The sequence below is a fragment of the Stakelama pacifica genome (assembly GCF_004361835.1).
GTDB classification, from domain to species: domain Bacteria; phylum Pseudomonadota; class Alphaproteobacteria; order Sphingomonadales; family Sphingomonadaceae; genus Sphingomonas; species Sphingomonas pacifica.
In genome coordinates this window covers 516,257-631,599 of sequence record NZ_SNWD01000001.1, presented here as the reverse complement: position 1 = coordinate 631,599, position 115,343 = coordinate 516,257, and the positions used below count along the sequence as shown (strand labels likewise).

Genomic DNA, 115,343 nt, shown 5'->3' with positions numbered 1-115,343 from the left:
TCAAATTTGCGCCCGACAGCGTAGAGATATCCGGGCTGTGCGGCACCTGTAGAGAAAAAAGCACTGCAGCCGCGTCATGCGCATGACACCGTTGCGCGGCTGCACGTGGCTGCCAACCGGCAAAAGCCTTCGCCTCCCGAACGTCATCGCGCGCGCATGAAGAGCCCTTGCGTGAATGTGTGCCGCTTCGACGGTCGCACCGGCTGGTGCGTGGCATGCGGGCGAACGCTGGCCGAATGTCGCGAATGGAAAAAGGCGCCACGTCCGCGCTTGCTGGCGATTGTAAAGGCCATTCCTGCGCGCCTGAAAAAGCTCGAAAGCCGCGGCATTCTCGTTCGGGAGGACGAACAATGATCGAAATGCCTGTATTATGGCTCGCTTTCCTGCTGGGTCTGCGTCACGCGCTCGACCCCGACCATATCGCGGTTATCGACAATATCGTCTTCCGCACGGCCGATGCCCGACCGCGGCTTGCGCCATGGACAGGGAGCTTCTTCGCGGCCGGGCATAGTCTTTCGGTCGGCGCGGTTGCGATCGGCGTGTCGCTATTTGCTTCCGCCTTTACGATTCCGCAATGGATAGCATCGGTGGTGGACAGCGCGGTAATCTTCCTGCTGATCGTCGTCGGTTCGCTGAACCTCGCCGCATTGCTCAACCGGAGGGAATATACGCCGGTTGGGTGGCGGGCGAATCTGGTCCCGGTCCGGCTGCGCGCCAGCACCCATCCGTTTGCGATTGTTTTGATCGGGATCGTGTTCGGGCTCGTCTTCGATACTGCAACACAGGCAGCCGCATGGGGTGCGGCAGCGACCGCCAAAGGCGGTACAATCGGTGCCATCGTAATTGCTGCCGTGTTTGCCGCAGGAATGCTGCTTGCCGATACCGCGGACAGCCAGATTGTGGCGCGACTGCTGCGCAACGCGGGACGATCGGCCAGCGTTATGCGCCGCTATCGCCGGGCGGTCGGCTGGGTCGTCGTGCTACTGAGTTACGGCATGGCGGCATATGCGTTGGCCGAACACCGGGTGGAGATCGCACTTTCCGACATCGTGTTTTCGACCATGGGTATCGCTGCCGCTGCGGGGATCGTAGTCGTCCTCGCGATCGGCAGGCTGATGGGACGGTCGCGCCATGCGGTGCCAGGCCGCCGAATCTGATCTGCACGCTTTTTCAACATCATCCCGCGCGCGGATGCGTCTTGCCGCGTGCGTTCTTCCCCATACAAGGACCAAAATGACTGGTTTCCCGATCCTGAGACTATATCGCCCCTCTCTCGCTGCCATCGCCCTTTGCACAAGTGGCCTTGGCTATGCGCAGGATACCCTTCCTGCGCGGCCCGATGGCACGGCACCCGATGCGCGAACCATAAAAGCCGGTATGGGGTTGACCGAAGAAATCACCGTAACAGGCTGGCGTCTTCGCCAACTCGATACGCCTGTGCCGACCGCCAGCAGGCTGAATCTGTCGATCCGCGACACGCCTGCCACGCTGGATCGGATCGGTGCTGACGAAATCCTGACGCGGGGTTTTCGCACCGTCGAAGAGGCAACCGACAGCCTGCCCGGCATTATCTCGGGCGGTGCTCCCGGCGACCCGTCGCTCTTCTCGATGCGTGGTTTCACCGGCGAACAGGTGATGATCCTGCATAACGGCCTGTATCTGGGGCCGGCGAATATGATCAATCGCCCCGGCAACACGTTCAATATTGCAAGCATCGACGTGCTGAAGGGCCCCGCGTCGGTATTATACGGTCAGGGCGCGATCGGTGGCGTGGTCAACATCGTTAACAAGCATCCGGATTTCGATGGAAATACCCGGCAGGCGCTTGCCTCCTATGGCAGCTTCGACACCGTAAGCCTTGGTCTGGGTGGCAATATGGTGCTCAGTGACACGCTCGCCGGTCGCGCGGATGTCAGCTATCATCGCACCGATGGCTATGTCGATGATGCAGGGTCGAACTCGTTCAACGCAACCGGCGCGCTGCTCTTTCAACCCGCAAGCGACCTTTCCGTGGAGTTGAGCGTCGACTATCTGCGCGACAATCTGTCGACCTATTACGGCACACCGCTGGTCTCTGCCGATTTCGCGGCAGATTCGATCGAGGGCATTCTTTCAGGCGCGGATGGCCGGGTGATCGACCGGCGGATGCGGTTCACCAATTATAACGTCAATGATGACAAGGCGCATAGCTGGCAGATCTGGCCGCGCCTTGTCGTTAACTGGTCGCCGTCGGACGCGGTAACGCTTTCCAATACTGCCTATTATTTCCATGCCGAGCGGCAATGGATCAATGCGGAAAACTATGTTTTCAACTCCGACACGAACCTGATCGATCGCGATCGGTTCTTCGTCTTTCATAATCAGGATCTTGTCGGCGATCAGGGCAGCGCTACCTTCCGCCACACGCTGTTCGGCCTTTCAAACCAGCTTGTTGTCGGTTTCGATTATAATCATCTGGATTTCGTTCGAAGTCGCGGTTTCCCCGATGGCGACAGCGTCGATCCGCTGAACCCGGTGCGCGGCAGTTTCGGACCGATCCAGAAGCGCGTCAGTCCGACTCGCTGGGATCAGATAGCGTTGTTTGCCGAAGACTCGCTCGACCTCACATCGCGTCTTAAGCTGGTGACCGGCCTGCGCGCTGAGCGACTATATCTGACGCGCGAAAATTACGGGCCTGATGGTGCGTTTCAACCCGCCATCAGCTTCAGGCGCACCTATAAGCCGTTCAACTGGCGCGCGGGCCTGGTATATGATGTCGCACCGCATGTTACGGCCTATGCTTCTTACAGCACGGGCAAAGACCCGGTGGGATCGAACATTTTCCTCGTCAATGCTGGTCAGAATTTCGGGCTGTCGAGCTCCCGTCAGTTCGAAGCCGGAATCAAGGCGGATCTGCTGGACGGACGCGGCTCGCTGACTGCCGCGGTGTACGATATCCGGCGCAGCGACATACTCACACAGGTCGCGATCGATACGCTCAATAATGTCGGCAAACAGACATCGCGCGGTTTCGAGCTTTCGGGTGAGCTAAAGGTCTCCCGAAACTGGGCGGTGACAGGCAGCGGTACCTATGTCGATGCGGAATATCAGGATTTCATCGATCCGAATTACGGTATTGCTGCATCCGGAAACCGCCCGCCCAACGTACCCGCCTGGACCGGCAATGTCTGGACCAGCGTGCAACATATTGGCGGGCTGCCTCTGGAGGCGGGCGGCGGTGTGAAATATGTCGGTAAACGCTATGGCAACACCGCGAACGATCTGGTGCTCAAGCCCTACGCCACGGGCATCCTGTACGCCACCTATTCGCTGACGCCGCGCCTGTCGCTGACCGCCCGGGTCAACAATGTCTGGGGTAAGACGTTCGTTCAGTGGGCCGATATCTATTATCCGGCGCAAGTGATGCTGGGCGAACCGCGGCGCGCGGAGGCGAGCATTCTTGCGCGCTTTTAAACGCGTCTGGCAGCGAAAAGGGCTTCCGGCGCTTGTCTGGCTGCATCGCTGGCTGGGCATTGCAACCTGTCTGATCTTTGCGCTGTGGTTCGCGAGCGGTGCGGTGATGGTGTTCGAGCCGTTTCCCGCACTGCCGCGTTCCGACCAGCTTGGGTTACAGGCACCAGTGGCGGTCGACCAGATTGCCGTTGCTCCCGTTTCGGCGCTGGAGCGCATCGGCGCGCAAGCGGACGGGCTTCGCATCGTCGAACGAGCAGGGCGCCCGGCCTATATCGTTCAGACACCGTCCGGCGGCAGGGCGATCGACGCCATATCCGGTGCTTCGCTGCCGCTCCTGTCCGATGAGCAGGCGCGCAAGGAAGCGCTGCGGCTTTTCGGCGCCGGAGCCTCTGTGCATGGTCCGTTCGATTACGATCAGTGGGTCGTGCACAACCGGTTCGATACCTATCGCCCTTTATATCGCCTCGACGCGAACGATCCGGCGGGTACGCAGCTTTATCTGTCGGCACGCACCGGCGAACTGGTGCAACGCACCACGCGCAGCGAGCGGATGTGGAACTGGGCAGGGGCAGTGTTGCACTGGGTCTATTTCACCCCGCTGCGATCCGACTGGACGATGTGGGACCAGTCGGTGTGGTGGCTGTCGCTGATCTGCATGATCGTCGCGATGGCAGGCATCGTGCTTGGCCTTGTCCGCATGGCCGCTGCCCGGCGGTTGCGCACGCCCAAATTCAGCTTCTATCGCGAACGCTGGCTTCGCTGGCATCATCTGCTCGGGCTTGTGACCAGCATGTTCGTGCTCGGCTGGATTTTCAGCGGCTGGCTTTCCATGGATCATGGCAGGCTGTTCTCGCGAGGTACTGCGACCGAAGCGCAGGTGGCGCGCTACGCCGGCTGTCCGCTCAATGAAGCGCTTCAGGGTATTGGTGCGAATATGATCCGGTCAGACAGCGCCTCCGAAATCGAATTCACCTCACTTTCGTGCCGTCCCCTCGTCATAAACTACGGCCCGGCAGGCGCGGTATTCCAGACCGACGGCCATGGGCAGCCGCTAAGCGGCACCAACATGAAGCACTTTATCACCATGGCGGTGCGCCGCGCCTGGCCGCAAGCGCAAAAGGTCGGTATCACACCCGTCGATCCAGCCAGCATCTATGCACGGGCTGAAGGATGGCCGACAACTGCTCTACGTGTGAGGTTGGGCAGCAGCACGCTTCCCGATCTGTATGTCGATGGTCAGACCGGTAGATTGCTCACCGTATTGAACAACAGCCGCGCCGCCTATGCATGGGTCTATTATGGGCTGCACACGTTCAATTTCCCGGGTTTGATAACACGCCCTGCGCTTCGCAGATTTCTTCTGATACTGCCGTTGACTGCCGGATTTATGTTCAGCCTCACCGGCGTGATCATCGGTTGGCGTCGGCTGCTGCGGACGGCACAGCGAAGATAGCGCAATCCTGAAGCGCGATTGTCATGCGTTTGAATCAATCGGCCGCAACTGCAAGAGGTCGGCCGCCGGTCCGGCCTTGCCGATGCGCCGGACCTCGCCTTGGCATCAGCCGCCCGGATGAACAGGCGGGCGGGTGCGGGCTACGGCAAAGGGTGCCGCATAGTCGCTGTTCCACAGCCGATCTTCAAGCGCGCGCAGACGGTTCGCCATCGCTGCATCGTTCAGCACGACTTCGACATTGCGCGAGGTGTCGAGATAGCCACCCTCCCAGTTGCTGGTTCCGATCCAGGCGGTGGCATTGTCGATGGTCATCACTTTCGTGTGCACTACGCGGGCATAGGGGATCGGACCGCTATCGGGCTGGGGAATGCTGGCGACGCGGATGTCGACATTGGGAACCGCGGCAAGGCTCGTGAGTCCCGGCAGACGCTGATCGGTCAGCGCCCAGTCGGCGATGATCAGCCGCACGTGCACGCCGCGCTTCGCTGCGGCGCGTATCGCGTCGTCGATGACGTGATACGCGCCGCCGCCGAACGCGGTGGTCGAATAGTCCATGACCTCGATCACGATATCGCGCTTTGCCGCGCCGATCAGCCGGACGAGCATTTCCTGCGAATCGCCGATCCCGACCGGATCATAGGTATTCGGGCTGGCGACCAGCAGCGCATAGCCCGCCGTCGGCGCATAATCGTATCGGCGGAGCGGCGGAATGGATTTGCCCGCCGCGACCCGCTCCTGCGCCTGCCAGTCATGGTCGAAAATCGCCTGAAGCTGCCCGACCATATGCGGCGGGGTGATCCGTAAGCCGGTCTCATCGATCTGCGAAAGCGAACGCCAGTCGAAATTCTGGCTGCCGACATAAGCTTCGCGGCCATCGACGATGAAGAATTTGGCGTGGATGATCCCGCTTCCCGCCACATCGGCCCAGGCGAGCGTTCGGAAGGTGAGGTTGGGGATCGCTTTCAGACGCGCGATGGTGTCGGGGTTCGACATGCCTTCGCCCTTCTTTTCCATCAGGAAGCGAATATGGACGCCGCGCTGCCCGGCGGCCTCCAGTGCGGCGATTACCGGGTCGAGCGCTTCGCCCTTCTTTCCCGCGACATAAAATTGTTCGAGCGCGATGTCGTGCTGTGCGCCGTCGATCATGTCGGCCCACACCGTCGCTGCATCGCGAAGATCAGGCGAGATCAGCGTGGTTCCCGCCGGCGCATTGTGCACCAGTTCGAACCCCGGAATCAAAAATTGCGCAAAAGCGGGCAGGGGATGCGCCCCCAGCATGGCGATGAGCAAACCGAATATCAGCGCGATGCGATTCCCTGCCGGCGTCGGACGTCCGCCAGCGTTGCGATCGGTCATTTGCGTTCCTCGATGCGAGACAGTTGGTTTGCCGGCAAAGGCGATGGATCGGTAGGCGGGACGAACAACACCGACAAGCCTTTGCAAGCGGCATGAAACAATATATTATAACATGACATGTTAATGGTTCGGTGGGTAATAATCAGCTTCATGGCAATGCTGGCAGGGGCGGCGGGTGCCGCGCCTGTGCGCAACATGCCCTCGATCGGTCTGGCGAAGCCGGTAGCGGGCGGGGTCGCGACGGTTCCGCGTCCGGCGGTCGTGATGCTGTGGGCCAGCTGGTGTGCGTCGTGCAAAGTCGAACTCAGGCGTTTTTCCGAACTTCAGGAAGCCGCCGCACCGCTGCCACTGGTGACCCTTGCCATTGATCCCGCGCCCACGGCGAAAGAAGCGCTGGTGTCGGCAGGCATGACGCTTCGCGGCGCGTTTGCCGATGGCCGCCCTGCTGAGCAGGTGCTTGCCGATTGGGGTGGCGGCCTCCTTTCGCTGCCGCTTGCCGTTGCGATCGACCGGGAGGGCCGGGTGTGCGGGCGCAAGCACGGCCTGCTGGGAACCAACCAATTGCGCGAATGGGCCGTGTCATGCTCGAAGTGAACGGCCTTGTAGCGGGCTATGGCAAACAGGCGATCGCGCGTCTTCCGCATCTTTCGCTGCGGGCGGGTGAGGCGGTCAACTCGATCCGGCCATCCCAGACTTCGTTCTTATAGCGGCTGCAGAGGATGGGCCCGTCAACTTCGTCGTGCTGATAATTGGTGTACGAGCCCCTGATCCTGACGCTGGAAAAGCCGGGCAGCAGGTCGACGAAATCGCCGCGCAGGTCGACGCGCTCGCTGCGCAGGTCGATCCGTGCCGTGTCGCTATCGGGATTGTCGAGCGGGTTCTGATAACTGCCGTGTCCGATGCAATGCAGGTCGATCCGGCCGGGTGCAGGGAAAGGATAACCGTGCAGGTGACACACGCCATTGGCGTGACTGTGTCCCGGCAGGCCATATTCGGCATCCTGCCGCGTATAGGCCGCACCGATATAGCCTTTGTCGGTCACCCAGGATGCGCCCAACGCATAGCTTGAGCTTTCAGCGAAGGAATCCCTGAGCTTGTCGGTGCCATAGCTGTCGGGCACATCGTAATCTTCGCGATCCGAATAGGATCCTTCGGCATGCAGCGCGATCGGCCCCATCGCTGCGGTGACGCGACCGGCGGTGGTCATTTCCTGATCCGCCGTCCCATAACGAACTTCGGTGGCGCCGCTGATTCCTCGCTCGGGAAGCATCTTGTCAGATGGCGCAAATGTTTTCGATGCAGCCTCGGTTTCGCCCGACCATGCGGTCGTCACCGATCCGCTGCTGCTCGATGCGATCGAAGTTCAGCGCGGTCCGGCTGCGATCCGCTATGGCGGCAACGCGGTCAATGGCGCGGTGGAACCAGCCACGCGTAACCTCATTTGTACCACCCCTTTGTACCACTGGGCAGTTAACAAATCGAGAAAATGCGCGAAAACCTCGCAAAACCACGCTTCCTGAAGAAGGGTGGTGACCCCTACGAGTGTAGAACTTTTGTGTCAAGCAAGCTCAGGGCGTCCCTAACGACACTGTAAAATCAATGATTTCCCTTGTAAGGTGTTCGCGGTCGGTCGCTCTGGTCTGCCTGAATTTGGCTCAAAATGTGGGAACGATTGTGGGACCGTTTCTCGCGCGAAAGTGTGGGAACGCCCGCAATGCCCAAAACGGGAACCGAACCGATGGCACTGACTGCATTGAAAGTGAAGAACGCGAAGCCGGGTCGGCATGTCGATGGCCGGGGGCTTTGCCTGCTGGTGAAGCCGAGCGGCGCGCGAACATGGGTGCTGCGGATGCAGAAGGGCGGCAGGCGGCGCGACTATGGCTTGGGATCGGCGCTCGACGTGTCGCTTGCCGAAGCCCGCGACGCGGCGGCGGCGCTGCGCCGTCAGGTCCGCGAGGGCGTTGATCCGGTCGCGGAGCGGCGCAAGGCGCGCAAGGTGGTGCCGAGCTTCGAGACGGCAGCGCGCGACTGCTACGAGGCGTTGAAAGAGGGCTGGAAAAACAAGCGGCACGCTAACTGGATTTCCAGTTTCGAGAACCATGTCTTTTCGATGGTCGGCACAAGGCCGGTGGATCAGGTGGACAGCGCCGCCGTGGTCGAGGTGCTTTCGCCTATCTGGCTTGAGATTCCCGACACGGCGCGGCGCGTCCTGCAACGCATCGGCGCGGTGCTGGACTTCGCCCATATCAAGGGATGGCTTCCGGGCGAGGTATCGTTGCGTTCCGTCCGCAAGGGGCTTCCGCGCCAGGTGGACAAGGGCGGGCATCTGGAAGCCATGCCCTATGCGGACGTGCCCGCCCTCATGCAGAAGCTGGCGGCGGCTTCGCCTACGACCGGGCGCGATGCCTTGCGCTTCACCATCTACAACGCTGTCCGCTCCAACGAGACACGCTTTGCGGTCTGGACGGAGTTCGACTTGGACAAGGCCATTTGGACCATTCCGGGCGAGCGGATGAAGGCGGGGGAAACCCATGTCGTGCCGCTGTCCGCGCCCGCCGTGGCGCTGCTCCGCAAGCGGTGGAAGGAACGCACCAGCGACACCGGGCTTGTGTTCTCCAATGACGGGGAAAAGCCGATCAGCGACATGACCATGACCAAGCTGCTGCGCGATGACGGCATCAGGGGCGTGACCGTCCACGGCTTCCGTTCAGCCTTCACCGACTGGTCATCGGAGCGGACGCGCTTTCCCAAGGAGGTTGCCGACAAGGCATTGGCGCACAAGCTGCCCAACAAGGTGGAAGCCGCTTATCGGCGCACCGACTTTTTCGAGAAGCGGCGCAACCTGATGGCGCGTTGGGCCGAGTATCTGGACCGCACACCGGCACAGACGAACAAGGGAAGGGACGCCGCCGCCACGGCGTCCGAGCCTATCCCGCTCCGCGCTGCCGCCTGATCAGGTCATGCAGGCTGGCGGTTGTGATGCGGGTGGACTTACCGAGCTTCACCGTCTCGATTTCACCGGCCGCGATCAGCTCGTAGAGCTTGGTCCGGCCGATGCCGATCATGTGGGCGGCATCATTGACGCGGACGCAGATCGGATCGGGGGAAGGGCGCGCGGTCATGGCGCTTCGCCCCCGGTGCGATCCTCACGGTAAGCGGACGGATTGGCGATCCAGCGCTGGACGGCTGACTCATGCCAGCCGGTGCCGTTGACGCTGATCGGCAGTTGCCGGGGAAACGTCCCGTCCGCGATCTTGCGGTAGAGCGTGGAACGGGAAAGGCCGGTGCGTTGCAGCACCGTCTTTAGACGAATGATCCTTTCAGGGTTGGACATAGCTTCATTCCGTAATCTGGCGGTTTCATAAAAGCCCCTCGGTGGCAGCATTGGCGGCCCGAATCCGCCTTGCAAGGGCGGCCGGGACGGCGGAGGACCAGCAGGGATCAAGGAGGAACATAAAAGTATGTAGGAGGACCTTGAGGGATGTCGGGTGCATTGCAGTGATGCGCGAGGACGTAGCGTGCGCTCGCGTGACCTGTTCTCAGACTGGTGCGGGACAGCGCCGTTCGGATGATCTTTTCAGTATTCGACACGGGACTTACTTCCATCTTTTGGTGATGAATGACGCCCCCTGACAAATAAGGATGGCCGACCCGAATCGCGTTGCAAGAACAAACCGCCGGAGAGGCGGCTTGATCGTAGTATGGGCGGTAAAAACTTGCGCACGGCGGTTCTGGCGTGCTCCGGGCGGTAATGGCGTGCTATGGGCAATAGCACGCGGTGAACGGCGGTTATTTCGGCCGTGATTGCCTTTGCTCCATGCAATTCAGGATGATGCCAGAGGCTTTCACGCCGTCCGCTTTTCGTCTTCCACAATTCCGATTCGCACGACATGGCGGGGCCTTTCTTCCGGTGGCCCGCCATTGCCACAAACTCATGCTGTATCGCTTTGTCCCGTCGCGCAAGAGGGGGAGGCACGACAGTGCCGACAGGTGCAAAATTAGTCCTAAGGATGGCGATTCTGTTTGAGTCGGCATTTCGCCGCGCCTTGGTTGCGGGCGCTTGAAAACATTCCCTTCACGGAATATATGGTCTTATGAATTGGACGGTCGAATCTGACGAGGAATTTGCAGCGTGGCTTTTGGAACAGGCAGCGCCAGTGCGAAAGGCGATAGCCGCCCGCATTATGGTATTGGGTCAATTTGGCCCGTCGCTGAACCGGCCGCATGTGGATACGCTGAAAGGCTCGGTCTATCCGAACATGAAGGAACTGCGCGTGCAGATCGGCGGCGATCCGTGGCGCATATTTTTCGCCTTCGACCCGCGCCGCGCGGCTATTCTGTTGGTTGGCGGCAACAAGGCCGGAGACAAGCGATTTTATGACGTGAACATTCCGATTGCCGACCAGCGTTATGCGCGCCACCTCGCGCAATTGGATGAGGAAGGAAAGTGACGATGGCGATTCCGTTCGAGGACGTTCTGGCAAAGCTGCCTGACGATGAGCGCCGCGAGATCGAGAAGGAAGGGCGCAGGCTTGCGGCCGAGTATCTGACGCTGCGCGAGCTTCGCAAGGCGCGGCGGCTGTCGCAAAAGGCGGTGGCGGAAAAGCTGCACACCAATCAGGCGGGCGTGTCGAAGATCGAGAAGCGCGCCGACCTCATGCTGTCCACGCTGCGCGGCTATATCGAGGCGGCGGGCGGAAGCCTTGAGCTTGTCGCACGCTTCCCCGACGCGCCGCCCGTCAGGATCGACCACATGCGCGACCTTGGCAAAGCCGGGAAGGATACGCCCGACGACGCAGGACGTGCGGCGGCCTGAATCCGGGTTAGCCGGGGGACCGATCCGACGCCTTGCCACTTCGCGTTTCCGCTTCCGCCTCGAACGCGCGCTTGCCTTTGCGCTGCCATAGGGCAAGCGCGTTGCCGACTTCCTCGCCGCGCAACTTGTCCGCGACCATGAGGAGCGCGCCGTAGATCGTGGCGCGGTCATCGTCGGTCAATTCTACCAGCCCCGCCTTCACGACCAGCCCGCCTAGCTCAATGAGCATCCGCGTTCTTTCTCGACGCTTCATCACCCATTCCCGCCTGTCCGTTCGTGCCTTTGCGGCCTCAATGCGATGCCGCGCCGCCGTCGAGCGGTAGAGCGCCTTCCGGCTGTTGTTCAGATCGCGGCGCAGGCTTGCGTTGTTTGCTGCGAAAGAAAGCCGCGCCCGCCTTGCGCCAGCCCTCCCTTGTCGCGGCATCTTTGCTGGCGACGGCATCGAGCAGAGCGCCCGCGAGCAGATCGGCGTCGAGCGCATCGGCACCTGTCGCGGCCACCAATTCGCCAAGTTGACGCACGCGGCGTTCCTTGATGGCCTTGGCCTTGTCGGCCAGCGCCTTTAGCTCCGAATCATAGTCGCGTGGTTTCCGCATGGCAAAGTCTCCATTGTGTGACGATGCAGCCATGATAGAAGAAGGCAGGCGGTGACGCAGTAGAGTCGCCGGGACGTGATGACACCGCCTAGTCCCTGCTCGGATTTTATTCGAGGAGGGCGCGCTTATACGTCGTGCCGACGTGCGCTTGAGGCAGTAGATGGATTGCCGTCATGGCAATTTATCACTTCTCCGTTCAGGTCATCGGCCGCGCCAGCGGGCGCAGCGCCGTGGCGGCCGCCGCCTATCGCGCGGCCGACAGGCTGCACGACGAGCGACTGGACCGCGACCATGACTTCTCCAACAAGTCGGGGGTCGTCCACTCTGAAATCCTCCTGCCGGAGAATGCACCCGAGGCGTTCGCCGACCGCGAAAAACTGTGGAACGAGGTAGAGGCGACCGAGAAGCGCAAGGACGCGCAGCTTGCCCGCGAGGTCGAGTTTTCCATTCCGCGCGAGATGACGCAGGCACAGGGCATCGAGCTTGCCCGCGACTTCGCCCAGGCCGAATTTGTCGAACGCGGCATGATCGCCGACCTCAATGTGCATTGGGATATCGGCGCGGACGGGCAGCCCAAGCCGCACGCCCATGTCATGCTCACCATGCGCGAGGTGAGCGAGGATGGGTTCGGCGCAAAGGTCCGCGACTGGAATCGCACAGAGCTTGTCGAGCAGTGGCGCGAGCGCTGGGCGGATCACGTCAACACCCGCCTTGCCGAACTCGATATCGACGCGCGCATCGATCACCGCAGTTTGCAGGCGCAAGGCATCGACCTTGAGCCGCAGGACAAGATCGGTCCCGCCGCTCAGCGCATGGGCGAGCGCGGCCTTGAGTCCGAACGGATCGAGGATCACCGCGCCACCGCGCAGCGCAACGGCGAACGCATCATCGCGGAGCCGCGTATCGCGCTGGACGCGATCACCCACCATCAGGCGACGTTCACCCGGCGCGACATGGCGATGTTCGTGCATCGGCACACGGACGGGAAAGAGCAGTTCGACCGGGCGATGAGCGCCGTTCGCGCATCGCCCGACTTGATCGCGCTCGGCAAGGATGGGCGCGGCGAAGATCGCTTCACCAGCCGCGACATGATCGAGACCGAGCAGCGGTTGCAGCGCGCATCGGAGTTGATGGCCGAGCGCGAGCGGCACCGCGTGGACGAGAAGGACCGCGCAGCCGCCTTGGCGCAGGCCGAGCAGCGCGGGCTTGCGTTGACCGGCGAGCAGCGCGCGGCGTTCGATCATGTGACGGGCGAGCGCGGCTTGAGCGTCGTCGTCGGTTACGCAGGCACCGGCAAGAGCGCGATGCTTGGCGTTGCGCGGGAGGCGTGGGAGCGCAGCGGATTCGAGGTGCGCGGCGCGGCGTTGTCGGGGATCGCGGCGGAGGGGTTGGAGAACGGCTCCGGCATCGCTTCGCGCACCATCGCCAGCATGGAGCATGGCTGGGCGCAGGGCCGCGATATGCTCACCTCTCGCGACGTCCTAGTGATCGACGAGGCGGGCATGGTCGGCACGCGTCAGATGGAGCGCGTATTGTCGCACGCCGCCGATGCGGGCGCGAAGGTCGTTCTTGTCGGCGACCCGCAGCAGTTGCAGGCGATCGAGGCGGGCGCGGCCTTCCGGGCGATCCACGAACGGCATGGGGGCGTCGAGATTACGGAGGTCCGCCGCCAGGTTCACGACTGGCAGCGCGACGCCACCCGGCATCTGGCGACCGGCAGAACTGGTGAGGCGATCCGGGCCTATGCCGATCATGGCATGGTCCACGCAGCCGAGACGCGCGAGCAGGCGCGCGCCGAGCTTGTCGAGCGTTGGGACCGTGAGCGCATCGCCGCGCCCGATCAATCGCGCATCATCCTCACCCATACCAATGACGAGGTGCGCGAACTGAACGAAGCCGCGCGCGACCGGATGCGCGCGGCGGGCGAGCTTGGCGATGACGTGTTGGTGAAGGCCGAGCGCGGCAACCGCAGCTTTGCGACCGGCGACCGCATCATGTTCCTTCGCAACGAACGCAGCCTTGAGGTGAAGAACGGCACGCTCGGCACCGTCGAACATGTGAACCGGCAGGGCATGGCCGTCCGCACCGATGACGGGCGCTCCGTCGCGTTCGACATGAAGGATTACGCCCATGTCGATCATGGCTATGCGGCCACGATCCACAAGGCGCAGGGCATGAGCGTGGACCGCTCCCACATGCTCGCCACGCCGGGGATGGACCGGCACGGGGCCTATGTCGGGATGACGCGCCACAGGGAGGGCATGGCGCTTCACTATGGGCGCGACGATTTCCGGGACGACGCCCGCCTTGTCCGCACGCTGTCGCGCGAGCGCACCAAGGACATGGCGAGCGACTACCGCCAAGTCGAGCCTGCCCGCGGCCCGGCGCAGCAGTTCGCGGAGCGGCGCGGCCTCACGTTTGGCGAGCGCATCGCGGGAATCGTCCGGCCCGTGGCGGAGAAGGCGCGCGGGATCTTCGACGGATTGCGGCTCTCGCTGCCCGGTCAGCAGCGCGAGCCATCGCCAACGCCCGAACCCCGGCGCGGCATGTTCGACGGCCTTGACCTTGGGCGTTTCGTTTCGCCATCCGGCCACGATCCTGCCCGCCAGCAGCAGCGGGACCACGACCCGCAGCCGATGCGCGCCGGGGGCTTGCGCGGCGCGGTCGAGCGTTACGCCAAGGCGCTCGATGCGATCCGGCAGACCCGCGCGCAGGGAATCGACCCGATGCCCCACCAGCGCGAGGCGCTGGACCGCGCGCGCGATGCTTTGGATGCGATCCGGCCGCAAGGCTCGACGGACCTCAACAGCGCATTCCGGGGCGAACCGGAACTGATCCGCGAGGCGGCTCAAGGGCGCGGCCAAGACGCCGTGCGCGCCATGCAGGCGGAAGCGGAAATCCGCATCGACCCGTTCCAGCGCGCAGACCGCTTTGTCGAAGGCTGGCAGCAGTTGCGCGAGCAGCACGCCGAGCTGGTGCGCGATGGCAATTTCCGGGGCGCGAAGACCACCGCGCAGCACATGGCCGACATGGCGAAAAGCCTTGAGCGCGACGCCCAGCTTGAATCCGTGCTGGGACTACGCAGCCGCGAGCTTGGCCTTGAGATCGGTCACGACATGGGCCGCAGCATCGGCCGGGACCTCGCGGCTTCCATCCCCTTCGATCATGGCCGCGACATCAGCCGCGGCATGGAACGATAGACAAGGAGAAGAGATCATGGACGAACAATCCCTGCCCAACGAGCCGGAACCCCAGCCGCAGGCCGGAACGGCGGCGGAGGCGTTCACGCGCCTGGCGGCGCGCGTGGAGGCGATGGAGGGGCGGTTTGACGGGCGCTTGGCGGTGATCGCCCGCGCGCTCGAACATATCGCCATCGAGAAGCAGAGCATCGAGGTTCCCGACTACAATCCCACGCTTGGCAAGATCAACGCCAACATGGCCGACCTTGCCAAGCACATGAAGGCGGTCGAGCAATCGGAGGCGTTGCGGATCACGCCGGAGAGCATGGCCGAGCGCATCGCGGCGGCGGCGGACGCGGCGCGCGAGGCTGACAGGATCGCGCTCAAGGAAATGCGGGAGCTTAACCGGCAGAGCAACGCCGCGATGAGCAGGGCGGTCGGCACGCTCCGCGCAAAGGAGGATGAGCGGAACCATTTGCTCAATGCCATCGGCATCGCGATCCTCGCTGTATCCCTCCTATGGCTATTCTATCCGGGCTGGGCGGCGAGCATGGCCCCGCAAGGCTGGCACTGGCCCGAACGGGTCGCGCGTCGCACTATGGGCGAGCCGACGCTATGGGATGCGGGCATCCGCCTGATGCAGGCTGGGAACCCGGAAGGCTGGCAGGCCATCATTGATGCCGCCGATATGCGGCAGGCCAACCGTGAAACCATCGCCGCGTGCGAGCGAGCGGCGATCAAGGCCAAGGAGTCGGTGCGATGCACGATCAGGATAGGGCGTCAGTCCCCTTGAGCGGATCGCGTGACGATAGGCCGCGAAGCCGCCCACCCGCTACGGCGCCATTTGGGGAGCGCGCGCCCGGTCGGCTTCGCTCTTTATGAACATCAACAACGGCGAAGCTTTTTGGGAGCAGGATCGCGCGGCGGCGCATGAATACCGGGCGGACCTATACTTGAAACCCAAGTTCAATTGCACCTGCCTGTCCTGCAATATGGGTCTGCTCAACCGACACCGCGCTTGATGGCTTCACCCCGCAACGGATGATTGTCGAGCATCGAAATCGATCTGGGACGAAGATGGTGAGTCGCTTCCGGCCGCGCAAGGGGTAGGGCACTGACGTGCCGCTTTCGGCAGTCTGATGCCGATTTGCGTGGCATGGTGCGTTGCCGCCCCCCCGCATTGATCGGCGCGTCCAACTTCTTCGAGCTGGCGGTCGCTGCCGCGATCAGTCTGTTCGGTCTCAACTCCGGCGCAGCGCTTGCTACCGTCGTCCTCGTGCTGGTCGAAGTTCCGGTCATGCTGTCCCTGGTCAGAATCGTGAAGGCGACACGCCCTTGGTATGAGCGTCGGGTAGCCTACGCCAACCCCGTGCTCATGGCTCAATGCCGTCGAGGTTTTCTTCGCCAGGCTGACCAACCACCGGCTCAAACGCGGCGTCTTCCATTCCTCGTCGACCTTCAGGTCGCCATCAACCGCTTCCTGGATGAGCAGCACAACGAAAGCCCCAAACCCTTCGTCTGGACCGCCGATCCTGATAAAATCATCGCCGCCGTCAGACGCGGGCACCAAGTGTTAGATTCCAATCACTGCGGCCTGCGTCACGAGCTTCGAAATCAGGTATGAGTTGATGGCTTCCGAGCCGCCCTCAGACCCGTAACCGGAGTCCTTGACCCCGCCAAGCGGGAGTTCCGGCAATCCCAGAAGGGTATGGTTGATTGCCAGCATGCCAACTTCAAGCTCGGTCTGAAACCTTTGCGAATTGCGGATCGACGAGGTGAACGCATAGGCTGCAAGGCCATAGGGAAGGCGGTTCGCTTCAGCGATCGCCTCGTCGATCGTATCGAAGGGCGACAGCGTCGCGACCGGCCCGAAGGGTTCCTCGTTCTGGATGCGCGATGAAAGACTGACATCGGTGAGAACGGTCGGGGCTTGAAAGAACCCGGCCCGCGGTGCCGCATCGCCCTCGACCAGCACCTGCGCCCCCTCGCTCACTGCCTCCTGGATAAGGCCGGCGACGGCCTTGACCCGGCGCTCGCTGACCAGCGGGCCCATTGCCGTGGCCGGTTCGAGCCCCGATCCGGTCCGCACCTTCTTCACATGCTCCGCCAGCGCCGCGGCGAAGCGGTCGTAGATGCCCCGCTGGACCAGCACGCGTGTGGGCGAGATGCAGACCTGGCCCGCGTTGCGGACCTTGAAACCCGCAATGGCCGCGACCGCCGCCTCAACATTCGCGTCCTCGCAGACGATGACCGGATTGTGGCCGCCCAGTTCCATCGTGATGCGCTTCATGTGTTTGCCGGCCAGGGCCGCAAGCTGCTTGCCCACAGGCACCGACCCGGTGAAGGACACCTTGCGGATCACCGGATGTGGAATGAGATAGTTCGCGATGTCAGCCGGTTCGCCGTAAACGATGTTGAGAACGCCCGGCGGGAGCCCGGCGTCCAGCAGCGCCTGTGCAAGTGCCGCCGGCGAGGCCGGCGTGTCTTCGGGCGGCTTGGCGACGACGGTGCATCCGACCGACAGCGCCGGACCGAGCTTGCGCACCAGTTGCGACATCGGGAAATTCCATGGCGTGAAGGCCACGACCGGACCCACCGGCTGCTTGAGCACCATCTGGGTCACGTTCGGCGAACGCGCCGGAATCACCTGCCCATAGGCGCGCTGGCCTTCGCCGGCGAACCAGTCGAGCAGATCGGCGGACGACATCACCTCGGCGCGCGCCTCGGCAAGGGGCTTGCCCATTTCCATCGTCATGCACGGCGCGAGGGTATCGGCGCGCTCGCGCAGCAGCACGGCCGCCTGGCGCAGGATGCTGCCGCGCGCATAGGCGCCGGCATCCCGCCAAGCCGCGAAGGCGCTGCCCGCGGCCTGCACCGCCTCCTCCAGATCGGCAGGTTCGGCCATGGCATAATGGCCAATCACCTCTGCGGTTGCCGGATCATAAACGGCTGTTCGCCGCCCCAGCGCGCCATCGCGCCACCGTCCGTCGATCAGGAGTTGAGTATCAGGATAGGTCGTTTCCATGTTGATCCCCCGGGCGCCCGCCTTCGTGGTGCCTTCAGTCAAGTCACTTACACACCGGCCAGAATTGCCCTGCCGACGATCTTGCCACCGGCGAGGCTGTTCAGCACGTCCTCAGCCTCGTCCAGCTTGTAGCAGGTGGTGGGAATCGGCTTGATCGCGCCATTGCGGGCAAGCTGCATCAGTTCCGCGAACTCTCCTGGGGAGCCCGTATAGCTGCCGCGGATCGTGAGCGCGCGCACGGCGATCAGGGGAAGCGCCCAGGGGGCAGCCCCGCCGAACAGCCCGACGATGACATAGGTTCCGCCCTTGCCCAGAGCGTCGAAGCCAAGCTCGGCCGTCGCCTCGGCGCCGACGAAGTCGATCGCCGCAAGGGGCGCCTCGCCGGCGGCGGCATGAATCTGCGCCACGGCATCCGCGGCGCGCGGATCGACCGCCGCACAGACCCCCGCAGCAAGGGCCGACGCCCGCTTGACAGGGTCGATATCGACGAAGACGGGCGCCTTGGCCCCCAGCGCCTGCAACAGTTGCGCGCACATCAGCCCAAGGCCGCCAGCGCCGATCACCAGAAGCGCATGGTCTTTCAGCGTGCTTTCCACCTTCTTGAGCGCGCCATAGGCCGTAAGCCCCGAACAGGCCAGCGGTGCGGCGTTTTCGGGTGGGATATCTCCGATCTCATGAAGATATTTCGGATGCGGCACCCGGATCTGCGTGGCATAACCGCCATCGACATGCATGCCGAGAAACTGCGGTTTCATGCACAGCTGCTCTTGGCCCGAGGCACAGACAGCGCAGGTGCCACAGCCGATCCAGGGATAGACCACATATTTCTTTCCCCTGTCGAGCGTGCCGACATCCGGGCCAGCGGCGACCACTTCCCCGACCGTTTCATGCCCCATCACCAGCGGCAACGCGATCCCGCGCTGGGCGAATTCCAGCTTGCGGCCGTGACCAAGATCATACCCCCCCTCGCGAATATGCAGGTCGGTGTGACAGACGCCGGCGGCGGTCACGGACAAGATGACCTCCGTTCCGCGAGGGGTCATGTCCGGCCTGTCGTCTGGACGCAGGGGTTGACCGAATTCATGAACACATTGGCAATGCATGATGTTTTCCTCCGTTACAGCTCACCAATGATGTAGCTTTTGAATTTGCAGTTGCTGGAATGGGGTGGAAAGCATCACTCGTTTCCGGACGATCGACGCTTTCCGCCTTACCCAAGAATATTTCGATCCACCGCTCCCGCGCCGTTCAGAAGAATTTCGCGAGCCGGAGGGTCAGGGTTGTGTCGCGCTTGAACGTATTCTGTGCGTCCACATCGTGCCCAACTTCCATCAGGAACTGCGTTGTCGGGTTGAGCATCTGGGACCAGGCCACTCGAACTGTGGTGGATTCAACGTCCGCCCCCCTGATGCTTCCTACCGTTTCGGCACCTCCCCAGCTTGCCGTGGCCCCAGCCGAGAGCATCGTCGTATCGCTTGCATTGTAGTTGACCCAGCCGAGCGCAGTATAGCTTGCATCCTTCTCGACTTGCACGCCACCGGGGCCATCGTTGTTGTCCCCATAGATTGTGACGCCCCCCACAACATCGACCGACCATTTGGGGGCGACATTGAACAGGAAGCCTGGCTGAACGGCGACAGACCATCGATTAGACCCCAAGCTAGGCTTGGTGGCAGAATAGTTGCCGGTCGGCAGGGTGAGATAGGTGGCAATGCCAAAGTAGCGTCCGTTTTTGGCATCGTTCAGCGGCCAGATCGTACCGACAAGCGTAAGATCCCCGGAGGAGAAGTGCTTGGTGTCGATGTCGGTTCCGGCAATCCTCATATTGTTCAGACCTCCGAAAGGTTGCAGCACGTTCACGTCAACACGCATTCCCGCGAGGTCGAAATATTTGACATAGCGAAGAAGGCTCACGTTCGTGTCGAGATTGGAGTCCGCCACGTCGTCCCCATTCCCGTCAACCAAAGTGTCTGAAGTGCTGCCAAGATAATATACCAACGCAAGGTTCGTTCCCGCCGGTAAGGGCACGAAGTCGCGCGGCTGATAATCCTGCCCATACGCGGCGGTCCCCGACATCAGGCACTGAACAGCAAACCCGGCCGCGACAAACAATGAATACCGAACCCTTTTTCTTGGCGCCAACATCATCACTTCTCCTATTGTTGACTGCGCTCTGCGACTGTCCCGATTGTTGGCTGCCGACAGGCAAGCTGTCGGCAGATCTCGGGTTCAGGGCCGCGCATTCGCAGCGGATCCGGAACGGTCAGTTCGCGGTGTACCCGCCGTCGACCACCAACTCGGCACCATGGACGAACGAGGCTTCATCCGAGGCCAGGAACAGCACCGCGTTCGAAACTTCCTCGGGCTGGCAGGGCCGCTTCAGCAGCGTCGGGCCAAGGAGCGCCTCCCGCGCTTCCGGAGCGGCATGCAGAAGATCCTTGGTCATCGGCGTGTCGATGACGCCCGGGTGGATCGAATTGACCCGGATGCCCGTATCCGCCAGATCGACGGCGCAGGATTTGGTCATCAGCCGCACCGCGCCCTTGGAGCTGATGTAGGCCCCCGCCATCGCGGCGCCAGCGATGCCGTAGATGGACGATATGTTGATGATCGAGGCCTTGCCCGATTCCTTCATCAGCGGCACGGCGGCGCGGATGCCCAGATAGACGCCCTTCACGTTGACGTTCATCACCCGGTCAAATTCCTCGGGCGAGGTCTCGTGCAGCGCCTTCAGGATCAGGATGCCGGCGTTGTTCACCAAGATGTCCAGCCGTCCGGCCTTGGCGCGCACGGCGTCGATGAGCTTTGACCAATCATCCTCGCTGGTCACGTCATGCTTGATGAAATCGGCCTTGCCCCCGGCAGCCACGATGCCCTTGGCCACCGCTTCGCCCGCCGCTGCTTCGCGGTCGGTGACAAAGACATGCGCACCCTCGCGCGCCAGAAGTTCGGAGTGGGACTTGCCCATCCCCATCGCAGCGCCCGTCACGAGGGCGACTTTTCCCGATACACGTCCCACAGATTCTCTCCTTTGTTGCTCTCTTCTTGCTCTCTTCCGCAGAACCGGGCCTGGAACCATCGCCCCGGGCCTGCCGCCGATCCGCAGCCTCAGCCTGCGACCGTCTCGCGGTTGAAGATCATGGTCTGGTAGCCACCATCCTTCACCGCGTCGATCGCAGCGCGGTAGTTGCCAAGGCCCGCCAGGTAGAACATGACCGCGTTCTTCTTACCAGGGATGTTGGCACCGAAAATCCAGCTGTCAGCTTTCGGGAACAGGGTCATGTCGGCAATCGTGCGGCACAGGGCGACCCATTCGTCGCGGGCAGCCTCGGTCGGCTCGATGCTCTTCAGACCCTTGGCCTCCATCATTTTGATGGTGTCCGAAAACCATTCGACCTGCGTCTCGATGCTTGGCGGCAAGTTTGTGAAGGGGCCGTTCGGGCCAAGGATCATGAAGAGATTCGGGAAATCCGCCTCCATCATGCCCAGATAGCCCAAGGGGCCGTCCTTCCACTTGTCGCGCATCGTCACGCCGCCGCGGCCGCGCAGGTCCATCCTCGTGTAGTTGCCGTCCACCGCGTCAAAGCCGGTAGCGAAGATCACCACGTCCAGTTCATGCTCGGCGCCGCTTTCCTGACGGATGCCGGTCGGGGTAAATTCCGCGATCGGATCAGCTTTCACATCGGCCAGCGTGACGTTGGGGCGGTTGTAGACCCCGTAGTAGTCGCTCCCGCACAAGGGCCGCTTGGCGTAGAGGTCGGTCGGCGTCAGCTTCCTCGCGGTCTCGGGATCCTTCACGATCTGCCGGATCTTCTTCTTGATGAAGTCGGCCGCCGCGTCATTGGCGATCTGGCTGGTGGCGATGTCGCAGAAGGTGCCAAACATGAAGTAGAAACCGCCGCCGCGCTGCCATGCCGCCTCGAACACGCGCTCACGTTCCTCGGGCGTGGCTGTTTCCGCGGGGATGGTGCTTTCCTCGAAGCCGAACGCCACGGCCGACGATTTCACCTGTTTCCAGATGTCGTCATAGCTGGCCTTCTGCGCAGCGATCGTCGCCTCGTCCTGCGGCGTGTTCCCGATCGGCACAACATATTGCGGCGAACGCTGGAACACCGTCAGGTGTTTCGCGATGGGGGCGGTGGCGGTGATTACCTGAGTCCCGGTCGAGCCGGTACCGATGATGCCCACGCGCTTGCCCTTCAGGTCGACCCCCTCCGGCCAGGCACCGGTGTGCAGGATCTGTCCCTTGAAGCTGTCGATGCCCTTGAACGTCGGCAGGTTCGTCGCCGAGAGAAGGCCAAGACCGGTGATGAGGTATTTCGCCGTGACGGTCTGTCCCTTGTCGGTGGTCACATGCCAGAGCCCGGTTTTCTCGTTGAAACGGGCTGCGGTGACGCGGGTGTTGAACTCGTAGCTGCGGCGCAGATCGTAGGTATCCGCCACCTCGTTCATGTAGGAGAGGACCTCGGGCTGGGTCAGGTAGCGGTTCTTCCAGTGGCCTTTCTGCAGCAATTCGCCGCTGAAGGAATAGCGGTAGACGAAGCTTTCCGTGTCCGACAAGGCTCCTGGATAGCGGTTCCAGAACCAGGTGCCGCCGACATCGCCGGCGCCGTCATAGGCCTTGACGTTCAGGCTTTGCTCATTGCGAAGTTTGTAAACGGAGTAGAGGCCACCGAAGCCCGCGCCGACGACGACAGCATCGAAATCGGCGCCTTTGGTCTTGGTGGTTTCAAGAGTCTTGGTCATTGATCTTTCCATATCATAGCTCCGAAGCCCCGTGCGATACGGGCCTGGTACCGGATTGACTGTCTTGACGCGTCAGGCCGCCCAGCGACGCTGGGCGGCGGGTTCACAGCGCGCGATACCAGGCGGCGATGCGGGCCAGTTCCTGATCGGCCTCGGGCGCACGGCCCGCCAGCGACGGAAAGACGTGCTGCATGCCGGGAACCACCGAAAGCGTCGTCTTCACGCCCGCGGCCTTGGCCTTGGCATAGAGCGCCTCCGAGTCGCTTTGCAGCGTCTCGGCGCTTCCGCAGGTGATGTAGAGCGGCGGGAAGCCGGTGAAGTCGTTCTCCAGCGGGTTGGCCAGCGGGTTGAGCGGGTCCGTTGCACCGCCCAGGAACATGCCCGCCATCCCTTCCAGGATGGCACGGCTGACAAGAGCGTCCGTCCCGGCATTGGTTTCCAACGTCTTGCCGCGCAGCGCCATATCGAGCCAGGGCGAATAGGCGATGACGGCACCCGGCAGCGACAGGCCAAGCTCGCGGAACTTCAAAACCGAGGCGACGGCAAGGTTGCCCCCTGCGCTGTCGCCCGCCGTTAGGATATTCTTCGCATCAAATCCCTTGGCCAGCAGCGCCTTGTAGGCGGCCACAGCATCCTCGATCTGGGCGGGGAAGGGGTGTTCTGGCGCGCGGCGATAGTGCAGGTTGCAGGCTGTCGCGCCAAGAGCCTTGGCCAGATGCCCGACCATCTTGCGGTGGCTGTCGGCCGACCCCACGCAAAAGCCACCGCCATGGGTGTAGAGGATCACGCGCTTGGTGTCGGCACCGGCGGGCAGTGCCCAGATCGCCTCGACACCGCCCACATGGTCGCTCTTGTAGGTAACGTTCTCAGGCTCCAGCGCCGGCTGACCCCATTCGTCGAACATGCTGCGCAGATTCAGGATAGTGAGGTTCGGATTTTCGACCATCTGGTCGGTCCAACTCTGATAGAGCGACCGTAGTTTATCGGCCTCCTTGCTGATTATCATGCTTCCTCTCCAAGAGATCGGTTTGTCTTGCAGATATCTTAGTCCGCTCGATCGGCATCCACGCGGCACACGCTGGCCACGGTGACGTCTTCCCAACATTTTCAACCTTGGAGGGGTTGAAGTGGCCTGTATTGAATAGTCTTGCTCGATACATTGTATATTCTTGCTGCCCGATCGAAGCGCGCTTCCGCGCGGCATGGGCTGGAACGGTCGCGCACCCGGTACCATGTTCGCGTCGCATGAGTGGAGGGGGTGTCTATTCCGACAGTCAGAATACTGTTCAGCAATCGGCGGTAGGATGAGGTATTCTGCAGTGCGGAAAAGTTTTCCGCACTATTGACAGGGGCGATAGCGCCACTAACCTTGTCATCTAAGGGCGGACCGCCGGGGAGGAGCGAACGTGCGACCACGCAAGGAGCGCGCAGAAGGCGATGGGAAGGACCGCGATTTCGTGGTCGCTCTTGCACGGGGTCTCGAAATTCTACGCGCCTTTCGGCGCGAGGGAGAGGCACTTGGCAACGGCGACTTCGCCATGCGCACCGGGTTGAGCAAGTCGACGGTCTCGCGCCTGACCTATACCCTCCACAAGCTCGACTATCTGAGCTGGAATCCCGACACCGCGCGCTATCAACTTGCGCCGCCGGTGCTTTCGCTGGGGTTCTCCTGTCTGGCTGGCATGCCGCTGCGCCAGATCGCAAGGCCCTACATGCAGGAGCTTGCCGACCACACCGGGATGCCTGTCGCCCTGGCAAGCCCGGATCGCCTGACCATGGTTTATCTAGAGCGTTGCCGCGGGGAAAATACGGTAACGCTCGCCATCGAGGTCGGCGCCCATATCAAGATGGCAACCACCGCCGTCGGGCGCGCCTATCTTTCCGTCATCCCTCCCGAACAGCGCGCCGCTTTGTTCGAGCAGCTTGGGCAGCACGAAGGGGCCGCCTGGGCGGAAGTCAGGCGCGGGATCGAGGCTGCGATCGAATGCTATCAGGAGCGTGGCTATTGTATGTCGCTCACTGAATGGAAGCCGGACGTCAATGCCGTTGCCGTGGCGCTTGCGCCGCGGGATGGCTCGCCGGCCATGGCCTTCAACTGTGGCGGGCCGTCTCAGAACCTGACGCGCGACCGGATCGAAAGCGATGTCGCGCCCCGCCTTGTCGAACTCGTCCGCCGCGTGTCGGCGATCGCCCACTGAATTCAGGACTTCGAACGACATGCCACTAGACCCCGAAACGCTTGCACAATTTCTGGACACACTAGGCCGCTTTGTGAAGGAGCGCCTGATCCCCAACGAGGAACTGGTAGCGGAAGAAGATGCCATTCCGCCCGCGCTGATCGCCGAAATCCGTGACATGGGCCTTTTCGGCATGTCGATCCCCGAGGAGTTCGGCGGTCTGGGCCTGACGATGGCTGAAGAGGTAGCCGCGGCCCTCGTTCTGGGGCAGACGTCGCCTGTGTTCCGCTCGCTCGTCGGCACCAACAACGGCATCGGCTCGCAGGGGATCATCATCGACGGCACGCCGGAGCAGAAGGCGGCCTACCTGCCGAAGCTTGCAAGCGGTGAGATGATCGCTTCCTTTGCGCTGACCGAGCCCGACGCAGGCTCCGACGCCGGGTCGGTGCGCACCTCAGCGCGCCGTGATGGGGACCATTTCGTCCTAAATGGCACCAAGCGTTTCATCACCAACGCCCCGCACGCTCATGTCTTCACGGTCTTCGCACGCACGGACCACACCACCACCAATGCCTCGGGCGTGTCCGCCTTTCTGGTCGAGGCCGGAACGCCGGGGCTGTCGGTCGGGCCGCATGACAGGAAGATGGGGCAGAAGGGCTCGCACAGCAGCGATGTCATCCTGCAGGACGTTCGCGTCCCTGCCGACAACATCATCGGCGGCCCCGGTCGCGAGAACCAGGGCTTCAAGACCGCGATGAAGGTGTTGGACCGTGGCCGGCTCCACATCTCGGCGGTCTGCGTCGGTGCGGCGGAGCGGCTGATCCGCGACAGCCTCGCCTATGCAATGGAGCGCAGGCAATTCGGTGAACCTATCGCCGAAAAGCAATTGGTGCAGGCGATGCTGGCCGACAGTCGCGCCGAGGCTTTTGCGGCACGCTGCATGATCGAGGAAACCGCGCGCCGCAAGGATTCCGGTGCCAATGTCTCCACCGATGCCGCCTGCTGCAAGATGTTTGCCAGCGAGATGGTGGGACGGGTCGCGGATCGCGCCGTGCAGATCCACGGCGGGGCGGGTTATATGGCCGAATATGCCGTCGAACGCTTCTACCGCGATGTCCGGCTGTTCCGAATCTACGAGGGAACCACCCAGATCCAGCAGCTGGTCATTGCGCGGAACATGATCCGCGATGCCGCTGCCTGAACGTTACGAAGCCTTGCGGTGAACTTCAACTTGGCGGCGTCCAACTGAGCGAACAAGGGGGTGCCGGGGAAGGTACCTCGTCCTAGGAGGAGGAAAACATGAGCAATCTAATTCCACCTGATCTGATCCCGCGGTGGATACCCGGAAACAGAACGCTCGACAGTTCACGCCTCGGCTGGAGAGGCATCACGGTCATGGGCTACCAATACGATGAGCAGGAAGTCGACATCCCCGAGATGCGGGACTACATGATCGTCGTCTACCAGGGCGGGAAATCGACCATGCGGCGACGCAGCGGCGGCCCTTGGCAAACGGCGACCGTGGAGCGCGGCGTCGTGTCCCTGCTGACGCGGGCTGAGCAGTCGATCTGGCATTGGGACAAGCCGATCAACGTGAGGCATATCTATCTCAGCCATGACACCCTCGCCGAGACCGCGGAACAGGTTTTCGGGCGCGAGCCGGCATCGATCGAGATCGACGATCACCTCCGCCGTGTTGATACGGTCATTCCGCAGTGCCTTCAGGTTCTCGAGGATGAGATGGCGCATGGCGGTCCCGGTCAGAATCTTCTGGTCGACGCCGTCCGAACCCAGATCGCCGTTCATCTATTGCGCCGGTTCGCGAAGGTCGATCTGCCGAACCTGAATCCCACTGTCTTCAGCGCACCGCAGAGCCACAGGATCCTCGAATTTATCGAAGAATATCTGGGTGAGAACTTCGGTCTAGAAAGCCTGGCAAGCACGGTCGGGCTGAGCCCTTTCCACTTTTCCAGGAAGTTCAAGGCCGAGTTTGGTCAGACGCCGCACTCTTTCATAATTCGCAAGAGGATCGAACGAGCAAAGACGATGTTGCAAAAGGGAAATATCTCCATGACGGCCGTGGCTCTCGACTGCGGGTTTTCAGACCAGAGTCATTTCTGCCGGACCTTCCGCAGGATGGTTGGCGTCACGCCCGCAGAATATCGGCGGTCCTCGGTGTGAATCGCGAACAAAACTGTAACGTTTCTGCGGAAAACCGAAGATACGGGAATTGTTCAAGGCGAACAACGTACTTCCGAATTCGCCCTAGAAATTGTATAATCGGCTTAAAAGTCGAACGGAGTGAGGCATGAAAGAGGTGCAAGGGGTCGCTGGCGAGAAAATGGCAAACGTAACGACGCGCGGCACTCAGAAGTTTGTCGGCGCAGTTGAGAATGCCATTTCCATCCTGCGTTTCCTGACCCATGACTATGCAGCGTCGGGTGTCGCCCGCATTGCTCGTGAAACCGGGATCAACGTTTCGACCACGTTCAACATCCTGCGTACCCTGGCGAATGAGGGTCTGATTTCGATGAATCCATCGACCAAGGAATATAGTCCAGGACTTGGACTTCTCGAGTTCTCTGTTCCCCTGTTGGGCACCAACCAGATCGATCTGTTGCACCCTGTCTTGGAGCAACTTTCGGTCGAGCGGCGGGCGTTGATCGGCCTGTGGAAAGTCACGCCCCATGACCGCATCGTGCTTGTGGATCGCGTGGTGGAAGGCAAGACGGTCCGTGTCGACATGGCGCTCGGGTCGCGACTTCCGGCTCTTGCCGGCGCGGTGGGCCGCTGCGTCGCGGCGACCCGCCGGCTGCCGAAATCGGAACTGCGGCGCCGGTTCAGGTCGCTACGCTGGCAGAACGCACCGACTTTTGAGGAGTATGCCGCAGACGTGGAGCGAGCCCAGCTGACCGGTTTCGCCTTCGACCACGGCAACCTCTTCCAAGGTCTCGACATTGCGGCCGCCGTTATCGTTGATCACGAGGGCCGGGTGCGCTTCGGTATCAGCGGCATTGCCATCATGGGCCAGATGAAGAAGACGGAACTCGACGCATTGGCCCGCGAACTGCGCGATACGACGAACCGCATTTCCGCTAATCTTTACGGAACCCACATTACTCATGCATGACGGCCGCCTAGATGGCGCGATGGGTCGGCCTTTCATTCGTAGCCAGTTGGTTGGCTGACCGGCTCCTTGCCCTCCTTCGCTCCGACGTCTTCTCGGCCAGCGATCGGACTTACGCCGCCTTGGCCGGAGACTGGTAGACGGCGCCCGGAACTGCACACCGCCCGATCAGGTGGTCAGTCTCATCGCCTTCCACGCGATCTCGCGGATCGATCTTGGGAGGCTTTCCAGGCGCGTTTGGATGGCGGGGTTTACGCGAGCAGGAAAGCGACAGGACACATCGAAGAACCAGTTGAATGGCGATTACGGCGGCGCGGTGGTACGGATCGGGCGCCCGGCGGTATCATCAGGGGCGTATTGACCGGTTTGGCGTGGCTCAGGCTGCCGGATCGGGCGTCATTCCGGTCACAGGCAGGCGCAACTCGGACGTCGAGCCAGGCAAGTCGGTTGAAGTTGTAGGCGAGGTTGACCATGCCGATCTTCACCTCGGCGCGGGCAATGCCGACGGTGCGCACGAACAGCTTCATGCGGTGCTTCTGTCCGGCGAAGACATGCTCGACGGCCGAGCGTACCGCTGATCGCGCCGTGTTCGCCCGGGCGTGATGCGCCGGGAGCGCCTTTCCCTTCGGCTTGCAGACGATCAACGCCAAGCGGCCTGATCCGCGGTTCTCACCGGATGCGTACGGATGTTCGCCCGCTGAACAGGGACTGTCAGGAATTTTGTGCGGGAGGCCATAGGATGGAATGGGAAGGACCATCGATATGGCAATCGACAAGGACGTTTTGGACCAGCTGCTGGCTGGTCGTGACCCGCAGCAACTGTTCGCCAAGGACGGTCTGCTCGACGATCTGAAGAAGGCGCTCTCTGAGCGCATGCTGTCAGCGGAGCTGGACGATCATCTGGAAAATGAAGGCGCCGCAGGCGCAATCAACCGGCGCAACGGCTCGTCGCGAAAGACGATGCTGACGGGCACGTCGAAGGTGACGTTGGACGTGCCGCGGGATCGCGCGGGGACGTTCGATCCGAAGCTGATCACCAAATACCAGCGCCGTTTCCCCGACTTCGACGACAAGATCATCTCGATGTACGCGCGCGGCATGACGGTGCGCGAGATCCGTGGCCACCATCGATGCCACCGACGTCAGCTCGGCTGAAATATCTTCGAAAAATCGAACTTCACCGTTCCGCTCACCTTCCGCGACCGCAACCGAGATCTTCAATTTCGACGTATCGAGTCCGATAAAACGTTCGCTATGCTCATCCATGGTTCGGCCTCGCTTAAGCATGGTGCTCGGCTCCGGCCCATCCGGCGCAACCCCCGTTTCTTGCTTACTACGGGGGCGGGTCACCTTCACCGACCATACGGTCTTCTCCGGTTCAATGTCACACCGGCCGGCGCGCGCTGTGTGCGGCTTCGGCAAGGATGGCGTGTGCCCGCTGGCGGAGGGGTTTGTCTACCATGGCACCGTCGATCCGGACCGCGCCATCGCCGCTGGCCAGGACGCGTCTGGCCCAGTCAATCTGTTCGGTCGTGGGGGCGAAGACGGCCAGCACGGGTTCGATCTGGCAGGGATGGATGCACAGCTTGCCGCCCATCCCCTGATCGCGCGCTCGTCCTGCGTCGCGCGCCGTTTCGTCCGGGTCATCCAGCGAGGTGGTCACCCCGTCGAGCGGCCCGGGCAGATCAGCAAGACGTGATGCGAGCACCAGTTCGGAGCGTGCAGGCAGCAGCACCTCGGAGGTATGCGCGCACCGAAGATCGGCGCAGAAGTCGACCGAACCGAAGGCAAGACGGATCACGCCTGGCACAACGGCAATCGCCCGGCCTTGCGCAAGACCGCGGGCGGTTTCGACAAGGGCGACCAAGGGTATGTCGCCCAACGCGGCAGAGATGAGTTTGAGATCGTCGGGGGCCTCGGCCTTGGGAACCATAACGGCGGAGGGGTGAAGCGACGTTGCCGCCGCAAGGTCGTCTGCATGCCAGGCTGTCCCGGCAGCATTGATGCGCAGGATCACCGGCAGGGTGGTGAAATCGCAGCGCAGCGCAGCGCGGGCGGCGGCCTTGGCCGCGGGGGCCACGGCATCCTCCAGATCGAGGATCACCGCATCAGCCCCCGAGGCCGCCGCTTTCCCGAAGCGTTCGGGCCGGTCGGCGGGCACAAACAGGGGTGCGCGAACAAGGGTCACCATTCCGCCCGCGCTTCCATCGCCACCGGCCCGCCCTCGGCCGCGGTCCAGAGCCGCAATGTGTTCGCCTCGTCCTGCGCATGCAGGGTGAAGCCGGCGGTGTCGAAGAGAGGGGAAAGACCGCGAAAGCCGATCTGCGCGGGGCGCTTTCCGCGCAGGGCTTCGGCGAACTGCAGCAGGAGCGTGGCCTGCAGCGGCCCGTGCACTACCAGCCCCGGATAGCCCTCCTCCGCCCGGGCATAGGGGGCGTCGTAATGGATCCGGTGGCCATTGAAGGTCAGCGCCGAGTAGCGAAACAGGAGCGCCGGGCCTGCCTCGACCGCTTGGCGATACCGGCCCTGCGGCGCGGCCTCGGCAGTGGCAGACGAGGGAGCGCCAGACGGGGCGGCGGCGGGACCGGCTCCGCGATAGATGATGTCCTGGCGTTCGGTGACGGCAAGCGCGCCGCCGCTGTCGATGCGATGCTCGATCGTGACGAGGCACAGCGGGCCGCTGCGGCCTTGCTTGACGGTCACATCGCGGACCACCGAGCGGCGGGTGACCGTGTCGCCAATCCGGATATTTTCGTGAAAGCGGAAATGTCCGCCCGCCCAAATGCGGCGGGGCAGGGGCACGGGCGGCAGGAAGCCGCCCCGAGCCGGGTGGCCATCGGGGCCAAGCGTCGAGGTCGGCGCAGTATCGGGGGCGAGGCAGAGGTGGATCAGGCTCGGGGCCAGTTCGCCTTCCGACGGGGCTTCGGGGCGGTCGAAGGTGGCATTGAACCGCGCGGCGATTGCGGCGGTCAGCCGCTCGGCCCGTGTCTCCTCGCGGCCAATCCATTGGCGCAGATGGTCAAGGTCGAGCGGGATCATGTCATCATGCCTCGGCAAGGGGTTGAAGCGGCGGGACGGGGCCATAGCTGCGGTCCTCGCCCGAAAAGATCGGTGCGGGCGCGGGAATCTGCACCGGGCCGTTCGGCGTGGCGACGGTCACCCGGCGCAGATGCGGGTGGTGCGACAGCTTTTCCATGTCATTGACCGAGGCCAGAGCGATATCGGCGGCCAGAAGAACCTCGATCGCGCCAGCCGCATCGTGGTTGGCAAAAGCTCTAGCGACCGCGGCATCGGTTTCCGCCCGGTTGGCAACGCGGGCGACATTGGTGGCAAAGCGCGGATCGATGCCCAGCGCCGGATCCCCCAGAAAGTCCTGGGCGAGGGCTCGCCATTCGCGGTCGCTCTGCACCGCGATCAGGATCGGCGCACCGTCGCGGGCGGTGAAGACGCCATAGGGGGCGATCGAGGGATGCGCCATGCCGATGCGCTTGGGGCTCTTTCCGCCTTCGTGATTCAGGAGCGGCACGGTCAGCCAGTCGGCCATGACATCGAACATCGAGACCGAGATCGCAGCCCCTTTCCCGGTGATGCCTCGGCCGATCAGCGCTTCAAGAATGGCCGAATAGGCGGTTGCGCCTGTCGCGATATCGACCAGCGATATGCCCACCCGCGCCGGTTCCGAAGGCCCGCCGGTGATGGAGCAGAGCCCCGCCTCGGCCTGGATCAACAGGTCATAGGCCTTGCGGTCGGCCATCGGCCCGTCATTGCCATAACCGGAAATCGAGCAGGTGATGAGCTGGGGAAAGTCCCGCGCCAGCCGCTCGACCGGAAAGCCTAGACGCGCCAGCGCGCCGCGCCTCAGATTCTGGACCAGCACATCGGCGTCGCCGATCAGCCGCGCCAGTTCGGCCCTGCCCCAGGCCGAGCCGAGGTCCAGTGTCACCGATGTCTTGCCGCGGTTCAGCCAGACGAAATAGCTCGACTGGCCCCTGGCCGCATCGTCATAGCCGCGGGCGAGATCGCCCTCGGGCCGTTCGATTTTGATCACCTCTGCCCCGGCATCGGCCAGACGGGCGGTGGCAAAGGGCGCGGCCACGGCCTGTTCGATGGCGACGACCTTCACTCCCTTGAGCGGCAAGCCCATCAGAATGACCTCGGCATGCCGAGGATGTGTTCGGCGACATAGCTGAGGATCAGGTTGGTCGAGATCGGGGCAACCTGATAGAGCCGGGTCTCGCGGAACTTGCGCTCGACATCATATTCGCAGGCAAAGCCGAAGCCGCCGTGGAACTGGATGCAGGCATTGGCGGCCCCCCAGCTGGCCTTGGCAGCCAGGTACTTGGCCATGTTCGCCTGGGCCCCGCAATCAAGCCCCGCGTCATAGCGCCGACAGGCCTCCCACCGCATCAGGTTCGCGGCCTCGACATCGATGAAGGCCTCGGCGATCGGGAATTGCACGCCTTGGTTCTTGCCGATCGGCCGACCGAAGACCTCGCGTTCCGAGACATATTTCGCGACCCGTTCGGTGAACCAGTAACCGTCGCCGATACATTCGGCCGCGATCAGCGTCCGCTCGGCGTTCAGCCCGGTCAGGATGTACTTGAACCCCTTGCCCTCTTCGCCGATCAGGTTCTCGACCGGGATCTCCAGATTGTCGAAGAACAATTCGTTGGTCTCGTGGTTGACCATGTTCGGGATCGGGCGCACAGCCATGCCCGCGCCCATCGCCGCCTTGATGTCGACAAGGAAGATCGACAGGCCCTCGGATTTCTTCGCCACCTCGGCCAGCGGCGTGGTGCGGGCCAGCAGGATCATAAGATCCGAATGCTGCACTCGGCTGATCCAGACCTTCTGGCCGTTGATCACATAGCGGTCGCCCCTGCGGACCGCGGTAGTCTTGATCTTCGTGGTATCGGTGCCCGTTGTCGGCTCGGTCACACCCATCGACTGCAGCCGCAGTTCGCCTGCGGCGATCTTCGGCAGATAGCGGCGGCGCTGTTCCTCGGAACCGTGCCGGATCAGAGTGTTCATATTGTACATCTGGCCGTGGCAGGCGCCGGAATTGCCCCCCGAGCGGTTGATTTCCTCCATGATTACTGAGGCTTCCGTAAGGCCCAGCCCCGAGCCGCCGTAGGCTTCGGGGATCAGCGCCGCCATCCACCCCGCCCGGGTCAGCGCCTCCACAAACTCTTCGGGGTAGCCGCGGGCGTCGTCGACTCGGCGGTGATACGCATCGGGAAACTGCGCGCAGAGCGCCCGCACCGCATCGCGGATGTCCTGGAATGCCCCTTTTCCGGTCTCGATCACCTGTCTGCTCCTCTTTTTCGATGCCATGCAGTTAGTGGATGGGCGCCACATCGCACGCAAATATATAATCGCGACGGCAGCCATGCTAAAATATGATCGTTAGAGCGAGAGGAAGGACTGTCGGTGGACCTGCGACAGCTGCGCTATTTTCAGGCGATTGCCGAGACGGGGTCGATCTCGGCAGCGTCGCATCGGCTGAACGTCGCCCAGCCCTCGCTATCGCTGCATCTGCGCAACATGGAAGAGCATCTGGGTACCAAGCTTCTTTTGCGCGGTGCGCGCGGGGTGCAGCTGACCGAGGCCGGCGAGATGCTGCTGGCGCAGGCAAGGCGGCTCTTGATCGACATGTCGCGGATGGAGGACGACATCCGCAACCTCGGACGCGAGCCGCAAGGCGAGGTGCGGCTCGGCTTGCCCAGCACGATCGGCGGAATGCTGTCGCCGGATCTGGTGCTTGCGGCCAAGGCGCAGCTTCCCGGCGTACGGCTGACGATCTCCGAGGCGATGAGCGGCTTCGTGCTGGATTGGTTGCGCGAGGGCCGCGTTGACTTGGCCGTGCTGTATCTGCCAGCCACCGATGCCCGTTTCCGATCAGAGCTGCTTCTGCACGAAGAGTTGGTGCTGCTGGTCCCGCCCGGTCACGACCTCCCGGCCAAGATCGGGGCCTCGGCGCTTTTGGGCTTGCCGCTGATCCTGCCCGGCCCTGCGCATGGGCTGCGGCAGCTTCTGGAAGGCTGGGCCAGCGCCAAAGGGATCAGGCTGTCAGTGGATATCGAGCTGGACTCCTATCAGAACATCAAGGAGTTGGTCGAACGCGGGAAAGGCGCCTCAATCCTTCCCTTGCATGCTATCGCGCGCGAAGCAGCTGCCGGCACATTAAGGGTCGCCCGCTGGCGCGCTGCGGATTGCCTGCGCGAGGTATATCTGGTGGGGCCGCTGGCCGAAGCCTCAAGCCATGCTTGCGCGGCGGTGATGTCGCTACTGCGCGAGTTGATGCGCAAACAGGTTGACGTCGAGCGCTTGACCGGCACGCGCTGGCTTGGCTGTGGATCGGCCCTTTAATACACTTTGGAAATCCCCCGGCTGTGCCGGGGCGACTATGAACGTTTGACGTATCGGGGAGTCCATCGTGACACTCGCTTTCGTGAGCCGCCAAGCACATGAAAGGTCGAGTCACGATGAACGAGGTAGAGAGTTTAAATCACACGCGCTGGGAGTGCAAATACCACGTGGTGTTCATCCCGAAATGTCGGCGCAAGCTGTTGTTTGGGGAGATTCGCAGGGAGTTGGGCGGGTGTTCCGCTGAGCTGCCCCCTTCTGAGTGGTCCATCGACTATGACAGTCTGGACCAAGGAAGGGACGACGAATGCCTGCGAAGAAGCACAAGCCCGAGGAAATCATCGGGAATCGGCGTGAGGTAGAGATTGTGCTGGGCCAAGGCGGCACGGCCGCCGAGGCGTGCCGGCGGATCGCGGTCAGCGAGCAGACCTACTACCGCTGGCGCAAGGAGTATGGCGGCCTGAAGACGGATCAGGCTCGGCGGATGAAGGAGTTGGAGAAGGAGAACCTGCGGCTACGCCGCGCGATCTCGGATCTGACGCTGGACAAGCTCATTCTGCAGGAGGCAGCCAAGGGAAACTTCTGAGCCCCGCACGGCGCCGGCGCTGCATCGACCAGGTCCGGGAGGTGCTGGATGTTTCCGAGCGGCGGGTGTGCCGCGTGCTCGGCCAGCACCGGTCGACGCAGCGCAAGGTGCCGTGCGTGTGTTCGGCGATGCCAAGATGACCACCGCGCTGCTCGATCGGCTCACCCATCACTGCGACATCGTCGAGGCCGGCAACGAGAGCTGGCGGTTCAAGAACCGAAGCTGAGGGCCGTCGCTGCCGGTGTCAACGAGGATGTCGTTCTGGGGTATGCCGGCTCCGGGCTACGCCCTCCACCGGCATACCCCAGAACGACGTCGAGAAGGTGGTCCCCTTTTAAGCGCCGATCCCGGTCCCCGTTCCCGCGCCGATTGACAAACACGAAGGTCGCGGTTGCCAGGATCTGCGGCGAACCCTGGACTCCGGTGCGCGTGGTGAAACGCTAAAGATCAGCTGTTGACGATGGCGATTAGAGAACGCGGTGGGACACGACATTTTCTCATAGACGAAATGGGTTCTTTATGGGAAAAAATGGCTCGATGATTGATTCTGCGTTGCAACGGGAGGTTGCGATGCTGTGGGCCACCGATCCTGGAACCGGGCAGGTTGCCTGGCACGCCCGCGCCAACCCTCCCGGAAGCGATGGAACTGAATGTGAAGGCATATCAGGCTGCTGGTCGGCATGATTGGCAAATGGGGCATGCGCGCGGGGCAGATCCGGTTCTGCCGCGCCAGCAGCCTCGTCCGAGGAGGGGAATGATGGGCGATACAGCCGCCGCAAAAGCAATCGCCGGACCGCAGGCGATCTACGAGGCGTTCCTGGCCGAGGGACGTTTCATGATCCAGCGCAGTCGCGAGACGGGCGAGTACGTCTTTTATCCGAAGGTGATGGCGCCTTCCGGCGCGGTCGATCTCGACTGGGTCGAAGCCTCGGGCGGTGGCACGGTCTATGCCATCACGGTCAATCGCAAGCGCGAAGGTTCCTACAACGTGGCGCTCATCAACCTTGATGAGGGGCCGCGGATGATGGCCACGGTTGTCGGTGTCGAGACGCTGCCCATCGGGGCCCGCGTCAGGGCGCGGATCGAGGCGGGAGAAAATCCCCGCGTCGTCTTCGAGCCGGAGGAGAAGTGACATGAGCCATTCCATTCGCGGGAAAACAGCGATCGTCGGCATGGGTGTGGCGGGTGTGGGTGAGGCGCCCGGCTACTCGGCCATGGAGCTTCTGGGGCTTTCCGTCCATTCGGCACTGTCTGATGCCGGGCTCAAGCTCCGCGATATCGACGCGGTTTTCGCGGCGACGAGCAGCCACGCGTTTGCCTCGATGAGCGTGACCGAATATCTTGGCCTGAAGCCGAAATACTTCGACAGCACGAATGTCGGCGGCTCCAGCTTCGAGATGCATCTCTTGCAGGCATCTCTCGCGCTGGACGCAGAGCTTTGCGACGTGGCGCTGATCTGCTACGGTTCCAACCAGCGCACGGCAGGCGGCCGCCTCGTCTCCATGTCGGAGCCGCAATGGCACGAGACGTCCTACGCGCCACGCCATCCGATCACGGCCTATGCGCTTGCCACCAGTCGGCATATGCACCAGTACGGAACCACTCGGGAAATGCTGGCCGATGTCGCGGTTTCCGCGCGCCATTGGGCGAACCTCAACCCCGATGCCTTTGCGCGTGGTCCATTGACCCGCGACGACGTATTGTCGATGCGCATGGTCAGCGATCCCTTGACTGCCGGCGACTGCTGTCTGGTGACCGATGGCGCCGCGGCCTGCATTCTCGTACGTTCCGACAGGGCCAGAGACTTCCCTAAAAAGCCCGTCTATTTCCTCGGCGCGGCCGGCGCGAATTGGCATAGATCGATTCAGGCCATGCCCGACCTTACCGTGACCGCAGCCAGTGAAAGCGGGCCGCGCGCCTTCGAAATGGCGGGTCTGGCCCGCAGTGAGGTCGATCTGGTCATGCTCTATGACGCCTTCACGATCAATACCATCCTCTTCCTGGAGGATCTCGGCTTTTGCCCGAAGGGCGAAGGCGGCCACTTCGTTCAGGACGGACGCATCGCACCGGGGGGCGAACTGGCGGTCAATACCAACGGTGGCGGCCTGTCCTGTGTTCATCCGGGAATGTACGGCATGTTTCTGATTGCCGAAGGCGTGGCCCAAATTCGGGGGGAAGCCGGCGAGCGCCAGTTGAAGACGGCGGATGTGGCGCTTCTGCATGGCAACGGCGGAACGCTGTCGAGCCAGGTTACGGCGTTTCTCGGTTCGGAGGTTGTGCTGTGAACATGAACGCGAAGCCTCGGACCTATGATTTCGCATCCCTTGGTGCGCTTTTGGCGCCGCGTTCCGTTGCGATCATCGGCGCATCCGCGGATCCTGCGCGTATCGGCGGACGCCCGATAGCCGCCATGCTGAGCGGCGGTTACAAGGGTCGCATCCTGCCGGTAAATCCCGGCCGTGACGAGGTGCAGGGGCTTGCCTGCTATGCTTCGGTCGCCGATCTGCCCGAGACGCCGGAGGCCGGCATCATCGCTGTTGCGGCGAAGCAGACGCCGGAGATCGTAAGGGCTCTTGGCGAAAAGGGATGCCGCTCGGTCACGCTGTTTTCCGCAGGATTTGCCGAAACGGGTGCGGTCGGAGAGAAAATCCAGGCCGAAGTGCTGGCCATTGCACATGGTTACGGCATGCGCGTGCTCGGTCCCAACACGTTGGGGGTCTACAATGTTGCCGTGGGGTATTACGGCACCTTTTCCTCATCGTTGGAAATGGCTTTCCCCTTGCCGGGCAATGTCGGCATCGCTAGCCAGTCGGGCGCTTACGGGGCCCATCTTTCAGCAGTGGCGCGCGTGCGCGGGCTTGGTGCGTCCGTTCTGGTCACCACCGGCAATGAAGCGGATGTGACGGTCGCTGACGCAATCGGCTGGATGGCCGGCAGTGACACGGTGGACGTGATCTGTGCCTATCAAGAAGGTTTTCGCGACGCGGACCGCATGATCGCCGCCCTCGATACGGCGCGAGCGGCCGGCAAACCGGTCTTCATGCTGAAATCCGGACGCAGCCCTCTCGGCGCTTCGGCGGCCGCCTCGCATACAGCCTCGCTAGCCGGGGACGATGCCGTCGCCGAGGCGGTTCTCGCCGAGCATGGCGTCATCCGGGTGCGTGATACCGAGCAGATGCTTGATTTCGCCTACGCGGCGCGGCAGCGGATATATCCTGCCCACAATAGTCTTGGCGTGATCACCATCAGCGGCGGCGCGGGTATAGTCGCCAGCGATGAGGCGGAACTGGCAGGCTTGCCGATGCCGGCCATGCCGGCCGAGGCGCAGGCCCGGTTGAAACAGCTTCTGCCCTATGGCGCTCCGGCCAATCCGCTCGACTGCACGGCCCAGGCGCTGAACGACATGTCATTGTTCGAGGAGTTCACCCGCGCGGCGCTCAGAGATGGCGGATACCGGTCGATCCTGTGTTTCATGACCTATGTGGCCGGAAGCGCGACGCTTGCGCCGAAACTGCGCGAAACCTTGCACGAGATCCGCACCGAGTTTCCCGACCGGCTGCTGGCGCTCTGCATCATTGCGGATGACACCGTCACACGCGCCTACGAAGAGGCCGGTTTCCTCGTATTTTCCGATCCAAGCCGGGCCGTGCGGGCCATTGCGGCGATGGGACGGGTCGGCGAAATGATGGCACGGAAGCCGAAGGCGCTGCCGGAACTGCCGAATGTCCGCCTGCCGGCCGTCAGCCCCGACGAATACGCGGCAAAGGCGCTTCTTGCGAAAGCCGGCATAGCGGCTGCCGCCGAGCGGATCGCCCACTCGGCGGAGGAGGCGGTAGCCGCCGCCGCCGAACTCGGTTTCCCTGTCGTGATGAAGATCGTTTCGCCCGACATCGTTCACAAGTCCGATATCGGCGGTGTCAGGCTGAACCTGGTCGATACCGATTGCGTCCGTGCGGCCTATCAAGAAATTCTCGACACGGTCGGCAGGACGGCGCCCGCAGCGCGCATTGCCGGTATCCTGGTTGCCCGACAGCTTTCGGGGGGCGTCGAATGCCTGATAGGTATCAGCCGCGACCCTGTCTTTGGCCCCGTCGCCGTCTTCGGTCTTGGCGGGATCTTTGTCGAGATTCTCAAAGACGTGGCGATCAGTCCCTGCCCCTTCGACGAGGCGACGGCGCGGGAGATGATCCTGTCGATCAAGGCTGCGGCAATCCTGACCGGGGCACGCGGCCGCGCGCCCGCCGATCTTGATGCGCTTGCTTCCATGTTGTCACGGCTTTCCGCCTTTGCCGCCGCTGCGGGCCCGCGCCTGCGCGCGATCGATCTCAATCCGGTGCTCGCGCTGCCCGACGGGGCCTACGCGCTCGACGCGGTGATCGAGTGCGATGATGAGGTTTTGCCGTGATCGACTACGAAAAGCTGATGGCCTACGACATTCCCGAGGTCCGTCAGAGCTATGGTCCGCGCGAGTGTGCCTTCTACGCCCTGTCCATCGGCGTCGGACAGGATCCGATGGACAGGGGTGATCTGCGGTTCGTCGGCGCAGGTCCGCTGACCCCCTTTCCGACCATGCCCCTGGTGCTCGGGCATCCGGGGTTCTGGCTTGCCAACCCCGATACCGGGGTCGATGCGCTGCGCCTCGTCCATGGTGAGCAGGGCATTACGCTGTATGGCCCGTTGCCGCCGGAAGGCGTGGTGATCGGCAAGACCCGCGTGACGGGAATCATCGATAAGGGCGCCGGGCGCGGCGCGCTGCTTTATAGCGAAAAGGAAGTGCGCGACGCGGAGGATGGCAGGCTCTACGCGACGACCCGTGCCACCACCTTCCTGCGCGGGGACGGAGGTTTCGGGGGGCCGGCCGGTCCGGTGAAGCAGACCCATGCGCTGCCTGAAACGGATCCTGCGTTTGTGCGCAAGACGCAAACGCGGCCCGAGCAGGCGCTCTGGTACCGTTGGAATGGCGACGGGAATCCCTTGCACATTGATCCTGATGTTGCCGCCAAGGCCGGATTCGAGCGACCCATCCTGCACGGATTGTGCAGCCTGGGCATCGCAGCGCATGCTCTGATGAAGACGCTTTGCGCAGGCGATCCGACGCGACTGAAAGGGCTTGATGTTCGTTTCAGTGCGACGGTCCTGCCGGGGGAGACCCTGCTTACGGAAATCTGGCCGGACGGCTCGTTCCGCATGCGCGTGACGGAGCGCGACGTGGTGGTGCTCGCAAACGGTCTCGCCCAATTCGAATAAGGAGGAAACGGCGATGGCTGCAGCGCTCGCAACGGGCGAGGACAGGCTTGAGGGGGTGCGCCTGCTGGTCGAAAGCGCCGCAGGCATTGCCCCGCGCGATGGCGATCTCAAGCCGGTTCGACATCTGCGCTTTGGCAGGCCGGGAATGGATCGAGGACGCTGGAGCGAGATTTCCGCCATGGGGTGGCTTGGAATTCGGCTGCCAGAAACGGCAGGCGGGGCAGGTCTCGGCATGGCGGAATATGCGGCACTCGCCAGTGAAGTCGGAGCGGCGTTGCTGCCCGAGCCGTTCATCGAGGCCCAGCTTGCTCTCGATCTCATGGGCAAGGACGCACCCGCCGAAGCGTTGAGCGGTGACAAGCTTGTCTTGCCGGCCTGGCTCGATACCCCCGATGGCCTCACGCTCGCCGGAGGCATCACCGAGGCCGAGGGGCGGATATCGGGAAGACGGCGTTTCGTGCCAATGGCCGCCGCCGCCGATGTATTTCTGGTCGTTTCAACGGAAGCCTGCTGGTTGATCGACGCGAAAGCCGCGGGCGTGTCGCTTGAAATCGAAAGCACCCTCGACGGCGGTCACACGGCGACCTTGATCCTCGATGGGGTCGAGGCGAAACGGTTATCGGCGCCCGATGCGAGGGCGCTCGAAGCCGCGGCCCTGGCCACGGCGTCGGCATTGCTCGGACTCATGGAGCGCGCCTTTGCCATCACGCTTGACTACCTCAAGACTCGCGTCCAGTTCGGCCAACCAATCGGCTACTTCCAGGCGTTGCAGCACAAGGCTGTGGATATGGAAATCGAGATTGGCTTGACGCGGGCGGTGCTGCGCGATGCCGTCGAAACCTTCGATACGGGCGACGACTGCCGTCGTATCACCTCCAGGGCGAAGGCGCGGGCAGCCGATGCCGCCATGCTGGTCACGCGACAGGCGGTGCAGTTTCACGGTGCCATCGGTTACACCGACGAGGCCGATATCGGCTTGTTCCTGCGCCGCGCCATGGTGCTGGCGCCGCGCTACGGCAGTGCCGGCTTTCATCGCCAACGTTACGGCGGCCTGAGGGAGGGACGGCCATGAGCGGGATCATGGCGACTGTTGAGGAAGGGCGCGCAGCCTTTTTCGGGAAACCCGCACCCATATCCGGGGGAGAGCGACATGACAGCCATCACTAGCCCGACCGCGCCACAGCCGCATGCGGACCTGGACCCGCTCACAGACGCCGACTTCCGCGCGGCGGTCCGGAACTGGATCGCCGCCAGCTATCCGCAGAACCTGCGTAGTCCCCCCAAACGGTTGCACGCTGCAGAAGCCATGCCCTGGTACAGGATCCTGTCGCAGCAGGGCTGGCTGGCGCCTGGCTGGCCGCGCGAATATGGGGGGATGGGACTGTCGCCCTCGAAGCTGCTGATCATGATCGAGGAAATGGAACGCTATGGTTGCGCCCGACTGCCTGATACCGGACTGACCATGGTAGGTCCTCTCCTGATCGCCCATGGAACCGATGCTCAACGCGCCTACCATCTGCCGAAGATCCTCTCGGGCGAAATCATCTGGTGTCAAGGCTATAGCGAACCCGATGCCGGCTCCGACCTGGCGGCGCTCCGTACCTCCGCTGTGCGCGAAGCCGATCAGTGGGTAATCAACGGCCAGAAGGTCTGGACGACGCTGGGCATGGACGCGCAATGGATTTTCGTGCTTGCCCGCACGGATCCTCAGGCCGCCAAGCAAAAGGGCATAAGCTTCTTCCTGGTGCCGATGGATATGCCCGGCGTAAAGGTGCGTTCGATCGTCAACATCGACCTGCACGACGAATTTGCAGAGGTCTTCTTCGACGATGCCCGCATTCCCGCTGACGCGATTGTCGGCGAGGTGAACGAGGGTTGGACCATCGCCAAGAACCTCCTTGGCTTCGAACGCCTGTTCCTGGGCTCGCCAAAGCAATCAGAAGGCGCGCTCGGCCATCTCGAGCGGCTTTGCGACCATCTGGGGAAGAGCGGCGACCATGCATCGCTCCTCAACGGATTGCGCATGGAACTCGAGGACCACAAGTCCTTCTACACGAGCTTCGCAGACAAGGTGCGACGCGGCGAAAGGCTCGGTCCCGACGTTTCCATGCTCAAGATCAACCAATCCGCGCTCTACCAGAAGATCACAGACCGCATCATGGACGTTGCCGGGGAACTGGGAACACTTGCCGGACAGTTGCCGGACACGCCGACGCTCTATCCTGGCAGCGTCTTCCTTCAGGCACGCCCGACGTCGATTTATGGCGGGTCATCCGAAATTCAGCGCAACATTGTTGCCAAGCAAGTGCTCGGTCTCGGCCGATAAGGCAGCCTGTTCAAGGAGGAAGTACGAAATGACAGTGGGTTTGGGACTTGAGGGCAAGGTTGCGGTCATCACGGGAGCGGGCGGCGGGATCGGTCGCGGCATCGCGCTGGAATTCGCCAAGGCGGGCACCCGCGTGGTGATCAACGATATCGGCGTATCACTGGGAGGAAGCGGCGAGCGCTCCAGCGCACCCGCGGAGGAAACCCGGGCGATGATCGAAGAGATCGGCGGGCAGGCGGTCATCTCGAGCGAAAGCGTGTCCGAATGGCATGCCGCGCGCCGCACCATCGAGATGGCCATGGACAGCTTTGGCCAGGTGGATGTGGTGGTCAACAATGCCGGCATCCTTCGGGATGTCATCTTCCACAAGATGGATCCGTCCGATTGGGAAGCGGTGATCAATGTCCACCTGAATGGAAGCTTCTACATGAGCCGTGCGGCGGCCGAGCCGTTTCGGGCCCAGGGTGGCGGCGCTTTCGTGCATATGACCAGCACCTCGGGGCTGATCGGAAATTTCGGTCAGGCGAATTATTCCGCGGCCAAGCTCGGTATCGTCGGCCTTTCGAAATCAATCGCTCTGGACATGAGCCGGTTCGGCGTGCGCTCGAACTGCGTCGCCCCCTTCGCCTGGAGCCGGATGACAAGTTCCATTCCTGCAACGACACCGGAGGAACAGGCGCGTGTCGAACGCATGAAGCGCATGACACCGGAAACCAACGCGCCGCTCGTCGTCTTCCTGGCCTCGGCGGCGGCAGAGGGTGTTACCGGGCAGGTCTTCGCAGCGCGTCTCAACGAGCTGTTCCTGTTCAACGCCATGCGACCGATCCGCAGCGTCCAATCGGGAGGTGGCTGGACGCCGGCCCTGATTGCAGAACGCGCCCTGCCTGCCTTCCGCGCGGCTTTCACCCCGCCGGAGCGTTCGGGTGACGTCTTCTCTTGGGATCCGATCTGAGGCACCGGGGCAGAAGACAACCGACGGGGCTTCCCCGGGCTTATCGAAGGGACGGTCCCGACGGCAGGAAACACTGGAGCTTATCAAGCAGAACATCGTCATCGTCGCCGGCAAAATCGGTCAGGCTTGCGGATCGATGTCGTTGAGCTTTGCCGTGGCAATGAGGCTCATCATGACGGCGGTGCGCTGACCGCCGCGGTCTGAACCGGTGAAGAGCCAGGATTTTCAGCGCAGGGCAAAGGCTGATTCGTTGTGCACCCCCTTTTCAAATGTCGGAAAATAGCGATTCCTGGTTGTCGTCTTGGGCGCGACACGGGATTGGGCGCGCCAGTTTGGCCTTGATCCACTCGTCTTCGAGGTCGCTGGAGCGGATTTGATAGGGCGCGTAGCGCATGACCTGCTCGGCGGCGATATGCCATTCCTGATGAAGCGTTGGATCTTGACGTGCGGGACTCCGAGTTTGGCGGCCGCGTCCCACATCGTGAGCCATTCGCCGTTCTTGTCAGAAGACCGGTAACCCCTGATCTTGCGCACCGCATGGCTCATTGGCGTGTTCAGCCTGCCCAATTTAATTGTTAAGGCAATGATTGTATATTGAACGTAATCGGATGATGGACTAGGTAGCCGCGCATGCCCTGCGACCGATCCAGAACCAGCCCCGTCGCGCTTTTTGAACTCACGAACGCTTTGCAGCCGATCCGGCGTGTCTGGGTTCAGGCAGTCAGTCTCGCACTCGCCGACTTCGGACTTCCCGCATCGCTCATTTCGGCGCTCATTCTGGCGTCCCGTCATGGAGACAAGGGTGTCAGGCAGAACGCGCTGGCCGAGGAAGTCGGGGTCAATCCTGGCGGCATGGTGCGCATTCTCGACCAGGCCGAAGCCGCCAACCTGCTCGAGCGGCGCGATTCTCCCGACGACCGGCGCATCAAGACGATCCATGTCATGCCGAAAGGTCGTGACCTTGCAAGGAAGATGGAAAAGGCGGTCATGCGGCTCCGCGACGATCTCCTTGGTGATCTTCCTTCGCAGGACATCGAAACGACGACGCGCACGCTGCGTTTGTTCGAGGAACGGATCGGTCAGTTCCTGCAGCAGACGCGGACGGGCCGATGAAGGTCAGCGCCGATCAGCTGATCTTCTCTGTTAAGCTGTTCGTCGCGGGCATGATCGCATTCGCGATAGCGGTGCGGATCGGCCTGCCCAATCCTTACTGGGCACTTGTCACCTGCTGCGTCTGCATGAACCCCATGAGCGGGGCGATCCGGTCGAAGGCCGTCTATCGGTTCACCGGAACTTCCTGCGCCGGCTTCGTCACGCTTGCCATGGTCGCGCTATTTGCGAGCGCGCCGCTGCTGCTGATCGCGGCGTCGGGAATCGTGGCAACCCTGGCGTTCGGTATTTCTTTCCTCGACCGCACGCCGCGCAGCTACGGCTTCCAGCTTTTCGCGATCACGCTCATGCTGGTGGCGGTCGCCGGTGTGGATCATCCGGAGATCATGTTCGATACCGTTGTGGCGCGGGTCAGCGAAATCACCCTCGGCATCCTCGCGACGACCCTCGTTGACGGCGTGATCGCTCCGCATTCTCTTGAAGGTGCGCTACGCGCGCGCCTGCATCGCTGGCTGCCCAGCATCGAGACCTGGGCGAAGGATGTCCTTGATGGCCATGAGGCGGACGCCCAAGGAGAGCATGACCGGCTAAAGACGCTGGCCGACATCACATCCCTGTCACAGCTGACCGGAGCGCTGCGCTACGATCCGACGATCCATCGCGATGACCTGCGGCACGCGCTCGCGATCCAGCAACGCCTGCTGCGCATGGTCCCGCTCCTTTCCGCGATCGGCAGCCGCATCGCGGGCCTTGGCGAAGCGGAGCGCTTGGCCCTCCGACCCTCTCTCGCCACGGCCAGGGCCGATCTCGATGCCGGTACGGAACCGCCACCCGATCTGGCCGATGCCGTGCGCTCGCTTCCGCTCGATGCCAGTGACGCGCGCGCGTGGCAGCAGCTCGTTCATGATGCGCTGGCCGACATGCTGACCGAAATGCTGACGCTCTGGAGCGAAGTTTCGCGGATCGAGGCGGCGTTGAGCGGAAAGGCGAAGCTTGCGCCCGCGCTCGCGCGAACAGTCAGCGAGACGCGGGCGTTTCCGCTCAACCCCGACATTGATCACGCTGCCCGGATCGCGGCGGGAATCCTCGTAACCTACGCCCTCCTCTGCGGCCTCTGGTATGCGACGGGCTGGCATCAGGGCGCGAACGCCGTCCTGTTCAGCACGATAGCGCTGGCCTTCTTCGGCGGCGGCGACGAGCCTGGCCGAGCGATCGGAATGTTCGCGCGTTTCGCCCTGCTAGCGACCCTGCTGGCGGGGATCCTGTGCTATGGCCTGCTCCCGCTCGCTGCCGATTTCGCGACCTTTGCGATGATGATGGGCCTGTTCATGCTGCCGCTGGGCGTCTGGGCGGCCGTCAGTCCGATGGCGACGCTGATCCTCGCCTTCGGGCTCAGCAACATCAATCTACAGGGCCATTATTCGCCGCCCGATTTCGGAACCTTCGTCGAGGCGAGCGTCGCCAGCATGCTGGGCATATTCACCGCCATTCTCGGCGCCGGCCTGTTCCGTACCTGGGGCGTGCAGCATCAGCTTCAGCGCGTCCTCCGCATCGAAGCGCGCGAGATCGCGCGGCTGAGCCGGTCGCCCAGCCGACGGTTGCGGGACAGCTATGTCCAGCGGGCGCTCGACCGCATTTCGGTGGTGACGGCGCGCCTTGCCGCAGCCGGGCAGGTCGAGCGGAGCGCCGGCCTGCTCATCCGGCTGCGGGTCGGCGCGAACGTCGCCGACCTGCGCTCGATGGGCAACGCGCTTCCTGCCGATGGGCGGCAGGCGACGGATCGGGTTCTCGATCAACTCCGCAGCGAGTTCGACAAGCCGCAGCCGTCGTCCCGTCTGCTCGCGCTCATCGACGAAGCACTTGATGCGCTCTGGCCGGGAGATGGTTCGCCCGGCGCTCGCCCCGACCGCGCCATTCATGCCTTAGCGGGTCTGCGCATCGCCCTGTTCGAGCGCGCGCCGGCCTGGGTACCGGCGACATGATCGGCGAAATCGACATCGCGGGCGTGTTCGTTTCGCCGCTGCTCCTCTGCGCGATCCTCGGCTTCGCGATGCGCCTGCTGCTGTCGCGGGTGCTCGAGTCCATCAGCTTCTACCGCCTCATCTGGCAGCGCCCGCTGTTCGACACCGCCCTGTTCCTCATCCTGACCGGCACCGCCTTTCTGGCTCTACGCCTTGTCACCGCATCCTGAAGTGCCCGCCATGACCCTAGATCGCGATACCCTCCTCCGCCTGCTCAAGCCCTTGCTCACCCTGCTGGTGGTGGGTGCGGGCGTGTTCGTCTTCTGGCACCTCTATAATTACTACACCTACGCGCCACAGACGCGCGACGGGAAGATCAGGGCGGATGTGGTCCCTCTCGCGGCAGACGTGTCGGGCCGGGTCGAGCAGGTCCACGTTCGCGACAACCAGGTGGTCAGGCGCGGCGACATCCTGTTTACCATCGACCATGTTCGGCTGCGCAATGCCGTTGAGCAGGCCGAGGCCGCTGTCGCCACGGCACGGGCAACGTTGAACGCCGCCGAACGGGAGAACCGCCGCTATCAGGCCCTCTCTGATATCGTCTCGGGGCAGCAACGTGACGACCGCCGCTCCACCGCCGAGGAGGCCCGCGCACGCTATGCCCAGGCGATCGCTGATCGCGATCTCGCCCGCATCAATCTGGCGCGCGCCGAGGTGCGTGCGCCGGTCAACGGCATCGTCACCAATTTCTCGCTCCGTCCCGGCGCCTATGCCGCCGCCGGGCAGCCCGTGATGACGCTGGTCGATTCCGACAGCTACTACGTTGCCGGTTATTTCGAGGAGACGAAGCTTTCGCACATCCGCCCCGGCGTCCGCGTCACGATGCGGGTAATGGGCGAGGATAGGCCGCTTTCTGGCCATGTTGAAGGCCGATCGGCGGGCATTGACGATCGCGAACGGACGACCGCGTCCGGAACGCTACTCGCGAATGTCAATCCCACCTTCAGCTGGGTCCGTCTTGCCCAGCGCATCCCTGTGCGGATCGCCATTGACAAGGTGCCGCCCGGCATCGATCTGATCGCGGGCCGGACGGTCACCGTGACGCTCGATGGCGCGGGAAATGCGCTCGGCCCCGGTCGGAGCGAATGACGATGGGGCGCTTCGGAACGAAAAGGCCGCTCGGACTGATGGGCGCGCTGATGCTCGCTGGCTGTGGCACGGTCGGTCCCAGCTATCGCGCACCGCCCTTGCCCGCAGGGATCGCGGATCGGCCCGCGAGCTTTGCCGAAGGAAAATCGCCCGCCTATTCGGCTGAACCCTTGCCTCAGCGCTGGTGGCGCCTCTACGCCGTTCCCCAACTGGATGCGCTCGTCCAGGAAGCGATCGAGGCCAACACCGATCTCAGGGTCGCGGCGGCCAATCTCGAACGCGCGCGCGCGATCGTCCAGGAGGTCGAGGCCAGTGCGGGCGTCGAGACTTCCGCGGCGGGCGGCGTAACGGTGGGCGAGACGTCCAATCTCGGTCTCAGCTCGCCCAACGGGACCCATGCGACCTTCGACGCCGGCGTCGGCATATCCTATGAACTCGACGTCGTGGGCCGGATTCGGCGCACGATCGAGGCCGCGCAGGCTGATGCGGAAGCGCAGGCCGCCGCCTATGACCTTGCGCGCACGACGGTCGTGGCCGGAGTGGTCGGCGCCTATGGAGATGCCTGCGCCGCCGGCGCGCGAATGACCGTTGCCCGCCATTCGGTCGAACTGCAGCGGCAAAGCCTCGCGCTCACCGAAAGAGGCGTGCGCGCTGGCCTCTACACGCCGCTCGACGCTACCCGCTCGCGCGCGCTTCTGGCTCAGTTCGAGGCAGCGCTGCCGCCGATCGAGGCAAGCCGCAAAGCTGCACTATACAGCCTTGCCGTGCTGCTCGGCCGGACGCCCGAAGATTATCCGCCTGATCTTGCGACCTGCCGGATCATCCCTTCCGTCGACCGCCCCCTGCCGATTGGCGACGGTGTGGCGCTGATCCGGCGCCGGCCCGACATCCGCGAAGCTGAACGCCGGCTCGCGGCTGCGACGGCGCGCATCGGCGTGGCGACGGCGGACCTCTATCCGAGCGTCAGCCTCGGCGCATCGCTCGGCACGACCTCGCGGAGCGTGGGCGGGCTGGTCGACGATTCGGCGTTGCGGTTCAGCTTCGGCCCGCTCATCTCGTGGTCCTTCCCGAACCGGCGCGTCGCCAGGGCGCGGATCGCGGAAAGCGATGCAGCGGCGCGCGCGACGCTGGCGGCATTTGACAGCAGCGTCCTCGCAGCTCTCCGCGAAACCGAGACGGCCCTCAGCGCCTATGCTCGCGATCTGGACCAGAATGTCAAGCTCAGGGTCGCGCGCGATGAGAGCCGGAGGGCTTCCGCGCTACAAGCCCGGATGACTCGGGGCGGTCTTGGAACGGGTCTTGAACTGCTCGACACGCAGCGAAGCCTTGCCACAACCGAAGCGGCGCTGGCGGCCTCGGATGCGTCCATCGCCTCGGATCGCGTTCGGCTGTTCCTTGCGCTCGGCGGCGGCTGGGAAGGAGGGATGGCGGGGCCGTGATGGCCGAGCCTTCGCGAAGCGTACGCTCGGCCTGCCCACCAACGCCGTGCTGCGCGCCGATCTTGAGATCGTCACGGTTGCCGATGCCTGTGCGGTCAGGCGGGCGAAGGCGCAGCATCCGGTTCTGCGCAATTATGCCGAGACCTCTACGGCGCCAAAAACTGGGCATGCCAGCGCCGCGTCCTCGCCCGCATCGAGGCCAGCACGATGGGCATGGACACCCTCGCGATGGCGCAGCGGCTTGGTACAGTGCGGCAGGCCGAACTTGCTGCCAACCTTGACCCCACCCAAAGCCGGCACCGTGCTGTCGGCACGACGGTCTGGGGGGCAGGGGGCATTTCGCCCGAGATCGCCGGGCTTCTCGCCGCTGTGGGAGGCTGGGTGGGCCATCGGCTCGCCCTCCTCACGACGCGCGGGGCGTTCGACAGCCCGCCAACAGTCTCCGCTCTTGAGCGAACTCCTCCAACACGTCGAGGCGGATTTTAGTGTAACCTGCTATCCGGGCTCCGGCGATTAAGTGCTCGACCGCGCATAACCCAGCCAGCCCCCCCCTCGCGCGCGAGGACGACATAAAGGCGTTTCATTTCGGCAATTTCGTGGTCCACCATCCTAAGTGCGACGCAGCCATCGATTTGCTCGTTTCGTTCGGCCAAGAGCAACCGCCCGCGAGGCGGCGCATACTTCCCCGGCAGATTCGCGAACTCTGCCTCATGCCTTGATAATCGAGGCTGACGCTTGGGCTGGCGATATATTCACGCCAAATCTCAAACACCGAGGCTGCATCATCGGGAAAGATCGCGTGTCCAATGGTCGCCATAGAAAACTGCCTTCGTCAAAGATCATGGCAGCAATGGACCGGTCTATTCCGGAACGGCGGAATGCCGCCGCAACGGTGAAGGATGAGGCGCAAATTGCCAAATTAACAGAGCAAGATTGGTCGAATGTGGTCTCGTTATGTTCCGAACGATACCATCAGAACCCGCGAAAATTGTGGGAACGCCTGTGGTATCGAATTTCGAGATTCCTAAAATTATCACGCAAAATCAACGCGATAAATCGCTTGACTGGTGACCCCTACGGGAATCGAACCCGTGTTTCAGCCGTGAAAGGGCCGCGTCCTAGACCGCTAGACGAAGGGGCCATGCCGAAGCGTGGAGGCGGCGAATTAGGAGAAGGAATCGGATCGGTCAACAGTTGTTTTGCAAAAAAATTACTCGGCCCATGCAGCGTCATCGATATGGAGCTCCGCAGCGGGGCGGGAGGCCCAGTCGTCGATCTTTGCCCGTCCGGCCAGCCAGAGCTTGCGATGCTTCGGCGCCCCCAGCAAAGCGAGGCCGAGCGGGCTTTCCGCCTGACGGAATGCCATCGCCTTGATGCTGCGCCCGTCATCGCCGGCGACGATCGCGCGGACATGATTTGCGCCTACCACATCGGCGCGGACGATCCGCACCGGCCCGGCGGCGACGCGCGGCGAGGGCCAGCCCATGCCATAGGGACCGCCCGATTCCATCGCCTCGACCAGCGCGGGATTGACGCCGCCCGGCGCGAGCACGGCGTCGAGCAGCAGCGCCCGGTCGCGCATCGCGGCGCGTATGCTGTCGGCAAGCCAACTTTCGAGGAATGCGGCAAATTCGCCGATCGAATCCTCTGCAACGGTGATCCCCGCCGCCATCGCATGGCCGCCGCCCGCGATCAGCAGGCCGCTATCCTTCGCCGCCAATATGGCCGCACCCAGATCGACCCCTGCGATTGAGCGGCCCGATCCTTTCCCCACGCCATTCTCGTCAAGCGCAATCACGATGGCAGGTCGTCCGAATTTTTCCTTCAGCCGCCCGGCGACGATGCCGATGACGCCGGGGTGCCAGCCTTGTGCTGCGACCACCGCGACGGCGCGTTCGCCCATTTGCGCGCACAGCGCTTCAGCGCCCTCCTGCACCATCGCTTCGATCGCGCGGCGCTCCTCGTTCAGCCGGTCGAGTTCGGCGGCGATGGTCCGAGCCTCCTCTGCATCCTGCGTGGTCAGCAGCCGCACGCCGAGATCGGATTTGCCGACCCGCCCCCCCGCATTGATGCGCGGCCCCAGTGCGAAGCCGAGATCGGTCGCGGTGGGCGCGCGGGTGAGGCGCGAGGCTTCGATCAGCGCGTTCATGCCGATATTGCGGCGCTGCGCCATGACCTTCAGCCCCTGCGCGACAAAAGCGCGGTTGAGGCCTTTGAGCGAGGCGACATCCGCCACCGTACCCAGCGCGACCAGATCGAGCAGGTCGAGCAGGCGCGGCTCCGAACGGCCCTTGAAAAAGCCCCGCCCGCGCAATTCGCGCAGCAGTGCCGCGCCGAGCAGAAACGCAACGCCGACCGCCGCGAGATGGCCATGCGCGCGCCCCTCCGCCTCATCGAGCCGATTGGGGTTCACCAGCGCATGGGCATAAGGCAGGGCAGTGGCGCATTTATGATGGTCGACGACGATGACATCGACCCCGGCCTCGCGTGCCATGTCGAGCGCTTCGAACGCCTGCGCGCCGCAATCGACGGTGACGACCAGATCCGATCCCTGCTGCTTCAGCCGCACCAGCGCTTCGCCCGAGGGGCCATAGCCTTCCATCAGCCGGTCGGGGATATAATAGCCCGCCGCAACGCCCAGATCGCGCAGCAGGCGGATCAGCAGCGCGGCGGAGGTCGCGCCGTCGACATCATAATCGCCGAAGACAGTGATCGTCTCGCCCGCGCGAATCGCATCGGCGAGGCGCGCCGCCGCGCGGTCCATATCGCGAAAGATCGACGGATCGGGCATGAAGCCGCGAATGCTCGGTGCCCGGTGCGCGTCGAGCTCCTCACGCGGGCACCCGCGCGAGAGCAGCAATTGCGTCACCAGATCGTCGGGCGCGAAGCCGGGGTCGCGCGCATCGGCCGCCAGCCCGCGCCACGCCCAGCGCTGGCCGAGGATCGATGTCGTGATGTTGAGAACGCTGTCCATATCTTTTCCCGGAGCGGCAAGGATGCGCGAAGCCGTTCGCCGCGATTCCTCACGCCATTATCTGTCGAAGGGCCGCAACGGTGCGGCTGAAATGCATGGTGAAGCGAGTGAGCCCGCCGCTGCGCGTCAGCGAATCCAGGCGCCTTCGCGAAACCATTTGGTCACGATATATTTCGTGCCCTTCGTCACCGCGACCCCTTCGTGCAGAGTATTTTCATTCGGGCTGCCATCGGGCGCCATATTGTTCCAGATGAGCAGCAGGCCGCGCTTCGGCTTTACCCGCATGCCGATCTGCGGAAACCAGGTCGAACCGCCCTCTTCGACATGGTTGAGATAGATCATCGCAGTCCAGGTGCGCTGCCCGCCCTGCGCCTTCATATCTTCCCAATAGCTTTGCGATTCGTGAAAGAAATCATGATGCGCGCGAAATTGCTGCCCCGGCGCATAGCGCTGGCCCTGCAGCGTCTCGCCATTTTCTTCCGGGATTCCGAGCAGCATCGACAGGCGCTGTTCGATGGGGTGAATGTCAGGGGACCAGCGGTCCATATCGCTGCTGTCGCTGGTGCGGAAATACGGGTCCGAACTATCCGAAAGCAGGGTCGAGCGACGGCTTTTCGCGTCGATCTTCTCCATCAGCATGTCGCAGTCGCGATCGCTGAGATATTCGGGAATATAATAGACCTGCGCGCCGGTGACCTTCGCCTTTTTGGCGGCCGGATTGGTATCGAGGCGTGCGGCGACCTGTTGTCCGATGCGCGCGCGAAGCGGAGAAGCGTTGCCGTGACGGCTGGTGCGGGGCGATGTTTTGATACTCACGGCCGGTATTTCTGCAAAGCTGCCCGATAAATGCAAGAGGCCCGATTCCTCCCGCGCGAGGAACCGGGCCGAACCCGCGTCGCTTACCAGAAAATGTCGTAGACCGTATCGACGACGATCCCGGAGCGAAGATCGACGAGCAGCGCGTCATTATAGTAGCGGACCCAGCGATAGGGACCGTAAACGGGCGGCAGGCGATAATATCCCGGATCGCCGATCCAATAGCCGGAATTGTAGAGAACCGGGCCGATCACCACACCGATTCTGAACCGGCGATAGCCGCCGTCCCAGCCGCGCGGCGCATAATAGCGCGGCAGGTGATAGATATGTCGGTTGCGCGCGCGATAATTGCGCCAGTCATAGCGGTCGTTGCGCCGCCAGCCATTGTCCCAGCGTGCGCCGTCATGGCGGACATTGCGCCAGTCATAGCGCTGATCGCGCGAATCGTTCGACCAGTAGCGCCGCCGATCGCCGCGATCGTCGCGCCGGTCGTCCCGTCGTTGCCAGCGATCATCCCGGCGATCGCCGCGATCCGGGCGTGCCGCCTCTATCGGACGGGGCGAATCATTGGTCATATTCCAGCGCCGGTCCTGCGGCTGAGAAGGGCGCCGGTCGCGCTGGTCGTCGCGGTCGCGCCATTCGCGCCGGTCCGGAGCACGTTCCGCCGGATTGCGCAGATCGGGCGGAGGAGGGGCAGTGCGCTGCTGCTCGCGCTCGCGCAGCCATTCATCTGAGCCTGGGCGACGCCCCTCGCGGTCGAAACGGCGATCCGTCCGCTGCTGATCGCGATTCCAGCCCGGGCCTCGTTCGGCATCGCGCCGCTGCATGTCGATAGAGCCTCTGCCTTCGGTACGTTGCGCGGCAAAGGCCGCGACCGGAACCAGCGCCGTGACAGCGAACAAGGCCACGAAAATCCGATTTCTCATTTTCTTTCTCCGCCGGCCCGCGCCCATGCCGGTGTCCGTGAGCGGAATATGAAGCGCAACCGGTTAGCCATGTCTGAATTGCGCTGAAAGCAATCAGTCAGCTTCAGCCGCCTCGGCCCGGATCGCGGGGACGCTGCGCGCGGCTTCGGCCGGGCCGGTTCCGGGACGCGGCGGCGGCGTCACCCGCTCATCGCCACGCGCAATCCGTGCCGCCTGACGAATGGCGGCGGTAAGTCGGGGATAGATGCCGCAACGGCACAAATTGGTGATCGCCTCGGCAATCTCGGAATCGCTCGGATCGCGCTTTTCGCGCAGCAGCGCCGATGCGGCCATTACGATGCCCGGTATGCAATAGCCGCATTGCGGCACGTTCGACGCGATAAGCGCCTGTTGCACCGGATGGCTGCGATCCTGGGAAAGCCCCTCGATCGTGGTGACGAAGGTCCCCTCGATCTGCGCGATCGTCACCTGGCACGAGCGCACCGCCTTGCCGTCGATATCGACGGTGCACGCGCCGCACTCACCCGTTCCGCAGCCATATTTTGTCCCGGTCAGGTTGGACGCATCGCGCAGCGCCCAGAGCAGCGGCGTTTCGGGGCCCATGTCGTAAGCGACCGGCTGATTATTGACCGTAAAGCGCGTCATGTCCCGGCTCTACCGCCCGCGCCTTAATCGCGCCAGCTTTTGTCGGTCCGGTCGACCAGCCGGACCATCGCCTCGAAATCGGCCTTGCCCGGACCGCCCGGCACCTGCGCCTTGGAAAGGTCGCGTTGATGCACCGCAACCACGTCATCCGACACGGTGAGCGGGGTGCCGAGCGACATGGTAGCGATCTGGATCTCGCAGGCGCGTTGCAGTGCCCAATGTTTGATGAACGCCTCCGGCACGCTGCCGCCCATCACAAGGATGCCGTGATTTCTGAGCAGCATGGCACGCTTTTCACCCAGATGCGCGATCAGCCGCTCGCCCTCTTCGGCACGCACCGTGACGCCTTCGAAATCATGATAGGCAATCTGCCCGGCGAAGTTGCAGGCATAGAAATTGGTAGCGCGCAGCCCGCCCTCGACCGAGCTCACCGCCATTCCGGCGGTGGTATGGGTATGCGCAATACAATGGACATCGGGCAGATGGCGATGAAACACCGAATGCTGGGTGAAGCCGGCAAGGTTCACCGGATAGGGATTGTCGTCGAGCTTATTGCCGTCAATGTCGATCTTGACCAGATTGGAGGCGCGCACTTCGCTGAAATGCAGGCCGAAGGGGTTGATCAGAAAAGCGCCTTCCTCGCCCGGCACTTTCAGCGTGATATGGTTGTAGATCATTTCCGACCAGCCGAGCATGTCGAACACCCGGTAACAGGCGGCAAGCTCCTGACGAGCCTGCCACTCCTCTGCGCGCATCGTGCTTTTTTCGCTTGCCATGGTCGCCATCATCCGCTCCGTCCGATAGTGTTTTGTTGAATCAGAAATATAGCAAACTGCCGGAGGACGCCAAAGGAATGAGCGACGATCCTATCCTGATCCGCGAACATTGCGGCGATGTACTTCGTCTGACCCTCAACCGGCCCGACCGGTTGAATGCCGCGCCGCCCGAAATGTTCGACCTGCTGCGCGGTGCAATGGCTGAGCGGGACGGCGCGCGCGCGATCTTGATTGAGGGCAGCGGCAGGGCCTTTTGTTCGGGCGCTGACGTCGCCGGCGGCAGCGGCAGTGCCGAGAATCCCGAGGCGGCGGTGCGTGCCGCGCTGACCGAGCATTACAATCCGACGATTCAGGCCATTTTCGATTCGGAGGTTCCGGTCGTCACTGCGGTGCGCGGTGCTGCGGCCGGGATCGGGTGCAGTCTGGCGCTTGCCGGTGATTTCTGCATTGCGGGCAGATCTGCTTATTTCCTTCAGGCGTTCGTCAATATCGGGCTGGTACCCGATGGCGGCGCGAGCTGGATCCTGCCGCGGCTGGTCGGCCGTGCCCGTGCGATGGAAATGACCATGCTCGGCGAACGCATATCGGCGGAGCGCGCGGTGGAATGGGGCATGATCCATCGGGTGGTGTCTGACGATGTGCTGGCGGACGAAGCGCTCGCGCTGGCGCAGCGGCTGGCGGCGGGGCCGACCGTCGCATTGGGTCTTATGCGCCGCGACATCGGCTTTGCAATGGAACATGGTCTTGCCGAGGCACTGGCCCATGAGGCCGAAAGCCAGTCGCTTGCACGCGGAAGCGCTGATTCCGTCGAAGGGGGAAAGGCGTTCCTGGAAAAGCGCAAACCTGATTTCAGGGGAAAGTAAAGGCCCTAATTGGTATTGTGAACGCGAACGTTTCGTATTAACTGACCCCGAATGCTGCATTGCGAAAACGAATCATGCGACGGGTTCGCTATGCTGCTACGATATTGCAAATAACTTCCATCGCGATTGCGCCGACGCGTGATCGCTGTGTTTTGATAGAGGTTTACGCCCTTGCTACGTCATCATTCAAACGTCCGTTTCGCTCGCCGCATGCCTGCGGGCCGGTGGATCGGCGCGGTCGCAGCCTGCGCTTTGCTGGCGTCATGCGGCGGCTCCGAGGAGCAGGCAGGACAGGGCGGACCGGCAGGGCCGGGCGGCGCGCCGATGACCGTCGGCTATGTCACCGTCGATCAGACGAGCGTGCCGATCGTGGCTGACCTTGCGGGGCGGACCAGCGCGTATGAAAGCTCTGAGGTGCGACCGCAGGTTTCGGGCGTCATTCGCAAGCGCATGTTCGAACAGGGTTCGATCGTCCATGCCGGGCAGACCCTGTACCAGATCGACTCCGACCCCTATCAGGCGAGCCTGAGCGAGGCGCAGGCCAATCTCCAAAGCGCGCAGGCGACGCTGGAGGCAGCGCAGGCAAAGGCGGATCGATACAAGCCGCTTGCCGATATGGAGGCGATCAGCCGGCAGGATTATACCGATGCGCGTTCGCAGGCGCGTCAGGCGGCGGCGGCGGTCGCACAGGCAAAGGCGGCGATCCGCACTGCGCGGATCAACCTCAACTATACGACGGTTCCGGCACCCATCACCGGTCGCATCGGTCGTTCGATCGCGACGGTCGGCGCACTGGTAACGGCAAATCAGGCCGATCCGCTGACGACGATTCAGCGGCTCGATCCGATCTATGTCGATATCAATCAGTCGAGCAGCGACCTTCTCTCGCTTCGCCGCGCGCTCGCCAGTGGCGATACCGTGCCGTCCAAGGCGAAGGTGCGGCTGACGCTGGAGGATGGCGAGGATTATGGCCGGGTCGGGACGATCGATTTCACCGAACCGGTGGTCGATGAAAATACCGGCACAGTGACGCTTCGCGCGACCTTCCCCAACCCCGAAGGATTGCTGCTGCCAGGCATGTATGTCACCGCCCATATCGCGCAGGCGATCGAGCGTGACGCATATCTCGTCCCGCAACAGGCGGTGACTCGCGATCCCAAGGGCAATGCGACGATTCTGGTCGTCGGTCCGGACAACAAGGTCGTGCCGCGCAACGTAAAGGCGCCCCGCACACAGGGTGCCTTCTGGGTCGTTACCGACGGGTTGAAGCCCGGCGACAAGATCATCGTTCAGGGAACGGCAAAGGTGCGGCCGGGTCAGCCGGTCAAGGCGGTGCCTGCCAATACGCCGGAAAAGCTGACCAGCGGCCAGCCGAAACAAGGCGGCGGGACTGAATCCGGCGCCGCAAACGGCAACAAGGACTGATCCGCCATGCTGTCGCGTATCTTTATCGACAGGCCGATCTTCGCGTGGGTCATTGCGATCATCACGATGCTGCTCGGCGTCGGTGCGATCATGAGCCTGCCGATCGCGCAATATCCCGATGTTGCGCCGCCTGAGGTCAATATCCGCGCCACCTATCCCGGTGCATCGGCGCAAACGCTGGAAAACAGCGTGACGCAGGTGATTGAGCAGCAGCTGACCGGAATCGACGGGCTGATCTATTTCAGTTCTTCGTCGAGCTCTCAGGGCACGGCGACGATCACCGCGACCTTTGAAAAAGGAACCGATCCCGACATCGCGCAGGTTCAGGTCCAGAACAAGGTGCAACAGGCGATCAGCCGCCTGCCGCAACAGGTGCAGCAACAGGGGCTGACGGTCACCAAGTCCAACCCTGACTTCCTGTTGATCATCGCGCTGTATGACAAGACCGACAAGCTGACCAATCAGGACGTTTCGGATTATCTGGCGTCTAACCTTCAGGACCCGCTGGCGCGGATCAACGGCGTGGGCGAGACACGCGTGTTCGGATCGCAATATGCGATGCGTATCTGGCTCGATCCGGCGAAGCTCAACAGTTATAAGCTCGTTCCCGGTGATGTGATCCAGGCCATTCAGGCGCAGAATGCCGAAGTGGCCGCCGGTGAGATCGGCGCTCAGCCGATGCCCGATACCCAGATGCTGGACGCCACGGTTACCGCGCAGTCGCGGCTTCAGACGCCCGAACAGTTCCGCAATATCATCCTGAAATCGGATATCGGCGGCGCGACGGTGCGGCTCAGCGATGTTGCGCGGGTGGAACTGGGCGCCGAAAGCTATGGCGTAACCAGCCGTGTGAACGGCCATCCGGGTGCCGGTATCGCCATTTCGCTGGCGCCGGGTGCCGATGCGCTTTCCACCGCCGCGGCGGTGAAAGAGAAGGTAAGCGAGCTGGCGGGGAATTTCCCCCCGGGTCTTACCTATGCCTTCCCGCTGGACAGCACGACCTTTATCCGCCTGTCTATCGATGAGGTGGTCAAGACGCTGATCGAAGCGATCATCCTCGTCATCATCGTCATGTTCGTGTTCCTGCAGAACTGGCGCGCGACGCTGATCCCCTCGATCGCGGTGCCGGTGGTGCTGCTGGGTACCTTTGCGGTGCTCGCCGCGGTTGGATTTTCGATCAATACGCTGACGTTGTTCGGGCTGGTGCTCGCGATCGGCCTGCTCGTCGATGACGCGATCGTCGTGGTCGAGAATGTCGAGCGGCTGATGGACGAAAATCCGGACATGTCGCCGCGCGAAGCGACGATCAAGTCGATGGACGAAATCCAGGTCGCGCTGATTGCGATCGCGCTGGTTCTGTCGGCAGTGTTCCTGCCCATGGCATTTTTCGGCGGTTCGACGGGCGTGATCTATCGCCAGTTTTCGGTGACGATCGTGTCGGCGATGGTGTTGTCGGTCGGTGTGGCGCTGATCCTGACGCCGGCGCTTACCGCGACGATGCTGAAGCGCAGAAGCGATGAAAAGGACAAGCAGAGCTTTTTGGAACGGCGGCTGCCGGCGGTACATCACCGGATGGAGTCGTTTCACAACTGGTTCAACGACAGTTTCGATTCGCTCAGTAACCGCTACAGCAATGCGATCCGCACGGTTGTCGATCGCAAATTCATCTTCCTGGCAATCTATGCGCTCGTCATCGCGCTGCTGGTGATCCTGTTCGTTCGGCTGCCCACCGGCTTTCTGCCGACCGAGGATCAGGGCAGCGCGTTCATCCAGTTTCGCCTTCCTCCCGGGGCCACCACCGCGCGGAGCGACGAGGTCGCGCACGCGATCGAAAGGTACATGCAGGAGGAAGAGGGCGGCAATGTCGGCACGCTCTTTACCGCGACCGGTTTCGGCGGCGCCGGTGCGGGCGGTCAGAATACCGGTATCGCCTATATGGCGCTTGCCGACTGGTCGAAGCGAGAGGGTTCGGATAACAGCGCCTCGGCGATCGTGGAGCGTGCGGGCAAGGCGCTGATGGGGCTTCGCGACGCTCAGGTTTTCGCGCTCGTCCCGCCGGCGATCCGGGGCCTGGGCGACAGTTCGGGCTTCACCATGCAGTTGCAGAACAGCAGCGGCATGAGCCATCAGGAATTCAATGCGGCGCGCGACAAGCTGCTCGGAATGGCGGCGCAGAACCCCAAGCTGGTCGGCGTGCGTCCCGGAGAGCTTCCCGATGTGCCGACGCTGCATGTCGATATGGATCAGCAGAAGCTGAACGTGCTCGGCCTTGACCAGACGATGGTGAATACGACGCTTTCGACCGCATGGGGCGGACGCTATGTCAATGATTTCATCGACCGCGGTCGGGTGAAGCGGGTCTATGTGCAGGGCGATGCCCCGTATCGCAGCGAACCGGGCGACCTGTCGCAATGGTTCGTCCGGTCGAGCGACGGGCAGATGGCGCCTTTCTCTGCATTCGCCACCACCTCTTGGTCGCAGGCACCGACAAGCCTTTCGCGCTTTTCGGGGGAGCCGTCCTTCTCCATTCAGGGGTCGGCTGCGCCGGGTGTCAGTTCGGGCACGGCGATGGATGAGATCGCGAAGCTTGCGAGCAAAATTCCGGGCACCACTGTCGCATGGTCGGGAATCAGCTATCAGCAGCGGCTGTCCTCGGGGCAGGCCCCGATGCTTTACGCCCTGTCGCTCCTCGTCGTGTTCCTGTGCCTCGCGGCATTGTACGAAAGCTGGTCGGTCCCGATCGCGGTGTTGCTGATCATTCCGCTCGGTCTGGTCGGCGCGGTATTCGCGGTGACGCTGCGCGGGCTGGAAAATGACGTCTATCTCCAGATCGGTCTGTTGACGACCATGGGGCTTGCGTCCAAAAACGCGATCCTGATGATCGAATTCGCCGAGCAGGCGGAGAAAGAGGGCAAGCGCGTGATCGATGCCGCGCTTGAGGCGGCGCGGCTGAGGCTTCGTCCGATTTTGATGACGAGCTTCGCGTTCATCTTCGGCGTGCTGCCGCTGGCGCTCTCTACCGGCGCGGGCGCCAATAGCCGTATCGCAATCGGCACCGCAGTGATCGGCGGCATGCTGACCGCGACGATCCTCGCCATCTTCTACATCCCGCTATTCTTCGTGCTGGTGCGGCGCGGCGTTCGTGACGGCGTCAAGGCGCTTCGCGAGGGCGGGCATCGCACCGACGAGCCTGAGGCGAACGCATGAAACGTCTGATCGCAACCCTTTCCGCCGCCTCGATGCTGGCCGGCTGCTCAATGCAGCCGACCTATCAGCGGCCCGAAGCTCCGGTCCCGGTGTTCTGGCCGCAGGGGGATGCCTATCTCGCCCAGTCGGAGCGCAGCCTTGCCTCGCTCGATTATACGCAGGTGTTCGCCGATCGCCGGCTGCAGACGATCATCACCGATGCGCTGGCGACCAATCGCGACCTGCGACAGGCGGCAGCGAATATCGCATCGGCGCGCGCGCAATATCGCATCCAGCGCGCCAATCTGCTTCCCGAAATCAGCGGCAGCGGCGGCGTCACGGTGCGTAAGGGGCCGCAAGCCGGGCTGGGCGGCGTCGGTAATCCCGGCGGTGGGAATCAGGGTGGCGGCAATCAGGGCGGCGGAAACAATTCCGGCGGCGGCAATGGCGGCGGCGGGCTGTTTCTGGGCGGCAGTGACGAGACCCAGACCTTTTATACCGCGCAGGTCGGTGCAACGGCGTTTGAAATCGACCTGTTCGGGCGCGTGCGTTCGTTGAACGATGCCGCACTCAACCAGTATTTCGCCACCGAAGCAGCGGCGCGTGCGACGCGACTGGCGCTGGTCGGCGACATCGCCACCGGCTGGCTGACCTATGGCGCCGATAAAAGCCTGCTCGCCATTGCGCAGGACACGGTGGACAGTGCGAAGCGTAGCGTGGACCTTACCGAGGCCCGGCTGAAGGGCGGTGTCGCGCCGCGTACCGATCTGCGTCAGGCGCAGACCGTGCTCGAACAGGCGCGTGCGGATCTTGCTGAACAGCAAACCGCGCTGGCGCAGGATGTGAACCGGTTGCGGCTGCTGGTCGGCGCTGATTTCGATACCGCGCTGCTTCCGCAATCGATTGAGGATGCGACCTCGCGTCTGGGCGAAGTGCCGGCTGGACTGAGTTCCGACATTCTGCTGCGCCGTCCCGACGTAGTGCAGGCCGAATATCAGCTCCGGTCGATGAATGCACAGATCGGCGCCGCGCGCGCCGCGCTGTTCCCGCGTATTTCGCTGACCGCTGTTCTGGGGCTTGCCAGCACGTCGCTTAGCGGTCTGTTCGACGGCGACGGCTTCAACTGGCAGGTGTCGCCCAATGTCTCCTACCCGATCTTCCGCGCGGGCGCCGGGCGAGCGGGAGTGGCGCAAGCGGAGGCCGAGGAGCAGGCCTCGCTCGCAAATTATGAAAAGACGATCCAGACCGCCTTTCGCGAAGTCGCCGACGCGCTCGCCCGGCGCGGCACGATCGACCGGCAGCTGGCGGCAGTACGCGCGCTGACCGATGCCACGCAGGACACCTATAATCTCGCCATTGCTCGCTATAAGGGCGGTATCGACACCTATCTGCAAAGTCTGGACGCGCAGCGTTCGCTCTATACCGCCCGGCGTTCGCTGGTTCAGGTGCAACTGACCCGCGCTACCAATCTGGCGACGTTGTATCAGGCGCTTGGCGGCGATTCGACGCTGGTGGCCAGTAAGAACGGCCCGGTGCCGGTGCAGGACGCAAGCGACGTTCCTTAATCGGGCAGTCGGGAAGAAGGGAGCGAAGGGCGCTGCTGCGACGGGCGGTTGGCGATGGCCGTCGCCCGCCGTCCGATGAAAGCGAGCAGCCCGTTCGGTGAGGGGCGTCATTCGGGTGCGTTGGCATCCGATGTTTCGGCGCGCGGATTATGTCGTGCCGTAATGTGCAGCGGAACCGTTCGATAGAAAGAGGCGCGTGCCCCCGTCCTGTCGAACAGGTTCAGCCTCCGCGCCGGGCCCGTTGCGTCACTGCGCCGCGGCCCAGCGCGGCGATCACGGGATCGGACGATTGCAGTGCAGCCTCTAGCGCCCAGATTTCGAACGATCTGCCCGCGCCCACGACCAGTGCCTCGTCCTCGATTCCTGCAAGCGCGCGTGCTGCGGAGGGCAGGCGGATCGCGCCGTCGGGGCGGCAATATTCGTCGCGCAGACCGAACAGGCGGAGCGTATCAGCACCCGGTGACGCCAGGGCCTTTTCCTGACGGTCGCGCCCTTGTGCCTCGCTCATCCGCTTCCCCCAGCAGATGGTCGATCCGATCAGACAGGCGCTGGTTTCATGAATTCCAACGAACAGGCGAGTGCCGGTGCGCTCCAGATTGCGGCGCACAAATCCCGGCAGGCGCATCGATCCGTCGCAATCGACCGGGACGACGCAATGGCCGATATAGGGCATGTTGCCCGGGGCGACATCTCGTCGCGCTCCCGGAGACGAAGCCGGAGGATCGCGAAAAAATCTGGCCGCCGCGCCGGCAAAACTCCCCGGTCCTGCTCCCGCTGTAAAAGGCAGGGGAAAGGCGGGTGTGGTTCTGTATGTCGGACCCTGAAACACGCTCCACCTCGTTTGGAAAACGATTAACTATGGTAGAGAAATGCAGAAAAAGGAGCGGCCCGCCAATATGTGGATTCTACGGACGCCGTGCGTGGCCCCCCCCCGTTTGCGTGGTCCTGTCAGATCACCCGCAATTGCTGCTGAACGCGAAGCAGATCACGTTGCGATAGGTCTCGCCCGGATCGAGGCGAGCGCCGGGAAAGGCGGGCTGGTTCGGGCTGTCCGGAAAATGTTGCGGTTCGAAAGCGACCCCGTCGCCCTGCCGATAGAATTTGCCCTGCTTGCCGCGAACATTGCCGTCGAGCGAATTGCCCGAATAGAATTGCATCCCCGGCGCGGTCGTCGAAATCGCCACGATTCTGCCCGATCGCGGGTCGTCCATGCGGGCCGCCGGGCGCAGCGTGCCGGATTCCCCGTTCAGCACCATATTATGATCATAGCCGCGTGCCAGACGGATCTGCTCATCATCGCCGTTACGCACCCGCGCCCCGATCGCTATGGGCGCGCGGAAATCGAACGGCGTGCCTTCCACCGCCTGTATCGCGCCGGTCGGGATCATCATCCGGTCGATCGGCGTGAAGCTGTCGGCATATAAAGTGAGGCGCGCGTCGAGCGCCCCATGCTCGCTCGCTGCCCCCGCCAGATTGAAATAGCTGTGATGGGTGATGCTGACGATGGTGGGGGCATCGCTCACCGCCGTATATTCCAGTGTCAGCCGGTCATCGTCATCGAGTGTGTAGCTCGCCGCTACGGTCAGATTGCCGGGAAAGCCCTGCTCACCATCCGGGCTGTGATAGCGGAATATAGCGCGGGCGGGCGGGCCGGTCTCGATATGCTCGATCGACCATATCCGTGTGTGAAACCCGCCCGCGCCGCTATGCAGGGCATTGGGGCCGTCATTCGGGGGAATGCGATAGTCGCGCCCGTCGATTCGGAAGCTGCCCCCCGCAATCCGATTGGCGAACCGGCCGATCGTCGCGCCGAAAAAACAATTCGCCGTCAGATATTCGGCGGCGCTGTCATGGCCGAGCACGATGTCCGCCGATAGCCCCTCGCGATCCGGCACGTGCAGCGATTGCAGCGTTGCGCCCAGCGTCAATATCCGGGCAGTGATGCCGCCGCGATTGCTCAGCGTCACTGCCTCTATCGCGCTGCCGTCGTCCAGCGTGCCGAACGCCTCCCGGATCGCGGTCATTGCCTATTTCCGCTTTGCGGTGAGCAGGCTGTGCGCCGCGTTGGTCAGTTCGATGAAATCCGATCCTTCGGGGATAACATATTCATTCTCGCCCCAGAAGAACGGCCAGTCTTCATGATTTTCGGGGAAATCGGGCTTGATGATCAGCGCGCCGGGGACGACGCCGCCGGCAATGAAGCTGGAATCGGCGCGATTATTGCCATAAGCGACTTCCTTCGAACGCGATCCGGCGCCGGAGACGAACGAAATATCCGATCCCGGATGGTTGCCGAGCAGATAGGACAGCGCCCGAAACACCCCGTCCTGCTTCACGATATCGGGAAAGGCGCGGTGCAGCGCATCTGTGGCAAGGCCATAGCCGATCACGGTGCCGTTGCCGGCCCATCCGCCCTCGGTAATCGGAACGCCGTAGGGATTGCCCGCAATCGCTTCGCTGCTCTCGCGCACCCATTGGCGAACAACCGGCTCCATTGCCTGACGATAGGTCGCGGGCATCAGTGGCAGTGCTTCGGCTGCGGTGATCGCGTTTGGAGGGAAATCCTTGGCAATTTCAGGCCAGATATCGCTCACCGCTTTTGCATAGCGCGTATCGCCCGTGGTTTTGAGCAGCTCCACGGCAGCGGCGAATTTTTCCCATGGCAGCGGTCCGCCGGTGGTATTGCCGTGGCGGAACATGTCGGGCGCATGGCCCTGTTCCTCCCCCCAGATGCGTGTTGCGATGCCGAGTGCTTTCGCTGAAAGGGCGGGGTCGAGCGTCTTGAGCGCCCGCGCGGCGGCGGCGAGCCCTGCGATCGAACCATAGTTCAGCGCTGAGGATTTGCTGGTAAAGGCCCAGCGATCATCGGGCATGCCGCTATGATCGCCCTTGACTGCATAGCGCCCCAGTGCGGGATCGTAGATTTTGCGGTCGGTCTTGCTTCCGGCATCTCCCAGATGCGTATATTGCGCGACATCGGGCGCGACGATGCCGTGAATGGCATGGCCAACCGAATCGAACTGCGCCACCAGTTGCAGCGTGCCGTGGCGGATCTGTTGCAGCAGGTCGGGCGCACCATCGGGCACATGGATTTCGACGCGGTGGTTGCTTTCATCCACGCTGGTCGTGTCGCGATCGATCCCGAAGCGTTCCCAGCTGCGCACCAGCGATCGGATGACCTGATACTGGCTCTGGGTGCGGATGTCGAAATCGCCCGCATCGAACCAGCCGCCGATATTCAGTCCCGGAATATGCTCGCCCGGCGCGAAGGGCGTGTCGGTCGTCGGTCCCTGCGCATAGAGATCGATATGTTCGTGATTGACCGGCGCCTGCCGCGCATCGTCCATATGCGCCGGGCCGTGCCAGACGCGATAGGCTTCGTTCACTGCCATATGGTCCATGGCGACCGGGAAATAGACGTCGAGCGTCGGGTGCCAGGCATCGGCATAGAGATCGGCGGCGATCCGGAAGGGTGCGGTGCGGATATCGCCATAGCCAAGCGTGTAAAGACCCGGCTCGGTCACATCACTGAAATCGAAGCGCAGATAATGATAGCGCAGATAATTGCCCCAGTCGTCGGGCTTTCCCGCTTTTACGACCTGTTCCTCGCCTGATGCGTCGATGCGCAACAGGCGGATGTCCGGGCGGCGCGCATCGTTGCGGTCGAGTTCGATCGTCGCGATTTTGGACTGATCGGGGGCGTAGCCGAGCTGCGAATGGCCGATCGACGGGGGGCGTACCCATCCGGGCACGCTGTTCGCCTCGACCGTCCAGCTGAGCACCGTGCCGACCTTGTCCGCCGGCAGTTCGGACCGCAGTACGAACCAGCCATTCTGTGCCTGATTGCGCCCGTCATAGAGCGCAACCGGCCTGTCCGACCGGATCGTTACCCGCCGGGCGGGATCGGAGGGCGCCAGAACGAAATTCTGCCCCTGCGCCATGGGGAGCGGCTCGGCGCCGGGACCGTCATCGCGCCCGCTTGCCGCATTGCGCGCATCGGTTCGCACCATCGCGCCGGCGGGGTAGAGCGGGAACGCGCCAGCCTTTCCGTCGACGATATAGCTTTTATGGAAATAGGCTGAGGGGATGAATTCGAGGTTGAACCCGGCCTTTCCAACCAGCGCGGTCGGAAGCGCGCGCGGCAATATCACACTGATCCGCAGCGCATCGCCGACCGGCTCTGCCCGTATCGTGTAGCGAAAGCCCTGATCGGGATATTCGAGCTCCGCCTCAATCACGCCGGTCTCGCGATTGACATGGCGGTCGATCAGGCGACCCGTCACATCCCATTGGCCCGGCGTTGCCGACAGGCGTACGTCGCCATTGGTGGCGATGCGCGAATCCTGCTGGATGATTTCGACGCCACTGATCTTTGAATCGGCGAACAGGCCATCATACCAGTTGCTGAACACAAGATAGTTTACCGCAGGCGCAGTGTAATATTCCGCCTCGCCCAGGGTCAGTGGCGCGGGGGTCTGCGCGATGGCTCCCGACGGAACCAGCGCCGCCGCAGCGAGCAGCAGCATCGATTTGTATGACATTTTCCCTCCTTCACGGCGCTGTGATCGCGCGTTGTGATTTCGCTATCACAGTTTGCGAGAAAAAAGCGATCCGCTTTCCCGAATTTTAAGATTCTTGGTAAGTAACCGCTTTCAAACACGTGGTATTTTGCCGACCCCGGTTGACAAAGTCCCGGCATACGATAGCGCTATCACAGGCACGGAAATAATCCGGCCTTCTTTGATGGGAAACAGCCGGTGCGCGCGACGCAGTCCGGCATCTGAGAGGGGAGATACTGATGGCTTTATCCTACACCCGAATTGTGTCCGGCGCGCACCTGCGCGCGGCACTGCTGACCGGCGCTTCGTCGGTTGCGATGTGCGCGCTTTCGCCGATGGCGCATGCGCAGGATGCCGATGCAACGCCGACCGAAGCGGCGACGCAGGACGATGACCAGACGTCGATGGCGAACGACATCGTGGTCACGGGCATTCGCGCGAGCCTTGACCGCTCGCTTGACATCAAGCGCAACTCGAACGGTGTTGTCGATGCGATTTCGGCCGAAGATATCGGCAAGTTTCCGGACAATAACCTTGCTGAATCGCTTCAGCGCATCACCGGCGTTTCGATCGATCGCACCAATGGCGAGGGATCGAAGGTCACGGTTCGCGGCTTCGGCCCTGCATTCAACCTGGTGACGCTGAACGGGCGTCAGCTTGCGGCGTCCGATGTTTCGGTCGTCGGCGGCGACCAGAATTCGGACTTTGCCGTCGGCGCGGACCGGTCGTTCAACTTCGCCAATCTCGCCTCGGAAGGCGTACAGACGCTGGAGGTGTACAAGACAGCGCGCGCTGCTATCCCCTCGGGCGGGATCGGTGCGACGATCAACATCATCACGCGTCATCCGCTCGATGCGCGCGAATCCGGGCTAACCGGCAGCGTGAGCGCAAAGGCGCTATACGATACCAGCATGGATCGCCGGGTCGATAACCGTTCGAAGATCACGCCGGAAGCGTCGGGCTTTCTGAGCTATAAGAATCCGGCCGAGACGTTCGGCGTCGCACTGTTCGGCAGTTATCAGAAGCGTAATTATACCAGCGCGGCAGCAACGTCGAACGCCTGGAACATCCGCACCTATTCGCAGTTCGCCGATCCGGCGAACGGCTTTGTGAACGGCGCGACGGTCATTGAAAATGCACCGAGCGATCCCGACACGCTGGTCGGTATCCCTAATGACAGCCGTTATCACTTCGCCGAAGGGTCGCGTGAGCGTATTAACGGTCAGCTGCTGCTGCAATTCCGTCCGATGGACACGCTGACGATCACCGCTGACGGTCTCTATGCGCAGAACAAACAGTCAGAACAGCGCGGAGATCAGAGCAACTGGTTCAACCGGCCGTTCAGCCGCGTGGTGTTCAACGACGCCGATCCGGTCGCCACGACCGAGTTCCTCGCCGAGACCATCAACGGGGTGAAGGACGAGGGCTTCGAACAACAATATCGTGCGCAGAAGAACAAGCTGTGGGATGTCGGCCTGAACGTCGCCTGGGACTTTGCCGACAATATGAGCTTCGCGCTCGACGGTCATATCGGCAAATCGACCAGCGATCCGAACAATCCGAATGGCGTCAGCTCGACACTGGTCAGCATGGGCGCGCCGGTCGTCGCCTCGCAGTCGCTCGACTGGAGCAGCGGTTTCCCGGTGCAGGACATCACCGTCAATGACGCTGTCAAAGGCAATGGAAACGGCGTTGTCGATGTTGCTGACCTCGGTAGCCAGGTAGCGCGCACTGTTGCATCCAGCCAGGAGCAGCGGATCAAGGAAATCCGCGGTGATTTCGGATGGGACCTAGGCGATGGTGCCAAATTCTCGGCGGGTGCCGAATATCGCACGGCCAAAACGACGCAGGCGCGCGTTCAGACCCAGCAAACGCTGGGCGACTGGGGCATTTTGAATGTCGGGGACGTTCAGCAATATGCAGGCGATCTGGTCACTACCTATTGTCTGGTATGCAAATATAAGCATTACACCCCGGGCACCGGAGCAGGTCTGCAAAACGCGTTCCGCGCCGATGCTACCCAGCTATATAATGCGCTTTCACCCGTTTATGCCGCTGCGGGGAACGCGGTCGGGATCACGGCACAGGAAAATAACCGGCTGAAGGAAGATGTCTTCGCATTTTACGGTCAGCTGGAGTGGAACGGATCCATCGCGGGCCATGACGCCAATCTCGTCATCGGCGCGCGCTATGAAGATACCCATGTCACGTCGACATCACTGGTCGCGGTGCCGGTCGGCATCATCTGGCAGAGCGATAATGACTTTGCGCCCAACCTGACCGGCGCCGAAGTTCAGCCGCTGACGCAAAAGGGCAGCTATACCAATCTGCTTCCTGCCATGGACTTCAAGGTCAATCTGACGAATGATCTTGTCGGCCGTGTGTCTTGGGGTGAAACGCTGGCGCGACCCAATTACGGCAATCTTTTCGTCGCGACCACGATCGGCACGCCGCCGCGCCCGACCGCCAATGGCGGCGTTGCGTCGGCTTCGACCGGCAATGCTGCTCTGCAACCGCTATTGTCGAACAATTTCGACGCGTCGGTCGAATGGTATTTCGATCAGTCGAGCTACATTTCGGTGGGCTTTTTCGACAAGCGCGTGCGCAACTTTGTCGGTACAGGACAGACCACGACAAATCTGTTCGGATTGCGCGATCCGAGCTCGGCCGAGCCCGGTACCTTGTCGGGTGATTCCTACGCGGCGTTACGTAATCTCGGCTATGACACCACAGACGTGAATTTGTTCACGCTCGCGGCGCTGTATCAGCAGAGCGGCAGCCTGCCCGCAGCTATTCAGGAGTTCCAGTCGCATTATTCCAACGGCGCGCTGGATCAGGCCTTTGTGGACAGCACCCTCGGCGCGGTCGACATCAATGCCGGGCCGAACGATCCGCTGTTCGATTTCTCGCTTTCCAGCCCGATCAACAACCGCGAAGCGCATCTGCACGGCTTCGAAATCGCCGGGCAGTATTTCCTCGGCGATACCGGCTTCGGCGTTTCGGGTGCCTATACGATCGTTCGCGGCGATGTCGGCATCGATGTGGGTGCGTCGCCTACGGTGAACCAGTTCGCGCTGCTCGGCCTGTCCGACACGGCGAGCGGCACGCTGATCTTCGAAAAATACGGGGTGTCGGCGCGGGTCAGCTATAACTGGCGCGACAAATATCTGACCGAGACGAACCGGGGCGGTAACGACCGTAACCCGGTCTTCGTCGCGCCGTTCGGCACCGTGGATATGAGCGTTACCTATGACATCACGCCCAATGTCACGATCTCGTTCCAGGGCGTGAACATGACCAACGAAGATGTGCGTACCTATGGCCGCGACAAGGAGCAGCTGTGGTTCGCGCAGGAACTGGATGCGCGCTATTATCTGGGTGCCAGCTTCCGTTTCTGAGATATGCCGCTATCGGCATAAAGGGGGGAGGGGCCGCTGTTCGCAGCGGCCCTTTTTCCCTTATCACATGAAGCTGTTATGGTGCCGCCCGAACAATCAAAAGGATCATGGCGGGCATGGCGAATATCGCCCTATTGAACAATGTGGACCATCACGACCTTCGCATCCTGACCGGCCATTCGGCGGAATTCGGCGATGCGATTTCGCAGGCGCTGGTCTTTCCCACCGAGTTCGAAGCGGTGAGCCGCGAATATCCGATCTTCTTTCGCAAGGATGATCAGGACGAGTTTCAGGCGATCGCGCTGCTCGGCCTTGCCCCGCGCGAAAATCTGTTTCTGACCGAGGAGGGCTGGGACGCGCGCTATGTCCCTGCCATTCAGCAGCGCGGGCCTTTCTCGATCGGTATCCAGCGGCCGGAGGATGGCGACGGCCCCGGCGAGCCGATGATCCAGATCGATCTCGACCATCCGCGCATCAGCCGCGACGAGGGCATTCCCATCTTCCTCGAACATGGCGGCAGCAGCCCGTTGCTCGAAGGCATTTCCGACGCGCTTCGGCGGCTTTATATCGGGCTGGAGCATAACAAGCCGATGTTCGACGCCTTTGTCGAGAACGAACTGATCGAGCCGGTAACGGTGGAGATCATGCTGAACGAGGAAGAGCAGGTTGACCTGACCAGCTATTACACGATCGGCGTCGAACGCTTTGCGAGCCTTGACGGCGATGCGCTGGCGCGGCTCAACGCTGAGGGATTTTTGCGGCCCGCCGTGTGGGCGATGTCCTCGCTCGGCAATGTCGAGCAGCTGGTGGCGCGCAAGAACCGCCTTTCCGGGATCGAATAGGGCGATCGCCGATGGTCCGGGTGACTCGCAAGACCGGGAGTATCGAGGTCGTCGATACGGCTGCGATCCCGTTCGATACGCTGATTGCGGGCAATCGCCCGATGATCCTGAAAGCGTTGGTGAAGAACTGGCCGCTGACGCGTGCCGGGATGCAGGGTGCGGACGCTGCGATAGCGTATCTAGAGCGTTTCTATAACGGCCGTCCGGTAACCGCATATACCGGTGAGGCCGGGGCCGGACCGCGCTTCTTTTACGACGACAGCGCCACCGCGATGAACTTCACCAGCGAACGGGTGGGCCTTCCCGATTTTCTGACGCGGATCGTCGATTCGTCTGACGATGCCGACGCGCCTGCGCGCTATATTGGTTCGACCGATTGCGACCTGTTCTTCCCCGGCCTGCGCGCGGAGAACGATCTGGCGATAGATGCCGCCACGGGGGAGGGCGCCGCGCCGCCGCTGGTGAGCCTGTGGCTTGGCGGCCGGACGACCGCCGCTGCGCATTTCGACATGTCGAACAATATCGCCTGCTGCATCGCCGGGCGGCGTCGCTTCACCCTGTTCCCGCCCGATCAGGTCGCTAACCTCTATCCCGGCCCGCTCGAGCCGACACCGGGCGGGCAGGTGATCAGCATGGTCGATTTCGACGCGCCCGACCTCGATCGTTACCCTGGCTTTGCCGAAGCAGCGGATGCGGGCGAAGTCGCCGAGCTGGAACCGGGCGACGCGATCTTCTTTCCGGCGCTCTGGTGGCATCAGGTCGAGGCGCTGGCACCGTTCAACATCCTGATGAACTATTGGTGGAACGATGCGCCCGCCTTCATGGACAGCCCGATGAACACGCTGCTCCACGGTTTGCTGAGCCTGCGCGACCGGCCCGAGGGGGAGAAGCAGGGATGGCGCGCATTGTTCGAATATTATGTGTTCGGCGATGCCGCGCGAGCGGGGGCGCACCTGCCGGAGGGCGCGCGCGGCCCGCTGGGTACGCTCGACGCGATGGGGGCGCGGCGTCTGCGCGGCCAATTGCTCCATCGCCTTAATCGCTAAAGTCTAAGGGGGCAGGATGGTTGAGCAGCGGGTGAAGCGGGTAGTGATCGCGGGCGGCGGTACCGCCGGGTGGTGCGCGGCGGCGGCGCTGTCCCGGCAGCTGGGCGCGCTGATCGAGGTCGTGCTGGTCGAATCGGATGCGATCGGCACGGTCGGCGTCGGCGAAGCGACGATCCCGACGATCCGCACATTCCACCAGCTTCTGGGCATCGACGAGCGCGAATTTCTGCGCGCGACCAGCGCGACCTTCAAACTGGGTATCGCGTTCGAAAATTGGGGGCAGGTCGGCGACCGCTATATCCACAGCTTTGGCGAGGTCGGCCATGGCACCTGGATGGGCGGCTTCCAGCATTTTTGGCTTCAGGCGCGCGAAGCGGGGTTCGCGGAACCGATCGGGGCCTATAGTCTGGAGCATGAGGCGGCGGAGGCGCGGCGGTTCGCCACCGGCGATCAAAGCGCGATCAGCTATGCCTATCATCTCGACGCGACCGGCTATGCCCGTTTTCTGCGCGCCATCGCCGAGAGCAGCGGCGCGGTGCGTAAGGAAGGGCGGATCGCGCGGGTCGAGCGCGACGGTCAGAGCGGCGACCTGACCGCGCTGGTGCTGGAGAGCGGTGAGCGGGTCGCGGGCGATCTGTTCGTCGATTGCACCGGATTCCGGGCGCTGCTGATCGAGGAAGCGCTGGAAACCGGGTTCGACGACTGGAGCCACTGGTTGCCCACCGATCGCGCGCTCGCCGTGCAGACCGAAGCGACCGGCCCGGCGGTCCCCTATACGCGCGCAATCGCGCATGAGGCGGGCTGGCGCTGGCGCATTCCGCTGCAACATCGGATCGGCAACGGGCTGGTCTATAGCAGTGCGCATCTGAGCGACGATGCGGCGCACGACGCGCTGATCGCCGGCATAGAGGGCGATCGGCGCACCGATCCCCGGCTGATCCGCTATCGCACCGGCCAGCGCCGCAAGGCGTGGAACGCCAATTGCATCGCGCTCGGCCTGTCGAGCGGCTTTGTCGAGCCGCTGGAATCGACGAGCATCCACCTGATCATGATCGGCGTCACCCGGCTGATGCAGCTATTCCCCTTTGGGGGTGTCAGCGATGCGCTGCGCGACCGCTATAACGACCTTGCGGAGCGAGAGATTGAAGGGGTGCGCGACTTCATCATTCTGCATTATCATCTGACACAACGCGGAGATTCCGAATTCTGGAAAAGCCGCCGCACCATGGCGATACCGGATTCGCTGGCGCGTCGGATTGCGCTGTTTCGTGAATCGGCACAGGCATTTCAGGCGTCGGACGAACTGTTCCGCGTCGATTCCTGGCTACAGGTGATGCTCGGCCAAGGTCTGGAGCCTCAGGGCTATCACCATATGGGCAAGATCATGCCGCCCGACCGGTTGAAGGCAGCGCTGGAATCGATGCGTTCCAATATCGCCGATGCGGTGGGCGCGATGCCCACGCATCAGGCGTTTCTCGACCGCTATTGCAACGGCCGGTAGCTGCGGGATTTCGACCCTCCCAAAGTCATTGCGAGCCCCGAAGGGCTGAAGCAATCCAGTGCCGCGCGCGGCACTCTGGATTGCTTCACCCGCGCTGCGGGTTCGCAATGACGTCGCGGCTCCGATCAGCCCCCCGGTGTTACTGCCCCGGCGCATAGGGCGTACGGATCGCCTTGTAATATTCAAGGTCATGCGGCGGCTCAGCATGGCCGGCGGGAAGCGGGCGGTTCGACTTGCTCTGGAAATAGGCGATCGAGGCGTCGCGCCACCATTTCGCATCCTTATGCTGGATGGCGAGGAACGCCGTTTCCTCATCGAAGCGCTGGGTATCGATCAGCGGCTTCAGGCTCGCCCAGTCGCGCTGCAATCCTGCCACCGCATCGACCCCGCGATCATAACTTTTGACCAGTCCGTCCCATAAGGTGTCGCCGGAGCGTAGTTTATAATCCCAGGGCAGATGGTGGAACCAGAGCAGGAACATCTCCGGCGTCGTGGTGATCGAATTGACCTGTCGGCCAACCTCGGGGGCATAATCGGCGACCGCATCGGTGCCGCTTTCGGACCGGTCGAACCCGATGCCGTTGCTGTCGGCGCGATTATAATAAGCCGGGTTCCATTCGGGACGGGCAAGGTCGGAAATCCACGGACCCGGCCCGTGATGATGTCCGGTCGCCATCTGATGGGTCAGGCCGAGCGGCGTCATATAATCGACCACCGCCTCGCGTGAGCGCATCATCATCGCCGTCACCGTCTCGACCAGCTTCGGATCATTGCCCCAGGTCATGCGAGTCCAATCGCGCGCGATCGCCTCCGGATCGGCAGAGGGGTTCCAGGCAAAGCGGCCGAATGCGTACCAGTTCGCCTGATCGAATTCAGAACCCGACCAGTTGCGATCGCTGCCGACATTGGCAACGCCCGCCATGCCGGTCAGCCCGGTGCCCTTGCCATCCTCCAGCACGCCCGCAACACTGTTATCGGGGGCAGGGTAGCCGGTATAGGCGTCCAGCGCCTCGGCCCACATCGTACCCAGATAAGCGAGATGGGTGTTAAAGCCGAGATATTCCTTGGTGATCTGCACTTCCATCATTAGCGGCGTTTCGGGCATTGCGCCGAACAGCGGATGAAAGGGTTCGCGCGGCTGAAAATCAATCGGGCCGTTCTTCACCTGAACCACGACATTGTCAGCGAATTTGCCGTCGAGCGGTTTGAACTCGGCATAGGCCTGCCGCGCGCGGTCGGTATCGTCCTCGGCGGAATAGACGAAGGCGCGCCACATCACGATACCGTGATGCGGCTTCAGCGCGGCGGCGAGCATGTTCGCACCCTCGGCATGGCTGCGATGATAGTCCTGCGGGCCGGGCTGGCCTTCGGAATTGGCCTTGACCAGAAAGCCGCCGAAATCAGGAATCAGGCGATAGATTTCATCGGCTTTGGCCTGCCACCATTGCTGCACCCGCGGATCGAGCGGGTCAGCGGTGTCGAGTTCTTTCAGCGCGACGGGCGAACCAAAATTGGCCGAGAGATAGACCTTGATACCATAAGGCCGGAAGATATCGGCGAGCGTCGCAACCTTTTCGAGGTAACGCGTCTGGAGAATGTCCGGGCTGGCATTCACATTGTTGAGCACCGTGCCGTTGATCCCGATCGAGGCATCGGCGCGCGCATAATCGGTGTAACGCGGTTTCTTCCATTCGGGCAGCGTGAACCAGTCCCAGATCGACTCGCCCGAATAGCCGCGCTCGACATGACCATCGAGATTGTCCCAATGGTTGAGCAGGCGCAGGTTCAGTTTCGGCTTTTCGGCGATGTCGAGCGCAGCGATCGGCTCGTGCCGTTCCATGCGTTCGAGGAGGTGGAAGACCCCGTACAGCACACCGACATCTTCATTCGCGGCGATCACCGTGGCGCGATGACCGTTCACCGGAACCGAACGGATCAGAAATCCTTCCTTGCCGAGGTTCGAAAGCGGTAGCTTGAGCGCAGCGATAGCGGGCGAGGTTGCGGGGGTTCCGTACAGGATCGCGCCGTCCCGGCTCACCCGTGGCGCAATAGCGGGCGCGCTGCCCAGCATCGACGAAAGGCCGCGCGCGAATTCATCGCTCGCGGCCCGGATCGTCGCGCTATCGCCGCCGGGCACCAATTGCGTGGCGGCGGCGACATAGTCCGTTTTCAGTTCCGCGCCGACCGGTTCGTAGCGAAGCCAGAGGCGATAGCCGTCCTCCGCCTGCGCTGCCGGAGCGGCGCTACAAGCTGCAACCATCAGGGCCAGCATGGTGAAAAAACGCATAGACTGGCCCCTCTGGTTGTGTTTTTGATCAGGCTTCGACTTCGCCGTCGACGATACGCGGCAGGCCGAGCGGATTGCCGCGCTTCACTGCCTTGGGCAGGATCGATTCGGGCAGATCCTGATAGCAGACCGGGCGCAGATAGCGTTCGATCGCCGCTGTGCCGACCGACGTGCTGCGCGGATCGGAGGTTGCCGGGAACGGTCCGCCATGCACCATGGCATAGGAAACCTCGACGCCCGTGGGCCAGCCGTTGGCGAGAATACGACCAGCCTTGCGCTCGGCGATGGGCAGGACTGCCTTGGCTGCTTCGGCATCGCCGTCATCCATCTGGAACGTGATGGTGAGCTGCCCCTCCATCTGGTCCAGCACCTGACGCAGTTCGGCCATGTCGGCGCATTTGACGATGATCGACGCAGCGCCGAACACTTCCTCGGCAAGCTTCGGATTGGCAAGGAAGGTCTTGCCGCTCGCCGCGAACAGTGCCGCACGGCCGCGATTGCATCCCGACCCTTCGGCACCGCGCGCGAGCGTGTCTACATCCGACTGGCTGGACAGCATCTCGACGCCCTTGTCGTAATTGGCATGGATCGCGCTGGTCAGCATGACCTGCGGCTGTGCTTCGGCAAGCGCATCGGCAGCGGTCTGCGCGAACGCGTCGAGATCGGGACCGTCGACGGCGAGCACGACGCCCGGGTTGGTGCAGAACTGGCCCGATCCCATGGTGAGCGAACCGACATAGGCCTTGCCCAGCGCCTCGCCGCGCGCCTTCAGCGCTTCGGGGAAGAGCAGGACCGGGTTCACCGCCGACATTTCGGCATAGACCGGGATCGGCTCAGGCCGCGACTGGGCGAGCTTCATCAGCGCAAGCCCGCCGCCGCGCGAACCGGTAAAGCCGACCGCCTTGATCCGCGGATCTTCGACCAGTGCCTGGCCCAGCTCATTGGCAGGTCCCTGAATCAGCGAGAACACGCCTTCGTGCAGGCCGCATTTCTGAACTGCCTTCTGGATCGCCTTGCCGACCAGCACCGACGTACCGGGATGGGCAGGATGGCCCTTGCACACCACCGGGCAACCGGCGGCGAAGGCCGATGCGGTGTCGCCGCCGGCGACCGAGAAAGCGAGCGGGAAGTTCGACGCGCCGAACACCGCGACCGGACCGACCGCGATACGACGCTGGCGCAGGTCTGCGCGCGGCAGCGGCTGACGATCGGGCATCGCATTGTCGACGACGACATTTTCCCAGCGCCCCTGACGCAGCAGCTTTGCGAACAGGCGAAGCTGGCCGCAGGTCCGCCCGCGCTCGCCCGTCAACCGGGCTTCGGGGAGGCCGCTTTCGGCCATGGCGCGTTCGACCAGCCCTTCGGTGGCTTCGATCTCTTCCGCGACCGCCTCAAGGAACTTCGCGCGCTCCTCGGGGTCCAGTTCACGGAAACTGTCGAACGCTGCGTCGGCAAGTTTGCAGGCTTCGGCGACATGATCTGTGGTGGAGATCGCGAAATCGGTGTCCAGCGCCTTGTCGGTTGCCGGGTTCATTGCCCGGAACGTGTCGTTCGCGGTTTCGCTTTTCGATCCGATCAGAAAGCTTCCGTCCATAATGCTGGTCTCCCTTTGTGTTAGCGCTCGCGGGGCTAGGTAAGAGGTGCGCGGCCGCGTTCAACCGCTTGCCGTTCTATTAGTCAGACTAATGGAACGGCGCACCGAACGCTATCGGCAATTATCCGGTGACGGTGAGCGTGGTCGATTGCAGGTCGACCGAATTGGTCCCGGTCATAATCTCGAACTCGCCCGGTTCGACCACGCGCTTCATGTCGATATTCCACAGCGACAATGCTTCAGGAGTGAGTGTGAAGTTCACCGTTCTCCGCTCGCCGGCATTCAGGGTGACGCGTTGGAAGCCCTTGAGCGCCTTTACCGGCTGGGTCACTGAACTTTCCTTGTCGCGGATATAAAGCTGCACGACCTCGTCGCCGGCCCGCTTGCCGCTATTGGTTATGTCGACCGAGACGGTGACGGTCCCCTCCGTACCGATGCTCGCCTGTGAGAGACGGGGTTTCGAAAGCGAGAAGGTAGAGTAGCTGAGCCCCCATCCGAACGGGAAGAGCGGGTCGGCATCGGTGAACAAATAGCCGCGATGCGCGCTCGGCTTGTAATTATAATAGATCGGAATCTGGCCCACTGTGCGCGGGATGGTGACGGGCAGCTTGCCGCCCGGATTGGTCTCACCGAACAGCATCGAGGCAAGGCCGGTACCGGTTGCTTGACCTAAATACCAGCTTTCGACCAGCGCATTGGCTTCGTCCGCAACCTTCACGGTGGAAAGCGGGCGGCCATTGGTCAGCACGACCACGATCGGCTTGCCCAGCGCCTTCAGCGCGTCAAAGAGCTCCTGCTGCTGACCGACCATGTCGAGGCTGGCGCGGTCGCCGATATGTTCCTTCGCCCATCCTTCGCGGCTCGTCTGTTCGTTGCCGCCGATATTGAGGATGATCGTGTCCGCGGTTTTGGCGACCTCGACCGCCTGAGCGATGCGGCGACGGTTTTCGGCCGGGTCGGCAAGCTCGACCTTGTCCGCCCACCAGTCGTCATCTTTGGTGATCTGAACGCCCTCGGAATAGACAATCTTGGCGCGGTTGCCGACATAGGCCTTTACCCCGTCGAGCAGCGATACGGTGCTGGTGGGTTCACCATAATAGCCACCCAGATGCGCCTTGGCCGCATTGGGTCCGATCACCGCGATCGTGCCTTGCGCCTTCAGCGGCAGCGTGCCGTCATTCTTCAAAAGAACGATCGCCTTTTTCGCGGCCTCCACCGCCAGCGCTTTGGCCTCGGGTGTTTCGCTCGCCGCCTGCGCTTTGGCCGCGTCGGCATAAGGATGTTCGAACAGGCCCGAGCGGAATTTCATGTCGAGCACATAGCGCACAGCACGGTCGATCTGCGCTTGGCTGACCTTGCCCGCGCGTACCTGGCTGGTCAGCGTTTCGAAGGAAATGCCGTCGGGCAGGTCCATATCCACGCCTGCATCGAGCGCGATCCGGGCAGCCTCTTCCAGCGACCCGGCGACATGGTGAATATCTCTCAGCTGGTCGATCGCCGAATAGTCGGAGACGACGACACCCTGAAAGCCCCATTCGCCGCGCAATATATCGGTCAGCAGCCATTTATTGGCATGGCTGGGGACGCCGTCGATTTCGTTGTACGAGGGCATGACGGCCTCGATGCCGGTGCGCTTCACCACCTGTTCGAAGGGCGGGAAGAAATAGGTGCGAAGCTCGCGCTCGGCGATCGGGGCGGGGCCGATATTCTCGCCGCTTTCGGGCTGACCATGGCCGGTGAGATGTTTCAGCGTGGCGAACACCTTGCCGGGTTGCAGGACGCGCGCATGGCCGGGGCCCTGCAGCCCCTCGACCGCGGCGACGCCCATCTCGCCGACCAGATAGGGATCCTCGCCAAAGGTCTCCTCGATCCGGCCCCACCGCGGATCGCGCGCAATATCGACGACCGGGCTCAGCGCCTGCGTAACGCCGCGTGCGCGGATTTCGCGCGCGGTAACCGCATTGATGCGCCGGACCAGATCGGGATCGAACGAGGACGCCAGCGCGATCGCCTGAGGAAAGCTGGTCGTGCCGGGCGCGGCATAGCCGTGCAGCCCTTCCTCATGAAACAGCACCGGAATGCCGAGCCGGGTCTTCTCCATCGACCAGCGCTGAATGGCATTGACCAGCTTCACCGTATCGGCGGCATTGCGTCCCGGCTCGACGCGCGGCGAAATCGGACCGTGCGCGTCGGAAGGACGCGCGACGCCGCCGATCCCGTTGGGATAGGTCTTCGCCATTTTCGCCGGCACGAACTGCAGATTGTCGTCAAAGACCTTGTCCTTGTTCGTCCAGATCACCTCAAGCTGAGCGACTTTTTCTTCCAACGTCATCCGCTGCAAAAGGTCGTCGACCCTCGCGGCGATGGGAGCGTCGGCGTCCTTGTACAGCGGCGTCGGGGCGCTGGCCTGCGCCGATGCGGTCGGCATGGGGGCGGCGGGCGCGGGCGCAAAGCCTGCAAGCGCAATCGCTGCTGCAGTCACGCTGATACAGCTTGCCAAACGATGCTTCACGGTCATGAAAAGACCCTCTCCCTGTTCATACGAGTCTGCGGCGCTTTGCGGCCGGTTGGTGATAGCGCTATCAGAGCTTTTTGTGTTCTGCAACGCTTGACCTGTGGGGCATCATTGCATTTCTGCGGACTGGACGTCGGGTATTTTCCTGTTGCATTGCGTTTTTGTTGCGCGTTCGAGCGCTACCATCTTTTGAAAGTGAGCCATGGCCAGCACGAAACCCAGACGTCGCAACGGATCGGGCGGCGCCCCGACCATTGCGGATGTCGCTCGCATTGCCGGCGTTTCGGCTATGACCGTTTCGCGCGTGATCAATTCGGAATCGAATGTGCGCCAGACCACTCGCGATGCCGTGAAGGCCGCGATCAAGCAGCTGAACTATCAGCCGAATTCTGCCGCACGCACGCTTGCCGGGGCGATGAAAAGGCGCATCGGGCTGATCTACAGCAACCCCAGCGCCAACTATCTCACCCAGTTTCTGGTCGGCAGTCTCAGTCAGGCGAGTCGCAGCGACGTCCAACTGATTGTCGAGGCATGCGACCTTGGCGACAATGAGCTTCAGGTGGCGACTCAGCTCATCAACAGCGGCGTGGATGCATTGCTGATTCCGCCGCCGCTGTGCGAATCGACGGACCTGCTGAACCTTATCCGCGCTCGCGGCCTTCCTTTTGTCGTAGTGGGTTCGGGGCAGCCGGAAAGCACAGACAATCTGGTCGGGATCGACGATTTCGCGGCCGCGAAAGCGATGACCCGCCATCTCCTTTCGCTGGGACATCGCCGCATCGGCTTTATCAAGGGGAACCCCAATCTATCCGTGAGCGCACACCGGCTGGACGGATATTGCGCGGCGCTGGAGGAGGCTGGGGTCGCGCGCGACGATTCGCTGATCGTTCCGGGCCTTTTCACTTATCGATCCGGCCTTGATGCCGCCGAAATCCTGCTCGATAGCGAGGACGTTCCGACCGCGATCTTTGCGAGCAATGACGATATGGCGGCGGCGAGCGTGGCCGTTGCGCATCGTCGCGGTATGGACGTGCCCGGCGATCTTACCGTGTGCGGGTTCGACGATACGTCGCTGGCGACCGCCATCTGGCCCGAGCTCACGACCATAAGGCAGCCGATTTCGGAAATGGCGAATGCTGCCGTCGAATTGCTGGTCGAGGTGCTGCGTTCGAGCGATGACGGGCAGTGCGAGGCGCATCGCCTGCAGCTGAATTTCACCCTCATCCGGCGACAATCCGACGCAGCGCCGCGCCGTCGTCCGTCGGGAAGCCTTGCCTGAAGCGGGATCAGCGTATTAAGGTGATAGCGCTCCCATAAACAGGGGGCGCTGGAACGCGTCCGGTGTCTTTGCCCCGGAATGAAGCGAGCCAGATCTTTGATTGATGGCGTTTTTCCCATTCGTCCGGCGGTCCTGCCCGATGGGAATTTGCTTTAGGAAAGGATTTGCCATGACCCGGAACCCCGCAAAGCCCTTTCGTTCGCGCGAATGGTTCGCAGCGCCTGGCCGTTCGGATATGGCGGCGCTCTATCTCGAACGCTTCATGAATTACGGGCTTACCCCGGCGGAACTGCGTTCGGGCAAGCCGATCATCGGCATTGCGCAATCGGGCAGCGACCTTGCGCCCTGCAACCGCATTCATGTCGATCTGGCTCGCCGGGTGCGGGAGGGTATCCGCGATGCGGGCGGAATTCCGATGGAATTTCCGTTGATGCCGATTTTCGAAAATTGCCGGCGTCCCACCGCCGCGATCGACCGTAACCTCGCGTATATGACGCTGGTCGAGACGTTGTATGGCTATCCGATCGATGCAGTGGTGCTGACCACTGGGTGCGACAAGACGACGCCGTCGCAGGTTATGGCTGCGTCGACCGTCGATATTCCGGCGATTGTCCTGTCGGGCGGGCCGATGCTGGATGGCTGGCATAATGGCGAGCTGGTCGGATCGGGCACCGTCATCTGGCGCGCGCGGCGCAAGCTGGCGGCGGGCGAGATTACGGAGGAGGAATTTCTCGACCGCGCCACGGACAGCGCGCCATCGGCCGGTCATTGCAACACGATGGGCACGGCGTCGACGATGAACGCAGTCGCGGAAGCGCTCGGCCTGTCGCTGCCCGGTTGCTCGGCGATTCCGGCGCCCTATCGCGAACGCGGGCAGATGGCATATGAAACCGGACGACGCATCGTCGACATGGCCTATGAGGATCTGCGCCCCTCCAAGGTGCTGACGCGCGAGGCGTTTCTGAACGCGATCCGACTGGTCAGCGCGGTCGGCGGATCGTCCAATGCCCAGCCGCATATTATGGCGATGGCAGCGCATGCCGGGGTCGAGCTGACGGCGCGCGACTGGGTCGAATATGGCTATGATCTGCCGCTGATCCTCAACATGCAGCCGGCGGGCGCGTATCTGGGCGAGCGGTTTCACCGTGCGGGCGGCGTTCCGGCGATCCTGCATGAGCTGATCGTGTCGGGGCATCTCGACGGCGACTGCTTCACCGTCACCGGCAAGAGCATCGCCGAGAATGTCGCGGGGCGCGAAACCAACGATCGCGAGATGATCCGCACGGTCGCGCAGCCGCTCAGGGAAAAGGCAGGCTATCTGGTGCTGAGCGGCAATCTGTTCGATTTCGGCATTCTGAAAACCTCGGTCATTTCCGAAGATTTCCGGCGGCGTTATCTGTCGCGTCCCGGCGAGGAGAATATCTTCGAGGCAAAGGCGGTCGTATTCGACGGATCGGACGATTATCACCATCGGATCAACGATCCTTCGCTCGGCATCGACGAAAACACGATCCTCGTCATTCGCGGGGCAGGGCCGATCGGCTGGCCCGGATCGGCGGAAGTCGTGAATATGCAGCCACCCGATGCGCTGATCCGCCAGGGGATCGACACGCTTCCCACGCTGGGCGACGGGCGGCAGTCGGGAACGTCGGACAGCCCCTCGATCCTCAATGTCTCCCCCGAAAGCGCGGTGGGCGGCGGCCTCGCATGGCTGCGCGACGGGGATATGATCCGGATCGATCTGAATAGCGGCACATGCAACGCGCTGGTCGACGATGCCGAAATCGCACGGCGCAAGGAGGAGGGCGGTATCCCCGAAGTGCCGGAGAGTCATTCGCCCTGGGAGGAGCTTTTCCGCGAGAAAACGGGACAGCTCGACAAAGGCGGGGTGCTCGATTTCGCGCTCAAATATCGCGGTATCGCCGCTATCACGCCAAGGCATAATCACTGATGCGCCGCGTCATCGTGCCGGCGCTGGCGCTGCTCGCGACGGGAGCCGCGCCGGACCGGCCGGTGGCGGTGATCGACTGGTTCACCTATAGCGGTGCCGATCCGATCGACCGGGCGGTGACGCCGGGTCCCGACGACTATCGCAACCCGATCCTGCAGGGCTATTATCCCGATCCGTCGATCGTCCGGATGGGCGAGGATTATTATCTGGTCAATTCGACCTTTGCCTATTTTCCCGGCCTGCCGATCTTTCACAGCCGCGATCTGGTTTCCTGGACTCAGATCGGCAATGCGATTGATCGCGAGGGGCAGTTTGATTTCCGCAATTTGCGGCTGTCACGAGCGATTTTTGCGCCCGACCTGACATATCATCAGGGCGTTTTCTATCTTGCCGGGACCTGTGTCGATTGCGGCGGCAATTTCGTGATGACCGCGAAAAATCCCGCCGGGCCGTGGTCCGATCCGGTCTGGAACAAGGTCGACGGGATCGATCCGTCGCTGTTCGTCGATACTGAAGGGCAGGCATGGCTGCTCAACAATGGTCCGCCGCAGGACACGCCGCGCTATGACGGGCATCGCGCGATCTGGATTCAGCGGATCGACCTGAAAACGCTGCAACCCTTCGGTCCGCGAAAGGTGCTGATCGACGGCGGGGTGCATCCGGAGGAGAAACCCGTCTGGATCGAAGGGCCGCATCTCTATCGCCATGAGGGCTATTATTATCTGTCGGCGGCGGAAGGCGGGACCAGCGTCAACCATTCGCAGACGATCTGGCGCAGCAAGCAGGTCGATGGTCCTTATGTCCCGGCCAAAGCCAATCCGATCCTGACCCAGCGCGATCTGCCGGAGGATCGCAAGCATCCGATCACCTCGGCAGGGCATGCCGATCTGGTGACGACGCCCGACGGCAAATGGTGGGCGGTGTTCCTCGCGACGCGGCCATATCAGGGCGATTATTATAATATCGGTCGCGAGACCTTTCTGCTGCCCGTGACGTGGCGCGACGGCTGGCCGAACATTCTGGCGAAGGGCAAGGCGATACCCTGGACGCATAAGCGGCCTGCGCTGAAGCGTCAGCCCCAACCGGCGCTTCCCACCAACGGCGCATTTTCCTATCGCGACGATTTTTCGGGCGATGCGCTTGCGCAGCAATGGATCGGTCTGCGCGGCCTGTCCGCGCAATGGGCTTCGGTCAGCGGCGGTGCGCTCCGATTGACGCCGCGTCCGGTGTCCCTGGGGAGCGAGCTGGTACCGAGCTATGCTGGCCGCCGGTTGCAGCATCACCATGCAACTGTTTCCATCCGGCTGCATTTTGCGGATGCCGCCATAGGCGACCGTGCGGGGCTGGCGATCGTGCAGTCGGAAACCAGCTATTATGCGCTCGATCTCGCCCGCACCGAAAAAGGCTATGCGATCGAGATACGGCGCAGGGCAGGGGCGGACGAGCCGATGGACGGCACCATTGTGGCCACGCGCTCGCTCGGCAGTACCGCACCGAAAGCGATCGGACTTCGGCTGATGCCTGCGGGCGCGACGATCCGTTTCGCCTATTCGCTGCGTGCCGACGAGTGGCAGCAACTGGGCGGAGCGATGGACGCGACGGTCCTGAGCACGAAAAGCGCAGGCGGTTTTGTCGGATCGACCGTGGGGCCGTTTGCCACCTCCACCGAATAAAAAAGAGGCGACGCGCCGCGCGCATCGCCTCTTCGATCGAACCGAACGGGGCAGCGGTATGTTACAACCGCTGCCCCTTTTTCGTTTCTCAGCCTTTCATATCTTCCAGTTCGCGGCCCCGGGTTTCGTGAACCATCGACCGAACGAAGAAGAACGAGATGAAAGCGGCTGCCGCATAAAAGCCATAGGTGATCGGCAGGCCGACCCCCGAGGCGAGCGCGGGGAAGCTGACACTGATCGCGAAATTCGCTGCCCATTGCGCGAAGCCCGACACGGCAAGCCCCGACCCGCGGATCTGGTTCGGGAACATCTCGCCCAGCATCACCCACATCACCGGGCCCCAGCTCGCATTGAAGAAGATCACATACAGATTGGCCGCGATCAGTGCGATGGTGCCGTTCGAATCCGACAGCTGAAGCGAACCGTTGACCAGACTTCCGGTCGAGAACATCGCCGCGACCACGGCCAGCGTTACCGTCATGCCCGCCGAACCGATCAGCAGCAGCGGCTTGCGTCCGACCTTGTCGACTGTGAACACCGCGATGATGCAGGCGAGGATCGACAGCGTTCCGGACAGAATATTAATCAGCAGCGAATCGTTTTCGCTGAAACCGACCGACTGCCAGAGCACCGATCCGTAATAAAAGACGATGTTGATGCCGACGAACTGCTGGAACACGGCAAGGCCGATGCCCGCCCAGACGATCTTGCGCACCTTGCCGGTATTCTTGTCCAGCAGGTCCGACAGACGCGGGCGATGCTGATCCTGTGCCAGCGAGGCGCGGATTTCGTCAGTCTTCTGCTTGGCGACGCCGCGACCCAGAATGCGGCCCAGCACATCCTCCGCCTCGGCATATTTGCCGCGCATCACAAGGAAGCGCGGGCTGTCGGGGATAAGGAACAGCGTCAGCAGATAGATACCCGCCGGAATGACCTGTGCCCAGAACATCCAGCGCCATGCCGGATAGCCCATCCAGAAAATCGCGGTAGAGTGTCCCGCCGTGCTCGCCAGCCAGTAGTTGACGAGGAACGCACCGGTCAGCCCGCTGATGATCATGATCTGCTGCAGCGTGGCGAGCCGACCGCGAATGGCCGCGGGCGTCACTTCGCTGATATATACCGGGGCGAGCACGCTTGCCGCGCCCACTGCGAGCCCGGCCGCCACGCGCGACAGGATGAAGACGATCGACGAGGGCGCTGCGCCCGCGATCAGCGCGCTGATGATGAAGACCAGCGCCGAGAGCATCATCACGTTGCGGCGACCCATCGTGTCGGCAAGCCGCCCCGCCATGAACGCGCCGACCGCACAGCCCGGAAGCAGCGCAGCGACCGCAATGCCGAGCCCGACCTCGCCCAGACCGAAGGCGGCTTTCAGCCCGTCCTGGGTCCCGTTGATAACCCCCGAATCATATCCGAACATGAAGCCGCCGATCGTCGCGACGATCACGATCAACGCGATCAGACCGCGGTTGAGGCGCTCCTCTCCCATGGTTGCCATATTCATTCCCGCATCACTCCCTAACGGCACCTTTGCGGTGCCGTGCCCTATCACTCCATCTTCACAGGCGTGACCGTAACCCCCGGCACATCCGCCCGAAAATGGAAAATATTCCCCGCCAGTGGTTGGCGATTAAGTTCCGCTTCGTCCAGCCCTTTACGCGCTGTCGTTGCGTATGCGTCGCGTCCGTCCGCTCCGCCGAGCGCGATCTTGGTGATATTGGCGACCGGAAAGTCGACTTTATGCGTCAGATTTCCCTTCGCGTCATAGCGCCGTGCCGCCCATCCCCCGAAGAAACCGACCCACACCCCGCCTTCGGAATCGCAGATCGCGCCGTCGGGGTGGCCCTGTACGTCGTCGCCAAAGGCGACAAAGCAGCGCTTGTCGCGCAACGACCCGTCTTCATCGATCGTATAGCTGTCGATCCGCCGACCGAGCGTGTCCACCGCGTGCAGCGTCTGCCCGTCCGGTGCGATTGCGGGGCCGTTGGTGATCGTAACCGGCGCAACGCCGGTATCGCTGATCATGCCGCGATCGAAGCGGAAAAGATGCCCGGTCTGCACGGCTTCGGCATTGTCCATGCTGCCGAACCAGACGCGGCCCGAAGGATCCACGGCGGCATCGTTCAGCCGATTGCCGGGGCGTGATGGTTCGACTTCACATAAATGGGTGAAGGTGCCGGCACGCGGGTCGAACCGATACAGCCCGTCCGCCAGCCCGGAGAGAAAGGCACCCTCGTCCGACGGCAGTACCCAGCCGATCTCGCCCGGCGCGTCCCAGCGCGACGCGGTACCGCTCGTGACGTCAAGCCGGTGGAGATGATGCGATTTGATATCGACGAACCATAAGGCCTTGTCTCGCTCCACCCACACCGGGCCTTCGCCGAGCAGGGCAGCTGCTGCATGGATCGATTCCGGGATGATCGTCATGGCGTCAGCGCCAGCCCGCATCGACGAAATAATCATGCGCAGTGATCAGCGCAGCATCGTCCGAGGCCAGGAACAGCGCCATTGCGGCAATGTCCTTCGGCAGCAGGCGTCCGTCGAGGCACTGGGCAGCGACGATCTCCGCCTCGCCCTCGGGCGTGTACCATTTTTCCTGACGCGGCGTTTTCACGTTGCCCGGAACGATAGTGTTCACCCGGATTTTGTCGCGGCCGAGATCGCGGGCGAGCGCGCGTGTCATCCCCTCGATCGCGCCCTTGGCGGTCTGATACAGAACCAGATCGGGCAGGCCGAGATGCCAGCTGATCGATCCCATATTGATGATCGCACCGCCGCCCGCACGCCGCATTGACGGCACCACTGCCTGAGTTGCGAAGAATTGGTGGCGCAGATTGACCGCCATCCGCTCATCCCAATATTCCGGCGTAACATCCTCGATCGCATGACGATCGTCGTTCGCGGCGTTATTGATCAGGATATCGACGCCCTGCGTTTCGCTGTCGATTTCGGCGATCACCGAGCGAAACTCGTCGAGATTGGTAATATCGCATTCGCGAAAGACCGGGGCATGGCGAGCGTCAGGCGAAAGGTGGGCGACCAGCGCCTCGCTCGCCTCGCGGGCAATGTCGAGAAACCAGACGCGGCAGCCCTGCGCCACAAAGGCCTCGACCAGCCCGGCGCCGATTCCCGACCCGCCGCCGGTGATCAATACGCTCTTATTTTCAAGGCTGGGATAGACTGCGCGGCCGTTGGACAATTTGGTCTCCTGAACACTCGGATATGTCTTACAAATATGATGGATGGTTGCCCGTCATGACCGTAAAGGTCAATCGGCCAGCAGTCCGCGGCGCGAAAGATTGGTCATCAGCGCGCCGATACCCATGGTCCAGGGCGGCGCATCCTTCGAAGTGGTCACCCGATTGACCAGCGCGCCGAGCCGGGGGGAGCGGATCGTCACCACATCGCCGATCTTGTGCGTGAAACCGCGCCCCGGCGTGTCGCGATCCTGAACCGGCGCAAACAGCGTGCCGAGGAACAGGATGAACCCGTCGGGATAATGATGCTCGCTCATCGCCTGACGCATCAGGTCGGTGGGATCGCGGCTGATTTCGGACATCGAACTGACGCCGTCCAGCACATAGCCGTCCTCGCCCTCGATTTTCAGCGTGACCTCGCACGTGCGGACATCGTCCATGGTGAAGCCGCTATCGAACAGGCGAACGAACGGCCCGAGCGAGGCCGATGCATTATTGTCCTTCGCCTTGCTGAGCAGCAGCGCCGAGCGTCCTTCGAAATCGCGCAGATTGACGTCATTGCCCAGCGTCGCGCCGACCGGATTGCCATGTGCATCGGCGAGCAGCGCGACCTCCGGCTCCGGATTGTTCCAGTCGGAATCGGAGCGAACGCCGATTTCCGCGCCCCAGCCGACGGTCGACAAAGCGGCGCCCTTGCTGAAAATCTCCGCATCCGGACCGATGGCGACTTCGAGATATTGCGACCACATCCCGTCCTCGATCAACGAGGCTTTAAGCGCCATGGCTTCTTCGGAGCCGGGAACGACCGAGCGGATCGATCCGCCGATAACGCTTTCCAGCTTTTCGCGGATGGCGAGCGCAGCGCTCGAGTCGCCGCGGGCGCGTTCCTCGATCACCCGCTCGATCGCGGAGATGGCGAAGGTCACGCCTGCTGCCTTCACGCATTGCAGGTCGATCGGGCTGAGCAGACGATACGGCGCGTCGGGCGATGCCGACAGGCCGAGATCTTCGAGCGGCCCCAGCGATTTGCCGGCAGCGGTATCGGTCTTTCCGCCTTCGATCAGCATCGATACGGTCGGCGCGACGCCGCTCATATCATACGCCGTTCCGCCGACGACCATGATGGGGGAGGGGCCGTCGCCCAGATCGGCGCGGCCGATCAGGGTCGCATCGCGCCAATCGACCGGAAGCGATGCTTCCAGCCTGTTCCAATCGCTCTCGGTCACCCTTGCCTGCCTTTCTTTGTTAGCGATAACGTAAATATGCGAACGACATAGCGTCAAGCATTGTCTCATGACGCAGTGCGGTAAGTGGGCTCTTTATTGTGCGTCCCCGAACAATTCCAACGGGATGGAATCGGCCATGGCGCGATATCCTTGCGGACCGGGGTGCAGCCCGTCGCCCGAATCGAATTTGGGGGCCAATCGCGTGGGGTCTTTCGGATCGGCAGTCAGCTTCGCGAAGTCGATCACCGCGTCGAAATTGCCGGGCTTGCGGATCCACGCATTCACCTTGCGCCGGTCAGCCTCATTCATGGCGTCGGGATGATAATAGCCCGACGCGCCGTCGGGCATGATCGTCGCGCCGATCGCCTTCACGCCGTGCATGCGGGCGCGCAGGACGATCTGTTTCAGCGCGCCGATCATCCGGTCGGAAAGCGCCGCATGTTCGTCCGCGCCCACCGGCGCTTCGCGGGTGAGCGTGCCGAGATCGTTGATGCCCTCCAGCACGATCAGATAGCGCACGCCCGGCTGGGCAAGCACGTCGCGATCGAACCGGGCAAGCGCATTGGGGCCGAGGCCGTCGTTCAGAATGCGGTTGCCGCCGATGCCCAGATTAAGCACCGATATGTCGCGTGTCGCCGGGTTCGCCTGCAACCGTTCGGCGAGACGATCGGGCCAGCGATCATTGCCGTTGGTCGTGGCGCCATGCCCGTCGGTGATCGAATCGCCCAGCGTCACGATGGCACGCGCCATGGGCGAAGCGCTGACCGCCAGCCCGGCCAGCTGATACCAATGGTCCACTGTTTTTGCTTCCGGCAGATTGGTGTCGCCAAGATGCGACCCCGCCGCGACATAGCTGGTGGCGCGCGAGCCGGGATGGCCGGTCTGCCCCGAAGGCGCCTTGGGTAAATGCAGCGTCACCGCGAGGCTGGAAAGCGGATCGACCGGCATATTGACCGGGTCCGACCAATAGGATGCGCCCGCCGGAATGACGACGTTCGATTTGCCGTCAAAGGTCAGCGCATGATCGCTCCCCGCGACGATCCGCGCGCTGGCGGGATCGGCAGAGCGAGCGACATGAGCGCCGTCGATCGTGAGCGGTTCGGTGCCGAACGCGTTCGAGACCTGCACGCGCAGCACCTTGCCGCCGATCGAGGTGCGGATGATCTGCCGCAGCGTTGCATCGCTCAGCATTTCCTGCGGCAGGGCATTGTGCGGTTCGGGCGTTTGTTGCGCCGCGGCCCAGCTGCCCACCCAATGGGGCTTGTCCTGTGCAGCCGCAGGGGTGGCGGCCAGTACGAACCCCGCCAGCACCGCGCCCATCATGCCGCGCCATGCGCGTCTTTTCAGCATCCCGTTCTCCATTACGCTTATCGATGCGCTTGATAGCGGTATCAATGACGGTTTCGACGGGCAGCTGTCAATCACCGGCAACGCATCGACCGGAACATCGGCAATTATTCGATGCGCCGCTTTTCCAGCTTTCGGGCAAGCGTGCGCCGATGCATGCCGAGCCGCCGCGCGGTTTCGGAGATGTTGAAGCCCGTGTCCGCAAGCGTCTGATGAATGATTTCCCATTCGCGCGTCTTGACCGATTTGGTCTCGCGCTCGCCCACCGACACGCCGATATCGCCCTCGGCACGGCCGAATGCCGCCTCGATATCGTCGCTGTTCGACGGTTTGGGCAGGTAATGGGTAGCGCCCAGCTTGATCGCCTCGACCGCCGTTGCCACGCTGGCATAGCCGGTAAGCACCACGATGATCGTATCGCGCGATTCCGCCGCGAGCATTTTGACGCAGGCCAGCCCCGAATCGGTTCCCAGCTTCAGATCGACCACGGCGTAATCGGGCACCGATGCGGTCAGGTGATCCTCGACAGCCTTAAGCGAGGTAGCAATCGAAACCGCATAGCCGCGCCGCTCGAACGAGCGCTTCAGCGTCCGGGCGAAATCTTCGTCATCCTCGACGATCAGCAGGGCAGGGGCGGCCATCGCGTCAGTCCTCATTCCATTCCAGCATATCGAGCGGCCAGATCAGCGTGACAATCGCGCCCCCGCGCTCGGCGTTGCCTGCATCCACCCAGCCGCCCATTTTCCGCATCGCATTGACCACCAGAAACAGGCCCAACCCGCCGCCGCGTCGTCCCTTGGTCGATTGGTAGGGCTTGCCGAGATTGGCGAGAATGACGGGATCGAATCCCGGTCCGCTGTCACGCACGGTCAGCATCAGCCGCTCGCCTTCCTGCTCCAGCCGGACCGCGACCTGTCGCTGCGAAGCCTCCCATGCATTGTCGAGCACATTCCAGACAATCTGTTTCAGCGTGCTGTCGGACACGATTCGGGGGTCGCGCGAAAGATGATTGTCGAAGCTGAGCGAATCTGCGCCATGGCGTGCGCGCCATTCCCCGGTCGCCTGTGCGAAGAAGGCGGCAGCGGTGGTGATCGCGATCTGGTCGCCGCGCGGATCGCCCGCCGACATCAGGATGCCGCTGACGATCGACTTGCAGCGCTCGACCGCGACGCGCATATCGCTCAGCTCCTCGGCCAGCACCGGGTCGTCAGCGAGCTTGGGAACGCGCCCCCAGTCATTGATAATGACCGACAGCGAGGCGAGCGGCGTGCCGAGTTCATGCGCCGCTCCCGACGCGAGCAGGCCCATGCGCACTATATGGTCCTCCTCCGCTGCCTGTTGCCGCATCGCCGCCAGCCGGGCATCGCGGCTGCGCAGATTGCGGTTGATGCGCGTGACGAAGAGCAGCAGCAGCGCAGCGACCAGCACGAAGCTGATCAGCGACCCAAGCACATACAGGTCGAGCATCCCGACCGAAATATCATCGGGCAGGCTGAGCGGATGATGGACAACGGCGAGCAGCGCGAAGGCAGCGCTGGTGACCGCTGCCATGACGCATGCCGACCAGAAGCGAAGCAATACCGCGCCCAGCACCACCTGAATCAGCAACAGCCATACGAACGGATTGGTCGCGCCGCCGGAAAGATAGAGCAGCCCGGTGAGCGCAGCGACATCGATCGACAGCGCTGCGAGCAATTCGCGCTCGCCCACCCGCAGCCCGCGCCGCACCGCCACGCTGCTCGCGATATTGAGGAGGATCAGCCCGCCCAGAATGGCGAACATGCTCACAATCGGCAACGGCAGGCCGAGAATCGAAAAAACCAGCTGGATCGTCGCATATTGGCCGGTAATCGCCAGCCATCGCAGCGCGATGAGCTGACGCATATTGTCGACCCCGCTGGGGTCGCGCTGCTTCGGGGGTGGGGCGGCCATCAGGCCTTTTGCGACCGAAACCGCTCCCGGATCAACACCGCTGCGCCGATGATCGTCATGATTGCCAGCACGAACCAGGTGATCGCATAGCTCAGATGATTGTTCGGGAATCGGATTACCGTCAGTCCGCCTACCGGCCCCTTATCATCGTTCGCATTGCGATCGGCATCGATGAAATAAGGGGCAATACGTCCCAGCCCGCGCGCTTTGGCAATGGCGGCCACGTCGCGCGAATACCAGCGGTCCGCCGCCGGATCGTTCGATCGCAGGAATCCGCCGCCCGGTTCGGCGATGCGCAACAGGCCGGTGACCTGTTGCTCGCCCGAGGGAGCCGCAATGCTTTCGCGATCGGGCACAAAGCCCCGATTGACGAGCGCCACAAAGCCGCGATCGCTTTTGAACGGCGTCAAAACCCAAAAGCCCGAACCGAGATCGGTCGACGCCTGAACCAGCGTGTCGCGGCCGCGAATATAATGGCCGGTCAGGCGGACATGACGATATTCCGCGTTGCCCGCGGTGACGTCCGGCCATTCCCGCGGGGGCGGGGCAGGCACCGGAGGCGCCGTCACCCGCGAATCGACACGGGCGATCAGCGCCTCTTTCCAGTGCAGGCGATGGACCTGCCAGATACCGAGCGCAACGAACCCGGCAAAGGCCAGCGCGAGCAGCGCCAGCAGGAACGCAAAGCCGATCCGGCTTCGGGTCATCCGCCGAACTGGACGGCTGCCTGACGCGGAGTCATCGGCATCATATTCGTATTCATATGATACATGACCCAGATCGACCCGGCGAGGGTGATCAGCACAAAGACGACGGTGAAGATCAGCGCCAGCATCGACCAGCCATTTTCGGTCTTCAGGTTCATATGGAGGAAATAGACCATATGGACGAAGATCTGGACGATACCGAGCGCGAAGATTGCGACGATCGTCGAGCCCTTGTCGAGGACGCCGGTCATCACCAGCGCAAAGGGAATGGCCGTCAGGATCACCGACAGCACGAAGCCGATCATATAATCCTTAAACGACCCGTGCGGCATTTCGAGCTCATCATGATGCGCGTCATGCGCATGATGTTCGGTCGGGGTAGCGCTCATCGGGCGACTCCCATCAGATAAACAAAGGTGAAAACGCCGATCCACACGACGTCGAGGAAATGCCAGAACATGCTGAGGCACATCAGGCGGCGCTGATTGGCCTGGATCAGACCCTTGCGCGCGACCTGAACCATCAGCGTCACCAGCCAGATGATACCGATCGTGACGTGCAGACCGTGCGTCCCGACCAGCGCGAAGAAAGAGGACAGGAACGCACTCGATTGCGGCGTCGCACCTTCATGAATGAGGTGCGAGAACTCGTACATCTCGATCGACAGGAACGCCGCGCCGAACAGGCCGGTGATCGCGAGCCAGAGCAGCGTGTTGCTCTTATTGCCCTTCGCCATGGCCAGCATCGCAAAACCATAGGTGATCGAGGAGAAGAGCAGCATCGCGGTGTTGAGCGCCACGAGCGGCAGTTCGAACAGCTCTTTCGGCCCCGGCCCCCCGGCGAAGCTTTCACTCGCCGTTGCATACATCGCGAACAGTCCTGCAAAGAGCAGGCAGTCGCTCATCAGATAGATCCAGAAGCCCAGCATCGTGCTGTGGCCGTCGGGGTGATGCGGCTCTTCCGGCAAGTGGAAGAGCGGCCGGTCGCCGTCGTAAAGCGATTGTGTCGTGCTCATGATATTCAGCCCTGCGCCGTCAGCATGCGGGTACGCGCCGCTTCGGTTTCCGCCACTTCCCGCGCGGGGATGTAATAGTCGCGGTCATAATTGAACGTATGCCCGATCGCCACCACGGCCATGCCGACAAAGGTGATCGCAGCCAGCCACCAGATATGCCAGACCATGGCAAAACCGAACGCCACGCTGATCCCGGCAAGGATGATGCCGGTCGGGGTGTTGCGTGGCATATGGATATCCTGAAACCCTTCGATCGGGCGGGCATAGTTGCTCCGCTTCATATCCCACCACGCTTCGCTGTCATGCACGACCGGCGTGAAGGCAAAGTTATACTGGGGCGGGGGCGAGGAGGTCGACCATTCCAGCGTACGGCCGTTCCAAGGATCGCCGGTCAGATCGGCATTCTTTTTGCGATCGCGAATGCTCACCGCGATCTGGATCAGCATGCAGGCAATGCCGCCGGCGATCAGCACCGCACCGAACGCGGCGATGATGAACCAGATTTGCAAAGACGGATCGTCGAAATGCTGCAACCGGCGGGTGACGCCCATCAGGCCGAGCACATAGAGGGGCATGAAGGCGAAATAGAAACCGATCACCCACAGCCAGAAGGAGCGCTTGCCCCATGTCTCGTCAAGCTTGAACCCCATCGCCTTCGGCCACCAATAGTTGATTCCGGCGAACATGCCGAACACCACGCCGCCGATGATCACATTGTGGAAATGTGCGATCAGGAAGAGCGAATTGTGCAGTACGAAATCGGCAGGCGGCACGGCGAGCAGAACGCCAGTCATGCCGCCAATGACGAAGGTCAGCATGAAGGCAATCGTCCACATCATCGGCAGCTCAAAACGGATGCGCCCGCGATACATGGTGAACAGCCAGTTGAAGATCTTCGCACCCGTCGGGATCGAGATGATCATCGTCGTGATGCCGAAAAAGCTGTTGACGCTGGCACCCGAACCCATGGTGAAGAAATGGTGCAGCCAGACCAGATAAGCGAGGATCGCGATAACGATCGTCGCATAGACCATCGAGGAATAGCCGAACAGGCGCTTGCCCGAAAAGGTCGAGACGACTTCCGAAAACACACCGAATGCGGGCAGGATCAGGATGTACACTTCCGGGTGGCCCCAGATCCAGATCATGTTCACATACATCATCGGGTTGCCGCCCAGCGTGTTCGTGAAAAACTCCGTGCCGACATAGCGGTCAAGGCTGAGCAGCGCGAGAACGACCGTCAGGATCGGGAAGGACGCGACGATCAGAATATTGGTCGCGAGCGACGTCCAGGTGAAGACCGGCATCTTCATCATGGTCATGCCCGGTGCGCGCATTTTCAGGATCGTCGCGATCAGGTTTACCCCCGAAAGCAACGTGCCGATGCCTGCTATCTGCAATCCCCAGATATAATAATCGACACCGACACCTGGACTTGCGTTAATTCCTGAAAGCGGCGGGAAAGCCAGCCATCCGGTGCGCGCATATTCCCCGATAAACAGCGAGATCATGGTGATGACCGCGCCCGCAGCCGTCATCCAGAAGCTGAAATTGTTGAGGAACGGGAACGACACGTCGCGCGCGCCGATCTGCAGCGGCACGACATAGTTCATCAGACCCGTCACCAGAGGCATCGCCACGAAGAAGATCATGATGACGCCGTGCGCCGTGAAAATCTGGTTATAATGTTCGGGCGGCAGATATCCGGCATTGTCGCCGAACGCCATCGCCTGTTGCGCGCGCATCATCAGCGCGTCGGCAAAGCCGCGCAGCAGCATGATGAGCCCGAGAACGATATACATCACGCCGATCCGCTTATGATCGATCGACGTGAACCATTCGCGCCACAACATGCCCCACCATTTGAAATAGGTGATGGCACCCAGGACGGCAGCGCCGCCCAGGACAACGCCGATAAAGGTGATGACGAGGATCGGTTCGTGGAACGGCAGCGAATGCAGCGTCAGCCGTCCGAAGATCGGATCAACGGTGAGGGGAGCGTGGGACATTATGGTTACCAGCTTCAAAGTTTGTCGGCGACAGGCGCCATGGGTTCGTTGTCGGCCGTCATTTGCGGGCCTTCCCGACGGTTCGGCGGCGTAAGCCCGGCCCCGCGCAGGGGCAGCACCGACGCAGTATCATCAGCGTGATCGGGATGGGTCATGTCCATGCCGCGCATCTTCATGCCCTTGCCATCGATCTTCTCACCCGCTGCAGTGGCAGCATCGGCTGCCATCATATCGCGCATGCAGACCGAGCCCGGCGCGACGCAATTATTGACCACCTTGTCGTAGAGATCCGGCGCCACGCCCGAAAAGCGGATCACGGGAACGTCTTCGCTTGGCTGGGCGAGCTTCATATAATCGGCCCGATCGAGCTTGCGCCCCGACTGCTTCGCGCTCGCAATCCACTGGCCGAACTGCTCGTTGCTGAGGCCATGGAAGCGGAAGCGCATGTGCGAAAAGCCGTCGCCGCTGAAATTGGCGCTCATACCTTCATAATCGCCCGGTTTGTTGATGACCGCGTTCAGCTTCGTCTCCATGCTCGGCATGGTGTAGATCATGCCGGCCAGCGCGGGGACGTAGAAGGCGTTCATCACCGAGGAGGAGGTGAGGTGGAAGGTGATCGGACGATCGACCGGAGCTGCAACCTCATTCACCGTGGCAATGCCATATTCGGGATAAATGAAGAGCCATTTCCAGTCGAGCGACACTACCTGAATGTCGAGCGGCTTCGCATCCTTCGCGACATCGCGGCCCGGCTGCAACCGCTCGATCGGCCGATAGGGATCGAGCCGGTGCGTGCTGGTCCAGGTCACTGCGCCAAGGCAGATGATGATCAGCAGCGGCGCCGACCAGATCAGCAGCTCAAGCCCGGTCGAATGGTCCCAGTCAGGATCATATTCGTCTTCGGTCGCTTCGTTGCCGGCGCGATATTTGCGCGCGAAAATAACTGTCAGCACCATCACAGGGATGATGATGAGCAGCATCAGCGCCGTTGCGATCAGGATCAGATCGCGCTGCTGCTGCGCCACATCGCCCGAGGGGCTCAATACCACGGCGTTGCATCCGCTGAGCAGCGGCAGCAGGCCGATTGCGGCAAGCGACGCGAGCAGGCGGCCTCGCGTGCGGGAAAACGAAGAAGGTGTCATGGTCCCGGTATCTAAAGGATGTCGCCGCAGTGCGACATTGGACATTTTGTCCAATCCCGCGCTGCAGCAAGACGCGCTATACGGCACAATGAATTTTTAAAATGGTGGTTGTCGCGGGCAGGGAAATCGTGCTTCGTGACGTCCGCCCGGAGCAGATTTAGATGGTGGAAGAGGCGTTGAATTCTGAGCGTATGGAACGGGATGCCCGCCGGCTGAACGCGCGCGATCACAAGGTTGCGCCCGGTGAAATCGCGATCGGCGTGATTATCGGTCGCACGTCGGAATTTTTCGATTTCTTCGTGTTCGCGATCGCATCGGTGCTTGTCTTCCCCGCGCTGATCTTCCCCTTCGCCGATCCGCTCACCGGAACGCTGTATTCCTTCGCTCTGTTTGCGCTGGCCTTTATCTCGCGTCCGATCGGATCGCTGATCTTCATGGCGATCGACCGCAATCACGGTCGGGCCACTAAGCTGACCGTGGCATTGTTTATGCTGGGGATCTCGACCGTCGGTGTCGCGTTCCTGCCGTCCTATAATGATGTCGGCTGGTGGGCGATTGCGCTGCTGGCGCTGTTTCGCATCGGTCAGGGGCTGGCGCTGGGCGGCGCATGGGACGGGCTCGCATCGCTGCTGGCGCTGAACGTGCCGGAAAACCGGCGTGGCTGGTATGCCATGGTGCCGCAGCTCGGCGCGCCGATCGGCATGATCGTGGCAAGCGCGCTGTTCGCCTATTTTGTGGGCACGCTGTCGGCAGGCGACTTCCTCAGCTGGGGCTGGCGCTATCCCTTCTTCGTTGCCTTCGCGATCAACGTGGTGGCGCTGTTCGCGCGGCTCCGCATCGTCAGCACCCCCGATTACGCCCATTTGTTCGAAAGCCGCGAGCTTCAGCCTGCGCCGGTGCTCCCCACCGTTCGCAAGGAAGGACGCAACATCATCATCGGTGCCTTCGCTCCCCTCGCCAGCTTCGCGCTGTTCCATATGGTCACGGTGTTTCCGCTGTCGTGGATTTTCCTCTTCACTCGCGAAGTCCCGTCGCGCTTCCTGCTGATCGAGGCGGTGGCGGGCGTTTTCGGCGTGGCTGCGATCATCGCATCGGGCTATCTCGCCGATCGCTTCGGGCGGCGGGCGCTGCTCGGGGCAGGGGCTGCGGCGATCGCAGTGTTCAGCGGTTTCGCGCCGCAGATGCTCGATGCAGGCAATGCCGGTGAAATCATCTATATGATTATCGGTTTTATCCTGCTCGGCCTCTCTTTCGGTCAGAGCTCGGGCGCGGTCGCTTCCAATTTCGCGGGCACCGCGCGCTATACCAGCTCCGCGCTGACATCCGACCTTGCCTGGCTGTTCGGTGCGGGCTTTGCGCCGCTGGCGGCGCTGTGGCTGGCGACCAATTTCGGCCTGCTTGCGGCGGGCGGGTATCTGCTGTCCGGCGCGGTACTGACGCTGGTAGCGCTGGTCATCAACGAAGAGCTGGTGCGCAAGAACTGAGCTCGGGAAGCGGGGCTGCGCCTCCCGCTTCGACACCTCCTGTTACTATTCACACGCAGGCTGTGCTCTCCGGGGCGAAACGCATCCGAACGCTGTCCAGCAATTGTCGCAGGCCCGGGCGATGGGCCGGTCCCGAGGGAATCCTGCCGCTGCTCTTCAAGCGAGCAGGGGCAGCCGGGAAAAGCTCCGTAGCTGCCCCTTCGTCCCCTTAAACGCGCGAAAGCGCCGCAAGCGCGCCTTCGTTTTCCAGAATATTGAGCCATTGCGTCACATCGGCGCGAAACCCGCTATCGGCGGCGAGCGCTTTCGGAAAAATGGAGTCGATCGTCAGCAGCGCATCGACCCGCTCTTCAGTCGAACCGCATCCGGCAAGCGCCGAAGCGGTGCGATCGGCCAGCGGATCATCGACCGTATAGCGAGCGCCGGAATCCTCGACCCCGCCCTGCCAGCGCATCCATGCCGCGACGGCAAGACAAAGCGCGGGCGAGGAAGCTCCCGCTTCCTGCCGCGCCGCAATCGGCGCGAGCAGGCGTTGCGGCAGCTTTTGCGACCCGTCCATCGCGATCTGCCGGGTGCGGTGCTGAAGCGCCGAATTGGCGAAACGCGCCATCAGCGCCTTGCGATAGGATGCGATATCGAGCCCCGGCGGCGGCGAAAGCGTGGTCTGCGCTTCATCCCATAGGGTTTCGACAAAATGTCGGGCATCGTCGCGCGCCACCATCTGATCGACAAAATCGATTCCGGCGAGGCCGCCCAGATAAGCAAGGCCCGAATGCGCGCCGTTGAGAAGGCGTAGCTTGGCATCCTCCCAGGGCGGTACCGCTTTGGTCAGCTGCACGCCAAGCGCTGCGAAATCGGGCCGCTCGCCCGCGAAATGATCCTCGATCACCCATTGGCAAAAAGGTTCGGTCTTCACCATGCCGCGATCCTCGACGCCCAGCGTGGCGGCAAGCGCGGCGATATCCTCGTCCGTGGTCGCCGGAACGATGCGATCGACCATGGTCTGCGGAAAGGCGCCGTTCGCTTCGATCCAGTCGGCAAGCGTGGCATCATGCGCGCGCGCCATGGTGAGCACTGCCTGTTTCAGCCGCCCGCCATTGTGCGGCAGATTGTCGCAGCTGATCGCAGTGAAGGGGAGGAGGCCCGCCGCGCGGCGCTTCGCCAGTGCCGCGACGATGAAGCCGGGCGCGGTGCGCGGCGCGGCGAGACTGGCAAGATCGGCGGCGACATCGCTATCGTCCTCGCGAAGACTACCGCTGGACGGGTCGAGCTTATAGCCCTTCTCCGTGACGGTCAGCGTGACGAGATGCGTATCGGCAGCGGCCAGCGCGGCAACCACGGCAGCGGGATCTTCGGGCGCGACGAGCATATCCGCAACCGCGCCGATGATCCGAAGCTGCTGCTCATCGCCCTCACGAACTACCAGCGTATACAGGCCGTCCTGCGGCGCCAGCTGATCGCGCACCCCGGCCGAGCGAAGCGATACGCCGACAATGCCCCAGCGCAGATCGCCGCTACGCAACGCTGCGTCGAAGATCGCCGCCTGATGCGCGCGGTGAAACGCGCCCACGCCCAGATGGACCACGCCGGGCCGGACCTTCGCACGGTCATAGCCGGGGAGGGCGACCTTGTCGTCGAGATCGCCCGATACTGCCATGTTCAGCCGCATCACAGCCGATATGCCTTTTTGACGAGCCCATAGGTCAGCGCATGCGCGACCTCTGCCGCTTCATCTTCGGGCAGGCGGTGTTCGGCGACCAGCCGGGCCAGAAACGTGCAGTCCATCCGCCGGGCGACATCGTGCCGCGCGGGAATCGACAGAAAAGCGCGCGTATCGTCGTTAAACCCGACCGTGTTGTAGAAACCGGCGGTTTCGGTCGCCCGCTCGCGGAAACGGCGCATCCCCTCCGGGCTGTCATGGAACCACCAGGGCGGCCCCAGTTTCAGCGCCGGATAATGCCCGGCGAGCGGGGCAAGTTCGCGGCTATAGCTGTCCTCATCGAGCGTGAAGATCACGATGGTAAGTGCCGGGTCCGAGCCATAGCGGCTGAGCAGCGGTTGAAGCGCCTTCACATATTCGGTCTGGGTCGGAATATCGGCGCCCTTGTCGCGGCCGAAACGTGCCATGACCATGCTATTGTGATTGCGATGCGCACCGGGATGGATTTGCAGCACCATCCCGTCCTCGATGCTCATCCGCGCCATTTCGGTGAGCATCTGACCGCGGAACAGCTCCGCTTGCGCAGGGGTAAAGTCGCCAGACCGGATGGTGGCATATAAGGCTTCCGCTTCGGCCTGGGAAAGATCGGCGGTCGTGGCGGTCGGATGGCCGTGATCGGTCGCGGTCGCGCCGCCCGTTTCGCGGAAATAGCGGCGGCGATTGCGATGGGCGTTCAGATATCCCGTCCAGCTCGTAACGTCCTCTCCGGTGATCCGGCCCAGTTCGGCGACATTCTCGGCAAAGCCTTCATAATCGGGATCGACGACCGCATCGGGACGATAGGTGGTGACGATCCGCCCTTTCCAGCCGCTTTTGCCGATCGCGCGATGATGATCGAGCGGATCGAGCGCGCTTTCGGTCGTCGCGATCGCTTCGATATTGAACCGTTCATAAAGAGCGCGGGGACGAAATGCGTCGGACGCAAGCGCTTCACCGATCGCATCATAATAGCTGTCGGCATTCTTGCTCGACAGGATCTCGGTCATGCCGAACAGCTCGGAAAAGACCCAGTCGAGCCACATGCGCGAGGGTGTGCCCCGAAACAAATAGTAATTTTCGGCGAAACGCCGCCAGATTGCGCGATGATCGCTTTCGACCGGGCCGCCGTCGACGCGCGGAACGCCGAGATCTTCGAGCTTCACCCCCTGGCTGAACAACATGCGAAAGACATAATGATCGGGAATGATGAGCAGGCTGGCCGCATCCCCAAAGGGTTCGTTGCGATCAAACCAGACAGGGTCGGTATGGCCGTGCGGGCTGATGATCGGCAGATCGCGGATAGCGTCATAGAGGCGCCGTGCGATTGCGCGCGTACCGGGATCGGCGGGAAACAGCCGGTCGGGGTTCAGAACAAGTGCGGCCATCGGTTCCTCTCTCTTATCAGCATCCGCATTGATAGCGTTAACGGTGGTAATTGGCTACCGGCCATAGCGCCAGCGCGTGCATGTTACTTTCGAAGTGAAGAAGGTATAGCGGCGCTCTGTCACCCCGGCGGTCGAATGAATAGCCGCGATAAAATAACAAATACCTATCAATATTAACGCGTTAAGGAGAATGTCTACCTGCCAGTGTTAGCAAAAAGGCCGTTAAATTCCGGCGTGCCCGCCGGGGTGTAAAGTCGCGGCGGAGGCGATATAGCGCCGAAAGTGCACGGCATTCGCGGGCGAGAGACGGGGAGAAGAATAGCATGACGAAGTTTTTGGCATTTGGCGAAGTCATGTTCCGCTTGTCGCCGCCCGACCGGCAGCTTTTGCTGCAAACGCCGCGCCTCGATGTCTGGACCGCAGGTGCTGAGGCCAATGTGGCGAGCGCGCTGGCGATGCTCGGCCATAACGCGGCGCTGGCTACGGTGCTGCCTTCCAATACGCTGGGCGATGCGGCGGAGCGGTCGCTGCGCGCGCTGGGTGTGGATTGCCGCCATATCTCCCGCCTGCCCGGGCGGATGGGGCTGTATTTCGTGACGCCGGGCGCCGGGCTGCGTCCGACTGAAGTCGTATATGACCGCGCGCACTCCGCCTTTGCCGAAGCTCCTGCCGGCCATTGGGAATGGGATGCGCTGCTGGACGGTGTCGATCAGTTGCATTTGTCGGGCATTACCCCGGCGCTCGGCCCGGTGCCGGGGCGTGCTGCGCTGGCGGCGGTGGAGGCAGCGTCGGCGCGCGGTATCCGGATTTCGTTCGACGGCAATTACCGGGCGCGGCTATGGGAAAGCTGGGACAGCGATCCGCGCACCATCCTGAAAGAACTGGTCGCTCATGCCCATATCCTTTTCGGCAATCATCGCGATATCGCGCTGATGCTGGATCGCGACTTTCCCGGCGACGGCGAAGCGCGCCGCCATGCCTCAGCAGCGGCTGCCTTCGAGGCGTTTCCGAAGCTGGAAATCATTGCCTCGACCGCACGCCATGTGGTGAGTTCCGATCTGCATCGCCTGTCGGCACGGATCGACACGCCGAACGGCCATGCCCAGACCGACGAAATCGAATTATCGGGCATTGTCGACCGGATCGGCGCCGGCGATGCTTTTGCGTCGGGCGTGATAGACGCGCTGCGCCATGGCAGGTCGATTGAGGATGCGGCCGCGAACGGGCTTGCGCTCACCAGCCTCAAACATTCGCTGCCGGGTGATGCCAGCCTGTTCACTCGCGCCGATCTGGAAGCCTTCACCCCGCTGGGTGCCGACGTCCGCCGCTAGAGCCGATCCGGTTCTGATCAAACCGGATCGGCTCTCGCTTTCTCGTTGTTTTCCGTTATTTCCGAGCCGCCGGAGCAGTCCATCCGGCTCGAAATCCCTCTAACCCATCAGGCGGGGCGGCTGAGCCGTACCCGCGCCAGCATATCGTGCGAGGTGAGGAACAGGTCGCGCCCGTTCGGGCCGCCCAGCGCGCAATTGGCGACCGCCTTGCCCGTCGCGACAATGCCGAGCAAATCGCCCTCAGGGGTACAGATATGCACGCCGCCGGGACCGGTGGCGAAGACATGGCCCGCGGAATCGACCTTCAGCCCGTCGGGCAGGCCGGGACGTCCCGCCGCCAGCCCTTCGCTCATGTCGAGAAAAAGACGCGGCGCTCCCGTGGGCATACCGTACGCGTCAAGGCTATAGGCCAGCACCTGGGGCCGCTTCTCGTCCGACAGCGCCAGATAGAGGGTGCGCTCATCGGGCGACAGGCCGATACCGTTAGGGCGGTGGTGGCTGTCGTCGAGCAGCGCAACACTGCCGTCAGGGGCAAGCCGATATACGCCGTTGAACAACAATTCGCGCAGCGGCGATTCGTCGAATGCGCTGAAGCCGTAAGGGGGATCGCTGAAATAGATCGCCCCCGTGCGCGAGATGACGAGGTCATTGGGGCTGTTGAAGCGCTTGCCCTGATAACGGGTCGCGAGCAGCGTCTTTTGCTTCGTCGCAAGGTCGACCCGCGCAATGGCGCGCGTACCGCTGTCGGCCATGACGAGCCGCCCCTGACGGTCGATATCGAGGCCGTTCGCCCCTGCCTCGCGCACAGCGGCGGGGATCGGTCCGGCAAGGCCCGACGGCTTCAGAAAGGGTGCTGCGCCCACACCCGGCTGCCAGCGATGGACGACATTGTTCGGCGGATCGGAAAAGAGCAGATAGCCGCCACGATCGACCCATGTCGGCCCTTCCGCCCAGCTATACCCGGTAGCGAGCACCTCGATCGGGGCATCGGGGGCGATAATCGCATCGAGCCGGGGATCGAGCCGCTCGACAGCGCCGACACGGGGATATTCCGGTTCGGTCAGCGAATGGGCGCAGGCCGCGGCAGGCGCGGCGACCATGGTCCCCAACAGCATTCGACGTGTGATCATGCAAAGCTCCATAACAGCATCGCCATCGCGAACATCACCAGACCGGCAATCGTGGCGCTGACCGTCCAGCTGCGAAAGGTCTGGGCCTCGCTCAGGCCGAGATAGGTTCGTACCAGCCAGAAGCCGGTATCGTTGACATGGCTGGCGATCGAGGCTCCCGCGCCGATCGAAACCGATACCAGCGCGATCTGCCCCGGCGACAGACCCGCCTGCGCGATCAGCGGCGCGGCAAGCCCGGCAGCGGTCACCATCGACACGGTCGCAGACCCCTGCGCCACGCGAACGAACGCAGCGAGCAGAAAGGCGAAGACCGGGACCGACAGGTTGAACGCGGAGACGGCGGCGGTCACCTGATCGCCTGCGCCCGACTGGATCAGCACTTCTTTATACGCCGCGCCCGCGCCGACGACGAGCACCATCAGTCCGGCGGGCGCCAGCGCCTTGGTCATCACGTCGGAAATTGTCTGAAGCGGGGCACCGACTTTCAGCCGAAGCCATAGCCCGACAAAGCCGCAGGCGATGATGAGCGCGGTGAAGGGATGGCCGATAAATTCGAGCACGGTCCGCAGCAGACCGGGCGCGAGCAGTCCGCCGGCCAGCGCGGCGAGCAGGATCAGCGTGAGCGGGATCAGCATCCCGGCAAGTGCGGGGGTAAAGCCGATCGCGGGAAGCGCTGCGCTGTCTTCATCGAAGCGGGGCGGGGGGCCGCTTTCGCCGAAACCGGGCTGGCCAAAAGCGAGCATGGCGAAGACCGGACCCGCCGCGATCGCCGCGGGAATGCCGCAGGCAAGGCCGTACAGCGCGAGCAGCCCGTAATCGGTGCCGATCAGCTCAGCGACCGCCACCGGGCCGGGATGCGGCGGCAGCAGCGCATGCATCGTCAGCAGCCCCGCGAGTAGCGGCAGCGCGAAATACATCACCCGCCGCTTTGCCCGTATGGCAAGCGTCGTCAGCAGCGGCGCAAGCACGATGAAGCCGATATCGAAGAAGAGCGGAATGCCGACGATCACCCCGACGACGACCAGCGCCCAGGGCGCGCGGCGTTCGCCGAACCAGTCGAGCAGGCGATGGGCGAGCGCACCGACCCCGCCGCTCGCTTCCAGCAGGCCGCCCAGCATCGCGCCGAGCCCGATCACTACCGCGACAAAGCCAAGCGCTTCCCCGGTGCCCTTGCGCACTGCCGCCAGCACATCGGCGGCCGGGGCCCCGAAAGCGAGGCCGGTCGCGAGCGCCACGACGAGCAGCGCGATAAAGGCAGGCACTTTGAGGCGAAGCACCATCGCGATCAGCGCAAAGATGCTGATCGCAACGATCGAAAGGCTGCTCCACGGCTCCGCCATCACGTGACCGTAACGCTGGTGGGGCGGGCGGGCGGCGCGATGGAGCCGGATGCTTTGCCGGTCACCCGGAACGTGCCGCGCGCGCGAATATCCTCGCTCGATGCGCCGACGATCACCTCGACCGTGCCGGGATAGGCGGTAAAGCCCTTGCCGTCCCAGACAGCGCCGGTATCGGCGGGTAGCGCGAAGGTGATCCGCCGGGTCTTGCCCGCTGGGATAGATACCCGCTGGAACCCGCGCAGTTCCTTCACGGGGCGCGACATCCCGGCGACGGGCGCGCGGATATAGAGCTGTACTACCTCATCCGCATCGCGATCGCCTGTATTCGCGACCGTCACCGCGATGCGGACCGTCGCGCCAGCATTGGCGCTGTCCGGGCTTATCGCGAGATCCGAATATGCGAAGCTGCTATAGCCAAGGCCATGGCCGAAGGGAAAAAGCGGGCCGATTGCGACATCGTGATAGCGCGAGCTGTCGACCGAAAGATCGGGATTTGCCGGGCGGCCGGTCGGTCCATGCGCATAATATTGCGGCAATTGCCCACTGGTGCGCGGCATTCCCATCGGCAGGCGGCCCGCGGGCGATACGTTGCCGAACAGGATATCGGCCAGCGCAGGACCGCTTTGATTGCCCAGAAACCAGCTTTCGATCACCGCGGGAATATTGCGCAGCGCCGCCTCCAGCGCAAGCGGGCGGCCGTTCATCAGGATGGCAACGATCGGTTTGCCCGTGGCGCGGATCGCGTCGATCAACCGGTCCTGCGGGCCGGGCAGGCCGATATCGGAGCGGCTGCGCGCTTCGGCCGAGAAATCGAAATCCTCGCCCATCGCAAGCAGAACGATATCGGCCGCGCGGGCAGTCTCGACCGCCCCGGCAATGCCGCTCTCGTCCGCGTCGCGCGGCGACACGCCGGGAGCATAGGCAATGCCGAGCGGTTCGAGCGCTCGGCGCAGCGTGACTGCTTCGTCCGGCTGCCCCTGTGCGCGCCACGATCCGATCGCCGAGGAAGCATCATCGGCGAGCGCGCCGATCAGCGCGATCCTTTGCCCCTTGCGCAGCGGCAGCAAATCGCCCTCATTGCGCAGCAACACGATGGACCGCTGAGCCGCCTGACGGGACGCAGCGCGGTGGCCTGCCGACAGAAGCACGCTGCGTTCGCGCGCCGCATCGCCGAAGCGATAGGGATCCTCGAACAGGCCGAGCCGCGCCTTGGCATGCAGGATGCGCGACACCGCCTGATCGACGAGGGTAAGCAGCGCGGGGTCGGCAGCGATCGCTTCGCCCAGATGATCGGCATAGGTGCCGCTCGTCATATCCATATCGACGCCCGCGCGCAGCGCCAGCGCCGCGGCTTCGGCCGGCGTCGTTGCGGCGCCATGCGCGACAAGCTCGATAATCGCGTTCCAGTCGCTGACCACCAGCCCCTGATAGCCCCAATCTTCGCGCAGCACGCCGCGCACCAGATCGGCGTTGCCCGTGGTGGGCACGCCGTTCAGCGCGTTGAACGCGGTCATCAAGCTGCCCGATCCGGCAGCGACCGCCGCTTGAAACGGCGCCAGATAGACTTCGTGCAGCATCCGCTCGGACAGCTCGGCGTCATTATAATCGCGCCCGCCGATCCCGGCGCCATAGGCCCCGAAATGCTTGGCACAGGCCATCACGCCGTCGCCGCTGGCAAGGGTATCGCCCTGAAGCCCGCGAATCTGCGCTTGGGCTATGCGCGATCCCAGATAGGGGTCTTCGCCCGCGCCCTCGACCACGCGGCCCCAGCGGGCATCGCGGGCGATGTCGATCATCGGCGCAAAGGTCCAGTGCAGGCCGCTGACCTTTGCCTCGACGGCCGCGACTTCGGCCGCGCGGCGTGCGACCTCGGGATCGAAACTCGCGGCGAGGCCGAGCGGCACGGGAAAGATCGTGCGATAGCCATGCACCACGTCCATTGCGAACAATAGCGGGATGCCAAGCCGCGATTCCTCCACCGCCACGCGCTGAAGCTTTCGGAGCGCTTCGGCCCCGGCGACATGCAGATAGGAGCCGACCGCGCCCGCCCGCACTGCATCGAGCGCGGCCGCGTCGATCTTAGAATTGAGCGCTTTTTGCCGCCCCCCTGCGCGCTGAGTCATCTGACCCAGCTTTTCGGCCAGCGTCATTCGCGCGATCAGATCCTTGATCCGCGCTTCGTCGCGCGGATCGGGGCGATATCCTGCGTCGGTCGCAAGCGCAGGGAAAGCGCGCGCGCTCGCCGCCAGCAACGCGCTCGCCGCGATCAGCGTGCGGCGGTCGATCGCCATGGTCATACCGCCGCGACTTCCATCCGGCGGCCTTCACGTGCCGAGGCATAGATCGCCTCGATACAGAGCAGGTCGCGCAGGCCCTCTTCGCCCGAAACCAGCGGCGTATCGCCGGTCAGCACGCATTGGGCGAGATGGTCGAGCTGCGCGGTAAACTGGTTCTTTTCCGGCGTCGGCAGGACGCGCGGCGCGGTGGTGCCGTCCCGGTTGATCCGCATCGCCTGCCCCGCATAGGAAGTCGCAGGCTCCATATCGATCCAGCCCTTGGTGCCGGTCACGCGATAGCGGTTATGCGCGCTGCTATAGGAAGAAACGCAGCTTGCCAGAATGCCGGAGGGAAAGGCCATTTCCCAGTTCACCCGGTCCTCAACCTCGCGAAAGCGCGGATCGCTGCGATCGGTCGATTCGCTTGCGCTGACATAGGTCGGTTCTTCGCCGGTCAGATAGCGCGCGGCGTTCAGGCTGTAGATGCCGATATCCATCATCGATCCGCCGCCCGACAATTCGCGGTCGAGCCGCCACTGATCGGGTGCGATCGGGAAGCCGTGCGCCGCGACAATCTCCCGCGTCGGTCCGACATGGCCGGACCGGGCAAGATCAATGGCAAGCCGGTTATAAGGTTCGAAGCGCGAGCGATAGCCGATCATCAGCTTGCGGTTCGCGGCTTTGCACGCCGCGATCATCGCGCGGCATTCGTCGGAACTGGTCGCCATCGGTTTTTCGCACATGACATGCTTGCCCGCTCTCGCGGCTCGGATCGTATATTCGGCGTGCAACCCGTTAGGCAGCACGACATAGACGATATCGATGTCCGGATTGTCGCGCATCCGGTCATAGCTTTGATAATCGTACCAATGGGTGCGCGGAATGCCATATTCCGCGCCATAGCGGGTGAGCTTTTCGGGGGTGCCGCTGACCAGCGCGGTCAGTTTCGCAAATTCGCAGTTTTTGAACTGCGGCATGATCTGCTGAGTTGCATAATAGCCGAGGCCGACGACCGCATAGCCGAGCTTTCGTCCTTTTTCGCGCGCCAGCGCACGCGCGCTCGCCGTGCTGCCGAGGCCGATCGCCAGACCCGCACCGATACCGCGCAAAATGTCCCGTCTGTCGCTCATGCTTCCCCCTCCCAATCCTGTTTTCAGCGTGATTTCAGCAACTTTTTGGTTGCCACCCGCCCGCAATTTTGTGTTAGCGGTATCAGCAAATGGCGGTCTGGCAAAGGCCTGAATTGGAGAGGGGAGTTATAAATGAACAGCAAAATGGTTCGGCGTCAGGCACTTCGCTGGCTTGGCGGCACATCGCTTGGGGCGGCGGCAATGGCCGCTACCCCCGCAGGCGCGTGGCAGGCGGCACGCCCGCTTTATAAGGATGCGCGCGCGCCGGTGCCCAACCGCGTCCGCGACCTGCTCGGCCGGATGACCCTGGAGGAAAAGGTCGCCCAGATGATCTCGCTCTGGGCGACCAAGTCGGAGATTATGGACGGGCTGACCTTCGACCCGGCAAAGGCGAGCGCTGCCTATCCCGCAAGCTTCGGCCAGATCACGCGCGCATCGGACAAGCGCGGGGCGCCTGGCGTGGCTGGCGCGGCGGGCGGCACCGCGGCGAACTGGCGCACGCCCGACCAGACGGTCGATTTCGTCAATGCGGTGCAGCGCTGGGCGCTGAACGAGACGCGGCTCGGCATTCCGGTGCTGTTCCACGAAGAGTCGCTCCACGGCTATATGGCGACCGAAGCGACTATGTTTCCGCAGGCGATCGGTCTGGCGGGCAGCTTCGATCCGCAGCTGATGCACGATGTTCAGGCGCAGATCGCACGCGAGGTACGCGCTCGCGGCGTTCCGTTCGTGCTGTCGCCCGTCGTCGATATTGCCCGCGATCCGCGCTGGGGCCGGATCGAGGAGACCTGGGGGGAAGATCCCTATCTTGCCGGGGAGATGGGCGTCGCTGCGGTCGAGGGGCTGCAGGGGCGCGGCAAGTTCGACATGCTGGCAAAGGACAAGGTCTTCGCCACGCTGAAACATATGACCGGCCATGGCGAGCCACAGGCAGGTAACAATATCGCCCCCGCCGAAATCTCCGAGCGTGAGCTTCGTGAGAATTTCTTCCCGCCCTTCCGCGAAGTGGTCGAGCGCACGTCGATCGGCGCGGTGATGCCCTCCTATAACGAGATTGACGGCATCCCCAGCCATGCGAACAAATGGCTGCTCCATGACGTACTTCGCGGCGAATGGGGATTCGATGGCGTCATCGTCAGCGATTATGGCGCGATTCCCGAACTGGCGACGATCCATGGCGTCGCCACCGATATTCGCGATGCTGCGCGGCAGGCGCTCGATGCCGGCGTCGACAGCGAGCTTCCCGACGGTCTCGCCTATCGCACGCTTGTCGCGCAGGTTCGCGAAGGCCTGGTCCCCGAAAGCGCGATCGATGTCGCGGCGGGGCGGATGCTGGAATTCAAATTCCGCGCCGGACTGTTCGACAATCCCTATGGCGACAAGAAGCTCGCAAAGACAGTCACCGGTAATCAGGCCGCACGCGCGCTTGCCCTGAAGGCTGCGGAAAAGTCGCTGTGCCTGCTTAAAAATGACGGCACGCTGCCGCTGAAGCTGGATGGCACACCGACCATCGCGGTGATCGGCCCGAACCACGCGATTGCCCGGCTGGGCGGCTATTCCTCAGTGCCCAGGCAGACTGTGAGCCTGCTCGAAGGTATGCAGCAAAAGATCGGCAACCGCGCCCGCATCGTGTCGGCGCAGGGCGTGTTCATTACCCAGAGCGAAGACCGGTCGGTCGATGAAGTGCTGCTCGCCGATCCTGCCAAAAACCGTGAGCTTATCAAGCAGGCCGTCGCGGTGGCGCGCGATGCAGATATCATCGTGCTTGCGATCGGCGATACCGAACAGACGAGCCGCGAGGGCTTTGCGAAGAACCATCTCGGCGATCGTACCGATATCGATCTGGTCGGCGAACAGAATGATCTGTTCGATGCACTGCGGGCGCTGGGCAAGCCGGTGGTGGTGACCGCGATCAACGGTCGTCCGCCAAGCTGGCCCAATGTCGCCGAGCACGCCAACGCGATCCTCGAATGCTGGTATCCGGGTCAGGAGGGCGGCACCGCGATGGCCGCCGCCTTGCTGGGCGAAGTCAATCCGGGCGCGAAGCTGCCGGTGACGGTGGTGCGCAACGAAGGGCAGGTGCCGTTTTTCTACAACCATAAGCCCAGCGCTCGGCGCGGCTATCTGTTCGATGACGCGGCGCCGTTATTCCCGTTCGGCCATGGGCTCAGCTATACGAGCTTTGATATCGGTGCGCCCCGGCTTTCGTCGGCGAGGATTTCGACCGACGGGTCGGTCAATGTCGCGGTCGATGTTGTGAATACCGGCGATCGCGCCGGGGATGAGGTGGTGCAGCTCTATATCCGCCACGAAACCGCGTCGGTGACTCAGCCGGTGCTGGAGCTGAAAGGTTTCGAGCGTGTCACGCTGGCACCGGGTGAGCGGCGCACGGTGACCTTTACCCTCGGCCCCAAGACCTTCCGGATCTGGAATCGCCAGATGGAACAGGTGGTCGAACCGGGCAAGGTGCGCATCCTTGCAGGGCCGAGTTCGGCGGTGCTGAAGGAAGCGGAACTCACCATCGCCTGATCGATGGGAGGCGGCGGCCGGATGCGGGCCGCCGCCTTTTCCTGTTCGGCCGAAGCGCGTATCGGCGTCCGCGCCTCCGAAACTACCGCCCTGCCTCATTCCTGACATGCGACAAGGGCAGGAAGCGGAGCGTTGAAAGGAGCATGATGACGGCAATTGCGCGCATTCTGGGTGGTGTTCTGGCGATTTCGTCGGTGCTGGCATCGTCGCCGGCGGCAAGCGCGAAATCCGCGCCCTTCGATCTGCTGGGGCCGTCGCTGCATGTCGCGGTGACGCATGACGGCATGACGCTGCCCGTCCAATGGGTTCCCAATCTGTCGGAGGGTGATCGGATCACGATCCGCCTCGACCGCGATGCCGATCAGGATACACGCTATCGCCTGATCGCCGGTTTCCTGCGCGGCGTCACCGAACGGCCGCCCAAGGAATGGTTTCATGACGCAAAAAGCTGGAAAGACGATAAGGGCGAATTGTCGCTGATCGTGCCGAAGGGCGCGCGTCAGATGGTGGTGTTTGTCATGCCGGAGGATGGCGGCGATGTGAACGCCGTCATCGATATCGTGCGCAAACAGCCCGGCACCTTTGTGCGCGCGACACAGGAGCTCAATCAGGCATCGCTCGACCGCGCACGGCTCGATGCATTCCTGCGCGAACTGCGCGCGGTCGAAAAGCGCAATCCGGCCGGGATAGCATCGGCCTCAAAGGCGCTGACGCGAAGCCTTTCGATCCGGCTCGATACGACGTGTCTCCAACAGCCGGTCGACCTTCAGGCGGCGTGCCTTGCCGATAATCGCGAGGCGATGTTGCTGTCGGACAGCCATACGTCGCAACTTGCATCGACTCTGGTCGGCGCGCCCACCGATCTTGCGCTGCAACTGAGCGCCACGCGGCAGGGCGGCTATGGCCAGTATAGCGCGTATATCGGCGTGGTGCGGGACGTGCTTCGCCTGTTCGGCGCCTTTCAGTCGAGCCAGCTGCAATATATCCCGGCGCTGATGCCGATGGGCGATAGCGACGGGAAGATGCTGCTCAATGCACCCTTGTCCTTCGGAAAGCCGACATCGGTCATGGTCGCAGCGATGCCTGCGATCGAGGCACCCACGCCGCCGCCGCTGCGGCTGGTCGAACCTGAGAAGGCGCTTTGTGCGGCGCCCGATCTGATCGTACCGGTCGAAGGCGCGCCGCTGGTCTATGCCACCCATTATGCGCATAATCTTGCCCTGCGTATGAAGGCCGAGGACGGATCGCCGGTCGATATTCCGATCGCTGCCGATGCAAGGGCGGGCGGATTCAAGGTGCAAAGTGCGCTGCCGCTCGATCGCTTCGCGCCGATGGTGACGGGCCAGCTGGTCGGCGAATGGGGATTTGCTCCGTTCACCGGTCCGAACGTGGCGCTCGCCAATCCGGCGGGGCGAAACTGGACTGCGGGCGAAAATGAGGCTTTGGTCATCGGGCGCGACAATGAAGTGACATTGCGCGGGGGAGCTGCGCACTGCGTCACATCGGTCGGGATGCGCACCGCTTCGGGCGGCATTCAGCCGGTGAAATGGACCACACACGGCGCAGACAGTCTATCGCTGACCCTACCGCTTGAAAATGGGGCGGCGGGCGATGTCGTGCTCATGATCGGGAACAAGGCTGGGGAAGCGGTGCAGCGCGTGACGCTGCCCGCGCTTGAAGAAGCGGCGCGTATCGATTCGATCAGCCTTCACGCCGGGGACGATCATGCGTTCCTGACCGGAACCCGCCTCGATCAGGTTCGCAAGGTGACGGTCGCGGGTATGCGGTTCGAACCCGGACAGCTGACGCGGGTGGGCAAGGGGGATCGGATGATCCTGAACCGTGTCGGTGACGCGCCGGAGGATGCGCCAGCGGCCGGGCAGCGCGTTACCGCTGAGGTGTCATTAACGGCGGAACGGCGGATGCAGGTGGCCGCGATAATCGCGCCACCCCGGCCCCGCGTGTCGCTCATCAATCTCTCCGCCACGAACGCGCAGGCGGAGCAGGGTGCGGCGCTCGCGCTATCTCCTCCGGAAATGGTGCCGCAAAATGCGCGCCTTACCTTTGCCTTTCGTGCGCAGGGCGGGGATGCCCTGACCGGCGATGAGAGTGTCGAGATCGCGACCATGGACGGCAGCGCGACGACCCGCATTGAAGCGGGTAAGGGCTATGACCTGCAGGATGCGCATACCGCGATCCTGTCGTTCAACCCGCTGGATTCGCTGGGCGCAGTGGCGCGTGGCCCACTGCACTTCCGCCTGATCGGCAAAGATGGCGCATCCGACTGGGTGCCGCTCGCGACGCTGGTTCGGGTTCCGGAGGTCAGCAGCGTGACCTGCACGGAAAAGCAGGGTTGCGTCCTGTCGGGCAAGCGGCTTTTCCTGATCGCGCAGATCGCCGGTAATGCGGCGTTCGAAAATGCCGTTTCGGTTCCGGACGGCTTCACGGCGGATCGTATCGAACTGCCCGGCCCGCCGCCCGAAGCCATATTTCTGAAGCTGCGCGACGATCCCAACGCGGTAGCGCGGATCGCTTCCGGCAAGGGCGGACCCGCGCCCGCGAAGTGACGCCGCCGAACGCTTCGCTATTCCACGGCGACGGCGCTCTCGGGAAGCTCGTCGACGCTGGGTAATTCCCCGGCGATCGCCGCGTCGAACTGCGCCTTGTCGAAGCCGCCCTCCCAGCGGGACACGATCACCGTCGCCACGGCGTTGCCGATAAAGTTGGTCAGGCTGCGGCATTCCGACATGAACCGGTCGATACCGAGGATCAGCGCCATACCGGCGATGGGCACGCTTGGAACGATTGACAGCGTCGCGGCCAGCGTGATGAACCCCGCGCCGGTGACGCCCGCCGCGCCTTTCGACGAGAGCATCGCCACCGACAGCAGCAGCAATTGTTCGCCGAGCGAGAGATGGATGTCGGTCGCCTGAGCGATGAACAGCGCGGCCAGCGTCATATAGATATTGGTGCCGTCCAGATTGAACGAATAGCCGGTGGGCACAACCAGGCCGACCACCGATTTGGGACAACCGGCCCGCTCCATCTTTTCGATGAGCGAGGGCAGCGCGCTTTCCGACGACGAGGTGCCGAGCACGAGCAGCAATTCGGCCTTCAGATAGCCGATCAGCTTCAGGATCGAAAATCCGGCAAGCCGGGCGACGGTGCCCAATACCAGCAGCACGAAGATCAGCGCGGTCAGATAGAAGGTCGCGACCAGCCCGACGAGATTGGCGAGCGTGCCGATGCCATAGGCGCCGATGGTGAACGCCATTGCGCCGAATGCTCCGATCGGCGCCGCCTTCATCACGATGGCAACCAGTTTGAAAAAGGCGGTCGAAAGATCTTCCAGCGCGCTGAGCAGACGGTCGCCCCGGTCGCCGATCATCGCCAGGGAAATGCCGAACAGTACCGCGACGAACAGCGTTTGCAGGATATTGCCCGAGGTTATCGCGGACAGCACTGTGTCGGGAATGATCCCCATCAAAAAACCGGTCAGCGTGCTTTCGTGGGCCTTTTGCGCATAGCTGGTCACTTTCGTTGCATCGAGCGTCGCCGGATCGATATGCAGACCGGCCC

The 115,343-nt window shown here is 62.9% G+C and carries 91 protein-coding genes, 1 tRNA gene and 8 pseudogenes (2 of these 100 running past the window's edge); 51 read left to right on the top strand and 49 right to left on the bottom strand.

Annotated elements, in window-relative coordinates; genetic code table 11:
* The 5 genes from EV664_RS02855 to EV664_RS02835 all read left to right on the top strand — a co-directional run.
* Window positions 1–86, top strand: the 3' end of a protein-coding gene (locus tag EV664_RS02855) for a hypothetical protein (RefSeq protein WP_133494127.1). Its footprint begins 283 nt before the window's first position; only the last 86 of its 369 coding nucleotides appear in the window; its start codon lies beyond the left edge, outside the window; it ends in the stop codon at window positions 84–86.
* Window positions 87–171: 85 nt separating this feature from the next.
* Window positions 172–354 carry a DUF1289 domain-containing protein gene (locus tag EV664_RS02850; protein WP_244923119.1) on the top strand — a complete coding sequence of 61 codons (183 nt, stop codon included), beginning with the start codon at window positions 172–174 and terminating at the stop codon, window positions 352–354.
* Window positions 351–1,157: a HoxN/HupN/NixA family nickel/cobalt transporter gene (locus tag EV664_RS02845; RefSeq protein WP_133494125.1), complete on the top strand. Its 807-nt coding sequence runs from the start codon at window positions 351–353 to the stop codon at window positions 1,155–1,157. Before EV664_RS02850 ends, EV664_RS02845 begins: the two co-directional genes overlap by 4 nt.
* A gap of 220 nt (window positions 1,158–1,377) precedes the next feature.
* Window positions 1,378–3,453: a TonB-dependent receptor gene (locus EV664_RS02840; protein WP_133494124.1), complete on the top strand. Its 2,076-nt coding sequence runs from the start codon at window positions 1,378–1,380 to the stop codon at window positions 3,451–3,453.
* On the top strand, window positions 3,440–4,906 hold the full coding sequence (locus tag EV664_RS02835) for a PepSY domain-containing protein (RefSeq protein ID WP_133494123.1): 1,467 nt from the start codon (window positions 3,440–3,442) through the stop codon (window positions 4,904–4,906). The genes EV664_RS02840 and EV664_RS02835 overlap by 14 nt, the downstream gene beginning before the upstream one ends.
* Window positions 4,907–5,011: 105 nt before the next feature.
* Here EV664_RS02835 and EV664_RS02830 read toward each other — a convergent pair whose 3' ends face one another.
* Window positions 5,012–6,262 carry a phospholipase D-like domain-containing protein gene (locus EV664_RS02830; RefSeq protein ID WP_133494122.1) on the bottom strand — a complete coding sequence of 417 codons (1,251 nt, stop codon included), beginning with the start codon at window positions 6,260–6,262 and terminating at the stop codon, window positions 5,012–5,014.
* A gap of 123 nt (window positions 6,263–6,385) precedes the next feature.
* On the opposite strand from EV664_RS02830, the gene EV664_RS02825 reads away from it, so the two are divergent.
* Window positions 6,386–6,856 carry a TlpA family protein disulfide reductase gene (locus tag EV664_RS02825; RefSeq protein WP_211338447.1) on the top strand — a complete coding sequence of 157 codons (471 nt, stop codon included), beginning with the start codon at window positions 6,386–6,388 and terminating at the stop codon, window positions 6,854–6,856.
* A 16-nt stretch (window positions 6,857–6,872) separates the two neighbouring features.
* On the opposite strand, the gene EV664_RS02820 is transcribed toward EV664_RS02825, so the two are convergent.
* Window positions 6,873–7,469: a hypothetical protein gene (locus EV664_RS02820; RefSeq protein ID WP_188656349.1), complete on the bottom strand. Its 597-nt coding sequence runs from the start codon at window positions 7,467–7,469 to the stop codon at window positions 6,873–6,875.
* 31 nt (window positions 7,470–7,500) lie between these two features.
* On the opposite strand from EV664_RS02820, the gene EV664_RS19455 reads away from it, so the two are divergent.
* Window positions 7,501–7,782, top strand: coding sequence for a TonB-dependent receptor plug domain-containing protein (locus EV664_RS19455; protein WP_229668051.1), 282 nt, complete (start codon window positions 7,501–7,503; stop codon window positions 7,780–7,782).
* A gap of 218 nt (window positions 7,783–8,000) precedes the next feature.
* Window positions 8,001–9,215: a tyrosine-type recombinase/integrase gene (locus EV664_RS02810; RefSeq protein WP_229668050.1), complete on the top strand. Its 1,215-nt coding sequence runs from the start codon at window positions 8,001–8,003 to the stop codon at window positions 9,213–9,215.
* On the opposite strand, the gene EV664_RS02805 is transcribed toward EV664_RS02810, so the two are convergent.
* Window positions 9,190–9,384: a helix-turn-helix domain-containing protein gene (locus EV664_RS02805; protein WP_133494119.1), complete on the bottom strand. Its 195-nt coding sequence runs from the start codon at window positions 9,382–9,384 to the stop codon at window positions 9,190–9,192. The genes EV664_RS02810 and EV664_RS02805 overlap by 26 nt on opposite strands.
* Window positions 9,381–9,596, bottom strand: a complete 216-nt coding sequence (locus EV664_RS02800; protein WP_133494118.1) for a helix-turn-helix transcriptional regulator — start codon at window positions 9,594–9,596, stop codon at window positions 9,381–9,383. Before EV664_RS02800 ends, EV664_RS02805 begins: the two co-directional genes overlap by 4 nt.
* Before the next feature lie 760 nt (window positions 9,597–10,356).
* Here EV664_RS02800 and EV664_RS02795 point away from each other — a divergent pair.
* Together EV664_RS02795 and EV664_RS02790 are read left to right on the top strand one after the other, a co-directional pair.
* A complete protein-coding gene (locus EV664_RS02795; protein WP_133494117.1) occupies window positions 10,357–10,713 on the top strand; it encodes a type II toxin-antitoxin system RelE/ParE family toxin in 357 nt (118 codons plus the stop codon).
* Window positions 10,714–10,715: 2 nt separating this feature from the next.
* Window positions 10,716–11,078 carry a helix-turn-helix domain-containing protein gene (locus EV664_RS02790; protein ID WP_133494116.1) on the top strand — a complete coding sequence of 121 codons (363 nt, stop codon included), beginning with the start codon at window positions 10,716–10,718 and terminating at the stop codon, window positions 11,076–11,078.
* 7 nt (window positions 11,079–11,085) lie between these two features.
* Here the strand turns inward: EV664_RS02790 and EV664_RS02785 are convergent, their stop codons facing one another.
* Window positions 11,086–11,331, bottom strand: a complete 246-nt coding sequence (locus EV664_RS02785) for a conjugal transfer protein TraD (protein ID WP_133494115.1) — start codon at window positions 11,329–11,331, stop codon at window positions 11,086–11,088.
* 37 nt (window positions 11,332–11,368) lie between these two features.
* Window positions 11,369–11,674 (bottom strand): conjugal transfer protein TraD, encoded by a 306-nt coding sequence (gene traD, locus EV664_RS02780; protein ID WP_133494114.1) that lies wholly within the window; start codon window positions 11,672–11,674, stop codon window positions 11,369–11,371.
* Between the two features lie 173 nt (window positions 11,675–11,847).
* Between traD and traA the strand changes: the two genes are divergently transcribed.
* The 4 genes and pseudogenes from traA to EV664_RS02760 all read left to right on the top strand — a co-directional run.
* The gene (traA, locus tag EV664_RS02775; RefSeq protein WP_133494113.1) at window positions 11,848–14,874 is read left to right on the top strand and encodes a Ti-type conjugative transfer relaxase TraA; all 3,027 of its coding nucleotides are present in this window, start codon (window positions 11,848–11,850) and stop codon (window positions 14,872–14,874) included.
* A 16-nt stretch (window positions 14,875–14,890) separates the two neighbouring features.
* Window positions 14,891–15,646 carry a DUF6118 family protein gene (locus EV664_RS02770; RefSeq protein ID WP_133494112.1) on the top strand — a complete coding sequence of 252 codons (756 nt, stop codon included), beginning with the start codon at window positions 14,891–14,893 and terminating at the stop codon, window positions 15,644–15,646.
* Between the two features lie 358 nt (window positions 15,647–16,004).
* Window positions 16,005–16,207, top strand: a pseudogene (locus EV664_RS02765) (arsenical-resistance protein); the annotation flags it as partial.
* Between the two features lie 4 nt (window positions 16,208–16,211).
* A pseudogene (locus EV664_RS02760) lies at window positions 16,212–16,477 on the top strand (hypothetical protein); the annotation flags it as partial.
* Here the strand turns inward: EV664_RS02760 and EV664_RS02755 are convergent.
* The 6 genes from EV664_RS02755 to EV664_RS02730 all read right to left on the bottom strand — a co-directional run bounded on the left by EV664_RS02755 (window position 16,427) and on the right by EV664_RS02730 (window position 23,630).
* Window positions 16,427–17,920 (bottom strand): NAD-dependent succinate-semialdehyde dehydrogenase, encoded by a 1,494-nt coding sequence (locus tag EV664_RS02755; RefSeq protein ID WP_229668048.1) that lies wholly within the window; start codon window positions 17,918–17,920, stop codon window positions 16,427–16,429. The pseudogene EV664_RS02760 and the gene EV664_RS02755 overlap by 51 nt on opposite strands.
* A gap of 5 nt (window positions 17,921–17,925) precedes the next feature.
* Window positions 17,926–18,894 (bottom strand): alcohol dehydrogenase, encoded by a 969-nt coding sequence (locus tag EV664_RS02750; protein WP_211338446.1) that lies wholly within the window; start codon window positions 18,892–18,894, stop codon window positions 17,926–17,928.
* 232 nt (window positions 18,895–19,126) lie between these two features.
* Entirely contained in the window at window positions 19,127–20,026 is a 900-nt protein-coding gene (locus tag EV664_RS02745; RefSeq protein ID WP_170170537.1) for a transporter, read from the bottom strand.
* Between the two features lie 115 nt (window positions 20,027–20,141).
* Window positions 20,142–20,897, bottom strand: coding sequence for an SDR family NAD(P)-dependent oxidoreductase (locus EV664_RS02740; RefSeq protein WP_133494245.1), 756 nt, complete (start codon window positions 20,895–20,897; stop codon window positions 20,142–20,144).
* An 89-nt stretch (window positions 20,898–20,986) separates the two neighbouring features.
* Window positions 20,987–22,624, bottom strand: a complete 1,638-nt coding sequence (locus EV664_RS02735) for a flavin-containing monooxygenase (RefSeq protein WP_133494109.1) — start codon at window positions 22,622–22,624, stop codon at window positions 20,987–20,989.
* 103 nt (window positions 22,625–22,727) lie between these two features.
* Window positions 22,728–23,630, bottom strand: a complete 903-nt coding sequence (locus tag EV664_RS02730; protein ID WP_025549975.1) for an alpha/beta hydrolase — start codon at window positions 23,628–23,630, stop codon at window positions 22,728–22,730.
* A 400-nt stretch (window positions 23,631–24,030) separates the two neighbouring features.
* On the opposite strand from EV664_RS02730, the gene EV664_RS02725 reads away from it, so the two are divergent.
* The 4 genes from EV664_RS02725 (at window position 24,031) to EV664_RS02710 (ending at window position 27,931) form a co-directional block, all read left to right on the top strand.
* Window positions 24,031–24,822, top strand: coding sequence for an IclR family transcriptional regulator (locus EV664_RS02725; RefSeq protein ID WP_133494108.1), 792 nt, complete (start codon window positions 24,031–24,033; stop codon window positions 24,820–24,822).
* A 19-nt stretch (window positions 24,823–24,841) separates the two neighbouring features.
* Window positions 24,842–26,002 carry an acyl-CoA dehydrogenase family protein gene (locus tag EV664_RS02720; protein ID WP_133494244.1) on the top strand — a complete coding sequence of 387 codons (1,161 nt, stop codon included), beginning with the start codon at window positions 24,842–24,844 and terminating at the stop codon, window positions 26,000–26,002.
* Between the two features lie 98 nt (window positions 26,003–26,100).
* Entirely contained in the window at window positions 26,101–26,982 is an 882-nt protein-coding gene (locus EV664_RS02715; RefSeq protein ID WP_133494107.1) for a helix-turn-helix domain-containing protein, read from the top strand.
* A 127-nt stretch (window positions 26,983–27,109) separates the two neighbouring features.
* Window positions 27,110–27,931 carry an IclR family transcriptional regulator gene (locus EV664_RS02710; RefSeq protein WP_133494106.1) on the top strand — a complete coding sequence of 274 codons (822 nt, stop codon included), beginning with the start codon at window positions 27,110–27,112 and terminating at the stop codon, window positions 27,929–27,931.
* Between the two features lie 407 nt (window positions 27,932–28,338).
* Here the strand turns inward: EV664_RS02710 and EV664_RS02705 are convergent.
* Window positions 28,339–28,542 (bottom strand): annotated as a pseudogene (locus EV664_RS02705) (IS5/IS1182 family transposase); the annotation flags it as partial.
* A gap of 148 nt (window positions 28,543–28,690) precedes the next feature.
* Here EV664_RS02705 and EV664_RS02700 point away from each other — a divergent pair.
* Window positions 28,691–29,053: pseudogene (locus tag EV664_RS02700) on the top strand (transposase); the annotation flags it as partial.
* 259 nt (window positions 29,054–29,312) lie between these two features.
* Here EV664_RS02700 and EV664_RS02690 read toward each other — a convergent pair.
* The 4 genes from EV664_RS02690 to EV664_RS02675 are packed head-to-tail and all read right to left on the bottom strand — an operon-like array spanning window position 29,313 to window position 33,262.
* Window positions 29,313–30,119 (bottom strand): HpcH/HpaI aldolase/citrate lyase family protein, encoded by an 807-nt coding sequence (locus EV664_RS02690; protein ID WP_025549981.1) that lies wholly within the window; start codon window positions 30,117–30,119, stop codon window positions 29,313–29,315.
* Complete coding sequence (locus EV664_RS02685; RefSeq protein WP_211338445.1) at window positions 30,113–30,967, bottom strand: HTD2 family dehydratase; 855 nt, start codon at window positions 30,965–30,967, stop codon at window positions 30,113–30,115. The genes EV664_RS02690 and EV664_RS02685 overlap by 7 nt, the downstream gene beginning before the upstream one ends.
* A 4-nt stretch (window positions 30,968–30,971) precedes the next feature.
* Window positions 30,972–32,072 carry a CaiB/BaiF CoA transferase family protein gene (locus EV664_RS02680; protein WP_025549983.1) on the bottom strand — a complete coding sequence of 367 codons (1,101 nt, stop codon included), beginning with the start codon at window positions 32,070–32,072 and terminating at the stop codon, window positions 30,972–30,974.
* Window positions 32,072–33,262, bottom strand: a complete 1,191-nt coding sequence (locus EV664_RS02675) for an acyl-CoA dehydrogenase family protein (RefSeq protein WP_133494105.1) — start codon at window positions 33,260–33,262, stop codon at window positions 32,072–32,074. The genes EV664_RS02680 and EV664_RS02675 overlap by 1 nt, the downstream gene beginning before the upstream one ends.
* 96 nt (window positions 33,263–33,358) lie before the next feature.
* Between EV664_RS02675 and EV664_RS02670 the strand changes: the two genes are divergently transcribed.
* The 11 genes and pseudogenes from EV664_RS02670 to EV664_RS02620 all read left to right on the top strand — a co-directional run bounded on the left by EV664_RS02670 (window position 33,359) and on the right by EV664_RS02620 (window position 43,405).
* Entirely contained in the window at window positions 33,359–34,297 is a 939-nt protein-coding gene (locus EV664_RS02670; protein WP_133494104.1) for a LysR family transcriptional regulator, read from the top strand.
* 116 nt (window positions 34,298–34,413) lie between these two features.
* Window positions 34,414–34,527 (top strand): annotated as a pseudogene (locus tag EV664_RS02665) (transposase); the annotation flags it as partial.
* Between the two features lie 74 nt (window positions 34,528–34,601).
* Window positions 34,602–34,993, top strand: a pseudogene (locus EV664_RS02660) (transposase); the annotation flags it as partial.
* 5 nt (window positions 34,994–34,998) lie between these two features.
* A pseudogene (locus tag EV664_RS02655) lies at window positions 34,999–35,106 on the top strand (ATP-binding protein); the annotation flags it as partial.
* A 528-nt stretch (window positions 35,107–35,634) separates the two neighbouring features.
* Window positions 35,635–36,012, top strand: coding sequence for a Zn-ribbon domain-containing OB-fold protein (locus EV664_RS02650; protein WP_229668045.1), 378 nt, complete (start codon window positions 35,635–35,637; stop codon window positions 36,010–36,012).
* Between the two features lies 1 nt (window position 36,013).
* Window positions 36,014–37,165, top strand: a complete 1,152-nt coding sequence (locus tag EV664_RS02645; RefSeq protein WP_133494103.1) for a thiolase — start codon at window positions 36,014–36,016, stop codon at window positions 37,163–37,165.
* A gap of 2 nt (window positions 37,166–37,167) precedes the next feature.
* Window positions 37,168–39,285 carry an acetate--CoA ligase family protein gene (locus tag EV664_RS02640; protein ID WP_133494241.1) on the top strand — a complete coding sequence of 706 codons (2,118 nt, stop codon included), beginning with the start codon at window positions 37,168–37,170 and terminating at the stop codon, window positions 39,283–39,285.
* The gene (locus EV664_RS02635; protein ID WP_229668044.1) at window positions 39,282–40,127 is read left to right on the top strand and encodes a MaoC/PaaZ C-terminal domain-containing protein; all 846 of its coding nucleotides are present in this window, start codon (window positions 39,282–39,284) and stop codon (window positions 40,125–40,127) included. The genes EV664_RS02640 and EV664_RS02635 overlap by 4 nt, the downstream gene beginning before the upstream one ends.
* A 13-nt stretch (window positions 40,128–40,140) precedes the next feature.
* Window positions 40,141–41,199 (top strand): acyl-CoA dehydrogenase family protein, encoded by a 1,059-nt coding sequence (locus EV664_RS02630; RefSeq protein WP_133494102.1) that lies wholly within the window; start codon window positions 40,141–40,143, stop codon window positions 41,197–41,199.
* Between the two features lie 78 nt (window positions 41,200–41,277).
* The gene (locus EV664_RS02625; protein WP_133494101.1) at window positions 41,278–42,453 is read left to right on the top strand and encodes an acyl-CoA dehydrogenase family protein; all 1,176 of its coding nucleotides are present in this window, start codon (window positions 41,278–41,280) and stop codon (window positions 42,451–42,453) included.
* A 28-nt stretch (window positions 42,454–42,481) separates the two neighbouring features.
* Window positions 42,482–43,405 carry an SDR family NAD(P)-dependent oxidoreductase gene (locus EV664_RS02620; protein ID WP_133494100.1) on the top strand — a complete coding sequence of 308 codons (924 nt, stop codon included), beginning with the start codon at window positions 42,482–42,484 and terminating at the stop codon, window positions 43,403–43,405.
* A gap of 265 nt (window positions 43,406–43,670) precedes the next feature.
* Here the strand turns inward: EV664_RS02620 and EV664_RS19130 are convergent, their stop codons facing one another.
* Window positions 43,671–43,895 carry a hypothetical protein gene (locus EV664_RS19130; protein WP_162848738.1) on the bottom strand — a complete coding sequence of 75 codons (225 nt, stop codon included), beginning with the start codon at window positions 43,893–43,895 and terminating at the stop codon, window positions 43,671–43,673.
* Window positions 43,896–44,035: 140 nt separating this feature from the next.
* Here EV664_RS19130 and EV664_RS02610 point away from each other — a divergent pair, with 140 nt between their 5' ends.
* From EV664_RS02610 to EV664_RS02585, 6 genes and pseudogenes are all read left to right on the top strand, one after another.
* Window positions 44,036–44,518 carry a MarR family winged helix-turn-helix transcriptional regulator gene (locus EV664_RS02610; protein ID WP_025549995.1) on the top strand — a complete coding sequence of 161 codons (483 nt, stop codon included), beginning with the start codon at window positions 44,036–44,038 and terminating at the stop codon, window positions 44,516–44,518.
* Complete coding sequence (locus tag EV664_RS02605; RefSeq protein WP_133494099.1) at window positions 44,515–46,497, top strand: FUSC family protein; 1,983 nt, start codon at window positions 44,515–44,517, stop codon at window positions 46,495–46,497. The genes EV664_RS02610 and EV664_RS02605 overlap by 4 nt, the downstream gene beginning before the upstream one ends.
* A complete protein-coding gene (locus EV664_RS02600; protein ID WP_133494098.1) occupies window positions 46,494–46,706 on the top strand; it encodes a DUF1656 domain-containing protein in 213 nt (70 codons plus the stop codon). The genes EV664_RS02605 and EV664_RS02600 overlap by 4 nt, the downstream gene beginning before the upstream one ends.
* 10 nt (window positions 46,707–46,716) lie before the next feature.
* Window positions 46,717–47,625, top strand: coding sequence for an HlyD family secretion protein (locus EV664_RS02595; protein ID WP_133494097.1), 909 nt, complete (start codon window positions 46,717–46,719; stop codon window positions 47,623–47,625).
* 2 nt (window positions 47,626–47,627) lie between these two features.
* Complete coding sequence (locus EV664_RS02590) at window positions 47,628–49,064, top strand: efflux transporter outer membrane subunit (protein WP_211338443.1); 1,437 nt, start codon at window positions 47,628–47,630, stop codon at window positions 49,062–49,064.
* Between the two features lie 28 nt (window positions 49,065–49,092).
* A pseudogene (locus tag EV664_RS02585) lies at window positions 49,093–49,313 on the top strand (IS1380 family transposase); the annotation flags it as partial.
* An 816-nt stretch (window positions 49,314–50,129) separates the two neighbouring features.
* On the opposite strand, the gene EV664_RS02575 reads toward EV664_RS02585, so the two are convergent.
* The 6 genes from EV664_RS02575 to EV664_RS02550 all read right to left on the bottom strand — a co-directional run bounded on the left by EV664_RS02575 (window position 50,130) and on the right by EV664_RS02550 (window position 55,210).
* Window positions 50,130–50,205, bottom strand: a tRNA-Glu gene (locus EV664_RS02575).
* 69 nt (window positions 50,206–50,274) lie between these two features.
* Window positions 50,275–52,038, bottom strand: a complete 1,764-nt coding sequence (gene recJ, locus EV664_RS02570) for a single-stranded-DNA-specific exonuclease RecJ (RefSeq protein WP_133494096.1) — start codon at window positions 52,036–52,038, stop codon at window positions 50,275–50,277.
* 126 nt (window positions 52,039–52,164) lie between these two features.
* On the bottom strand, window positions 52,165–52,854 hold the full coding sequence (locus EV664_RS02565) for a 2OG-Fe(II) oxygenase (RefSeq protein ID WP_373287478.1): 690 nt from the start codon (window positions 52,852–52,854) through the stop codon (window positions 52,165–52,167).
* A gap of 83 nt (window positions 52,855–52,937) precedes the next feature.
* Window positions 52,938–53,780, bottom strand: coding sequence for an RcnB family protein (locus tag EV664_RS02560; protein WP_133494095.1), 843 nt, complete (start codon window positions 53,778–53,780; stop codon window positions 52,938–52,940).
* Between the two features lie 93 nt (window positions 53,781–53,873).
* On the bottom strand, window positions 53,874–54,425 hold the full coding sequence (locus EV664_RS02555) for a (2Fe-2S)-binding protein (protein WP_133494094.1): 552 nt from the start codon (window positions 54,423–54,425) through the stop codon (window positions 53,874–53,876).
* 23 nt (window positions 54,426–54,448) lie between these two features.
* Window positions 54,449–55,210 (bottom strand): class II aldolase/adducin family protein, encoded by a 762-nt coding sequence (locus tag EV664_RS02550; RefSeq protein WP_133494093.1) that lies wholly within the window; start codon window positions 55,208–55,210, stop codon window positions 54,449–54,451.
* 68 nt (window positions 55,211–55,278) lie between these two features.
* Between EV664_RS02550 and EV664_RS02545 the strand changes: the two genes are divergently transcribed.
* From EV664_RS02545 to EV664_RS02530, 4 genes are all read left to right on the top strand, one after another.
* Window positions 55,279–56,064: an enoyl-CoA hydratase-related protein gene (locus EV664_RS02545; RefSeq protein WP_133494092.1), complete on the top strand. Its 786-nt coding sequence runs from the start codon at window positions 55,279–55,281 to the stop codon at window positions 56,062–56,064.
* Window positions 56,065–56,274: 210 nt separating this feature from the next.
* Window positions 56,275–57,489 carry an efflux RND transporter periplasmic adaptor subunit gene (locus EV664_RS02540; RefSeq protein ID WP_133494091.1) on the top strand — a complete coding sequence of 405 codons (1,215 nt, stop codon included), beginning with the start codon at window positions 56,275–56,277 and terminating at the stop codon, window positions 57,487–57,489.
* Between the two features lie 6 nt (window positions 57,490–57,495).
* A complete protein-coding gene (locus EV664_RS02535; RefSeq protein WP_133494090.1) occupies window positions 57,496–60,696 on the top strand; it encodes an efflux RND transporter permease subunit in 3,201 nt (1,066 codons plus the stop codon).
* The gene (locus EV664_RS02530) at window positions 60,693–62,240 is read left to right on the top strand and encodes an efflux transporter outer membrane subunit (RefSeq protein ID WP_133494089.1); all 1,548 of its coding nucleotides are present in this window, start codon (window positions 60,693–60,695) and stop codon (window positions 62,238–62,240) included. The genes EV664_RS02535 and EV664_RS02530 overlap by 4 nt, the downstream gene beginning before the upstream one ends.
* A gap of 220 nt (window positions 62,241–62,460) precedes the next feature.
* On the opposite strand, the gene EV664_RS02525 is transcribed toward EV664_RS02530, so the two are convergent.
* From EV664_RS02525 to EV664_RS02515, 3 genes are all read right to left on the bottom strand, one after another.
* The gene (locus EV664_RS02525) at window positions 62,461–62,913 is read right to left on the bottom strand and encodes an MraZ C-terminal domain-containing protein (protein ID WP_133494088.1); all 453 of its coding nucleotides are present in this window, start codon (window positions 62,911–62,913) and stop codon (window positions 62,461–62,463) included.
* A 280-nt stretch (window positions 62,914–63,193) separates the two neighbouring features.
* Window positions 63,194–64,264, bottom strand: coding sequence for an aldose epimerase family protein (locus tag EV664_RS02520; RefSeq protein WP_133494087.1), 1,071 nt, complete (start codon window positions 64,262–64,264; stop codon window positions 63,194–63,196).
* Between the two features lie 3 nt (window positions 64,265–64,267).
* A complete protein-coding gene (locus EV664_RS02515) occupies window positions 64,268–66,781 on the bottom strand; it encodes a glycoside hydrolase family 9 protein (RefSeq protein ID WP_229668042.1) in 2,514 nt (837 codons plus the stop codon).
* Window positions 66,782–67,038: 257 nt separating this feature from the next.
* Between EV664_RS02515 and EV664_RS02510 the strand changes: the two genes are divergently transcribed.
* From EV664_RS02510 to EV664_RS02495, 4 genes are all read left to right on the top strand, one after another.
* Window positions 67,039–70,197, top strand: coding sequence for a TonB-dependent receptor (locus tag EV664_RS02510; protein WP_229668041.1), 3,159 nt, complete (start codon window positions 67,039–67,041; stop codon window positions 70,195–70,197).
* Window positions 70,198–70,313: 116 nt separating this feature from the next.
* Complete coding sequence (locus EV664_RS02505) at window positions 70,314–71,039, top strand: SapC family protein (RefSeq protein WP_133494086.1); 726 nt, start codon at window positions 70,314–70,316, stop codon at window positions 71,037–71,039.
* An 11-nt stretch (window positions 71,040–71,050) separates the two neighbouring features.
* A complete protein-coding gene (locus tag EV664_RS02500; RefSeq protein ID WP_133494085.1) occupies window positions 71,051–72,085 on the top strand; it encodes a cupin-like domain-containing protein in 1,035 nt (344 codons plus the stop codon).
* Between the two features lie 16 nt (window positions 72,086–72,101).
* Window positions 72,102–73,586 (top strand): tryptophan halogenase family protein, encoded by a 1,485-nt coding sequence (locus tag EV664_RS02495; protein ID WP_133494084.1) that lies wholly within the window; start codon window positions 72,102–72,104, stop codon window positions 73,584–73,586.
* Between the two features lie 139 nt (window positions 73,587–73,725).
* Here the strand turns inward: EV664_RS02495 and EV664_RS02490 are convergent, their stop codons facing one another.
* From EV664_RS02490 to EV664_RS02480, 3 genes are all read right to left on the bottom strand, one after another.
* Window positions 73,726–75,873 (bottom strand): alpha-glucuronidase family glycosyl hydrolase, encoded by a 2,148-nt coding sequence (locus EV664_RS02490; protein WP_229668040.1) that lies wholly within the window; start codon window positions 75,871–75,873, stop codon window positions 73,726–73,728.
* Window positions 75,874–75,901: 28 nt separating this feature from the next.
* Entirely contained in the window at window positions 75,902–77,470 is a 1,569-nt protein-coding gene (locus EV664_RS02485) for an aldehyde dehydrogenase (NADP(+)) (protein WP_211338457.1), read from the bottom strand.
* 118 nt (window positions 77,471–77,588) lie between these two features.
* Complete coding sequence (locus EV664_RS02480; RefSeq protein WP_133494082.1) at window positions 77,589–79,985, bottom strand: glycoside hydrolase family 3 N-terminal domain-containing protein; 2,397 nt, start codon at window positions 79,983–79,985, stop codon at window positions 77,589–77,591.
* A gap of 199 nt (window positions 79,986–80,184) precedes the next feature.
* Between EV664_RS02480 and EV664_RS02475 the strand changes: the two genes are divergently transcribed.
* The 3 genes from EV664_RS02475 to EV664_RS02465 all read left to right on the top strand — a co-directional run bounded on the left by EV664_RS02475 (window position 80,185) and on the right by EV664_RS02465 (window position 84,885).
* A complete protein-coding gene (locus EV664_RS02475) occupies window positions 80,185–81,261 on the top strand; it encodes a LacI family DNA-binding transcriptional regulator (RefSeq protein ID WP_133494081.1) in 1,077 nt (358 codons plus the stop codon).
* Between the two features lie 169 nt (window positions 81,262–81,430).
* Window positions 81,431–83,212, top strand: coding sequence for an IlvD/Edd family dehydratase (locus tag EV664_RS02470; protein WP_133494080.1), 1,782 nt, complete (start codon window positions 81,431–81,433; stop codon window positions 83,210–83,212).
* Window positions 83,212–84,885 carry a glycoside hydrolase family 43 protein gene (locus tag EV664_RS02465; protein ID WP_133494079.1) on the top strand — a complete coding sequence of 558 codons (1,674 nt, stop codon included), beginning with the start codon at window positions 83,212–83,214 and terminating at the stop codon, window positions 84,883–84,885. Before EV664_RS02470 ends, EV664_RS02465 begins: the two co-directional genes overlap by 1 nt.
* Before the next feature lie 88 nt (window positions 84,886–84,973).
* Here the strand turns inward: EV664_RS02465 and EV664_RS02460 are convergent, their stop codons facing one another.
* From EV664_RS02460 to cyoA, 12 genes are all read right to left on the bottom strand, one after another.
* Entirely contained in the window at window positions 84,974–86,383 is a 1,410-nt protein-coding gene (locus EV664_RS02460; RefSeq protein ID WP_133494078.1) for a sugar porter family MFS transporter, read from the bottom strand.
* 50 nt (window positions 86,384–86,433) lie between these two features.
* Window positions 86,434–87,312, bottom strand: coding sequence for an SMP-30/gluconolactonase/LRE family protein (locus tag EV664_RS02455; RefSeq protein ID WP_133494077.1), 879 nt, complete (start codon window positions 87,310–87,312; stop codon window positions 86,434–86,436).
* A 4-nt stretch (window positions 87,313–87,316) separates the two neighbouring features.
* On the bottom strand, window positions 87,317–88,084 hold the full coding sequence (gene xylB / locus EV664_RS02450; RefSeq protein WP_133494076.1) for a D-xylose 1-dehydrogenase: 768 nt from the start codon (window positions 88,082–88,084) through the stop codon (window positions 87,317–87,319).
* Window positions 88,085–88,153: 69 nt separating this feature from the next.
* Entirely contained in the window at window positions 88,154–89,308 is a 1,155-nt protein-coding gene (locus tag EV664_RS02445) for a fumarylacetoacetate hydrolase family protein (protein WP_133494075.1), read from the bottom strand.
* A gap of 93 nt (window positions 89,309–89,401) precedes the next feature.
* Window positions 89,402–90,658: an SGNH/GDSL hydrolase family protein gene (locus tag EV664_RS02440; RefSeq protein WP_373287477.1), complete on the bottom strand. Its 1,257-nt coding sequence runs from the start codon at window positions 90,656–90,658 to the stop codon at window positions 89,402–89,404.
* Between the two features lie 104 nt (window positions 90,659–90,762).
* Entirely contained in the window at window positions 90,763–91,296 is a 534-nt protein-coding gene (locus EV664_RS02435; RefSeq protein WP_133494074.1) for a response regulator transcription factor, read from the bottom strand.
* 4 nt (window positions 91,297–91,300) lie between these two features.
* On the bottom strand, window positions 91,301–92,587 hold the full coding sequence (locus EV664_RS02430) for an ATP-binding protein (RefSeq protein WP_133494073.1): 1,287 nt from the start codon (window positions 92,585–92,587) through the stop codon (window positions 91,301–91,303).
* Window positions 92,587–93,294 (bottom strand): SURF1 family protein, encoded by a 708-nt coding sequence (locus EV664_RS02425; protein WP_133494072.1) that lies wholly within the window; start codon window positions 93,292–93,294, stop codon window positions 92,587–92,589. The genes EV664_RS02430 and EV664_RS02425 overlap by 1 nt, the downstream gene beginning before the upstream one ends.
* The gene (cyoD, locus tag EV664_RS02420; RefSeq protein WP_133494071.1) at window positions 93,291–93,683 is read right to left on the bottom strand and encodes a cytochrome o ubiquinol oxidase subunit IV; all 393 of its coding nucleotides are present in this window, start codon (window positions 93,681–93,683) and stop codon (window positions 93,291–93,293) included. The genes EV664_RS02425 and cyoD overlap by 4 nt, the downstream gene beginning before the upstream one ends.
* Window positions 93,680–94,309 (bottom strand): cytochrome o ubiquinol oxidase subunit III, encoded by a 630-nt coding sequence (gene cyoC, locus EV664_RS02415; RefSeq protein WP_133494070.1) that lies wholly within the window; start codon window positions 94,307–94,309, stop codon window positions 93,680–93,682. Before cyoC ends, cyoD begins: the two co-directional genes overlap by 4 nt.
* Window positions 94,310–94,314: 5 nt before the next feature.
* The gene (cyoB, locus tag EV664_RS02410; RefSeq protein ID WP_133494069.1) at window positions 94,315–96,318 is read right to left on the bottom strand and encodes a cytochrome o ubiquinol oxidase subunit I; all 2,004 of its coding nucleotides are present in this window, start codon (window positions 96,316–96,318) and stop codon (window positions 94,315–94,317) included.
* A gap of 14 nt (window positions 96,319–96,332) precedes the next feature.
* Window positions 96,333–97,460, bottom strand: a complete 1,128-nt coding sequence (cyoA, locus tag EV664_RS02405; protein ID WP_133494068.1) for a ubiquinol oxidase subunit II — start codon at window positions 97,458–97,460, stop codon at window positions 96,333–96,335.
* Between the two features lie 161 nt (window positions 97,461–97,621).
* On the opposite strand from cyoA, the gene EV664_RS02400 reads away from it, so the two are divergent.
* Window positions 97,622–98,944 carry an MFS transporter gene (locus EV664_RS02400; protein ID WP_133494067.1) on the top strand — a complete coding sequence of 441 codons (1,323 nt, stop codon included), beginning with the start codon at window positions 97,622–97,624 and terminating at the stop codon, window positions 98,942–98,944.
* A 208-nt stretch (window positions 98,945–99,152) separates the two neighbouring features.
* Here EV664_RS02400 and EV664_RS02395 read toward each other — a convergent pair whose 3' ends face one another.
* Together EV664_RS02395 and uxaC are read right to left on the bottom strand one after the other, a co-directional pair.
* Window positions 99,153–100,616, bottom strand: coding sequence for a mannitol dehydrogenase family protein (locus tag EV664_RS02395; RefSeq protein ID WP_373287476.1), 1,464 nt, complete (start codon window positions 100,614–100,616; stop codon window positions 99,153–99,155).
* Complete coding sequence (uxaC, locus tag EV664_RS02390) at window positions 100,613–102,028, bottom strand: glucuronate isomerase (RefSeq protein ID WP_133494066.1); 1,416 nt, start codon at window positions 102,026–102,028, stop codon at window positions 100,613–100,615. The genes EV664_RS02395 and uxaC overlap by 4 nt, the downstream gene beginning before the upstream one ends.
* Window positions 102,029–102,351: 323 nt before the next feature.
* Between uxaC and EV664_RS02385 the strand changes: the two genes are divergently transcribed.
* Window positions 102,352–103,359: a sugar kinase gene (locus EV664_RS02385; RefSeq protein ID WP_133494065.1), complete on the top strand. Its 1,008-nt coding sequence runs from the start codon at window positions 102,352–102,354 to the stop codon at window positions 103,357–103,359.
* A gap of 107 nt (window positions 103,360–103,466) precedes the next feature.
* On the opposite strand, the gene EV664_RS02380 is transcribed toward EV664_RS02385, so the two are convergent.
* Genes EV664_RS02380 through EV664_RS02365 form a run of 4 tightly spaced genes read right to left on the bottom strand, consistent with a single transcriptional unit; the run spans window position 103,467 to window position 109,235 of the window.
* Entirely contained in the window at window positions 103,467–104,489 is a 1,023-nt protein-coding gene (locus tag EV664_RS02380; protein ID WP_133494064.1) for an SMP-30/gluconolactonase/LRE family protein, read from the bottom strand.
* The gene (locus EV664_RS02375; protein WP_133494063.1) at window positions 104,486–105,829 is read right to left on the bottom strand and encodes a GntT/GntP/DsdX family permease; all 1,344 of its coding nucleotides are present in this window, start codon (window positions 105,827–105,829) and stop codon (window positions 104,486–104,488) included. Before EV664_RS02375 ends, EV664_RS02380 begins: the two co-directional genes overlap by 4 nt.
* Window positions 105,829–108,126 carry a glycoside hydrolase family 3 N-terminal domain-containing protein gene (locus EV664_RS02370; protein WP_229668039.1) on the bottom strand — a complete coding sequence of 766 codons (2,298 nt, stop codon included), beginning with the start codon at window positions 108,124–108,126 and terminating at the stop codon, window positions 105,829–105,831. The genes EV664_RS02375 and EV664_RS02370 overlap by 1 nt, the downstream gene beginning before the upstream one ends.
* On the bottom strand, window positions 108,123–109,235 hold the full coding sequence (locus tag EV664_RS02365; RefSeq protein ID WP_133494062.1) for a Gfo/Idh/MocA family protein: 1,113 nt from the start codon (window positions 109,233–109,235) through the stop codon (window positions 108,123–108,125). The genes EV664_RS02370 and EV664_RS02365 overlap by 4 nt, the downstream gene beginning before the upstream one ends.
* 132 nt (window positions 109,236–109,367) lie before the next feature.
* Between EV664_RS02365 and EV664_RS02360 the strand changes: the two genes are divergently transcribed.
* Both EV664_RS02360 and EV664_RS02355 read left to right on the top strand, forming a co-directional pair.
* A complete protein-coding gene (locus EV664_RS02360; protein ID WP_188656348.1) occupies window positions 109,368–111,764 on the top strand; it encodes a glycoside hydrolase family 3 N-terminal domain-containing protein in 2,397 nt (798 codons plus the stop codon).
* Between the two features lie 143 nt (window positions 111,765–111,907).
* A complete protein-coding gene (locus tag EV664_RS02355) occupies window positions 111,908–114,331 on the top strand; it encodes a hypothetical protein (protein WP_229668038.1) in 2,424 nt (807 codons plus the stop codon).
* 17 nt (window positions 114,332–114,348) lie between these two features.
* On the opposite strand, the gene EV664_RS02350 is transcribed toward EV664_RS02355, so the two are convergent.
* Window positions 114,349–115,343: the 3' portion of a dicarboxylate/amino acid:cation symporter gene (locus EV664_RS02350; RefSeq protein WP_133494061.1), read on the bottom strand. 346 nt of this gene lie beyond the right edge of the window; 995 of the gene's 1,341 nt are visible here — the last part of the coding sequence; the start codon falls outside the window, past its right edge; its stop codon occupies window positions 114,349–114,351.

What these genes read in the sequence shown, in the direction of transcription:
- EV664_RS02630 (WP_133494102.1), top strand. Translation starts at nt 40,141, where the DNA reads ATGGCTGCAGCGCTCGCAACGGGCGAGGACAGGCTTGAGGGGGTGCGC.
- EV664_RS02595 (WP_133494097.1), top strand. Translation starts at nt 46,717, where the DNA reads ATGACCCTAGATCGCGATACCCTCCTCCGCCTGCTCAAGCCCTTGCTC.
- EV664_RS02800 (WP_133494118.1), bottom strand. Translation starts at nt 9,596, where the DNA reads ATGTCCAACCCTGAAAGGATCATTCGTCTAAAGACGGTGCTGCAACGC.
- EV664_RS02720 (WP_133494244.1), top strand. Translation starts at nt 24,842, where the DNA reads ATGCCACTAGACCCCGAAACGCTTGCACAATTTCTGGACACACTAGGC.
- EV664_RS02730 (WP_025549975.1), bottom strand. Translation starts at nt 23,630, where the DNA reads ATGATAATCAGCAAGGAGGCCGATAAACTACGGTCGCTCTATCAGAGT.
- EV664_RS02715 (WP_133494107.1), top strand. Translation starts at nt 26,101, where the DNA reads ATGAGCAATCTAATTCCACCTGATCTGATCCCGCGGTGGATACCCGGA.
- EV664_RS02475 (WP_133494081.1), top strand. Translation starts at nt 80,185, where the DNA reads ATGGCCAGCACGAAACCCAGACGTCGCAACGGATCGGGCGGCGCCCCG.
- traD (WP_133494114.1), bottom strand. Translation starts at nt 11,674, where the DNA reads ATGCGGAAACCACGCGACTATGATTCGGAGCTAAAGGCGCTGGCCGAC.
- EV664_RS02510 (WP_229668041.1), top strand. Translation starts at nt 67,039, where the DNA reads ATGGCTTTATCCTACACCCGAATTGTGTCCGGCGCGCACCTGCGCGCG.
- traA (WP_133494113.1), top strand. Translation starts at nt 11,848, where the DNA reads ATGGCAATTTATCACTTCTCCGTTCAGGTCATCGGCCGCGCCAGCGGG.
- EV664_RS02645 (WP_133494103.1), top strand. Translation starts at nt 36,014, where the DNA reads ATGAGCCATTCCATTCGCGGGAAAACAGCGATCGTCGGCATGGGTGTG.
- EV664_RS02680 (WP_025549983.1), bottom strand. Translation starts at nt 32,072, where the DNA reads ATGGGCTTGCCGCTCAAGGGAGTGAAGGTCGTCGCCATCGAACAGGCC.
- EV664_RS02360 (WP_188656348.1), top strand. Translation starts at nt 109,368, where the DNA reads ATGAACAGCAAAATGGTTCGGCGTCAGGCACTTCGCTGGCTTGGCGGC.
- EV664_RS02675 (WP_133494105.1), bottom strand. Translation starts at nt 33,262, where the DNA reads ATGGCATCGAAAAAGAGGAGCAGACAGGTGATCGAGACCGGAAAAGGG.
- EV664_RS02425 (WP_133494072.1), bottom strand. Translation starts at nt 93,294, where the DNA reads ATGACCCGAAGCCGGATCGGCTTTGCGTTCCTGCTGGCGCTGCTCGCG.
- EV664_RS02550 (WP_133494093.1), bottom strand. Translation starts at nt 55,210, where the DNA reads ATGGCGACCATGGCAAGCGAAAAAAGCACGATGCGCGCAGAGGAGTGG.
- EV664_RS02380 (WP_133494064.1), bottom strand. Translation starts at nt 104,489, where the DNA reads ATGATCACACGTCGAATGCTGTTGGGGACCATGGTCGCCGCGCCTGCC.
- cyoA (WP_133494068.1), bottom strand. Translation starts at nt 97,460, where the DNA reads ATGACACCTTCTTCGTTTTCCCGCACGCGAGGCCGCCTGCTCGCGTCG.
- cyoC (WP_133494070.1), bottom strand. Translation starts at nt 94,309, where the DNA reads ATGAGCACGACACAATCGCTTTACGACGGCGACCGGCCGCTCTTCCAC.
- EV664_RS02455 (WP_133494077.1), bottom strand. Translation starts at nt 87,312, where the DNA reads ATGACGATCATCCCGGAATCGATCCATGCAGCAGCTGCCCTGCTCGGC.
- EV664_RS02515 (WP_229668042.1), bottom strand. Translation starts at nt 66,781, where the DNA reads ATGTCATACAAATCGATGCTGCTGCTCGCTGCGGCGGCGCTGGTTCCG.
- EV664_RS02385 (WP_133494065.1), top strand. Translation starts at nt 102,352, where the DNA reads ATGACGAAGTTTTTGGCATTTGGCGAAGTCATGTTCCGCTTGTCGCCG.
- EV664_RS02605 (WP_133494099.1), top strand. Translation starts at nt 44,515, where the DNA reads ATGAAGGTCAGCGCCGATCAGCTGATCTTCTCTGTTAAGCTGTTCGTC.
- EV664_RS02375 (WP_133494063.1), bottom strand. Translation starts at nt 105,829, where the DNA reads ATGGCGGAGCCGTGGAGCAGCCTTTCGATCGTTGCGATCAGCATCTTT.
- EV664_RS02560 (WP_133494095.1), bottom strand. Translation starts at nt 53,780, where the DNA reads ATGAGAAATCGGATTTTCGTGGCCTTGTTCGCTGTCACGGCGCTGGTT.
- EV664_RS02440 (WP_373287477.1), bottom strand. Translation starts at nt 90,658, where the DNA reads ATGCTGAAAAGACGCGCATGGCGCGGCATGATGGGCGCGGTGCTGGCG.
- EV664_RS02555 (WP_133494094.1), bottom strand. Translation starts at nt 54,425, where the DNA reads ATGACGCGCTTTACGGTCAATAATCAGCCGGTCGCTTACGACATGGGC.
- EV664_RS02430 (WP_133494073.1), bottom strand. Translation starts at nt 92,587, where the DNA reads ATGGCCGCCCCACCCCCGAAGCAGCGCGACCCCAGCGGGGTCGACAAT.
- EV664_RS02840 (WP_133494124.1), top strand. Translation starts at nt 1,378, where the DNA reads ATGGGGTTGACCGAAGAAATCACCGTAACAGGCTGGCGTCTTCGCCAA.
- EV664_RS02465 (WP_133494079.1), top strand. Translation starts at nt 83,212, where the DNA reads ATGCGCCGCGTCATCGTGCCGGCGCTGGCGCTGCTCGCGACGGGAGCC.
- EV664_RS02735 (WP_133494109.1), bottom strand. Translation starts at nt 22,624, where the DNA reads ATGACCAAGACTCTTGAAACCACCAAGACCAAAGGCGCCGATTTCGAT.
- EV664_RS02625 (WP_133494101.1), top strand. Translation starts at nt 41,278, where the DNA reads ATGACAGCCATCACTAGCCCGACCGCGCCACAGCCGCATGCGGACCTG.
- recJ (WP_133494096.1), bottom strand. Translation starts at nt 52,038, where the DNA reads ATGGACAGCGTTCTCAACATCACGACATCGATCCTCGGCCAGCGCTGG.
- EV664_RS02790 (WP_133494116.1), top strand. Translation starts at nt 10,716, where the DNA reads ATGGCGATTCCGTTCGAGGACGTTCTGGCAAAGCTGCCTGACGATGAG.
- cyoB (WP_133494069.1), bottom strand. Translation starts at nt 96,318, where the DNA reads ATGTCCCACGCTCCCCTCACCGTTGATCCGATCTTCGGACGGCTGACG.
- EV664_RS02460 (WP_133494078.1), bottom strand. Translation starts at nt 86,383, where the DNA reads ATGGCAACCATGGGAGAGGAGCGCCTCAACCGCGGTCTGATCGCGTTG.
- EV664_RS02685 (WP_211338445.1), bottom strand. Translation starts at nt 30,967, where the DNA reads ATGATCCCGCTCGACCTTGACCATCTGCGCCAATGGATTGGCCGCGAG.
- EV664_RS02825 (WP_211338447.1), top strand. Translation starts at nt 6,386, where the DNA reads ATGGTTCGGTGGGTAATAATCAGCTTCATGGCAATGCTGGCAGGGGCG.
- EV664_RS02770 (WP_133494112.1), top strand. Translation starts at nt 14,891, where the DNA reads ATGGACGAACAATCCCTGCCCAACGAGCCGGAACCCCAGCCGCAGGCC.
- EV664_RS02370 (WP_229668039.1), bottom strand. Translation starts at nt 108,126, where the DNA reads ATGACCATGGCGATCGACCGCCGCACGCTGATCGCGGCGAGCGCGTTG.
- EV664_RS02490 (WP_229668040.1), bottom strand. Translation starts at nt 75,873, where the DNA reads ATGCGTTTTTTCACCATGCTGGCCCTGATGGTTGCAGCTTGTAGCGCC.
- EV664_RS02505 (WP_133494086.1), top strand. Translation starts at nt 70,314, where the DNA reads ATGGCGAATATCGCCCTATTGAACAATGTGGACCATCACGACCTTCGC.
- EV664_RS02795 (WP_133494117.1), top strand. Translation starts at nt 10,357, where the DNA reads ATGAATTGGACGGTCGAATCTGACGAGGAATTTGCAGCGTGGCTTTTG.
- EV664_RS02830 (WP_133494122.1), bottom strand. Translation starts at nt 6,262, where the DNA reads ATGACCGATCGCAACGCTGGCGGACGTCCGACGCCGGCAGGGAATCGC.
- EV664_RS02495 (WP_133494084.1), top strand. Translation starts at nt 72,102, where the DNA reads ATGGTTGAGCAGCGGGTGAAGCGGGTAGTGATCGCGGGCGGCGGTACC.
- EV664_RS02640 (WP_133494241.1), top strand. Translation starts at nt 37,168, where the DNA reads ATGAACGCGAAGCCTCGGACCTATGATTTCGCATCCCTTGGTGCGCTT.
- EV664_RS02470 (WP_133494080.1), top strand. Translation starts at nt 81,431, where the DNA reads ATGACCCGGAACCCCGCAAAGCCCTTTCGTTCGCGCGAATGGTTCGCA.
- EV664_RS02435 (WP_133494074.1), bottom strand. Translation starts at nt 91,296, where the DNA reads ATGGCCGCCCCTGCCCTGCTGATCGTCGAGGATGACGAAGATTTCGCC.
- EV664_RS02355 (WP_229668038.1), top strand. Translation starts at nt 111,908, where the DNA reads ATGATGACGGCAATTGCGCGCATTCTGGGTGGTGTTCTGGCGATTTCG.
- EV664_RS02500 (WP_133494085.1), top strand. Translation starts at nt 71,051, where the DNA reads ATGGTCCGGGTGACTCGCAAGACCGGGAGTATCGAGGTCGTCGATACG.
- uxaC (WP_133494066.1), bottom strand. Translation starts at nt 102,028, where the DNA reads ATGGCCGCACTTGTTCTGAACCCCGACCGGCTGTTTCCCGCCGATCCC.
- EV664_RS19130 (WP_162848738.1), bottom strand. Translation starts at nt 43,895, where the DNA reads ATGGCTCACGATGTGGGACGCGGCCGCCAAACTCGGAGTCCCGCACGT.
- EV664_RS02710 (WP_133494106.1), top strand. Translation starts at nt 27,110, where the DNA reads ATGAAAGAGGTGCAAGGGGTCGCTGGCGAGAAAATGGCAAACGTAACG.
- EV664_RS02535 (WP_133494090.1), top strand. Translation starts at nt 57,496, where the DNA reads ATGCTGTCGCGTATCTTTATCGACAGGCCGATCTTCGCGTGGGTCATT.
- EV664_RS02650 (WP_229668045.1), top strand. Translation starts at nt 35,635, where the DNA reads ATGATGGGCGATACAGCCGCCGCAAAAGCAATCGCCGGACCGCAGGCG.
- EV664_RS02480 (WP_133494082.1), bottom strand. Translation starts at nt 79,985, where the DNA reads ATGACCGTGAAGCATCGTTTGGCAAGCTGTATCAGCGTGACTGCAGCA.
- EV664_RS02820 (WP_188656349.1), bottom strand. Translation starts at nt 7,469, where the DNA reads ATGACCACCGCCGGTCGCGTCACCGCAGCGATGGGGCCGATCGCGCTG.
- EV664_RS02525 (WP_133494088.1), bottom strand. Translation starts at nt 62,913, where the DNA reads ATGCCCTATATCGGCCATTGCGTCGTCCCGGTCGATTGCGACGGATCG.
- EV664_RS02745 (WP_170170537.1), bottom strand. Translation starts at nt 20,026, where the DNA reads ATGATGTTGGCGCCAAGAAAAAGGGTTCGGTATTCATTGTTTGTCGCG.
- EV664_RS02690 (WP_025549981.1), bottom strand. Translation starts at nt 30,119, where the DNA reads ATGGTGACCCTTGTTCGCGCACCCCTGTTTGTGCCCGCCGACCGGCCC.
- EV664_RS02785 (WP_133494115.1), bottom strand. Translation starts at nt 11,331, where the DNA reads ATGAAGCGTCGAGAAAGAACGCGGATGCTCATTGAGCTAGGCGGGCTG.
- EV664_RS02620 (WP_133494100.1), top strand. Translation starts at nt 42,482, where the DNA reads ATGACAGTGGGTTTGGGACTTGAGGGCAAGGTTGCGGTCATCACGGGA.
- EV664_RS02590 (WP_211338443.1), top strand. Translation starts at nt 47,628, where the DNA reads ATGGGGCGCTTCGGAACGAAAAGGCCGCTCGGACTGATGGGCGCGCTG.
- EV664_RS02810 (WP_229668050.1), top strand. Translation starts at nt 8,001, where the DNA reads ATGGCACTGACTGCATTGAAAGTGAAGAACGCGAAGCCGGGTCGGCAT.
- EV664_RS02540 (WP_133494091.1), top strand. Translation starts at nt 56,275, where the DNA reads ATGCCTGCGGGCCGGTGGATCGGCGCGGTCGCAGCCTGCGCTTTGCTG.
- EV664_RS02365 (WP_133494062.1), bottom strand. Translation starts at nt 109,235, where the DNA reads ATGAGCGACAGACGGGACATTTTGCGCGGTATCGGTGCGGGTCTGGCG.
- EV664_RS02530 (WP_133494089.1), top strand. Translation starts at nt 60,693, where the DNA reads ATGAAACGTCTGATCGCAACCCTTTCCGCCGCCTCGATGCTGGCCGGC.
- EV664_RS02845 (WP_133494125.1), top strand. Translation starts at nt 351, where the DNA reads ATGATCGAAATGCCTGTATTATGGCTCGCTTTCCTGCTGGGTCTGCGT.
- EV664_RS02520 (WP_133494087.1), bottom strand. Translation starts at nt 64,264, where the DNA reads ATGACCGCGATCCGGGAGGCGTTCGGCACGCTGGACGACGGCAGCGCG.
- cyoD (WP_133494071.1), bottom strand. Translation starts at nt 93,683, where the DNA reads ATGAGCGCTACCCCGACCGAACATCATGCGCATGACGCGCATCATGAT.
- EV664_RS02600 (WP_133494098.1), top strand. Translation starts at nt 46,494, where the DNA reads ATGATCGGCGAAATCGACATCGCGGGCGTGTTCGTTTCGCCGCTGCTC.
- EV664_RS02545 (WP_133494092.1), top strand. Translation starts at nt 55,279, where the DNA reads ATGAGCGACGATCCTATCCTGATCCGCGAACATTGCGGCGATGTACTT.
- EV664_RS02805 (WP_133494119.1), bottom strand. Translation starts at nt 9,384, where the DNA reads ATGACCGCGCGCCCTTCCCCCGATCCGATCTGCGTCCGCGTCAATGAT.
- EV664_RS02610 (WP_025549995.1), top strand. Translation starts at nt 44,036, where the DNA reads ATGCCCTGCGACCGATCCAGAACCAGCCCCGTCGCGCTTTTTGAACTC.
- EV664_RS02400 (WP_133494067.1), top strand. Translation starts at nt 97,622, where the DNA reads ATGGTGGAAGAGGCGTTGAATTCTGAGCGTATGGAACGGGATGCCCGC.